Genomic DNA, 110,450 nt, shown 5'->3' with positions numbered 1-110,450 from the left:
GCCTCCACTATTGTCCCGATCTGCTTGATCTCCATACTGTATCCGTCTGGTGGCTGTCTGGCCGCACCGGTGGAGACGCGCTGCATGAAGTAGCTTGGTGCATCCAGCGCCCAGCAGCGCGGCAATGCCGCGGCCAACGCGTCGGCCGGGGCACAGAGTTTGATGAAATAGCGTGGTTCAAGGATCGCGCGGGCGAGCGCGCTGATTTCACGCGCGGGCTCCGAAAACACCCAGCGCGCGATTTCGGTGTCCGAGTTGGTGTCGACCCGAAATCCACCGTGGTCCGGAACGGGTAAAGGTAGCCTCCGCGCGATCGATCGGGCCGAAAGCCACGCATGAAGAGTTGACCGATCGACCCCGTCCCTCGCCATCACCTTTCCCCAACGGCATGCAAGCTTCGTATATTGGTGAAACCGGCAGCTCGCGATTGGCGCAGCGCTAGAGGCCGACGCGTCGGCGTGATTGCTCGAACGCTAAGCGGTTCCGGCGGAACCAGCCGGTCCATCGTGCCGCCAGCGAGTTTAGCCGTCCGCATGATCCCGCCCACGCGCGATGCGCCATGCAAAACAGGCCATCATCGCCGCCAGCGCGAACCATGTCAGTGCATAGACGAGGTGGTTGTTGCGGAACCGCACCACCGTCAGCCCGCCGCGCGGCCATTGCACGCCCGGAACCGCCTCGGCATCGATGAAATAGGGCGCGACCGGTCCCAGCCGGCGCGCGCGGGCGATCGCGGCGGTGTCGCGCGAATACCAGCGGTCGTCGGCTGGGTCGTTGTCGCGGAGGAAGCCGCCATCGGGTTCGGTGACGCGCAGCAGGCCGGTAATGCGCGCTGGGCCGACCGGCGGGACGATCGCCTTGCGGGTGTCGGTCGGCACGAAGCCGCGGTTGATGAGGATCGTGCCGCCGGCGGTGTCGAGCGGGGAGAGCGCCCAATAGCCGGCACCGAAATCGGTGACGGCCTGCGTGAACACCGGCGGGGTCGCCTGCCACGTCCCGGTGACGGTGACGCGGGTGTAGGTGTCGTCATCGTTGATCGTCGCCCAGCGCGCGCGCGCGGGGGCGGGCTGCGCGGGGGCGGCGAGCCGCGCCTCGACCCGGTCGATCAGCGCGAGCTTCCACGCGCGCCGCTCGACCTGCCAGACGCCGAGCCCGGCCAGCACCGCCGCGAACAAGAGCGCGACGCCGGCGAGGGCCCAGCGCGCGCGCATCACATGCCGCCGCTCGACATCTCTCCGCCCATGCCCGGCATCATGTTGAGGTTCATGTGGTACATGACCCACAGCGACCCGGCGATCACGATCAGCACGATGATGGCGGTGAAGATCAGCGCCAGCATCGTCCAGCCGTTCTCGGACTTGGTGTTCATATGCAGGAAGTAGATCATATGGACCACGATCTGCACCATCGCCAGCGCCATCACGATCCCGGCGGTGACGCGCGGATCGGAGATCACGCCGGTCATCACCAGCCCGAATGCGGGCGCGGTCAGCAGCACCGAGAGGATGAAGCCGATCCAATATTCGCGGCGCGAGCCGTGCGGCGCGCCGCCGTGATGGTCGTGCGCGTCGTGGTGCCCATGGCCATGACCATGGGCGGCATCGTGGCCGTGGCCGTGCGTATCGGCGCTCATCAGCGGAGCACTCCCAGCAGATAGACGAAGGTGAAGACGCCGATCCAGATGACGTCGAGGAAGTGCCAGAACAGCGACAGGCACTGGAGGCGGCGGACATTGGCCGGCTCCAGCCCGCGGCGCGCGACCTGCACCATCAGCGTCACCAGCCAGATGATGCCGAAGGTGACGTGCAGCCCGTGCGTGCCGACCAACGTAAAGAACGACGAGAGGAACGCCGAGCGCCACGGGCCTGCGCCTTCGTGGATCAGGTTGCTGAACTCATACAGCTCGATCGACAGGAACGCCGCGCCGAATACGCCGGTGATGGCGAGCCAGCGCAGGGTCGCGGCCTTGTTCTGCTCGTCGGCGTTGATCATCGCGAAGCCATAGGTGATCGACGACAGCAGCAGCGCGGTCGTGTTGACCGCGACCAGCGGCAGCTCGAACAGCTCCTTCGGCCCCGGCCCACCGGCAAAGCTGCCGCCGTATACGCCGTATGCCGCGAACAGCATCGCGAAGATGAGGCAGTCGCTCATCAGGTACAGCCAGAAGCCCAGCATCGTGCTGGCGCCGGGCGGATGCTCGTGCTCGTCCAGATCGTAATAGGACGGGGCCGCGGTGCCCGGGGCCGTCTGCGTCGTCGTGCTCATCTCGCTCACACCCCCGCCTGCTGGAGCGCGCGGGTGCGCGCATCCTCGCTGTTCACGACATCTTCGGCGGGAATGTGGAAGTCGCGGTCATAGTTGAAGGTGTGGCCGATCGCGGTCGCGATCAGCGCGACGAACGCCAGAGCGGCGAGCCACCAGATGTACCAGATCATCGCCACGCCGAAGACGGTCGACAGCCCGGCCAGGATGACCCCGGCGCCGGTGTTCTTCGGCATGTGGATCGCGCGGAATCCGGTGGTCGGACGTTCGGCCTTCTTCGACTTCATGTCGTGCCACGCGTCCAGATCGTGGACGACCGGCGAGAAGGCGAAGTTATAGGCCGGCGGCGGCGACGAGGTCGCCCATTCCAGCGTGCGGCCGTTCCACGGATCGCCCGTGAAGTCCCGCAGCTTCTCGCGGTCGCGGATGCTGACGTAGAATTGCATCAGCATGGCGCCGATCCCGGCGGCGATGATCAGCGCGCCGATCGCGGCGATCACGAACCAGATCTGGAGCGACGGATCCTCGAAGGCGCGCAGGCGGCGGGTGACGCCCATCAGCCCCAGCACATAGAGCGGGGTGAACGCGACCCAGAAGCCGACGACCCAGCACCAGAAGCTGATCGTGCCCCAGAACTTGTCGAGCTTGAACCCGAACGCCTTCGGCCACCAGTAATTCACGCCCGCGAACATCCCGAACAGCACGCCGCCGATAATGACGTTGTGGAAGTGCGCGATGAGGAACAGCGAGTTGTGGAACTGGAAGTCGGCCGGCGGCACCGCCAGCATGACGCCGGTCATCCCGCCGATGACGAAGGTCAGCATGAACGCGACCGCCCACATCATCGGCAGTTCGAAGCGGATCCGCCCGCGATACATCGTGAACAGCCAGTTGAAGATCTTCGCACCCGTCGGGATCGAGATGATCATCGTGGTGATGCCGAAGAAGCTGTTGACGCTGGCGCCCGAGCCCATCGTGAAGAAGTGGTGCAGCCACACCAGATACGACAGGATGCAGATGACGATCAGCGCGTAGACCATCGACGTATAGCCGAACAGCCGCTTGCCCGAGAAGGTCGAGACGACCTCCGAGAAGACGCCGAACGCGGGCAGGATCAGGATGTACACCTCCGGGTGGCCCCAGATCCAGATCATGTTCACGTACATCATCGGGTTGCCCCCGCCGGTGTTCGTGAAGAAATTGGTGCCGACGTAGCGATCGAGGCTGAGCATCGCGAGCACCGCGGTCAACACCGGGAAGGCCGCGACGATCAGGACGTTCGTCACCAGCGCCGACCAGGTGAAGATCGGCATCTGCATCAGGCTCATGCCCGGCGCGCGCATCTTGATGATCGTCGCGAGCAGGTTGACGCCCGACAACAACGTCCCGACGCCTGCGATCTGCAACGCCCAGATGTAATAGTCGACCCCGACATCGGGCGAGTAATCGAGCCCCGACAGCGGTGCCATCGCCAGCCAGCCGGTCCGCGCGAACTCGCCGACGAACAGGCTCATCATCACCGTGACCGCGCCGCTGACCGTCATCCAGAAGCTGAAATTGTTCAGGAACGGGAAGCTGACGTCGCGCGCGCCGATCTGGAGCGGGACGACATAGTTCATCAGGCCGGTGACGAACGGCATCGCCACGAAAAAGATCATGATGACGCCGTGCGCGGTGAACACCTGGTCATAATGGTGCGCGGGCAGGAAGCCCTCGCTGCCGTTGAAGGCGACCGCCTGTTGCGCGCGCATCATCAGCGCGTCGGCGAAACCGCGCAGGAACATGATGAGCGCGAGCACGATGTACATGATGCCGATCTTCTTGTGATCGACGCTGGTGAACCACTCCTTCCAGAGATAGCCCCACAGCTTGAAATAGGTCAGCGCGCCCAGCACCGCGGCACCGCCGATCGCGACCATGATGAAGGTCCCGACCAAGATCGGCTCGTGGATCGGAAAGCTCTCGAGCGTCAGCCGCCCGAAGATCGTCTTGATGAGGTCGTCCGACATAATGTCCTCAAGCCTCCTTGGAGGCGTTGGCGCGCGGGAGCGCGGGAATATCGAGCTTGGTCATGTCGCGATTGCCAGCGCCTGGATCGGTCGACCCCGGCGCCTTGCCCCGCGGTGCGGTCGAGTGCGGGCTGTCACCCTTCTGCGACGGATCGCGGGTCAGCGCGCCCTCGGGCTCGTCAGCGCGCTGCGGCCGATCGTTCACCGCCGGGCCGGCGTGCGACATGTTTTCCATGCAATTCGTGCCTGGTTTCGTGCACATCGCGACGACGCGCCTGAACAATGCAGGGTCGATCGCGCCGAAGCCGATCGGGCGCACCTTCTCGCTGGGCTTCGCCAGCTTCAGATAGGTGGCGTTGTCGAGCCGCCAGCGGTTGCGCTTCACGCCCGCGACCCAGTCGTCGAAGCGCGCCGGCGAAACCGAATGCGTCCAGAAGGTCATGTGCGAGAAACCCGCGCCCGAATAATTGCCCGAGCGACCCTCGAACTTGCCGGTGCGGTTCAGCACGCCGTGCAGCACCGTCTCCATCCCCGGCATCGTGTAGATCATGCCCGCCATCGCCGGCACCCACAGCGCGTTCATCACGCTCGACGAGGTCATGGTGAACTTGACCGGACGATCGACCGGCACGACCAGTTCGTTGACCGTCGCCACGCCCTGTTCGGGGTAGATGAACAGCCACTTCCAGTCGAGCGAGACGACCTGCACCTCCAGCGGCCTGACGGTCGCCGCGACCGGCTTGCCCGGCGCGGTACGCGCCAGCGGGCGATACGGATCGAGCGTATGCGTGCCCACCCAGGTCAGCGCGCCGAGCGCGATGACGATGAGCAGTGGCCCGGACCAGATCACCAGCTCCAGCCCCGTGGAATGATCCCAGTCGGGCTCATAGCTCGCCTCGGTGTTCGACTCGCGATAGCGCCAGGCAAACAGCACCACCAATGCCATGACCGGCACGATGATCAGCAGCATCAGCACAACCGACCACACGATCAGGCTGGATTCCTGCACCGCAACATCACCGGCGGGGCGCATCACGACGGTATTGCAGCCCCCGAGCGCGGCCAGGGCCCCCGCGGCGGCGAGGTGGCGGACGAAGGGCGTGCGGCCGGGCGCACGTCTGGCGGGACGACGGGTCATGCGGCGCGAGCTAGGCTTTGCTGCGGCGCAGCGGAATAGGACATTTTGTCCCATCCACGCGCGGAATGGTTTAGGGTAGGGCTCCGCCGGAAACCGTCCGTCCGACCGATCGGGAATGAATATGGCCACCGCTTCGTCCACGTCGCTAGAGCAGGATGCTCGCGCTCTTCATAGCAGAGGGGATCACGATGTGCGCCCCGGTGAGATCGCGATCGGCGTCATTATCGGGCGTACGTCCGAGTTTTTCGACTTCTTCGTCTATGCGATCGCCTCGGTGCTCGTGTTCCCGGCGGTGATCTTCCCGTACATGCAGCCGATCGCCGCGACCCTGTGGTCGTTCGCCTTGTTCCCGCTGGCGTTCATCGCGCGGCCGATCGGAACGCAGATCTTCATGAAGCTCGACCGCCGCTACGGCCGCGGCACCAAGCTGACGATCGCGCTGTTCCTGCTCGGCACCTCGACGGTGCTGGTCGCCTTCCTGCCCGGCTATGCGACGATCGGCACCTCCTCGGCGGTGCTGCTGGCGCTGTTCCGGGTCGGCCAGGGGATCGCGCTGGGCGGCGCATGGGACGGGCTGCCGTCGCTGCTCGCGCTCAACGCGCCGGAGAAGAAGCGTGGCTGGTGGGCGATGGTCCCGCAGCTCGGCGCGCCGCTCGGGCTGATCGTGGCGAGCGCCTTGTTCGCCTTCTTCCTGTCGGTGCTGCCGGCCGAGGACTTCATCTCCTGGGGCTGGCGCTATCCGTTCTTCGTGGCGTTCGCGCTGAACGTCGTGGCGCTGTTCGCGCGGCTGCGCATCGTCGTTACCCCTGAATACAGCGAGCTGTTCCACAGCCGCGAGTTGACCCCGTCGCGCGTCACCGCGACCGTGAAGGCACAGTGGCGCAACATCATCATCGGCGCGTTCGCGCCGCTGGCGAGCTTCGCCATGTTCCACATGGTGACGGTGTTTCCGCTGTCGTGGGTGGCGCTGTATACCCGCGAGGATATCTCGACCTTCCTGATGATCGAGGTGCTGGGCGGTGTCGTCGGGCTGGGCGCGATCGTGCTGTCGGGGCTGCTCGCCGACCGGATCGGTCGGCGCAGCGTGCTCGGCTATACCGCGGCCGGGATCGCCGCGTTCAGCGGCTTCGCGCCGCAACTGCTCGGCGGCGGGCGAGCGGGTGAGATCCTGTTCATGGTGATGGGCTTCCTGCTGCTCGGCATTTCGTTCGGCCAGTCGTCGGGCGCAGTGACCAGCAACTTTCCCAAGCGCGCGCGTTACACCGGCGCGGCGCTGACCTCTGATCTGGCGTGGCTGTTCGGTGCGGGCTTTGCGCCGCTGGCGGCGCTGGCGCTGACGCAGGCATTCGGGCTGGTCGCGGCGGGCGGGTATCTGCTGTCAGGCGCACTGGGCACGCTGATCGCGCTGGGGCTCAACGTCGAGCTGGCGCGCCGACTCGACTGAGGCGCGGCGGCTTCCGGCCAAGAAAAAGGGCGGGCGCGAGAGGATCGCGACCCGCCCATTTTGTTTGCCTGTGCCCTCTTCCAAATCGTCATCCCCGCGGAGGCGGGGATCCAGACGCGCAGGGCCGTCGATGGAGGCGCAACGTCAGAGGTTCTGGATTCCCGCTTTCGCGGGAATGACGGTGGTGTTCGTGGCGCGGGGCCTCAGTCCGGCTTCTTCGCCACGCCGACCAGAGCCGGGCGGAGCAGGCGGTCCTTGATCATCCAGCCCGACTGCATTTCCTGTACGATCGTGCCCGGCTCGGCATCGCTCGGCATCTCTACTATCGCCTGATGCTTGTTCGGGTCGAGTGGCTGGCCCATCGCCTCGATCTTCGTCAGTCCGTGGCGTCCGAAGACGTTCGCCAGCTCGCGACCGGTCGCCTCAAGGCCGGTGACCAGCCCCTTGAACTTCTCGTCCTCGCGCAGGCTTGCCGGGATCGCAGCCAGCGCGCGCTCCAGATTGTCGGCCACCGACAGCACGTCGCGCGCGAAGCCGGTCGCGGCATAGGCGCGCGCATCGGCGGCGTCCTTCTCGGCGCGGCGGCGGACGTTCTGGATATCGGCCTGCGCGTATAGCGTTTCCTGACGCGCGGCGGCGAGTTGCTCTTCCAGCTCGGCGATGCGCGTCGCGGCGGCGTCGTGCTCCGCGACCTCGGGGGCGGCCTCTGCGGTTTCTTCGCGAAGGTCGTCGGCGGGGGTTGCGTTGTCGGTCATGTCCGTCCTGTTCTTCTACGTCGGAAAGCCGCGCGTCATCCGAGCAACCGGGTGAGCGTCGCGGCCGTGAAATCCACCATGGGCACGACGCGGGCGTAGTTCAACCGCGTGGGCCCGATCACGCCCACCACCCCGACCACACGGCCGTCGCGGCCGCGGAAGGGTTTTGCGATCACCGACGAGCCGCTGAGCGTGAACAACTTGTTCTCCGCGCCGATGAAGATCCGCGTCGCATCGCCGGCGCGCGCCGAGTCGAGCAGCGCCGCGACCTCCTGCTTGCCATCGAGATCGTCGAGCAGCGCGCGCACGCGCTCCAGATCGGCGGTCGCGGCATCGTCGAGCAGCCGGCCATGCCCGCGCACGATCAGCACCGGACGGCGCGCGTCATCCTCGCTCCACACCGCCAGCCCGCGTTCGACCAAGGCGCGCGCCGCGGCGTCGAGCGCCGAGCGGCCCTGCGCCAGATCGCGCTCCAGCCGCGCGCGCGCCTCGCCGAGCGTCAGCCCGGCGAGCGTGGCGGTCATGAAATTGCCCGCCTCGACCAACGTGCCGGGCGTGATCCCGGCGGGCAGGTCGATGACGCGATTCTCGACGGCACCATCCTCGCCGACCAGCACCGCCAGCGCCTGCACCGGACCGAGCGGGACGAAGCCGATCGAGCGCAGCACCGCCTCGCGCTTGGGCACCATCACCAGCCCGGCGCACGCCGACAGGCCGGAGAGCGCGGCGGTGGTGGCGGCGAGCGCTTCCTCGACCGGGCCGCCGGTGCCCGCCCGTGCCTCGATCTGCTGCCGTTCCTCGTCGCTCGGCTCATGCGCCTGCATCATCCCGTCGACGAACAGCCGCAGCCCGCGCTCGGTCGGCATCCGCCCCGCCGAGGTGTGCGGCGCGGTGAGCAGCCCGGCCATCTCCAGTTGCGCGAGCACGCCGCGGATCGAGGCCGGCGACAAATTGAGTCCCGCCTGCGCCAGCGTTCGCGATCCGACCGGTTGCCCGCTCTCCAGATAGCCGTCGACGACGCGGCGGAAGATGTCGCGGGCGCGGTCGGTAAGCTCGGCGATGGGCGGCGAACGGGTCACGCGCGCAGATGTATGCGCGCGGGCCGCGCGGCTCAACCGTCTGTCTCTTCCTCTTCATCTTTCCGCAACCTGCCGGGCGCAGGGTGCAATCAAGGAAGATCAACGATGTACGACGTTTCCTTCGACCATGACACGCAGTTGCTGGCAATTCGCTGGCACCGCATCTTCACGCCTGACGAGGTGGTGCTCTACACCCGCGACGTGATGCGACAGTTCCTCGCGGCGCGTTTCCGGCCCGGCTATCGGTTGATAATCGACATGAGCGCATGCGGCCCCCAGCCGCAGGAAACGCTCGCGGCGCTGGCGCAGCATATGGCGCCGTTCCCCAAGGCCAACCGCATCGCGGTTGTGGCGCTCGGTGCGGTACTGCGCGGGCAGGTGCGACGCGTCATGACGCAGCCCTATATGCGATTGTTCGACGACGCCGCCGCGGCGCGTGGCTGGGTAACAGAATAGGGGCGCTGATTACGACGGCCGTCGCCCCTGCGCAGGGGCGACGGAGTGCGGTTCACCGCTTACCGATCAACCCGGCGATCGGCAGTAGCGTGGGGGCATCCTGCAGCGCCTTGGCCATCGCCGCATTCGCAACGCGGCACCCGGTATAGAAGTGCAGATGCCCTGCGCCGCCGCTCGCCATCACCCAGTTCACGTCGATGCTCGGCATGTCGGTCGGGGCCGGGCCGCAATCGGACGTGCCCATCTCGATCCGCCGTTCGCCGTCAGGTCGATACGGTGCAAGCGCCGCGGCAAAGTGGCGGTAATCGTCCGCCGTCACCCGAAACGCACGGCGGCCAGTGACTGCGGTGAACCGCTCGCCCTCGAACGTGCCGGTGCCGTCGGGGCGAACCGTCACCGTGTAGACGGGACACGTTCCGTAGCACGGGCCGGTCGCATAACTGATCGAATCACCCTCGATCGCCACCGCTGCCCCCGCCGCCGGCAGCGATCGCAGTTCGACCGGCGTACACCCCGCCGCCAGCACCAAACCCAGTGCCATCAATCCCCGCATCGCATCCTCCCGTTAGCCGCTGGCGCCGCAGCACCAACCCCGCTAGGGCGTGCGCGATCCGACCTTGAGGAGAGTTGAATGCGCCCCAGCGGCCGCACCCCCGACCAGATGCGCCCGATCACGATCGAGCCGCGCTTCACCCGCCACGCCGAAGGTTCGGTGCTGATCGGTTTTGGCGATACCAAGGTGCTGGTCACCGCCTCCGTCGAGGAGCGCGTGCCGCCGTTCCTGCGTGGCAAGGGGCAGGGCTGGGTGACGGCCGAATATGGCATGCTCCCGCGCGCCACGCACACGCGCGGCAGCCGCGAGGCCGCCAAGGGCAAGCAGTCCGGCCGCACGCAGGAAATCCAGCGGCTGATCGGGCGCTCGTTACGCGCCGTCACCGACCTGACGCTGCTCGGCGAGCGGCAGATCACGCTCGACTGCGACGTGATCCAGGCCGATGGCGGCACGCGCACCGCGTCGATCTCGGGCGCGTGGGTGGCGCTGCGGCTGGCGGTCGACGGGCTGCTCGCGTCGGGCAAGCTGACCGCGGACCCGATCAAGCAGAAGATCGCGGCGGTGTCGTGCGGCATCTACCAGGGCAATCCGGTGCTCGACCTCGATTACGACGAGGATTCGAACGCCGACGCCGACGCCAATTTCGTGCTGCTCGAAAATGGCCATATCGCCGAGGCACAGGCGACCGCCGAGCACGCCACCTATGACGAGGAAGCGCTGCTGCGTCTGCTCCGCCTTGCGCGGATCGGCTGCAACGAGATCTTCGCCGCACAGGCGCGCGCCGTCGCATGAGCGGGGAGGGCAAGGAGCCGCAGGCGATTCGCAAGCTCCAGCCGGGCAAGCTGGTGATCGCCAGCCACAATGCCGGCAAGGTCCGCGAGATCGCGGCGCTGCTCGAAGGCCGCGGGCTCGACGTCGTTTCGGCGGGCGCGCTCGACCTGCCCGAGCCAGAGGAGACCGGCACCACCTTCGTGATGAACGCCGAGCTGAAGGCGCGCGCGGCGGCGGACCTGTCGGGTCTGCCCGCGCTCGCCGACGATAGCGGCCTGTGCGTCGATGCGCTGGGCGGCGATCCCGGCATTTTCTCGGCGCGCTGGGGCGGGCCGGAAAAGGACTTCGCGCATGCGATGCGGCTGGTCGAGGACAAGCTCGCCGAGACCCCCGATGCGCCACGCGACGCGCATTTCGTCTGTGCGCTGGCGCTGGCGTGGCCCGACGGGCACGTCGAATGGTTCGAGGGGCGCGTCGACGGCACGCTCGTCTGGCCGCCGCGTGGCGACAAGGGGCATGGCTACGACCCGGTGTTCCAGCCGGCCGGGCATGATGTGACGTTCGGCGAGATGGACGAGCCCGCCAAGAACGAAATCAGTCATCGCGGCGACGCGTTTCGGCAACTGGTCGCGGCTGTCTTCTGATCGCCACGCCGTCGCCATCGACGAAGTGGCGGCAGCAACATAACGACACCGTTACGAAGGAACAAAGCGTCCGCCCCGGTCCTTAATCCAGAATAAGGGTGGGGTACGACGATTTTTAGTTCGGGGCGACAATCCGCATTTGCGACTTTCGGGACGGAGGCCGCGTGGCTGGCGGGGCTGACCGGCTGGATGGTTGTGGGTGCCGTCGTGATCGCGGTTGCGGTCGGCGCGCTGATGTTCGTGGCGCAGCACAGCCGCGAGGGCGCGATCACGCATCAGCAGGGAATGCGGCTGGTGCTGTGGGCGGGCGGCGTGGTTCCGGCCGTGGTGCTGCTGGCGCTGCTGATTGCCACGCTGCCGGCGATGCGACCGATCGCGGTCAAGCCCGACGACCTGCGGATCACCGTCACCGGTGAGCAATTCTGGTGGCGGGTACGCTACCAGCCGGTGGGGCAAGCGGCGATCAACGATTCGAACGAGTTGCGCGTGCCGGTCGGCCGCAACGTCGAGCTGTTGCTCGAAGCCGGCGACGTGCTGCACAGTTTCTGGGTGCCGGGGCTCGCGGGCAAGCTCGACATGGTACCGGGGCGGACGAACAAGCTGGTCGTCCACGCCACGCGCGCGGGGCGGTTTCGCGGGCAATGCGCGGAGTTCTGCGGACTAAGCCACGCGCTGATGGCGTTCGACGTGGTGGCGATGGAGCCGGCGGCGTTCGACGCCTGGCTGGCGGCGCGGCGTACGCCGACGTCCGTCGGTGGTGAGGGTGCGCGGCTGTTCGCGGCGAATGGCTGCGGTGGCTGCCACACGGTCGCGGGTGTGTCGGAGGCGACGATCGGGCCGAACCTGACGCACCTTGGCGGCCGCGCGTCGCTGGGCGCGGGGATGCAGAAACTGACCCACGCCAATCTGGTGCGCTTCATCAAGGAGGCGCCGACGGTGAAGCCCGGCGCGCGGATGCCCGCCTATCCGCAGCTAAGCAACGAGGATGCGGCGACGATCGCGCGCTGGCTGGAGCAATCGAAATGAGTCTCCACGCGCAGGACGATCCGGCGCTGCGCGCCGCGCAGGAAGAACGGCTGCGCGCGGTATGGAAGCCGCCGGAGGGGTGGTTCTTCCGCTGGACCGACACCAACAACAACCGGGTCGGTGTCTGGTACACGCTGACTGCGTTCGGCTTCATGCTGTTCGCGGGCGTGCTGGCGATGATCATGCGCGCACAGCTCGCCGTTCCCGAAAACGACCTCGTCTCGCCGTCGACCTTCAACCAGCTGTTCACGCTGCACGGGTCGATGATGATGTTCCTGTTCGCGGTGCCGATGTTCGAGGCGGTCTCGATCATCCTGCTGCCGCAGTTGCTGGGCGCGCGCGACCTGCCGTTTCCACGGCTGTCGGCGTTCGGGTACTGGAGTTTCCTGATCGGCGGCGTGTTCGTCTCCGGCTCGATCTTCTTCAACGTCGCGCCCGATGGCGGCTGGTTTATGTACCCGCCGTTCACCACCCGCACTGACCTGTCGGGGCTGGGCGCGGACATCTGGATGCTCGGGCTCAGCTTCATCGAGGTGTCGTCGGTGGCGGCGGCGGTCGAGCTGATCGTCGGCGTCTTGAAGTGCCGCCCGCCGGGGATGCGGCTGAACCTGATGCCACTCTATGCCTGGTACATCCTGGTGGTGGCGGTGATGATCCTGTTCGCCTTCCCGCCGCTGATCGCGGGCGACGTGCTGTTCGAGATGGAGCGGCTGCTCGGCTGGCCGTTCTTCGATCAGGCCAAGGGCGGCGACCCGATCCTGTGGCAGCACCTGTTCTGGATCTTCGGCCACCCGGAGGTCTATATCGTCTTCCTGCCGTCGATCGCGCTGTTTGCGATGATCGTGCCGACCTTCGCGCGGCGGCACCTGCTCGGCTATCCGTGGATCGTGCTGGCGGCGATGGGGACGGCGTTCCTCAGCTTCGGGCTGTGGGTCCACCATATGTTCACGACCGGGCTGCCCAAGATCAGCCTCGCGTTCTTCTCGGCCGCCTCCGAGGCGGTGGCGATACCGACCGGCATCCAGATCTTCGCGTTCATCGCGACCTTGTGGGCGGGGCGCGTCGTGTGGTCGACGCCGCTGCTGTACGTGACCGGCTCGCTGGCGATCTTCGTGATCGGCGGACTGACCGGCGTGATGGTGGCGATCGCGCCATTCGACTGGCAGGCGCACGACACCTATTTCATCGTCGCGCATCTGCATTACGTGCTGATCGGCGGGACGCTGATTCCGTTGTTCGGCGGGCTTTACTATTACTGGCCGCTGATCACCGGCAAGAAATTGTCCGACCGGATGGGGCGCACCGCCTTCTGGTTCCTGTTCGCGGGCGCGAATCTGACCTTCTTTCCCATGCACTTCTCCGGACTGCTCGGAATGCCGCGGCGGGTGTTCACCTATCCGGCGGAGCTGGGGATCGGCGGGCTCAACATGGCCTCGACGATCGGGTCGTGGGTGTTCGCGACTGGCGTGGCGATCGTGTGCATCGATCTGGCGCTCAGCCCGCGGCGGGAGAAGAGCGAGCGCAATCCGTGGCAGGCGGGGACGCTCGAATGGCTCGCGCATCCGGATGACGAGGATTGGGGCATCCGCTCGGTGCCGCTGATCGAGAGCCGCTACCCGATCTGGGACCAGAAGGACTTCGTGAAGAAGGTCGACGAAGGTCGCTTCTTCCTGCCCGACGCCGAGGAAGGTCGCCGCGAGTCAATCATCACCAGCGTGCTCGATGCGCGGCCCGTACAGGTCATCCGGCTCGGTGGCCCGAGCATCAAGCCGATGCTGACCGCGATCGCGCTGGGCAGCGTGTTCATCCTGACCACCTATCACCTTTATTGGGTCGCGCTGGTCGGCGCGGTGGCGACGCTGGCGATGGTGCTGTGGTGGCTGTGGACCGGCACCGCGGAGATCCCGGAGAAGGATTGCAAACCGATCGGGCATGGCATCGAGTTGCCGCTGTATATCTCCGGCGCGTCGGCGAGCGGCTGGTGGGCGATGTTCATCACGATGATGGCGGATGCGACTGCCTTTTCGGGGCTGGTGTTCGGCTATTTCTTCTTCTGGACGCGGCACGAGGATTTTCCGCCGAGCGGGGCGGGGCTCGACGGGCCGGGGGCGTTCTGGCCGATGATCGCGCTGGCGGTGTCGCTGGCCGGGTGGCTGATGACGATCGGCGCGCGGGAGACCAACCGCCGCGGTGCGGTCGGCGCGGCGCGGGCACTGCTGGCGCTGGGTGCGATGGCGTCGCTGGCGGCGATCGGCGCGGGGCTGGCGGGGCCGTCGCTGTCGGGGCTCGCGCCGAAGCTGCACGTCTATCCGGCGATCGTCTGGACGCTGGTGATCTGGACCACCGCGCACGCCGGGGTGGGCGCGATCATGCAGCTCTACACGCTGGCGCGCAGTGTGGCGGGGAAGATGACGCCGAAATACGACGCCGATGTCCGCAACATCACCGTCTACCAGCATTTCATGGCGCTGACCGCGGTGGTGACCTACGCCACTATCGGCCTGTTCCCGGGGGCGGCATGAAGAACGAGTCTCCGCACGGGCCAGAGCGGCGCGGCGTGCGGCATCGGCTGCGCGAGGTGCGCGTCACCTTGTGGACGCTGATCGTCCCGCCGAGCGTGTGGGCGGTGCATTTCCTGTTTTGTTACCTGTGGGCGGCGGTGAGTTGCGCCAAGCTGGGCGAGCTGCCGCGCTTCACGGTGGCATTCGTGATCGGGACATTGGTGGCGGAGGCGATCATCCTCGCCTCGGGGTGGATCGCATGGGTGCAGACGCACACGCCCGGCGACCCCGCGCCGCACGATCAGGGGACTGATATCGACCGGCTGCGGTTTCTGGCGGTGTCGACGCTGTTGCTGGCGGGGCTGAGCTTCGTGGCGGTGATCTTCACCGCGGTACCGGCGCTGATGCTGACGGATTGCCGGTGATTGCGGCGGGGATCCTGCTCGCGGTGGCGGCGACGGTACTGGGGTTCGCCGGCCTCGGGATGACCGGGCATATGGCGGCGCATATGGGCGCGGTGGCGGTGGCGGCGCCCCTTCTGTCATTCCCGCAGAGGCGGGAATCCAGACCTGCAAGTCTGTCGATGGAGTCGCGGAGGTCCGAGGTTCTGGATTCCCGTCTGCGCGGGAATGACGGTAGGGCGGGTGGGCCGCTGGCGTGGGCGACCGTCGAGTTCGTCGTCGTCTGGGCGTGGCACGCGCCGGTGCTGCGCGGGCTTGCGGACACCTCTCCGGTGGTCGCGCTTCTCGAACAGGTGCTGTTCCTCGGCGTTGGCGTCGGGCTGTGGCGTGCGGCATTCGCGCAGCCGGCGGGCGGGGTAGCGGCGCTGTTGCTGACGTCGATGCACATGACGTTGCTGGGCGCACTGATCGGGCTCGCGCCCCGACCGCTGTATGCGATGATGGCGATGCACCCCGCGCCGGGGCTGAACGCCTTGGCCGACCAGCAACTCGGCGGGGTGGTGATGCTGGTGGTCGGCGGGGCGGCTTATTGTCTGGGCGGCTTGGCGCTGCTCGGCACGATATTGAGGGAGCGCGCGGCGGCATGACGATCCGGCTGACATGGAAGCGCGCTGTCGCCGGGCTGCTCGGGCTGGTGCTGGCGGGGCTGCTGTTCGCCTGGTCGGGGGTGTTCAACATCGCCGCCTCGTCGGGGCATTGGGCGGTGACCGAGTGGTTCCTGCACTGGACGATGCGCAACTCGGTCAAGACGCACAGCTTCTTCGATTCGCCCGAGGACCCGATCGCGACCGACGGCGGGCTGGTCAGCGCCGCGGGGCATTTTGCCGCAGCGTGCGCGAGCTGTCACGGCGCGCCGGGGCAGCGGCCGTCGCCGGTGATGCAGAAGGCGATGCCGCCCGCGCCCGACCTGGCGGTGAATGCACGTGAGTGGACCGACGGGCAGCTGTTCTACATTCTGCGGCACGGCGTGAAATATTCCGGGATGCCGGCATGGGCCGGGGCAAAGCGGGACGACGAGATCCGGCGGATGGTGGCGTTCGTCCGGCGCCTGCCGGGAATGACGCCGGCGCAGTATCGCGCGCTGAGCGGACAGGCGCAGGGCGCGGGGACCGCAGACGTCCGCGCGCTGGGCAGCAACGTGCTGGCGGGATGCGTCGCCTGTCACGGTGAGGACGGGCGCGGACGCGGGCAGCCGGATATTCCGATTCTGGGCGGGCAGCATCCGCGCTATCTGGAAGCGGCGCTGGCGGCCTATGCCGACGGGCGACGCGCGAGCGCGGTGATGGCGAATGCCGCGGCGATCCTGAGTGCCGACGAGCGGCGTGCGCTGGCAACGCATTTCGCCGCGTTGCCCGGCTTGCGCGCCGACGCCGTGCCGCGCGGCGATGAGCGTGCGCGAGTGATCGTCGAGCGTGGGTTGCCGGCTCGGCAACTGCCAGCGTGCGCAAACTGTCACGGCGCGGGCAAGCCGCAGCCGCTGCTGGTCGGGCAGCGCGCGACCTATATCGCCGCGCGGCTGCGTTACTGGAAAGGCGACGGCAAGGAGATCGACGCTCGCCTGCCGCAGAACGTGATGCCGGTGATCGCCCGGCGCATTCCCGAGGAGTTGATCGACCCGCTGGCGCGCTATCTGGCGGGGGAGACGCGGTGATCGTTGGCGTCGTTTGGAAGGAAGCCGTCATTTCAGGTCGCTAACTCTGTTGCTTTGGTCCAGAACCGCTCCTGCACATTGTAATCGGCACGGGAGGCGGCGGTGAAGGCTGAGGCACGTGACGAAACCGACCTCCTGGAAACGCTCGCGCGCAAGAATGCGGTGCTGCAGGCAATCAACCGGATTTTCCACGAGGCGCTGGGCGCGACCAGCGACGAGGCGCTTGGCCGGCTGTGCCTGGCGGCCGCGGAGGATCTGACCGGCGCGTCGTTCAGCTTCATGGCGGAGCTGACCCCGGCGCGCGACCGGCTGCACGACCTGGCGATCAGCGATCGCGCCTGGACGGTGTTTCGCCGCGCATGGCCCGAGGACGCTGAAAAGCACCTTCCGACGCATCTCGACCTGCACGGGCTGTACGGGCGTGTGATCCATGACGACGCCAGCCTGATCGCCAACGATCCGGCCGCGCATCCCGATGCGGTCGGCACGCCACACGGGCATCCGCCGTTGCAGTCGTTTCTCGGCGTGCCGCTGCGGCGGCAGGGGCGGCTGATCGGGGTGATGGGACTCGGCAACCGCCCCGGCGGTTTCCGCGACATCGATCGCGAGGCTGCCGAGGAACTGGCGCCCGCGATCGTTCAGGCGCTGAGCGGTAAACGCGACGAACTGGCGTTGCGCGAAAGTGAGGACATGCGCCGCGTCAGCATGGAGCTGGTTCCGGCGATGTTGTGGCGCACCGACCAGAGCGGCAACAACAAGATGAGCGAAAGCCAATGGGCCGACCTCACCGGGCAGGGCGAGCGAGAGGCCGCCGACTGGGGGTGGCTGGAGGTGGTTCACCCGGAGGATCGCGCCGCGACCGAAGCGGCGTTCCGGCACTCCTTCACGCACGACCAGACGCTGGAACATCAGGTGCGGCTGCGCGACCGCAACGGCGACTATCGCTGGTTTCTGATGCGGCAGGTGCCGCGTCGCGACGAGGCGTCGTCGGCGACACACTGGTTCGGCGCGGCGACCGACGTGCACGACATGCACCTGCTTGAGGAACGACAACGCCGGCTGGTCGCCGAATTGCAGCATCGCGTCCGCAACATTCTGACGGTGGTCCGTTCTGTCTTCGCGCGCACGGTCGAGGCGGGCGGGGCGCTGGACGATGTAGCGGACCACTTTCGCGGGCGGCTGGATGCGCTGGCGCGGACACAGGCGATCGTGACGCAGAGCGCGAGCGGGAACGTCGACCTTCAGAACATGATCCGCGACGAGCTGCTGAGCGTCGGCGTCGCCGATGGCGAGGCGGTGACGATCGCCGGGCCCGACGTGCCGCTGCCCCCGCGCGCGGCCGAGGCGATCGGGCTCGCCGTTCACGAACTGGCGATCAATTCCGTGAAATACGGCGCGCTGAAGCGTCAGGGGGCGATGCTGCACGTGGCATGGTCGACCTATGGCGGTGAGGATGGTAAACGGGGAGTTCGACTGACCTGGACGGAAAAAGGGGTGCCAGCGCTGGCAATTTCCCCGTCTCGTCAAGGTTTTGGGACGGAATTGATCTGTGAGGCGTTGCCTTACCAATATGGCGCGGAAACACAGTTGACGTTCGTAGGCGGCGGGGCGCGATGCGTCATCGCGTTGCCGCTTGAAGAGGAAGGACCACCATTCTGACCGATGCCGCCACCCTGACCGGCCGACGCCTGCTGATCGTCGAGGACGAATATTTCATCGCCTCCGATTTGAAGCGGTCGCTCGAAACCTACGGCATGGTCGTGGTGGGGCCGGTCGGTCGGGTCGCCGACGCGCTGGCATTGATCGAGCGTGCGCCGATCGATGTCGCCACGCTGGACGTCAATCTGGGTACCGCGATGTGCTACCCGATCGCCGAGCAGCTCAAGGCGCGCGGCATACCGTTTCTTTTCCTGACCGGCTATGACGGCTGGACACTTCCCGAGTGGCTGCGCGACGTGCCGCTGCTCATCAAACCCTTCGACAGCGCAGCGGTGGTTGCCGCGATCCGTGCCCTGTGTGGACTGGAGAGAGTATCATGATCAGAGCACAGCCGCGCAGCGACGCGCACGGCATGGCGGTGACGCGCCTGATGGCGCTGGCCCCGCTCGATCCGGCGGCGCGGGCAGCGCTGGAAGCGGCCGCGGAGGAGACGCGCGCGGTGCGCGTGCGGCGCGACATCATCACCGAGGGGCGCGAGATCGTGCAGGCGCAACTGCTGCTGTCCGGCTGGGCGGCGCGGGTGCGGTTGCTGCCCGACGGGCGGCGGCAGTTCCTGAGCTTCCTGCTGCCCGGCGACCTGATCGGCGCCTGCGATCATCCAAACGCGCTGGCGGTATCGACCGTCGTGGCGATGTCCGACGCGCTGGTCTGCCCCTTGCCGCCGGCCGAGGCGGGGTCGCCGCTCCACACCGCCTATGCGATCAGCCGCGCGATGGACGAGGGGCATCTGCTGGCGCAGATCACGCGACTGGGGCGGTTGAACGCGCAGGAGCGGATCAGCGACCTGTTGCTGGAATTGCACGAGCGCCTGACGCTGAGCGGCAGTGCCACCGGCAATGGTTTCGACCTGCCGTTGACGCAGGAGACGCTGGCCGATGCGCTGGGGCTCACCTCGGTGCACGTCAATCGCATGTTGCAGCAGGCGCGGCGTGAGGGCGACCTGCAATGGCGCGTCGGGCATGTGAAGCTGACCGATCCGGCCGGGCTTGCGCGCAAGATCGGGCATGTACCGGTGCGCGTCACCGCGAGGTGACGGACCCTGCGCGGCGCTGACCGGTTTGCCCGATCGATGACCGATGACACGATCGCCGGCGTCCGCGCGATGCGGCGCGATGCGCTGGAGCGGCGCGGGGCGCTGATCGAGGCGGCGCGTGCCTGCTTTGCGCGCTCGGGCTATTTCGTCCCGCTGGAAGAAGTCGCCGATGCCGCCGGGGTGGGGCGCGGCACCTTCTACCGCAACTTCAAGGACCGGATGGCGCTGGCGCTGGCGGTCTTCGAGCGCGAGATCGACCGCATGGCGCCGCTGATCGACGCGACGCTGCCGCTCGACCGCGCGCTCGCCAAGCTGGTGACCGAGGGACGCGAGACGACCGCCTTGTTCACGCGGCTGGCGATCGACATGCCGATCGACGGGGAGAACCGTCAGGCCTTTGACGATCTGCGCGCGCGGCTGGAGCGGCTGCTGGTGCCGCTCGCCGAACGGGCGCATCGCGATGGGACGCTGGCGCCGACGATGGGGGCGCACGAACTGGCGATCGCGATGCGGATGCTTGGCGCGCTGATCAATCCCGCCCCGCTCTGCCGCCGCCAGACTTTGCTGGAGGAGGCGCTGGCGCTGGTGATGGCGGGTCTACGGCCGCGCTGACGCTGCCGCCGGGTCGGTCCAGCCGAGCCCGAGGCTTTTCTGCACCGCGATATAATTGTTGGTGAGTTGCGCGCGGCCCTGTTCGGCGCCGATCGTGGCGGACAAACGCTGGCGCTCGATGTCGAGCTGATCGACCAACGTGCTGGTGCCGGCGTCGACGCGCTGCGCGTTGAGCGTCGCGGCGCGGGTGGCGGATTGTTCGGCGAGCAGCAATTGCGCGAGTTGCTGGCGCGCATTGCCGAACCGGGAGAGACTGGTCTCGGCATCCTGCAAGGCTTCCAGCACGGCTTGGCGATATTGCGCGTCGGCGGCGTCGCGCTGCGCCTCGGCCTGGCGGACCGCGGCACGGTTGCGGCCGAAGTCGAGGAAGGACCAGTTGAGCATCGGCGCGGCGACCGTCGCCAGCTTCGACGGGTCGAGCACGTCGCTGACCCCGGTGCCGCCGAGCCCGATGATGCCGAGCAGGTTGAGCGAGGGGAATTTGCGCGCAGTCGCCACGCCGATCTGCGCATTGCCCGCCGCCAGCGCGCGTTCGGCGGCCCGGATATCAGGGCGGTGCTGGATCAGCGCGGCGGGATCGCCGATCGGGACCTGTGCGGGAGGCAGCGGCACCGCGATGACGGTGGCGAGCGTCGCGTCGAGCGCGCCGGGCGCGCGACCGGTGAGGACCGCGAGCTGGCCCTTGTACTCGTCGATCTGCGCGGCGAGCGGAATGGTCTGCGCATCGGTGCTGTTGAGCTGGTTGCGCAGCCGTTCGACCTGAAGCTGCGAGGCGGTGCCGGCGGCGTAGCGCTGTTCGACCAATGCAAGCTGGCGGCGTTGCAGCGCGCTCGATTGCGCGTTGAGGCGGGCGCGGGCCTGCACGTCGCGGAGCGCGACATAGGCTTGTGCGACCTGCGCCGACAACGTGACCTGTGCATCGGCGAGCTGCGCGAAGCGCTGCCCCTCGGTGGCGCGTTGCTGTTCGAGCGTGCGGCGACCGCCGCCGAACAGATCGGGCTCCCACGATGCCATCGCGCCGAGATTGTAGAAGTCGAGCGTCGTGTCGCTGTTGCCGCCGCCCTGCTGCCCGCCGCCGAGATTGGTGCCGGGGAGGCGCGCGTTGAGGTAGACCGCGCTGGCGCTGACCGAGGGCAGGCGCGCGGCGCGTTGCTGGCGATATTGCTCCTGCGCGGCGCGAAGGTTGGCCTGCGCGGCGTCGATCGTCGGGCTGTGCGCGAGCGCGTCGTCGACGAGGGCGTTGAGCGTGGGATCGTTCAGTGTCTCCCACCAGCGCGCGAGCCCCGGTGCGGAGGTCAGCGCCGGATCGGCGGCGCGGACGAACGTCCCGCGCGTCACCGCATCCGAGGCGACCGCCGGCGGTCCCTTGTAGTCGGGGCCGACGGTGCACGCGCCGAGCAGCGCGAGCGTGAAGAGCGGGAGAGCGTGGCGCATCAGTGCATCGCCGCCGGCGCGGCGCCCTTGGGAAGCGGACGAAGGAAGAAGACGAGCGGGAGGACGACCAACGTGCCCATGCCCATGATCCAGAAGATGTCGTTATAGGTCATGACCAGCGCCTGCCCCTGGATCTGCTGGCCCAGCGCGCGGATCGCGGTTTGTTGCCCGCCGAGCGAATTGGCGGTGGCGGTCATGTAATCCTGCACGCGCACCGAATTGGCGTTGAGCGATTCCTCGATCCGCCGCGCGTGGAACCACGAGCGTTGGTCCTGCAGGATCGCAATGCCCGCGAGCGCGAAGCTGCCGCCGAGATTCCGCATCGCGCTGAACAGCCCGGAGGCGTCGCCGGCCTCGGCGGGTGGAACCGAGCGGATCGCGGCCTGGCTGAGGAACAGCATCGCGAGGATTTGCCCGACGCCGCGCAGCAATTGCGACTCGGTAAAATCGCTGCCGACCGAATCGATGGTGAGGCTGGCATCGAGCAGCGCCGAGGCGCCCATAATAAGCAGCCCCGCACCGACCGCCAGCCGGATGTCGACCCGCACCAGCAGGATCGGGACGATCGCCATCATGAACAGGCTGGGGATGCCGGCGAGCAGCACGACCTTGCCCGATTGCAGCGCATTGTAATTGGCGATCGCGGCGAGGAACTGCGGGATCGCGTAGGAGGTGCCGTAGAGGACGACGCCGAGCACCAGCCCCATGATCGCGACCGAGCCGAACTGCCGGTCGAGCAGCAGCCGCAGCTTGATGACCGGGCGGCGCGAGACGAATTGTCCGGCGAGCAAGAGCCCGAAGCCCAGTACCGTCACGGCGAACATGTAGCGGATCAGCTCGGACGAGAACCATTGCTCGCGCTGCCCCTCTTCGAGGAACACCGTCAGGCCACCAAGCCCGAGCGCGAGCCCGGCGATCCCCAGCCAGTCGGCCTCGCGGATCAGGTGCAGCCGCGACGGTTCGTGGCGCAGCCCGATCAGAAGCAGCAGCACGAGGATGCCGCAGATCGGCACGTTGAGGAAGAAAGCGTAATGCCAGCTGATGTTTTCGGTCAGCCAGCCGCCGATCAGCGGGCCGAGCACCGGCCCCATGATCGCGGTCATCCCGAAGGCGGCGATGCCGATCGGTTGCTGCGATCGCGGCAGGCGCTGCGCGATGATCGTCTGGGCGGTCGGGATCATCGCGCCGCCGGTGAAGCCTTGGCCGATCCGGCCGACGATCATCTGCGGCAGCGTATCCGCCGCACCGCAAATCACCGAGAAGATCGTGAACAGGATCGCGGCGATCAGGAGGAAGGTGCGCAGACCCAGCAGCCGTTCCAGCCACGCCGCCATCGGGATGATGACGATCTCGGCGACCAGATAGGCGGTGGCGATCCACGTCCCCTCGGTGCCGCTCGCGCCGATCTCGCCCTGAATCGTGGGGAGGGCGGAATTGACAATGGAGATGTCGAGCGTCGCCATGAACGCGCCGAGCGTGCCCGCCGCGACCGCGAGCCACGCACCGAGATCGGCGCGCTCCGCCCCGCCCGCGGGCAGGTCGCTGCGCTTCGCCGCCGAAGCGCGGGGGGCCGCGCTGGCCATCGTCAGCGCTCCTGCCGGTTCGCCTTGCGCTGCTCGTCGCGCAGCCGCTCAATCTCGTCTTTCGCCGAGCGCGTGTCGACCGTCACCTCGACCGACAGACCGGGCACGAGCAGGCGGCGGGTCTGCGGCGTCGCCTCCAGCGCGATCCGCACCGGCACGCGCTGCGTGATCTTGGTGAAGTTGCCGGTCGCGTTCTGCGGCGGCAGCAGCGAGAATTGCGCGCCGGTGCCCGGCGAGAAGCTGGCGACGCGGCCCTTCAGCTTGATCCCGTCGAGCGCGTCGACCTTGATCTCGGCGGGCTGGCCGGGACGCATCAGCGCGAGCTGGGTCTCCTTGAAATTGGCGGTGATATACAGCTTGTCGAGCGGGACGAGCGACATCAGCCGCGTGCCGGTGCCGGCATATTGGCCGACGTTGACGGTCTTGTCGCCGACGCGCCCGTCGATCGCGGCGCGGATCAGCGTGGCGTTGAGGTCAACGCTCGCCGCACTCTGCTGCGCGCGGGCGGCCTGCGCCTGCGCGAGGCCCTGCTTGATCTGCGTCTCGAAGGTGGCAACGCGGCGCTGCTGCATCGCGACCGCCGCTTCCTGGGCGCGCACCGCCTGCGCGGATTGCTGCGCGGCGAGTTGCAGTTGTGCGAGTTGCTGGCGCGTCTCCGCACCCGACGCGGCGAGCGGGCGGTAGCGCGCGACCTCGGCGGCATCGTGCGCGGCTTTTTCACGCGCGGAGGCGAGCTGCGCGCGTGCCTGATCGATTGCGGCATATTGTTCGCGGACCTGCGCGCGGGCGCTGTCGGCCTGTGCATCGGCGACCGCAATCTGCGCCTCGGCCTGCGCGGCCTGCGCCTGCGAGTTGCGCGGATCGATGCGGACCAGGGGCTGGCCGGCACGGACGTCCTGGTTGTCGGTGACGAACACCTCGGCGACATAGCCCGCGACGCGCGGTGCGACGACCACCATGTCGGCGCGTACCTGAGCGTCGTTGGTGTCCTGCATATACTGACCGGTCGCCTGATAGCGCAGGTACCAGATCGTCCCCAGCACCACGACGGCGAGCGCCACGACGATCAGGATCGTCTTGGCGCGCCCGCTCAGCGCGCGGCGCTTCTGCTCCGCCGCCGGCGCATCGCCGTTGTCGGCGGCAGGTTCGTTCGAGGGGTCGGCCGCTTCTGCCATCTGTTCCGTTCCGCTTGTTGCAGGCATGCCATCGCGCTGCCTGCCTCACTTAACCGGACAATATGTCCGCTTAGAGGCGTGTCGCAAGGGCGAATGCTGCATTGCACACGCCTTTAGGGAGAAATATCCGATTATTCACTGGGCGCGCGGTCCTTGCCGCGATACGTTATCGGTCGCGCCGCGCCACGATTGCGCAGCACAGGGGAGAATGTCGTCGGTGCAGCACGCTTTCGGTCGTAACCTGACCTATGGCCTTCATGAGACGCTTGGCCGCGCAATTGTCGTCGGTGACTATGCCGAGAAGCCGTTCCCCAACGAGGCGGATATCGTGCGCGAGCATGGCGTCAGCCGATCGGTGACGCGCGAGGCAGTGAAGATGCTGGCCGCCAAGGGATTGCTGGGGGCGCGTCCGAAGCAGGGCACGTTCGTGCTGCCAGAAGAATCGTGGAATTTGCTCGACCCGGATGTGCTGCGCTGGCTGCTGGAGCGCGAGGCGTCGATCGACCTGCTGCGTCACTTCAACGAGCTGCGCGTCGGCGTCGAGCCGGAGGCGGCGGCGCTGGCGGCGCGCGGGGCGAGCGAGGAACAGCAGGCCGCGATTTCGGCAGGGTTGGCGAGAATGGTTGCCGCAGAGCGCGGCGAGGACGACCCGCTCGATTCCGACATCGCCTTTCACGTCGCGGTCCTCCGCGCGTCGAACAATCCGTTCTTCCTTCAGTTCCGTGAGATGGTGAGCACCGCGCTGCGCACCTCGATCCGCTTTACCAACCAGATCGCCGGGCGGACCGCCAACATTCCCGAACACACGGCGGTACGCGACGCGATCGTCGCCGGGGATGCGGATGCGGCACATGCGGCGATGCGGGGGCTGATCGTCAATGTCCTGACGCTGATCGAGCCGGCGACCGGCGGATAGGAGCGCTTGGCACGTCCTTGAGCCGTCACCGCAAGCGTAGCTTAACAATCCAGTGCCGGATCAGGACGCGCTGGATTCTTCACTACGTTCGCAATGACAAGGGGTATGTCACAGCATCCGCAGCATCTGCGCCGGGCGCGCTCTTAACGCCGGGATGCTGCCCGCGATGCCGATCCCGAGCGTCACCACGCTCGCCAGCCCCAATGTCCCCGCCACCCGGAGCCAGTCCGGCGCAAAGCCCATGTCGAAGACGTGCGTCACGACGTACCAGCCTGCCGCGCCGCCCGCGATCAGCGCCACTGCCGACAGCAGCACGGCGAGCAGCGCATATTCGATCGCCTGCGCCGTCAGCACCTGCCGCGTGCTGCCGCCGAGCAGCTTGAGGACCACCGCATCGTACCGCCGCGCACGGCCCGACGCGGCGACCGCGCCGACCAGCACCGCCAGTCCGGCGAGCACCGTCGCCGCGGCGGCGACGCGCACCGCGGTCGTGATCTGGCCGAGCAGCGCCGACACCTGCCCGATGACGTCGCCGGTGCGGATCAGCGTCACCGCCGGCATCGCGCGCGCGACGCTGCGCGCGATTGCGCCGTCGTGCGCGGGCGGGGCATAAACGCTGGCGAGCAGGCTGTGTGGCGCTTCCTCGATATAGCCGGGCGAGAAGACGATCGCGAAGTTGAGCCCCAGCCCCTTCCAGTCGATCTTGCGTAAAGCCGCGATCCGCGCCGGCACGTCGACGCCGAGCACCGAGACGGTGATCGTATCGCCGATCCGGAGCCCGAGCGCCTGCGCGGCGCGATCCTCGATCGAGACGAGCGGCGGGCCGCTGTAATCGGTGGGCCACCAGCGGCCGGCGACGACTTCGTTCCGCGGCGGGACGGTCGCCGACCAGGTGAGCGTACGGTCGCCGCGCAGCACCCAGGCGTCGGTGGTGAGCGTCTTGAGCTGCGTCGTCGGCACACCCTTGATCGCGACGATCGCGCCGCGCAGCGACGGCACCGCCTCGATCCGGGCGTTTGGCGCGGCGGTCAGAACGGCGCTTCGGAAGGTGGCGGCTTCTTCCGCCGGCACGTCGGCGGCGAAGAAGCGCGGCGCGCGCGCCGGGGCGCTGCCGGCGAGTTCGGCGGACAGGCTCGAGTCGATCACCGTCAGCGCGACGAACAACGAGAAGCCGAGCCCGAGCGCGACGACCAGCCGGTCGGTCGCGGCGCCGGGACGGTGGAGGTTGGCGAGCGCCAGTCGCGGCAGAGGCGCCCGTGGGCGCGGCAGTCGGGCGAGGGCGCGGCGGAGTGCGATTCCGACCAGCCACAGCAGCAGCACCAGTCCGGCGATCGCGGCGACGAAGCCAGCGGCCAGCAGGTGGTCGGCCGCCGACCAGACCGCGAGCGCGATCAAGGCGCCGAGCAGCGCCGCCATCGCCGCGAGCACGCGCCACGAAGGGCGACCGGTGTCAGCGAGCGCGTCGCGCAACAAGGTCGCGGCGGGGACGCGGCGTGCCTGGACGAGCGCGGGGAGTGCGAACAGCAACGCCACCAAAGTACCGAGCACGGCGGCGGTAACGAGCGGGAGCGGATAGAGCGCCAGCCGCGGCGTGATCGGCAGTGCGTCCCCCGCGACGCGCGCGACGATCCACGGCACCGCCGCGCCGAGCGCCAGCCCCGGCAGCATGCCGCCTGCGCCGACCAGCGCCAGCTCGATCAGGAACAGCCGCGCGATCAACGTCGAGCGTGCGCCCAATACCTTGAGCGTCGCCACCATCTTCGTACGCGCGGCGAGATAGGCGGTCACCCCGCTGCCAACCCCAACACCGGCAATCGCGAGCGCGGCGAGCCCGACGAGCAGCAGGAACTGCCCGAGCGTCGCGATCCCGCCGCGCAGGCCGCGTCCGGCATTTTCGGTGGTGCGCGGGGTCCAGCCGGCGTCGGGAAAACGCGCGGCAAGCCGCTTGCCGACCGCCTGAGCGCGGGCGGGGTCGGGAAGAGTGATGCGATATCCGCTGCGGTACAGGCTGCCTGGCTGGAGCAACGCGCTGGCGTCGAGACCCGCCATGTCGACCAGCGCCGGGCTGCCGAGAGAAAAGCCGGCGCCGAGCCGGTCGGGCTCCTCTGCGATCAGCCCGATGACGCGGAACGGCTGCGTGCCGAGCCGGATCGTGTCGCCGATGCGCGCGTCAAGGCGGTCCGCGAGCGCGGGGGCAATCGCAACCTGTGCGCCGTGCGGGCGCGCCGCCAGCGCACCGGGGGCGAGGCGGAACTTGCCCACCAGCGGCCAGCGATCGTCGACGCCGCGCAGGTCGACCAGGGTATCCTGATCGCCCTTATGCGCCATCGCGCGTAGCGACACGACCTCGGCGACCGGGCCGGCGGCGGTGAAGGCAGCAAATTCCTCGGGGGTGGCGCGGCGTTGCGAGACGACCAGCTCGACATCGCCGCCCAGCATCGCGCGCCCCTGCGCATCGAGCGCGGCGAGCATCGCGGCGGACAGGCTGCCGATCCCGGCGAGCGCGGCGGTGCCGAGGAACAGGCACATCGCGAGCAACAGCAGCCCGCGTCCGCCGCGGCGCAGGTCGCGAAAGGCGAGGGTGGCGGCGATGCTCACGCGCGGGGGCTCACGCGCGCGGTGTATCGGCGACGATGCGGCCGTCGGCGAGTTCGACGACGCGTGCGCAACGGGCTGCAAGCGCGGGATCGTGGGTGATGACCAGCATCGTCGTTCCCGCGCGGGCGGCGCGCGCGAACAGCAGGTCCATGATCGCCGCGCCAGTCGTGGTGTCGAGATTGCCGGTCGGCTCGTCGGCGAACAGGAGGGCGGGGCGCCCGACCAGCGCGCGCGCGATCGCTACCCGCTGTTGCTCGCCGCCCGAGAGTTGCGCGGGATAATGGCCGGTGCGCGCGGCAAGGCCGACTGCTGCCAGTTCGGCGCGCGCGCGGTCGAAGGCGTCGGGTTCGCCCGCAAGCTCCAGCGGGACCGCGACATTTTCGAGCGCGGTCATTGTCGGGAGCAGGTGAAAGGCCTGCAATACAATCCCGATCCGACCGCGCCGCGCAACCGCCAGCGCATCCTCGTCGAGCGCGGTGAAATCGAGTCCGGCGACCTGGACCTCGCCCGCGCTCGGCCGCTCCAGCCCGGCGAGCACCGCCATCAGCGACGACTTGCCCGACCCCGATGCACCGAGCAGCGCGACGGTTTCGCCGGTTTCCACCGTCAGGTCGATGCCGTGGAGAATGTCGACGCGCGCGGGCGGTCGGCCGAGCGCGAGGCGGACGTTGCGCGCCCGGATCGGTACGCTATCTGAAGCGGATGGAAAGCCGGTCACGAACACGTCGATACGGAGGGTGGTGGTGGCTTGTCCATCCGGTCCTGCTGCTGTTGCTCGCCGTGCCGGCCACGGCCGATCCGCGCGCGCCGCTGATATGGGCGTTCGGCGACAGTTTGACGGCGGGTTATGGCCTGCCGCCGGCGCAGGGCTTTCCCGCGCAGCTTCAGGCCGAACTGCGGCGACAGGGGGTCGCGGCGACGGTGCGCAACGGCGGGGTGGCGGGCGACACCGCCGCGCAAGGGCGCGCGCGGTTGCGCTGGGGGCTGCGCGGGCTGAAGGCACGGCCCGATCTGGTGATCGTCGAGCTGGGTGCGAACGACATGCTGCGCGGGCTGCCGGTCGCGCAGGCGCAGGCGAACCTCGATCGCATCCTGACCGAGTTGCAGGCGCGGAACATTCCGGTGCTGCTCGCCGGGATGCGCGCCGCGCCGAACATGGGCGGCGATTATGCGCGCGCGTTCGAGGGCATGTATCCGGCGCTGGCGAAGAAGCACGGCGTGGCGCTGTATCCCTTCTTCCTCGACGGCGTGGCGGGGCGTCGAGGGCTGTTCCAGGCGGACGGCCTGCATCCCGATCCGCGCGGCGTGGCGATCATCGTCCGGCGGATCGTGCCAGCAGTGCGGCGCGCGCTGAAGTAGCGGGGATCGCTTGGGGCTGCGGTCGGTTGGTGGCGGACAAGGAGATGCGATCATGATGACCGACCCCGAGAAGCGCGACGACGACGATCAGGCGCAGGCAATGGAAGAGGCGCAGGAAGAGGCCGCCGAGGAACGCGAGGAAGAAGGCGGTTATCAGTAAGATGAGCTAAGCTTGGCTCGTCGTCCCGGACTTGATCCGATGCCTCGCTTCTTCTTCGATGTGGAGAGAAAAGCGAGATCGCGGATCATGTCCGGAATGACGATAGAGCTTTCAGGTCGTCCGGGGAGTTGATGTTGGCCAGCACCACCCCCGGCAACACAGCGGTCGCGCCGATCGCCTCGGCCCAACGACGAATCGCGCGCGGCTGGCCGGCAAGCAGATGCGCGAGCAGCGGCGCAGCGAGATGCGTCGGCCATAGCCCGACGGTGGGCGCCTCCGCCGCATAGGCCGGCGCAGCGACGTGCAGCGCGGCGAACAGCTCGGTGGGCAGGAACGGTGTGTCGCAGGCGGTGGTCAGTACCGCGTCGAAGCCATGATCGGCGCCATAGCCCAACGCTCCGCCGATCCCGCCCAGCGGACCTAAATCTGACAATGGCAGATCGGGAACGCACGCCACCGGCGCAATGCTGCGACCGACCACGACCACTGTCTCGCAATGCGCGGTGAGGGTGGCGATCGCGTGATCGATCAGCGCGCGTCCGTCGAGCGCTGCCAAGGCCTTGTCGCTGCCGAAGCGTGTCGCGCGGCCACCCGCGAGGACGGCACCCAGTATTTTCATGAAGCGGAGAAAAGCGGCGATCCGCCCCCCGTCAGAGGGGCGGTATGCCGGTGGGTCAGAGCGTGGTGAACACGACGCCGACCACCAGCGCCTGAGCCGCGAGAACCAGCACGGTGCTGGCCGCGGTTTCGAACATACGCATGGGGTTGGTCTCCGTTTGCCGGGTCATGCCGGCGAACGGGCAAATGGAGTTTATTGCTCACTTGCGCAATAATCGAACAACGCATTCGCGCTTGCACAAATTGCATCGGCCTAAGTGACTGAATGTTAACGATCGTCTTCATCGGCTCGTCCGAACGCCATCCGCTGTTCGTCATTCCGGATCAGGTCCGGGATCACGGCCAAGGTCAGGCGCCGAACACGCGGTCGAAGATCGTGTCGACATGGCGGTAGTGGTAGCCGAGGTCGAACTTCTCGTCGATCTCGACGGTCGACAGCGCGGCGGTGACTTCCGGGTCGGCCTTGAGCAGTTCCTGCAACGACAATTGGCCGTCCGATTCCCACACCTTCATCGCGTTACGCTGGACGAGGCGGTAGGCGTCTTCGCGGCTGACCCCGGCCTGCGTCAGCGCGAGCAGCACGCGCTGCGAGTGGACGAGGCCGCCCATCCGGTCGAGATTCTTCTGCATCCGCTGGGGGTAGACGAGCAGCTTGTCGACCACGCCGGTGAGCCGAGCGAGCGCGAAATCGAGCGTGATCGTCGCGTCGGGGCCGATGTAGCGCTCGACCGAGGAGTGCGAAATGTCGCGTTCGTGCCACAAGGCGACGTTCTCGAGCGCCGGCGTGACGTACCCGCGCACCATCCGGGCGAGACCGGTGAGGTTTTCGGTCAGCACCGGGTTGCGCTTGTGCGGCATCGCCGACGACCCCTTCTGGCCCGGGGAGAAATATTCCTCGGCTTCGAGCACCTCGGTGCGCTGAAGATGACGGACTTCGGTCGCCAGGCGCTCGATCGAGCTGGCGATCACGCCCAGCGTCGCGAAATACATCGCGTGGCGATCGCGCGGGATGACCTGTGTCGAGACGGGCTCGATCGCGAGCCCGAGCTTCTCGGCGACATGTGCCTCAACGCGCGGATCGACGTTGGCGAAGGTGCCGACCGCGCCCGAGATCGCGCAGGTCGCGATGTCCTCGCGCGCCATCGCCAGCCGCGCGCGGTTGCGGCGGAATTCGGCATGGGCCTGCGCCAGCTTGAGCCCGAAGGTGACCGGCTCGGCATGGATGCCGTGGCTGCGCCCGATCGTCGGGGTCAGCCTGTGCTCCTTCGCACGGCGCTCCAGCACCTCCAGCAGCCGATCGATGTCGGCGAGCAGGATGTCCGAGGCGCGCGCGAGCTGTACCGACAAAGTGGTGTCGAGGACGTCGGACGAGGTCATGCCCTGGTGCATGAAGCGCGCCTCGTCGCCGACCTGCTCCGCGACCCACGTCAGGAAGGCGATGACATCATGCTTGGTCACCGCCTCGATCGCGTCGATTGCGGCGACGTCGATCCGCGGGTTGGTCGCCCACCATTTCCATAGCGCTTCGGCGGCGCTCTTCGGGACCACGCCCAGCTCGGCCAGCGCGTCGGTGGCGTGCGCCTCGATCTCGAACCAGATGCGATAGCGCGCCTCCGGCTCCCAGATCGCGGCCATGTCGGGGCGGGAGTAGCGGGGGATCATGCGCGCGGTCCTTCAAGGAATAAGGGAGTTGGCGCGCGGTTAGCAGCGTGGGGGCGGGCGGGCAAATATACGATCTGTCCCAAGGCAAGCGCCACCTTACTCCGTTCGTGCTGAGCTTGTCGAAGCACGTGGTCTGGGCACGCCCTTCGACAAGCTCAGGGCGAACGGGGAGGTTGGCGACGAATTCAGACCAGCCGTATCGTCCTGCCCTCGCGCGCCGAACGATATATCGCCTCGACGATCCGGATGTCGCGCAGGCCCTCCTCGCCCGAGACGATCGGCTCGCGCCCGTCGGTCACGCATTGCGAGAGATGGTCGAGCTGCCCGGCGAACTGCGTCTTGCCGGGGCCGGGCGGAGGCGTGATCTCCTGTTCGCGCCCGTCGCGGCCGGTCCACAGATGGTTGCCGTCATAGCGCGTGGCGGGTTCCAGCTCGACACGGCCCTTGCTGCCCATCAGCAGGATGCGGTTCTGGTTGGCCGAATACATCGACTGGCAGCCCGCCAGCGCGCCGGACGGGAATTCGAGTGTCCACTCGATCATGTCCTCGACCTCGCGGAAGCGCGGGTCGGTGCGGTCGGTCGATTCGCGAGCGGTGACCGCGATCGGCTCCTCGCCGGTCATGTAGCGCGCGGCCTGCAGGCTGTAGACGCCCATGTCCATCAGCGAGCCGCCGCCCGACAGCGCCTTGCGCAGTCGCCATGCCTTGGGATCGCCGGCGTTGAAGCCGTGTTCGGAGCGGACATAGCGGATCTTGCCGGTGTCGGGCTGTTTGGCGAGCCGCATCGCGGCGATGTTCGTCGCCTCGAAATGGCACCGGTAGCCGATCATCAGCTTGCGGTTCGCCGCCTTGCACGCGGCGATCATCGCCTCGCACTCGGCGACCGACACCGCCATCGGCTTCTCGCACATCACATGCTTGCCGGCCTTGGCGGCGCGAATCGTGTACTCCGCGTGCATCGAATTGGGCAGGCAGACATAGACGATGTCGACGTCCGGATTGTCGCGGATGCTGTCGAAATTGGCGTAGGAATAGATCGCCTTGTCCGACAGGCCATATTCGGCGGCGACCTTCTTCGCCTTGGCCGGGTCGCCGCTGACCACCGCGGCGAGCCGGCTATGCGTGCAGTTCTTGAACTCGGGGATGATCCGGCCAAGCCCATAGCCGCCGAGCCCGACGATCGCATAGCCGAGCTTGCGCTGCGACGGTTGCGCGCAGGCGCTGCCCGCCACCAGCAACGGTGCGGCCGCGATCAGCGTGCGGCGTCCGATCTCCATCCTCACCTCCCTGAATTGTCGCGGGCAGGCTGCGGATCGCAGGCCGCAATGTCAACGCGTTCTATTTCAGTGACATAGGTAAGCCCGCCACTATGAGGTCGATGCGATCGGCAGCAGCAGCGACGCGCTGGTTGACCCGGCCCGCCACGTCGCGGAAGCGCCGCGCGAGCGCATTGTCGGGGACGATCCCCCAGCCGACCTCGTTCGACACCAGCACGATCCGCGCGCGCGACGCGGCCAGTGCAGCGACGAGCGCCTCGGTCGCGGCAGGGATGTCGGCGTCGGCAAGCAGCAGGTTCGAGGTCCAGAGCGTCAGGCAATCGACCAGCAGCACGCCGTCCTCGACCGCCGCGATCGTCTCGGGCAGCGCGAGCGGTGCCTCGATCGCCGCCCAGGCGGCGCTGCGATCGGCGCGGTGGTGTGCGATCCTTTCGGTCATCTCGGCATCGAACGCCTGTGCGGTGGCGACGAACCGCCACGGTGCGGCGCACGCCTCGGCCAGCGCTTGCGCATGGCGGCTCTTGCCCGAGCGCGCGCCGCCCAGAACCAGCCGGATACGCCAGGGATCGTCGGTCATCTTGGTCCTTGCCTGTCGATACGCGATTGCCGATGGAGGCGGCCTTGCCGCAATTCGGGGCCTATGTCGCGCGATCTGACCTTTCACGGCGGCCGTATCGAGGCCGCGGCCCGGCTGTACCCCGACGCACCGCGCCCGTGGCTGGACCTGTCGACCGGGATCAATCCTCATGCGTGGATGCCGCCGGCGGGGTTGGTGATCGATCACCAGCGGCTGCCGTCCGGTGAGGCGCTGGCGGCGTTGCTGGCGGCGGCGGCGGCGGCGTTCGATTTCGCGGGCGCGCTGACGGCGGTGCCGGGGAGCGAGCTGGCGCTGCGGCTGCTGACGACGCTCGACCTGCCGCGGCCATGGCATGTGGTGACACCTTGTTATCGCACCCATCGCGACGCCTTGCCGGGGGCGAAGGCGATTGCGCTGGATCGGATCGACGAGGCGGCGGCGGGCGGTGGGACGATGTTGCTCGCCAACCCCAACAATCCCGACGGGCGGCTGCTCGCGCCGAGCGAGCTGCTGTCGGTCGCGCGGGCGCTGGGCACGCGCGGCGGGATGCTGATCGTCGACGAGGCGTTTGCCGATGCGCTGGCGGGGGCGAGCGTGTTGCCGTTGCTGGACGCGGACGATCCGGTGGTGGTGCTGCGGTCGTTCGGGAAGTTCTACGGTTTGGCGGGGGTGCGGCTCGGCTTCGTGGGCGGCGCGCGATCGGTGGTGGCGCGGATCGCGGCGCTGTTGGGAGACTGGCCAGTGTCGGCGACGGCGCTGGCCTATGGCGCGGCGGCGTATCGTGACGTGGCGGGGGCGGAGCGGATGCGGTTGCGGCTGGCAGCAGAGGCCGCCGAAATCGATAACTTGCTTGCCGGGCATGGGCTGGCGACGCGCGGGGCGTGTCCGCTGTTCCGGCTGGTGGAGTGCGATGGTGCGGGAGCGGTGTTCGAGCGGCTCGCCGCCGCCGGCATCCTGACGCGGCCGTTCGAGGAGCGCGCGGACTGGCTGCGGTTCGGCCTGCCTGGCGCGGGGTTCGACCGACTGGAGGCCGCGTTGGTGGCCGATGGCTGAGCCGGTCGCGCTCGCCGCGCTCGCGATCGACGTGGCGGTCGGGTGGCCGGCGTGGCTCTATGCTCGGGTCGGGCATCCGGTTGGTGCGATCGCGCGCGTGATCGAGGTGCTGGAAAAGTGGTGGAACCGCCGGGGGTTGCCGCGCAGACTGCTCGGGGTCGCGACGATCGCGATCGTGGTGGTGCTGACCGCTGTTGTTGCGGTGCTTGCCGAGTGGGGCGTGCGGGCCGTCGAGCTCGGCTGGGTTGGCGTGGCGTTGCTGGCGTGGCCGGGGCTGGCGCAGCGGAGCCTCTACGCGCATGTCCGGCCGGTCGCGACCGCGCTGGTGGCCCGCGATCTGCCTGCGGCGCGGCGCGCGGTGGCGATGATCGTCGGGCGCGACACTTTGACGCTTGATGAGGCGGGGATCGCGCGGGCGGCGATCGAGAGCCTGGCGGAAAGCTTTTGCGACGGCGTCGCCGCCCCGCTGTTCTGGTTACTTGTCGGGGGCTTGCCGGGATTGTGGGCGTATAAGGCGATCAACACCGCCGACAGCCTGATCGGGCATCGCGAGGAACGCTGGCGCGACTTCGGCTGGGCGGCGGCGCGGCTGGACGACGCTGCTAACTGGATCCCGGCGCGGATCGGGGCGGTGCTGATCTGTGTCGCCGGCGGCGGCGGCTGGCGGGTGATGTGGCGTGACGCGCGCAATCACGCCTCGCCCAACGCTGGCTGGACCGAGGCGGCGATGGCGGGGGTGCTGGGGCTGCGGCTGGCGGGGCCGATCGCCTATGACGGTGTCGTCGCGGACAAGCCGTGGATCGGTGACGGGCGTGCGGCGGCGGACGCTGCGGATGTCCGGCGCGCGTTGGCGGTGTACGGCCGCGCGTGCGGATTGTTGTGGGTGCTGGCGGGGGTAGCGGCATGGGCAAGCTGATGCTGCAGGGGACCGGCTCCGATGTCGGCAAGTCGGTGCTGGTCGCCGGATTGTGCCGTGCCTATGCCAATCGCGGGCTGACGGTGCGCCCGTTCAAGCCGCAGAATATGTCGACCAATGCGGCAGTTACGGCGGATGGCGGCGAGATCGGGCGCGCGCAGGCGACGCAGGCGATCGCCGCGCGGGTCGCACCGCATGTCGACATGAACCCGGTGCTGCTCAAGCCGCAGGGCGACCGCACCTCGCAGCTGATCGTGCGCGGGCGGATGCGCGGGACGCTGGCGGCGGCGCGGTGGCGCGAGGGGCGGGAAGGCTTGCTCGCCGAGGTGCTGGAGAGCTTCAACACACTGGAACGACAGGCCGATCTGGTGCTGGTCGAGGGGGCGGGGTCGCCGGCCGAGATCAATTTGCGCGCCGGTGACATCGCGAACATGGGGTTCGCGCGTGCCGCCGACGTGCCGGTGGTGCTGATCGGCGATATCGATCGGGGCGGGGTGATCGCGTCGCTGGTGGGGACGCGCGCGGTGCTCGACCCGGACGATGCGGAAATGGTGAAAGGGTTCATCATCAATCGCTTCCGCGGCGATCCAGCACTGTTCGAGGATGGCTATCGCGCGATCGAGGAACGGAGCGGGTGGCGCGGGTTTGGGGTGGTGCCTTGGTTGACGGCAGCGGCGCGGCTGCCGAGCGAGGATGCGGTGGTGCTGGAGCGGTCGCGCGCGCGGCCGGGCGGGCGGGTGCTGGTCGCGTGCCCGGTGACGCGGCACATCGCCAATTTCGACGATCTCGATCCGCTCAAGCTCGATCCCGCGATCGAGGTGGCGATGATTCCGCCGGGATCTCCGTTACCTGCGGAGGCGGCGCTGGTGGTGCTGCCGGGATCAAAGGCGACGATCGCCGACCTCGCGTTCATCCGCCAACAGGGCTGGGACGTCGACCTGATCGCGCACCGGCGGAGGGGCGGGGCGGTGCTGGGGCTGTGCGGCGGGTATCAGATGCTGGGGCGGATGGTCGCCGATCCGCTCGGGCTGGAAGGGCCGGCGGGGAGCGTGGTGGGGCTGGGGTTGCTGGCGGTCGATACCGTGCTGGGGGGCAGCAAGGTCCTCCGCGAGGTGCGCGGGGTGGCACGCGGGGCGGCGTTTCATGGCTATGAAATGCACCTCGGGACCACGACCGGCGCGGATACGGCGCGGCCGGTGGCGCGATATGACGACGGGGGGCACGATGGCGCGACGAGCGCCGACGGTCTGGTCGCCGGCACCTATGTCCACGGGCTGTTCGGGCTGGCGGCGCAGCGGCGCGCGTGGCTGGCAGCGGCGGGGGACGGGCCGGATCATGCCGCGTCGGTCGATGCCGCGCTCGACGCGATCGCCGCGGCGCTGGAGCGGCATCTGGATCTCGACGCGCTGCTGGCGGTCGCGCGCGGGTCAGCCGCCGAGTAAGGCGGCGAGCAGGGCGCTTTCGACGAGCTCGATCCCCGCGCCATGCGCGTCGCCGTTGATGCCGCCGAGCCGGTGGCGGCACCACATTCCATAAGCCGCGACTAACAGCGGCGCGGCGAGCAGCGGCGGCGCGGCTACCGTCGCCAGCGCGAGCAGCGCGAGCCAGCCGATCAGGTCGCGCGGGCGGACCGCGCTTGCCACCTGCGCGCCGAGCCCGCTGCCGAGCGGCGGGAGCCAGCGCGCCCAGGCGAGCGGCGCGATGCGCGCGACGAAGGGGACCAGCGCGACCCGCCAGTCGCCCGCGAGCGCGTAGAGCAGGACGAGCTTGGCGATCAGCTGTAGCGCGATCGCGACGACCGCGAAGCTGCCGACATGCGGGTCGCGCATCACGGCGAGCAGCCGCGTGCGGTCACCGTGCGCGGCACCGACGCCGTCCGCGACATCACCGAGCCCGTCGAGATGGAGCGCGCCGGTCACCGCGACCCACACCACCAGCCCGGCGAGCGCGCTGGTCCACGAATCGTGCCGCGCGCCGAGCCACGCCGCGCCGGCGACCAGCGCCCCGATCACCGCGCCGACGAGTGGGTAGCAGCGGATCGCGGCAGCGAAATCCTGCGCGGTGCCGGTGGTGCGCGGCACCGGGAGGCGCGTCAGGAAGGCGAAGGCGAGCCAGAGGCGGGTCACGTCCGCAGCGCGACGATCTGAGCCGTATCGGGCCATAGCTTCAGGGTCAGCAGCGCGGCGCAGGGCAGGTCGAACGCCCAGACCTGCCGCGCGTCGAAGCCGCAGGCGCTGGCGAGCGCGGCGCGGATCGCGCCGCCGTGGGTGACGGCCAGCGTCGCGTCGGGGAGGTCGGCGAGCGCGGCTGCCACCCGGGCGACCAGCGCCGACCAGCGCTCGCCGCCAGGGGGCGGGTTGGCATCGGGATCGTGCCAGAAGGCGGCGAGCGCGTCGGCGGGGAGGGTGGCGGGATCGCGGCCGTCCCATGCGCCGAAATCGAGTTCGCGCCAGCGCGCATCGTGGCGGACCGGCGCGCCGAGCGCGGCGGCGCAGGCGGCGGCGCGCGACAGGTCGGAGCTGACCACCTGCGTGAACGTCACGCCGGCGGCGACGCGGACGCAATCGGCGATGCCCGGCGCGGTGATGGCGACGTCGAGATGTCCGAGCAACAGCCCCGGTCGCACCGTCGCGCCGTGGCGCAGCAGGTGGACGGTGCGCGCCTCGCTCACGCCTGCGTCACGCCGGCCTGATCGAAGGTCGCCATCTGATCGTGCGCGGCGAGTGCGGCGCGGACGATGCTGGCCGCGACCGCCGCGCCGCTCGCCTCGCCGAGCCGCATGTCGAGCCGGAGCAGCGCGGTCAGACCGAGCCGTTCGAGCAGCCGCGCATGACCCGGCTCGCCCGAGACATGACCGGCGAGGCAATGATCGACGATCCGCGGGCGCGCGGCGGCGAGCGGGGCGAGCGCGGCGCCGACGATGAAGCCGTCGAGCAGCACCGGGATCCGCGCGTGACGCGCGGCGAGCACCGCACCCGCGATCGCGGCGATCTCGCGCCCGCCCAGCCGGCGCAGCCGCTCGAAGGGGGTGGTCGCATCGGCATGGCAGGCAAGCGCGGCGTCGACCGCCGCGACCTTGGCCGCAAGCGCCGCGCCGTGGACGCCGGTGCCAGGCCCGACCCAGTCGGCGCCGCAGCCGCCCATGCTGGCGGCGCACAAGGCGGCGGCGGGGGTCGTGTTGCCGATCCCCATGTCACCCGGGATCAGCAGATCGGTGCCGGGCCGCACCGCCGCCGCGCCGGCATCAAGCGCGTCGAGACATTCCGCCACGCTCATCGCGGGGGCATGCGTGATGTCGCCGGTGGGCTGGTCGAGCGACAGCGGCACGACGGTCAGCGACAGGCCGGCGGCCACCGCGAGCGCATTGATCGCCGCGCCGCCGTCACGAAAATTGGCGATCATCTGTGCGGTCACGGCGGGCGGGAACGCGCTGACCCCGCGCGCGGCGACGCCGTGATTGCCCGCGAAGATCACCACGCGCCCGTCATCGAGCCGCGGGCGGGCATCGCGCTGCCATCCGGCCATGAACAGCGCGATTTCTTCCAGGCGACCCAGCGAGCCCGCAGGCTTGGTCAGCTTCGCCTGTCGCGCCGCCGCCGCCGCACGGGTGGCGGCATCGGGGGCGGGCAGCTCGGCCAGCGCGGCGTCGAAGGCGGCAATCGACTCGAAGCGCATCACGCGACGACCTGACCGGCGGGGGGCACGCGGACGATGAAATGCCCCTTCACGCCCGCCGGCCACAAGGCATAGGGCACCTGCCCGGTCGCACTGTCGATATAATGGCGCATGAAGGTCATGATCGCGTCCGCGGCGTTCTCGTCGGGGGTGAAATCGCCGAGCACATAGCCGATCTTGCCGGGCGCGCGCAGATGGATCGTGCAATGCCGGTCGCAGGCGAACAGGCATGGCATTTCCTGCACGGCGATGTCGGCGAAACGCGGGTCGCGCGCCTGCACAATGCGCAGCGCGGTCGCGAGCGTTGCGCCGCCGCGCTGGCCGTCCGCGCCGTCGCGCGCGGTCGCCGAGTGGCGGCAGCTGTTGCAGGCCACCACGGCGGGACCGTCCTCGACGGGGATGAGGGTCATGTCAGCGTCTCAGGCATGGGCGATCCCGTTCCGCGCGTCGCTCGCCATGATGGGGGTGCAACGTTGGTTCGCCCTTCCGCGCTTTCCCCGGAACGCCACGAAGCGGGGCCCCGGATCAAGTCCGGGGCGACGGAGGGAGGGGAGGTTGCGCTCGACCACCACGGGCAATCAGAAACGCCCGCGCAGGCCGGCGTAGACGCTGCGGCCGAGCGTGCCGTAGCGGGCGATCGTCTGGTAGCGTTCGTCGAACAGATTCTCGACGCGCGCGAACAGCCGGACATTGCCCGACAACGGCAGCTCGCCGCGCAGATCGACCAGTGTGTAGCCGTCCAGCCGGGTGGCGTTGCTGGCATTGTCGAACGACTTGCCCGCGAATCGCGCCGCAACGCCGAACGAGCCGGACTCCGCGAACGTGTAGGTCGCAGACACGTTGGCGGTGTCGCGCGGGCGACGCGGCAGCCAGTTGCCGAAGGTGCGGCCCGGCGAGCGGTCCTCCGACAGCACCCAGCTGTAATTGCCGTCGAGGCTGAGGTGTTCACCGACCTGCGCGCGCGCGACCGCCTCGACGCCGCGCGCGAAGGCGCGCGCGACATTCTGGTAATAGCCGAAACGCTGCTCGGTGGTCGAACCCGGCACGAAACAGAGCGGGTCGGTGGTGCCGGAATTGCAGCCGGTGTAGACGATCTGGTCGCGGCTGCGGCGCTCGAAATAGGTGCCGCCGAGCGCGTAGCGACCGTCCATGAAGCGCTGCTCGGCGCCGGCCTCCCAGCCCTTGGCGCGCTCGGGGTTGAGCGCCTGATTACCGTATTCCGAGAAGAGCTGGTACAGGGTCGGCGCCTTGAAACCCTCGCTGTAGCTGGCGCGCAGCACGGTGCCGGTCGGCAGCACCCAGTTCGCGCCGCCCGCGAACAGCGTTTGGGTGCCGAAGCGGCTGTGATCGTCGTGGCGCACGCCGCCGTTGAGCGTCAGCCCGTCGAGCGGCGAGAGGTTGAGCTGGCCGTAGAAGCTGGTCAGCTCGGCGCGGCCGCCGGCCGGGGTGCCGAGCGCATAGGGTGGGGAGAAGTCGGAGGAAGCGGTGCTGAAGCGGCTGACCTCGTTCTCGACTCCGAACACCGCGTCGACGCCCTTGGTGACCGCGAGCGTACCCTGATATTCGAGGCGATGGTTGCGGCCGAGCGCGGCGAAGGTCTGCGTCTGCTGCACCTGATCAGGATTGTAATTGTCGCGATCGGTGTCGGTGTAGCCATAACCGAAGCGGTTGCGCAGCCGCGCGTCGAACAGGTCGATGTTGAGGCCGGCATAGCCGACGAACTCGCGGGTCAGGCCATATTCGGGGGTGTCGCCGCTGAAGCCGTCGAAGTCGTTGCGGCCGTTGGCATAGGAACCGCGCAGGTCGGCGCTGATGCCGGGCGCGATCGTCAGAACGGCGCGCGCCTGCACATTCTGGTTGCGGTAGCCGTCGCGCTCGGTGCCCGCCGCCAGCGCGGAGATGCCGTCGGTGGTGAAGGTCTGCGCGCCGACGCGCCACGCGAGCGGGCCAGTGGTGCCGCCGAGCGCGGCGCGCGCGCTGACCGTCTCGCGCGAGCCGCCCTCGAGGTCGATGCTGCCTTCGAGCGTGGCGGTCGGCAGCGGGGTGACGATGTTGACGACGCCGCCGATCGCCTGGCTGCCCCACAGGATCGACTGCGGCCCGCGCAACACCTCGATCCGCGACGCATCGCCGATCAGCAGGTTGGCGAAATTGTAGCCGCCGCCGGGCGAGGACGGATCGTTGATCTTGACCCCGTCGATGACGACGACGGTCTGGTCGGCCTCCGCGCCGCGGATGCGCAGCGAGGTGCTGGTGCCATAGCCGCCGTTGCGCGACAGCGAGACGCCGGGCGTGCGCAGCAGCAGGTCGGCGACCGACAGATCCTGCGCGCGGTCGATCGCGTTCTTGTCGAGCACGGTGACCGAGGCGGCGACGCGATCGGCCTCGACCGGGGCGCGGTTGGCGGCGACGACGATGTCGGCGCCGGTATCGGTCGCGGCAGCGTCGGGACGCGGCGCTTCCTGCGCGAACGCCGCCGTCGAGCAGAGGAGCAGCGGGAGGGCGGCGAGACGATGGAACATTGTTGATAACCCCTTGTGACGACGTGAAGCCGGGGGCGTGTCGCCGCGCGCGAGCGAACCCGCGGCGTCGACCGCCCACGGCGGTGATTATCGTCACGCTGGGTTCGTCCGCCGGGTTTGCCCCGTGCGGCCTTCCCGTCCGTTCGGCGCACCCTGGCCGAGCGAAGGACGATCACGAACAGGCAGGTCTCCTGGCTCACGGGTCGTCGCCGATGCGCGCCGCCTTCTCAGCCCGGTGGGGCCAATGGCGTGTGGCGCGCGGGCTCGCCGCTTACAGTTGCAGGGGCAGCCGGGGTTTACCCGTTCCCTTTTGATCCCCGGTCAAGGGGAACCTGTCGCGGCGCGCGCCCTAGCCGGGGGCGCAGCGCGGGTCAATCGCGGCGCCGTTGCGGCGGCGAGGCGCAGACCCCATCTCCCGCGCAGCCCGGCCCCGCCGCCCAGCCGGCCGACATCAAGGACAAGCATATGACCGATTACACGAAGACCGACGAGGCGCTGGCCAAGCTGACGCCCGAGCAATTCTATGTGACGCAGCAGAGCGGGACCGAGCGGCCCGGCACGGGAGAGTATCTCGGCAACAAGCGCGCGGGCATCTATGTCGATATCGTCTCGGGCGAGCCGCTGTTCGCCTCCGCCGACAAGTACGAGTCGCATTGCGGCTGGCCCAGTTTTACGCGCCCGATCGACGCCGCGCGCGTCACCGAGCTGCACGACGCCACGCATGGCATGGTCCGCACCGAGGTGCGCTCGGCGGGCGCGGACAGCCACCTTGGCCATGTGTTCGAGGATGGACCGCGCGATCGCGGAGGTTTGCGTTACTGCATCAACTCCGCCGCGCTGCGCTTCGTGCCGCGTGAGGAGATGGAAGCGCAGGGCTATGGCGCGTATCTCGATCAGGTCGAGGATGTCGGCTGACTTGACCTGATCGACGCGTGGCGCTTTGACGCCGCGCTTTCGACGAGGGGCGGCATGAACGATTGGGAGGAACGCGCGGCGCGCCGCGCCGGGGAGCGCGAACGGCGCGCGCAGGAACGGGTCGCCAGCGCGCTCGCGCGTACCGAGCAGCGCGCCGTCGATCGCGAGGCGGCGTCGCGGCTCCGCGAGGAGGCGCGCACCGCCCGCCGCGTCGAGGAGGAACAGCGCCGCGCCACGCTGGTCGAGGAACGCGAGGCGCGCCCGCGCCGCCGCCAGAGCACCGGCGCGCTCGCCCGCACCGGCGAGCAGCGCGTCGAGCGCGACACGCGCCACTATGCCACCGACAGGGACCCCGCGCGCATCCGCACGCTCGCGGCGCGCGGCGCGAAGCCCGAGGCGCTGGCAGCGGTGTTCGGGGTGCCGGTCGCCGAGATCGAGGCGGTGCTGGCCGCCGACTGACCGCGCCGCTATGTCGCTGGCGATGACCGACGATCGCGACGCCCGCCACAATGAAAAAATGCGCCGCGTGCAGACCGCGCGCCGCGTGATGATGGAGAGCAAGACGGTCGAGAAGGGCCTGCTGATCGTCCACACCGGCGCGGGCAAGGGCAAGTCGACCGCCGCCTTCGGCATGGCGGTGCGCGCGATGGGGCACGGGATGAAGGTCGGCGTCGTGCAATTCGTGAAAGGCGCGATGACCACCGGCGAAAAGGCGATCTTCGACGCTTTCCCCGAGCTGGTCGAATTCCGCGCGATGGGTGATGGCTTCACCTGGGACACGCAGGATCGCGCGCGCGACGTGGCGAGCGCCCGCGCGGCGTGGGACGAGGTGCGGCGGATGCTCGCCGATCCCGGCATCGCGATGGTGATCGCCGATGAGCTGAACATCGTGCTGCGCTATGACTATCTGCCCGTCGACGAGGTGGTGGCAGTGGCGACCGCGCGTGCGCCGATGAAGCATCTGGTCGTCACCGGGCGCAACGCACCGGACGCGCTGATCGAGGTCGCCGATCTGGTCACGGAGATGACGCAGGTCAAACACCCGTTTCGCGGCGGGGTGAAGGCACATGCCGGGGTGGAATTCTGATCAGTCGTCGGCGCGGTACACTCCCGGGCCGCCAGCCTGGCGCAGATGATAGTAACTTTCCGTCGATTGACACGGCCGGCAGACAGGCGCACGTTCCTTAACCATAAAAGCAAGTAAAGAGTCGCTTCGCTGTTGCCGATCGTTATGTTGGCGGGGGGGTGTCGTGACTCACGAAGCGATAGGCGTCGACGCATATCCTGTGCCGGCCAAGCGCCGGCTGAAAATTTACGCTTTCGATCCGCAGGCTTCGGTGGAACTGGCGACCGCTGTCATCAACGATGCGGTGGTGGAACTGCCGTGGGAGACGCGATGGGAGACGCCGATCGCTCCCGGCCCGGTGAACGACTATCTGGAGGTCGTCGACTTCGATCCGGCATCGGGCGTCTTCTATGCGCCGGTCGATCTGGACCATCCGTTGTTGCTGGCGCAGAATGGTTTGCCGCCGTCCGAGGGACGTCCGCAATTTCATCAACAGATGGTCTTTGCGGTGGCAATGCGGACGATCCGCTCGTTCGAGCGGGCGCTGGGACGTTTCGTGCTGTGGGCGGCCGACCCCGAGGGGCGCACGTCCGCCGACCCGATCGAACGCAGCTTCACGCGCAAGCTCCGCATCTATCCACACGCACTGCGCGAGGCGAATGCCTATTACAGCCCGCAGAAGCGGGCGTTGCTGTTCGGCTATTTTCGCCCAACGCCAGTGGGCGCGCGGCCCGTCGATGCGCATTGGGTGTTCACCTGTCTGTCGCAGGATATCGTCGCGCACGAGACGACCCACGCGATCCTGCACGGGATGCAGCGTCGCTCGATCGAGCCGTCGACGATCGACTCGCTGGCTTTCCACGAAGGCTTTGCGGACATCGTCGCGCTGCTCCAGCATTTCGGAATGACCGCGGTGGTCAGCCACCAACTGGCGGCGAGCCGGGGATCGTTGCGCACACCCGGATTGCTGACCGGGCTGGCCGAGCAGTTCGGGCGCGCGAAGGGCGGACTGGGTGCGTTGCGCTACGCCCTGTCGCTGTTGAGCGACGATGCGCGGGCGGCGGGCGGCAATGCGCCCCCGCGCCGGACACTCGCGACCACCACTGAGGCCCATGCGCGCGGCGGCTTTCTGGTGGCGGCGGTCTTCGACGCGTTCGTCACCATCTATGAGCGCCGCACCGTCGACCTGATCCGGCTCGCGCGGGCTGCCGACCCACGGAGCGATGCCGAACTCTCCCCTGACCTGATCGCGCGATTGGCCCGCGAGGCGGAGAAGGCGGCTGACCATGTGCTGCGGATGTGCGTGCGTGCGCTCGACTATCTGCCGCCGACCGGGGGCGGTTCGGCGAGTATCTCCGCGCGATCGTCACCGCCGATGCCGATCTCGTGCCCAGCGATCCGATGCGCTACCGCATCGCGTTCGTCGAGGCGTTCCGCAAACATGGCATCACGGTGCCGGGATGCATCTCGATGGCCCCGGACAGCCTGTTATGGGCACCTCCCGACCGGGGCGACTGCGCCGACCTTGCCGCGCTGGCGCATACCGGAGAGGATCCGGCGATCGCGATGTTCGCCAGCCTGCTCGGCCGCTTGCAACTCGGCGTGTCGTTCGAGAGCGGCGAGAGGGCCGGCACCGTCAGCTACAGCCGGATCGCCGGACAGCAGCCGGGCACACGTCGCCGCAACCTGCGCGAGCTGGCGATGCATGTCGTCCTGCACAACCAGCGCACGATCCACCAGTGGTTCGACGCCGACACGCCGGGCGATCCGATCTGGGAGCGGTTGCTGGGGCTGCGGTTGCTGACGCACGACCATCCGCTGCGCAACGGAAAGCAGGTGCCGCCGCTGCGCTCGATCACCTGCCGCGACAACAATGTCCCCAAGTTCGAGGTTCACTCGGCGCGGATCGCGCGACGCGCGGGACCGGACGGCGAAGAGGTGCACCAGCTCATCGTCCAGCTCACGCAGCGGCGACGCGCCTATTTCGATGCCGAGGAGCAGAAGGCCGCGGACGCGGGCGACAGCACGAGGATCGGCGCGGCGCGCTGGGATCATCCCGATTTCTGGTTTCGCGGCGGCGCGACACTGCACGTCGACCTGCGCGACGGGCGGCTGATCCGCATCATCCGCAAACGCATCGACGATGACACCCGGCTGGAGGCGGAGCGTCGCTTCCAGTCGGGGGAGGATGGGGGCGGTACGGTCGCCGAGACGGTCGGGGAGCCGTTCGCCTTTGCGCACAGGATCGAGGCATGAGCAAACAATCCAGGAGCAGCGGCCCGACCGGCGATCAGGCCGCGGAGAAACCAGGCGTCGACCCCGAACGCGTCCGGGTGCGGATGTACCGTGCCTGGAAAGCGCAAGCCGCTGACCATCCCGGTGAAGAAGGCATGCTGGGCGATTGCTTCCTGCTGCGGCTGGAGAGCGGCACGTCGGCGTCGCACATCCTGATCGACTGCGGAATGTTGCTGGGCAGCGGCGATGCCAAGGCGCGGATGCAGACGATCGCGCAGGATATTGCCAGGGTCTGTGGCGGAACGCTGGATCTGGTCGTGATCAGCCACGAACATTGGGATCATCTCTCCGGCTTCTCGCAGGCGCGGGACGTCTTCTTCGATTCCGGCGCGATCACGATCAAGAACGTGTGGATGGGGTGGACCGAAAATCCCGACGACGCGCAGGCGCAGCGGCTACGCACCCGTTTTGACAGGAGCGGTGTCGCGCTCGCCAAGATCGGCGCACGGCTGCGCAACGAGGCGCGGTTCGGCGCCGACGTGGCGCGGCGCGAGTTGTTCGGGCTGGATCAGTTCACCGGTCTGGCCGCCGATGCGACCGGCGACCGGCCACCGCGCCTTTCGGGGCGGGGCGTGCTGGACGAGCTGAAGAAATATCATCCGACCTATCTGGAGCCGGGAAGCTGCCGGCATACGCCGGGCGCGGTGTCGCTGCGCGCGCATGTGCTGGGGCCGCCGCGGGCCGAGGACAAGCTGTTCAAGGACCAGCCCTCGCGCGCCGCGCCCGAAACCTATCTCGACGAGCCCAGCATCGATGGCCTGCAGTTGCTCCGCTTCGGCGAGGGTGAGGACCCGGACCCGTCGCGCGACTCGCCCTTCGCGCCCGATTATTGTCGCTTCACGCTGGCAGGTTTCGACAAGATGCTCGCGGCGACCACCCCGCCCGACGACGCGGTCTGCGCCTTCGTGCGCGAACATTATTACGGCACGTTCGGCGCCGGCGCGATCGAACAGGCCGCGATCGACCGACGCCGGATCGATACCGACTGGCTCAGCAGCGCCGGGGCGATGGCGCTGAAGCTGAACAACGATACCAACAACACCAGCCTCGTGCTCGCCTTCGAGCTGCCCGACCAGCAGCGCAGCGTGCTGCTGTTTCCCGGCGACGCGCAGGTCGGCAACTGGGAGTCATGGCACAGCCGCGACTATGATGCCGGCGACGGGGTCAAGATCAAGGCGGCCGACCTGCTGGCGCGCACGTTGCTCTATAAGGTCAGCCATCACGGCAGCCACAACGCGACGTTGCGCGAACAGGGGCTGGAGATGATGACCCATCCCGGGCTGTTCGCGATGATCCCGACCGACGAGGTGCTGGGCAAGCAACAGGGAAGCGGCTGGATGATGCCAAATCCGCGCGTGAACAAGGCGCTGCGCAAGCAGACGGGCGGGCGCATCCTGCGCAACGATCGCCGTTACGACGGCGACCGCAGCGTCGACCCCGAAACACGCGATGTCCCCGCCGACTTCCTGGCGAAGCTCACCGAAACCGACCTGTTCCTCGAATATCCGGTTTATGAAGGGAGAAGCGCATGACCGTCATTGCCGATGCCCGAACGCTCATCAGCACCGCCGAGCTGCCACCCGCGCACGCCTTTGCCGCCGACGAAGGCGATCTGGGCGAGGTCGTGTTCGCCACGGCGCGACGACAGGCGCTGGTGGTTGGTTCCGACGTGGTGTCATTCAGCGCGGACGTGGAAGCGGATTTCCGGCAGGCGATCACCGATTCCTCGCTGTTCGCGCAACTGGTTGCCTTGCGAAAGGTCGGGGAGGATGCCGACCCGCTGACGTTCTTCGACGCCTATCTCGAAACGCTGCTTAAACTCGGCTGGATCGCGCAGCAACGCGACACCGCCGAACTCACCTTCGACAACAACGGACTGGAGGTGCACGAGGCGGTGATCGGGGTGGTGACGAGCTTTCTCGGACCGCTGGCGGGGCCGGTCGCGGTGGCGGCGGTGCTTGCGGTGCTGGACGGCCTGCACAAGATGGATGCCAACAAACCGTTCATCACCCTGTTCGACAAGCGCAGCCGGCACGGGCGGGTCGGACGTTTCCAGCTTACCTATGTCCGCAACGACCCCGAGCGTGGGCTGACCGCCGAGATCATGGCGTTCGCGCTCACCGCCGACCAGACGGTGACGCAGGTGCTGTTCTTCCGGCTGCACAAGGGCGCGACCACGCTGCGGCGCAGTCTCGCCAGCCTGTCCGCCGACACCCAGGCGCTCGCCGCGCTGCGCCCCAATCTGTCGGCGCGGATGCATGCCTTTCGCACCGCGTTGATCGCCGAGGCGGACCTTGGCCCCGCTCCAGGAGAACAGTGACATGGCTGACTGTCCCTTCGCAAAGCCAGAGCCGATCAGCGGATCGTCCGGTGACAATCTCGGCGGTCCGTACAAGATCGTCCACCATACGACCGAGGGTTCCTCCGCGAGCGGCGCCTTCGCGGCCTTCAGGAAGAATCGCTCCGATCCGCATTTCACGGTCGATCGCACGACGGTGTACCAGCATATCGACACCGACGTCGCCGCGCGCGCGCTGCGCAACGCGCCGGGCGGCGTGCAGACCAATCGTGACAGCGCGGTGCAGATCGAGGTGGTCGGTTTCGCCGGCGCGAACAAGCATCCGCAGACGCTGAAAAACGTCGCCCGGCTCTGCCGCTGGATCGAGAAGACGCATCAGGTGCCGCGGCAATGGCCCGCCGGTCCGCCGCGCTCGCCCCTCAACGGCGGCGATCCGGGCGGGCACAATCGCGACCCCAAGATCTGGGAGGCGACCTCCGGCCATTACGGCCACAGCCAGGTGCCCGAGAACGTGCATTGGGATCCGGCCTACACCAAGGTGGAGGTTGAATATCTGATGGCGGCGACGTTCGACGATGACGGCAACCTGACCAATCCCGAGCACGCCGCGGTCAAGGCGCTCGCCAACCGTCCGCTCAGTCTCGACGCGCCCGAGCCGGTGATCATGACCGATCACGCCGACGTCGGAGAGCCGGGCGATGACTGACAACCTTACCGCCCCGGTAACGGACGAAGGCCCGGATCGTACCCCTGACGATACGATCGGCATCGCGCTGTCTGGCGGCGGCTATCGCGCGATGCTGTTCCACGCCGGCGCGATCGTACGGCTGTTCGAATGCGGATTGCTCGCCAAAGCGGCGCGGATCTCCAGCGTGTCCGGCGGTTCGATCACCGCCGCGAAACTGGCGCTCGAATGGCCGGGGCTCGGCGACCGTGATGCGCTGTTCGCACGCGTGATCGAGCCGATCCGCCGGCTGGCGAGCACCAGTATCGACGTGTCCTCAGTATTGATCGGTGCGCTGCTGCCCGGCACCGCCGGGGACCGGATCGCGGCGGCTTATGACAAATATCTGTTCGACGGCGCGACGTTGCAGGATCTGCCCGACGCGCCGGTGTTCGTTATCAACGCCACCAACGTCGAAACCGGTTCGCTGTGGCGATTTTCCAAGGTGCGGGCGCGCGACTGGCGGGTCGGCGAAATCACCACCCCACGCTTTACGCTGGCAACGGCGGTGGCGGCCTCCTCGGCGTTTCCGCCGGTGCTGTCCCCCCTCGTGCTGGAGACGCGGCCGTCCGATTTCGACATCGTCGAGACCGGCGTCGATCCGGCGTTCCTGCACGACATCTCGCTGACCGACGGCGGGGTGTACGACAATCTCGGGCTGGAGACGGTTTACAAGCGGTGCCGCACGTTGCTGGTGTCGAACGGGGGCGGGGCGCTGGCGCCCGACCCGTCGCCCGCCGGTGACTGGGCACGCCATTCGCGCCGCGTACTGGATATTATCCATGGTCAGGTATCGAGCGTGCGCGTCCGCCAGCTTGTCGCCGCCTTTGAGGCAGACGCGAGCAACCCGCTGCACCGGCGTGGCGCCTATTGGGGAATCGGCAGCGATGCGGCGAGCTTCGGCCTTCCCGACGCGCTGCCCGCCCCGGTGGCACGCACCCGCGAACTGGCAGGCACGCCGACACGGCTGACCCGGATCGATGCGGCATGGCAGGAGCGCCTCATCAACTGGGGCTATGCCGCCTGCGACACCGCGGTGCGGCGATGGCTGCCCGCCGCCGGCGGGTATCCACGACCGGCCTATCCCTACACCCGCGGTGTCTGATCGCTGCATGGCGCGACGGCATGCGGTGTTCCTGCCGCGATGCTCCGAGGCAGCCGTTCTTTCGCCGGCGAGATTTCACGCGGGCCGGCAACGAGTCTGGCGCGCCCGGAGGGATTCGAACCCCCGACCAAGGAGGTAGAAGCTCCTTGCTCTATCCAACTGAGCTACGGGCGCTCGCCGATGCGCGTAGCGCGGATTGTCGCGTGAAGGAATGGGGGGCATGATCGCGGCATGACCGACGAGATGCCCATCACCCCCATCGCGGCCGATCAGGTCGAGGGCGGGCGGCTGCGTTACTATGACATCGTCATGGCGGCGTTCGTCGCGATCCTGTTACTTTCCAATGTATTGGGTGCGGGCAAGGTCGCCCAGTTGTGGGTGCCGGGCGTGGGCGAGTGGCCGTTCGGCGCGGGCATCCTGTTTTTTCCGATCAGCTATATCATCGGCGACGTGCTGACCGAGGTTTATGGCTATGCGCGTGCGCGGCGGGTGATCTGGGTCGGATTTGCCGCGACGCTGTTCATGGCGGGAATGGCGTGGGTGGTGGTGGCGCTGCCGCCCGCGCCCGACTGGCGCAATCAGGCCGCGTATGAGACGGTGTTCGGGCAGGTGCCGCGGATCGTGTTCGCCAGCATGTGCGCGTTCTGGGCGGGCGAGTTCGTCAATTCCTATGTGCTGGCGCGGATGAAGGTGCTGACCGACGGGCGGCATCTGTGGATGCGGACGATCGGGTCGACGGTGGCGGGGCAGGCGGTCGACAGCCTGATCTTCTATCCGCTGGCGTTCTGGGGTGCCGAAGGGTGGACGCCGCATCTGGTGGTGGTGGTGCTGTTCACGCAATGGGCGCTCAAGGTCGGCTGGGAGGTGCTGCTGACGCCGCTGACCTATTGGATGGTCGGGGCATTGAAGCGCGCCGAGGGGCTGGACGTGTACGACCGGGGGACCGACTTCACGCCATTCCGGGCACGGGTGTGAACCGGTGGTCGAACTGCGCTGGACCGGGCGGAGTGATGCCGACCCGTTGAAAGGCTGGGTGCCGACCGAAGAGTTCGCGATTGTCGCAGCAGGGGTTGAGGTCGGGGCGATCGTGCTGCGGCTTGGCGATACCGAGCCGCTACGCCGTTATGGCGGTCAGGTGGGCTATCGGGTGGCACCGGAGCATCAGCGGCGGGATTATGCGACCGCGGCGCTGCGGCTGCTGATGCCGATTGCGGTCACGCACGGCTTTTCGTCGCTCTGGATCACCTGCCGCCCCGCCAACCTCGCGTCGCGGCGCGTGCTGGAGAAAGCGGGTGCGCGCTTCATGGAGGTGGTGGAGACGCCCGCCGACAGCGATCTGTTCGCGCGGGGCGATCGGGAGATGTGCCGTTATATGCTCGAGCTGTGATCGGGCAACGGCCTTCCGGCGGCGACGCGCGCGGGTTCAGCCGAAGAAGCGGGGCCCCGGATCGGATCCGGGGCGACGGGTGAGCGTCAGGCCCCCACCGTCTCCAGCAGCCCGGTGAACATCCGCTTGCCGTCGTCGCCGCCGTGCGCGGGCTCGATGCGGCGTTCGGGGTGCGGCATCATGCCGAGCACGTTGCCGTCCGCGCTGACGATGCCCGCGATGTTGCGCGCGCTGCCGTTGACCGGCTCGGCGTAGCGGAACGCGACCTGGCCTTCGCCTTCCAGACGGTCGAGCGTCTCCGGGTCGGCGACGTAATTGCCGTCGTGGTGCGCGACGGGAAAGCGGACCTGTTCGCCCGACGTATAGCCGCGCGTGAAGACGGTGCCGGCGTTCTCGACGGTCAGCGCCACGTCGCGGCAGACGAAGTTGAGTCCGGCATTGCGCATCAGCGCGCCGGGGAGCAGCCCCGCCTCGGTCAGCACCTGGAAGCCGTTGCAGACGCCGAGCACCTTCAACCCGCGTGCCGCCTGTTCGCGGACCGCGGTCATGATCGGCGATCGCGCGGCCAGCGCGCCGGAGCGCAGATAGTCGCCGTAGGAGAAGCCGCCGGGCACCGCCACCACGCCGATCCCGGCGGGCAGTTCGGTGTCGCGGTGCCACACCATATGCGGCGCGGTGCCGGTCGCCTGCTCCAGCGCCACCGCGATGTCGCGGTCGCAGTTGGAGCCGGGGAAGACGATGACCGCGGTCTTCACGCGCGCTCGATCCGGTAATTTTCGATGACGGTGTTGGCGAGCAGCTGCCGGCACATCGCGTCGACGTCCGCATCGGCGGTGTCGTCGGCGACCTCCAGCTCGATCAACTTGCCGACCCGTGCGCTCTCGACGCCCGAGAAGCCGAGCCCCGAAAGGGCGTGTTCGATCGCCTTGCCCTGCGGGTCGAGCACGCCGGGCTTGAGCGTCACGTAGATGCGAAGTTTCATGGCCGCGCGCTATGCCCCGACGCGCGCGCCGGGGCAAGCGTGGCGGTTACTTGCCGCGGCTCTTGCGATGCTCTTCGAGGTCGAGCACCGCGGTGTCACCGCCCTCGGGCAAAAGGCCGAGCCGGCGCGCGACTTCCTGATAGGCCTCGACCTCGCCGCCCATGTCGCGGCGAAAGCGGTCCTTATCGAGCTTTTCGTTGGAGGCCATGTCCCACAGCCGGCAGCCATCCGGGCTGATCTCGTCCGCCAGGATGATCCGGCCGTAGTCATTGTCCCAGATGCGGCCGAACTCGAGCTTGAAGTCGACCAGCCGGATGCCGACGCCGGCGAACAGCCCCGACAGGAAATCGTTCACGCGAATCGCCAGATCGGCAATGTCGTGCATCTCTTCCTGGCTGGCCCAGCCGAACGCCGCGATATGCTCGTCGGAGATCATCGGATCGCCGAGCGCATCGTCCTTGTAATAATATTCGAGGATCGTGCGCGGCAGCTTCACGCCTTCCTCGATGCCGAGCCGCTTGCTGATCGAGCCGGCGGCGACGTTGCGGACGACGACCTCGATCGGGACGATCTCGACCTGCCGGATCAACTGCTCGCGCATGTTAAGGCGGCGGATGAAGTGCGTCGGCACGCCGATATGATCGAGCAGGGTGAAGATATGCTCGGAGATACGATTGTTGAGCACGCCCTTGCCGTTGATCGTGCCCTTCTTCTGGGCATTGAAGGCGGTGGCGTCGTCCTTGAAATACTGGATCAGCGTGCCAGGCTCGGGACCCTCGTATAGGATCTTCGCCTTGCCTTCGTAGATCTGCCGCCTGCGTGCCATGCTTGCCCTCGAAAAGAAGCGCCCCGGCGGCGCGGGTTTGCGGACGGCCGGGGCGGGGAATCAGGCTCGGCTATAGGGGAAGGGGGCGGTGGCTGCAAATCAGGCGGCTCAGTCGATCGTTTCCGGTCCTCGAAGCCACCGCCACAGCCGGCGTCCGCGCCACCGCCAGCCCAGCCAGAGCAAGGCGATAGCGAGCAGGGGCGCGAAGAGGATCGCGATCGCCTGCAGCACGAACGACACGGTCGCCTCGACCGACGCGAGCGCCATATCGGCGGCCCGCATCAGCGGCGTCGTCGCGTGCAGGCTGGGGATCGAGGCACCCGCCCGGTACTCGAATGTGAGTGGCGTGGAAGCGAGCAGCGTGCGCTGGGTACGGACGTTTGCGGCAAGGTCGCGGCGCTGCGACTCCAGCGCGGCGCGTTGCTGAGTCAGCTCGACGCGCTGTCGGTCAGAGCGATTCGCCGCAATTTGCTGATCCAGGGCCTTGCCATCCTGCTTCAGCGCCGATGAGGCCGCTTCGGCGGCGGCGATCTCGGTGCCGACGTCAGTGCCCTTGATCGCCGCGCTCGACAACATGCCGTCCGTCGCTTCAACGGCGTGCGTACCTTCGCGTCCGAAGGCGCGGGCGAGCGCTGGCGCCAGCTTCATCTCCAGCGAACCGTCGACATCGTCCGGGCCGCGGACGTGGTATGTCATGCCGGTGATGCGGCATTTGTCGATGCCCAGCCGCTCGCAGGCTTGCGCGTGCAGCTCCTGCACGCGGCTGATGTTCGCGGCGGGCAGGGTGTAGAGATAGGCATAGGAGAAGGCGACGCCCGGCGCGGCGGTCACGTTGACGTCGGGCTCGTCGCTGACGGCATCGGGTGCCTTGCCGCATCCCGCCAGCAACGCAAAGACGAGAAGACCTGAAAGACGCCGCATCCGTTTATCTCCCCCTGTGTTGGTAGGAGAATGATCGTCGGCTCACGGCCGTGTCAATGGGCGGTCGTGAACGCCTTGGCGATCAACCGTTTCGTCTCCGACCACGCCGGCGTATCGGGCGTGACCAGCTCGACATGGCCGGTGTCCGGCACCTCGTGCAGCGTCGCCGTGTCGCCGGTGGCGCGGGCGCGGGCGACGTAATCGGTCGCCATGCGGAACGGGATGATGCGGTCGGCGCGGCCGTTGACGAGGTCCTGCGGAACGCCGAGCGGGAAGAGCCGCGGGACCGAGGTGTCGGCATAAGGATCGGCGCGGCCGGTGCCGACCAGCTTCGCGACCACCTCGGTGCCGCAGCCATTGTCGGGGCTGGCGGCGGTGGCTTCGAGATCGGGGAGGCCGCCGAGGCTGATGACGTGCGCGACCTTCAGCGGGTCGGGGCCGGCGAGGGGGCTGGTCGCGGCGAGTCGCGGGCGCGCGGCTAGCCACAGCGCAAGGTGCCCGCCCGCCGAATGGCCGACTGCGACGACGTGCGAGGTATCGAGCCTGAATTGCGCGGCATGAGTGCGCAGCGCGTCGGTCGCCGCCGCTGCGTCGGCGAAGGTGCCGGGATAGCCGCCGCCGCTGCGGTCGACGCCGCGATAGTCGATGTTCCACACCGCATAGCCGCTGCGGCGCAGGTCGTCGGCGACCCAGTCCATCAGCCGGCGGTCGGCGATCCCGGTCTGCCAGCAGCCGCCGTGCACCATCAGCACGGTGCGATGCGGCCCGGGGCCGGCGGGGAGCCAGACGTCGACCTTCTGCATCGCGTCGTCGCCGTAGGTGATCGTCGCATCGGGCGTGGCGCGCGGACGGGCGCTCAGATCGGCCCAGGTGAGCGGCTTCGGCGGCATCGCGGTCGTACATGCCGCGGCGAGTAACGCCGCGGCAAGCGCGATCAGCTGCGGCGCTCGCGCCACACGGCGGGCAACGCCAGCAGAACGATCCCCGCGAGGGCGATTGCGGTCTTCAGCCATGTCGCGAAGGGTCCCTGGGTCTGGTCGACATAATAGACCGCATAGACGATCGCGACGTGCCAGACATAGACGTGGAGCGAATGCCGCCCGAGCAGCCGCAGGAACGCCAGCGAGAATAGCGCGCGGGCCGCCACCGCTATGCGCCGGACGGCGGGGCGGGGGTGGTCCTTTCCGGCGATCAGCAGCCACGTCAGTCCGACGGTCGCGGCGACGAAGTTGATGAGGTAGATCGGCCCGAAGTCGCCGCGGATGCCGAGCAGGTCGATCTTCTCGATCAGCCATTGCGGCAGCATCCCATAGGCGCTGAGCAGCCGCAGTGGCGCGAAAAACAGGCAGACCGCGAGCGCGACCTTCGCGGGGGCGGGATGATCGGCGCGGAACACGCGCTGCCACTCGACGCGCCCGGCGGCGGTCAGCGCCCCGGCGATCATCCCCGAGAAGAACACCAGCTGCCAGCCGAGCAGGTTGAAGCTGGCGCGCAGCCCCTGTCCGTCGCTGGCGGTGACCCAATGTCCGACCGGATCGGTGACGAGGCGCTGCATCGCGAGCTGTCCGGCGATCCACACGATGACCGAGGCGGTCGCGACCGGCACGACGCGCCCGTCGAGGCACCAGCGCAGCAGCGGCGGCGCGACCAGCATGTAGAGGACATATTGCGGCAGGATGTCCATGACGGTCGGCTGGAACAGGAAGGCCGCGATCGCCGCGAGTCGCAACGGATCGCCGGTCAGGCTGGTGTGGCCGAGCCAATTGCCCCACGCCTGTGGCGCGCCGGGCAGCAGCGCCCGCGCGACCAGCACCGCGACGACGATTCCCATCGCATAGCGATACAGCTGGAACGCGCGCCGCCACACCTGCGCGCGTCCCTCGTCATAGCCAAGCCTGAGCATCTTGCGGCCATAGACCAGCCCGATCATCAGCCCGGACAGGAACACGAACCCCTGCGCATCCTCGACGAACGCCAGCTTGTTGTGGTTGACGTTCTGCATCCAATACCCGCCCGTGAAGACGAGGTGGTTGATGAGCATGAAGACGAGGAAGAAACCGCGCAGGCCGTCGATCAATCCGTAACGTGGCAAACGGCGGGCTCCGTGGCTGTTTCAGGTAACGGCGGGGCATGGCTGCGGTGCGGTGCAGCATGGCGGTGATAGCGGCCCGCATTGCCGCCGCGAACCCGCTGCGCACGTCCTGCCGTTTTTTCGGGCCGCCACGTCCCGGTGCACCCGCATCGGGGCCGGGGCGACGGGGGAGCGAATGTCGACGGCGCTAGTCGTGGCAGGCGCGCGCCGGGGTGTGCCGCGCACCGGCTGATGACGCTCGACTTCACCCCGATGTGCTCGCCGGCCTTTCTGCACGATCATGGCGGGCGACTCGATCCAGCGGACCTGCTGCGGCTGCCGCTGATCAGCGGGCATGATCCGTGGTGGGCGACATGGTTGCGCGATGCCGGACTCGATGTGGTGGCGGCGCGGCATACCGGCATCCGGCTCGACTCGCAGGCGCATGAGAGACGCGCGGCGATCGCGGGACAGGGAGTCGCGATGCTTACGCCACTGTTCTGGCAGAACGATCTCGCCGCCGGGCGACTGGTGCAGCCGTTCGCGCATGTCGGCAGCGACGGCGAGGCCTATTGGCTGGTCTATCCCGAGGCGCGGGCGAGGGTGGTCAAGATCAAGCGCTTCCACGAATGGCTGCTCGCCACGATCGGCCATTCGGCGGGCTGACACGCGGAACGGTTGTGGAACGTCGCCTCGCGCTGCTACCACCCGCGCCGACATGGCCACCGACCTCTCCGACAACCCTCCGATCGGCATCCTCGACGCCCCGTTCGACAGTGCGCTGAGCGAGCGGTATCTCGTCTATGCGCTGTCGACGATCACCGCGCGGTCGCTGCCGGATGTGCGCGACGGCCTGAAGCCGGTGCACCGGCGTCTGCTCTGGGCGATGCGGCTGCTCAAGCTCGATCCGGCCTCAGGCTACAAGAAATGCGCGCGTGTCGTCGGCGACGTAATCGGCAAGTACCACCCGCACGGCGATCAGTCGGTCTATGACGCGATGGTGCGGCTCGCGCAGGATTTCGCGCTCCGCTACCCGTTGGTCGACGGGCAGGGCAATTTCGGCAACATCGACGGCGATAACGCCGCCGCCTATCGCTATACCGAGGCACGGCTGACGCAGGTCGCGATCGACCTGATGGACGGGCTCGACGAGGATGCGACCGAGTTCCGTCCCACCTACAACGGCGAGGAGCAGGAGCCGGAGCTGTTCCCCGGCGCCTTCCCCAATCTGCTCGCCAACGGCGCAAGCGGGATCGCGGTCGGGATGGCGACCAGCGTCCCGCCGCACAATGCCGCCGAGTTGATGGACGCCGCGATCATGCTGGTCGACCGTCCCGACGCCGACGATGCCGCGATCCTGGAGCATGTGAAGGGCCCGGACTTTCCGACCGGCGGCTTGCTGGTCGACGCGCCCGCGATCATCGCCGAAAGCTATGCGACCGGGCGCGGCGCGTTCCGGGTGCGCGCGCGGATCGAGAAGATCGCCGAGAAGGGCGGCGGCTGGCATCTGGTCGTGTCCGAGATCCCGTATGGCGTCGCCAAGGGCAAGCTGATCGAGCAGCTCGCGGCGTTGATCGAGGACAAGAAGCTGCCGATCCTCGCCGATGTCCGCGATGAATCGGACGAGCAGGTGCGGATCGTGCTCGAGCCGCGCAGCCGCACCGTTGACGCACAGGTGCTGATGGACGGGCTGTTCCGGCTGTCCGATCTGGAGACGCGCGTCCCGCTCAACCTCAATGTGCTCGACAAGGAGCGCACGCCGCGCGTGATGTCGCTGCGCGCCGCGCTGGCGGCGTGGGTCGAGCATCAGTTCGTGGTGCTGCAACGCCGCACCGAGCATCGACTGGGCAAGATTGCTGATCGGCTGGAGCTGGTCGGCGGCTATATCGTCGCGTTCCTCAATCTCGACCGCGTGATCGAGATCATCCGCACCGAGGACGAGCCGAAGACGGTGATGATCGCCGAGTTCGAGCTGACCGACCGACAGGCCGAGGCGATCCTCAACATGCGGCTGCGGTCCTTGCGGCGGCTGGAGGAGATGGAGCTGAAGCGCGAGCAGGCCGCGCTGGAGAAGGAGCAGGCGACGCTGACCGCCCTGCTCGGCTCCGAGGCGAAGCAGCGCACGCGGCTGAAGGCCGATTTCCGCAAGGTGCGAGACCGTTATGGTCCCGAGACCGCGCTCGGCAAACGGCGGACCGAGCTGCGCGAACAGGCGGCGGCGCGCGACATCCCGCTGGAAGCGATGATCGAGCGCGAGCCGATCAGCGTGATCCTGTCGGCGCGCGGCTGGATCCGTGCGATGAAGGGGCATGTCGACCTGTCCGCGCCCGAGACGCTGAAGTTCAAGGAGGGCGACGGGCCCGCCTTCGCCTTCCACGCGCAGACCACCGACAAACTGCTGCTGGCGGCGGGCAACGGGCGGTTCTTCACGCTGGCGGCGGACAAATTGCCGGGCGGGCGCGGGTTCGGCGAGCCGGTCCGCGCGTCGATCGACCTCGACGGCAGCGTGCCGATCGTCGCCTTCCTGAGCGCGGCGCGTGCGGCGCGACTGCTGGTCGCGGCGAGCGACGGGCGCGGCTTCATCGTGCCAGTCGCCGAGGTGATCGCGGAGACGCGCAAGGGCAAGACGGTCGTGACGCCGCGCGCCGGCGCGACGCTCGCGGTCGTCCGTCCGGTCGCGCCCGCCGATGATTTCGTCGCGGTGATCGGCGACAATCGCAAGCTGGCGCTGTTTCCGATCGCCGACCTGCCCGAGATGACGCGCGGGCAGGGCGTGCAACTGCAACGCTATCGCGATGGCGGGCTGGCGGATGCACGAACATTGGTGTTCGCCGACGGGCTGAGCTGGGCGATGGGTGGGGAAAGCGGACGAACGCGCACCGAGGTGGACCTGTCGCAATGGCGCACCGCGCGTGGCGCGGCGGGGCGTATGCCGCCCATCGGCTTCCCGCGCGACAACCGTTTTTAAGGCTGCCGTCACGTTAACTATCCCAGCACCGTCGCTGTCCAGGATCATGCCCGAAGCCTGCCGGACCGGGACCCGGCGAGCGCGGTCTTAAAGCCGACCTTAACCCTTCGCCGCTAGTCAGGTCGGTGATGGCAACGCGTGCGACATGGCTGACCCGGCACCTGGTGACTCCGTTCGAGTCGACCGGTCTGACCGCGCATCAGGGTTCGCTCGAACTCGTCCCGATCCCGCTCGCGCTCGCCTCGCTCGATCAGGGGCAATTGCGCTACGAGGTGCATAACCGCGCCTTCACGCGCGCTCGCCTGACCGACGAGCCGAACCTGAAGCCGATCATCGCGACCTTCCTCGCCTCCGAGGCGCAATCCGAGGAGCGCGACTGGCAGACCGGCGCCGCGGTCGAGCGGCGGCATTATCGCCTGACCCTGTCGCGGCTGCCGCAACGGGGGGAGCGGGCCTGTGTCGTCTCGTTCGTCGACCAGACCGCAGAGGTGCGCACCGAAGAGACGTTGCGCCGCGAAATGTCGACCGACAGCCTCACCGGTCTGCCGAATCGGGGCGGCTTCACCGACGCGCTGGAGGCGAGCATCGCGCAGGGCAGTGCCTCTTGGGCGGTGCTGATGATCGATCTGGATCGCTTCAGCCGCTTCAACGCCTGCCTCGGATCGCTGACCGGCGACGAATTGCTGATTACCGTCGCGCGCCGGATCAAGGGTGCGTTGCGCCACCGCGATACACTGGCACGTACGGGCGGCGACGAGTTCGGCGTGCTGCTGACAATCGATTCGGGCGGCGAGGAGGCCGATCAGGTCGCGCGACGGATCCGCGACGCGCTGGCCACGCCCTTCCGCCTGAGTGAATATGAATTGCGCGTTTCGTGCGCGATCGGAATCGCTTTTGGCGACGCCACCGTAAGCGACGCCGAAGACGTGATCCGCCACGCCCAGGTGGCGATGAAGAAATCGAAGGCGACCAAGAACGCCGAATCATACCAGACGCGCGCACTCGACTCCGCGCGCGCCGAATTTGCGATGGAAACCGCGCTGCGCCGCGCGATCGAGAGCGAGCAGCTCAACCTGGTCTATCAGCCGATCTGTGATCTGGAGACCGGCCGGGTCAAGGGCTTCGAGGCACTGGCGCGCTGGACCGACGACGAAGGCGTGCGCCACGAGCCCAGCCGCTTCATACCGGTCGCCGAGGAATCAGGGCTGATCGTGCCGCTGGGTCGCTGGGCGCTGGACAGTGCGTTGCGGACGCTGGCCAACTGGGATCGAAGCGCCGGGGGCGACTGCGGTGCGACGGTCGCGGTCAACCTGTCACCGATCCAGCTGCAGCGCGATTCGATCGCGGGGGTCGTGCGGCGCGCGCTGAACGATACCGGGCTTGTGGGCGCGCGGCTGAAGCTGGAGATCACCGAAAGCGCGCTGATCAACGATCCCGACCGGATCGCGCGCGTTCTGACCGGATTGAAGGAAACCGGCGTCAGCATCGCGATGGACGATTTTGGCACCGGCTTCTCCAATCTCGCCTCGCTGCAGAAATTGCCGATCGACGTGCTCAAGATCGATCGCAGCTTCGTCACCGGCCTGCTGACCGATCGCGACAAGGTGGCGATCGTCCGTGCGATTCTCGGGCTTGCGCAGGCGCTGGGGATGGACACGGTGGCCGAGGGGATCGAGGCGATCGACGTTGGCCAGACGCTGGCCGCGCTCGGCTGCACCTTCGGGCAGGGCTATGCCTATGCGCGGCCGCTGGAGCCCGATGCCGCCTATGCGTTCCTGCGCGAACGCAACGCCTGATCCACCGCCTCGTCGGCGATCGCAGCGACGCGTTCCGCCGCAGGGAAGCCTTCGGCGATCCAGCGATCCTCCACCACCCGCAGCGTCCGGGCGACGTCCGGTCCCTTTGCCAGCCCACGGGCGACCAGCGCGCCGCCGCCGATCGGCAGGGCCGGGCGCTCCCACCCGATGAGCGCGGTCGGGTCTGCTCCGCAGAGCAACAGCCGGTCGATCGCGCCCTCGATCCCGGCACGGTAGCCGAGCGCGTGCGCGCCTTCGTCACCGGGGCCGGCGGTCGCCTGGATCAGACGCTTGCGATCGTTGTTCGACAGTTTGAGCCGCGCGCCGACCGCCTCGGCGGCGGAGGGCGCCACCAGCGCGGCGAGCCGTCGTATCGCATCGGGCGCGACGCCCGCCGCGGCCTCGCGCGCCGCCAGCTCGGTCAGGCGCGTTACGCCGTCAGTCTCGATCTCCGGCAGGACGGGGCGGAAGATGCCGCGCGCTTCCATCAGTGTCACCACCGGCACGGCGCCGGGCGCGACGAGCAGCTTGAGCAATTCGGCGGCGATTCGCTCGCGGCTGAGCGCCATCAGGTCGTTGGCGCGCGCGACGCAAGCCGCCAGCCCCTCGGCATCGATCGCATCGCCGAAGCGCGCGTGAAAGCGGAAGAACCGCAGGATGCGCAGGTGATCCTCGGCGATGCGCCGATAGGGATCGCCTATGAACCGCACACGGCGCGCGGCGAGATCCTCCCGTCCGCCGAACCAGTCAAAGATCTCGCCGGTCAGTGGATCGGCATAGAGCGCGTTCATCGTGAAATCGCGGCGCGCCGCATCCTCGCGCCAGTCGTCCGAGAAAGCGACCACGGCGTGACGCCCGTCGGTGGCGACATCGCGGCGCAGCGTCGTGACCTCAACGACGGTCCCCTCGCTGATCGCGGTGACGGTGCCGTGCGCGATGCCGGTCGGCACCGCCTTGATCCCTGCGGCCTCCAGCCGCTGCACGACGGCGTCGGGGGCGAAGCGCGTCGCCAGATCGATGTCGGCGACCGGCAGTCCGAGCAACGTGTCGCGCACCGCGCCGCCGACCCAGCGCGCCATGCCGCTGGTGCCATCGAGCGCGTCGATCATCCGGTCGAGCCCCGGCCGTGCGCGCCAGTCGGCGGCGGGCAGCGTCACGCCGGCCATTGCAGCCGCCGCGAGAGGTTGACGATCATTCCCGCCGTCGCACCCCAGATCCGCCGTCCGTTCCACATCATCTCCACAAAGCGGCGCTCCCGCCCCTGATAGACCGCCGTCGCCGCGCGCTGGTTGGCGGGATCGAGCAGGAAGACGAGCGGCACCTCGAACACCGCCGCGACCTCCGCCTCGCTGGCCACCAGCGGCAGGTCGGGCGGCACGACGCCGACGACCGGGGTGATCGCGTAGCCGGTGCCGGTGCGATATGGGTCGGAGGTGCCGATCACGCCGACCATGTCGCGCGGCAAAGCGATCTCCTCCTCTGCCTCGCGCAGCGCGGCGGTGATCGCATCCTCGCCCGGATCGACCCGGCCACCGGGAAACGCGACTTGCCCGGCGTGGCGGCGCAATGTCTCGGTACGCTGCGTCAGCAGCACGCCGGGGGCGGGGCGGTCGGTGATCGCGACCAGCACCGCGGCCGGCGTCAGCCTCGCATCGGCGGGATGGTCGTGATCGTCCCCCGTCAATGCGGGCGCCGCATCAATGGTCAGCGCGGCGGCGAGCCGCTCGGCAAGCGTCACGATTGCAGCGCGAAGAAGGTGCCGGCGCTCCACACGCCGGGAGTGGCGTCGTCGCCGGTCAACGCGCGCTCCGCGAGGTCGTAATAGACCGGACGCGCGATCAACGCCTCCAGTCCGCCGCGAACATGAACATAAGGGTGCGGCCCGTCGGCACGCTCCTCGACCCGCAGCGGATGCGTTGCGGAGGCGGTCACCAGCTCGCCGGTGTTGAGCCGGAACGCCAGCGTCGCGTCGCGACCTTCGCCCTCTGCCTTCATCTCCAGGGCGACAAACGGCGCCTCCTCGACCGCAATATCGAGCTTTTCGACCGGTGTGACCAGCACATAGCCGCCATCGGGTTCGCGGCGCAGGATGCGGCTGAACGCACGCACCATCGCCGGGCGAGTGATCGGTGCGCCCTGATGATACCAGCTGCCGTCGCGCGCGATCCGCATCTCGCTGTCGCCGCAATGCGTCGGGTTCCAGCGTTCGACCGGGGGCAAGCGATCGCTGTCGGCCAGCCGCGCGATGTCGGCGACGGTCAGCGTATCGAAGTCGGGGGGCGGCGCCATCGGCATCGCGCTCACCTAGGGTGCGGGTGCCGCCGGGTAAAGGTCAGGCCGCGGCGCTGGTGTGGCGGCGCGGCGCGAGCACGCCGGGCAGCGCGGGCACGTTCGTCCCCCGCGCGAGCAGCCGGCGGCGCTCGACCGGGCCGGGCAGTCGCCACAATGCGGTCGCGGCAGCGTCGAAATCGAAGAAGCGGCCATAATATTCCGGGTCGCCGATCAGCGTGAGCGGCGGGCCGCCCTGCGCCGCTTCTAACGCCGCCTCCATCAGCCGCCGTCCGAGGCCCTCCTGCTGCCGTTCGGGTACGATCGCGACCGGTCCGACCAGCACCAGCGGCCAGACTGATCCGTCGTCTCCCTCCAGCTGGACCGGCCAGCACTGGATTGAGCCGAGCAGCGCATGGCCCTCGACCAGCGCCAGGCTAAGGTCGGCGATTGCCTGTGTACCGGCCCGAAGGCGATAGGCGGTGCGCGTGTGACGGTCACGACCGAACGCGCGGTCGAGCAACTGCTCCACCGCTTCGCCAGCGATCGTGTCGATCGGCACCATCTGGATCACGCCTGCGCTTCCTCCTGCCCGCGATCGAGGTGGACGCCCGGGCGCGGGCGCTTTAGGGCGAGCCCCGCCGATCGGCAACGGACACGTGACGATGGCAACGATGACAATCGGAATGACAGAATGAAGCTCTACGACGCCGAGCGCGCGCCCAGCCCGCGGCGCGTGCGGATCTATCTGGCGGAGAAGGCGATCTCCGTCGAGCGCGTGCCGGTCGATCTGGCCGGCGGGGCGCATCTGAAGCCCGATTATCTCGCGATCAATCCGCGCGGCACCGTGCCGGCGTTGCGCCTCGATGATGGCGAGGTCATCGGCGACTCGACCGCGATCTGCCGATTTTTCGAGGCGCTGCATCCCGATCCGCCGCTGTTCGGCGCGCGTCCGTTCGACGTCGCCCGTGTCACGCAATGGACGCGTCGTATCGAGGCGGAAGGCTATGCCGCGTGCGTCTATGCGCTACGCAACGCCGCGCCGCGGTTCGCCGGGCGCGCCGAGCCGGGCATCTGGCCCGCGCTGCCACAACTCCCCGAACTCGCCGCACGCGGTGCGCGGATGTGGGAAGCGTTCGTGGCCACGCTCGATGAACGGCTCGCCGACTCTGAGTGGGTGGCGGGCGATCGCTATACCTACGCCGACATCACCGCGCTGGTAACGGTCGATTTCGCCGCGATGGCGCGGCTGGCACTGCCCGACGGGGTGCCGCACCTGCGCCGCTGGCACGCCGCCGCCACCGCCCGTCCGAGTGCCACCGCATGACCAGCGCTCCCGATACGCTCGAACTCGAGGTCCATGATCTTGAGGTGCAGGTGCTGACCGGCATCTATTCCGAAGAGACGCACCTGCCGCAGCCGCTGCGAATCTCGCTGACGGTGCTGCTCGACGCGCCGGCGCATTATACCCCGGACACGCCGCTGTCGGCGTCGAAGAACTATCTCGATTTGAAGCTCGCGGCGACCGACGCCTTGTCGACCGCCGGGCATTTCACGCTGATCGAGGCGGTGGCCGATCACATCGCCGACACGCTGTTCCTCCAGGACCAGCGCGTGCGGCGCGTGAAGGTGAAGATCGTCAAGCTCGCCATTGCGGAGGCAGGCGAGGCGATCGGCATCACATTGGTCCGGCACCGGCGCTGACCGTCGAGGCTGGTGACGGCGCGGCGCGACAGGGGCCGAGCTGCTCGATCACGACGCCGTAATCGGCTTGCGCCTGCGTCGCGTCGTCCGGCGAGAGCGAGGCGGTGCTGCGTTCCGGCAAGGTTGCGGGCAGCGCGCAGGCAAGCCGATACCACAACAGCGTGTCGCGCTGCGGCGTGGGTGCCGAATCGTCGATGATCTCGCTGAGTGCGATCGACCAGCGCGGCTGTTCGCCCGGCCGACGCAGAATCGAAAGGGCGGCGGGGCGATTGTCGCGGGTACGCAGGAAAATTTGCGTTTCGCCTTCGCCGGGCAGGGCGCCGGGGACGTGGAAGGCGTTGCCGACGTCGGTGATGACCGGCGGGGCGTCGGGCGCGGCAAGCTCGGACGCGATCGCGCGGACGCGCTGCTCCAATGCGGCGCTCCAATCGTGCTGTGCGCCGGGCTCAACCAACTGAATTTGAGCTGCTTGTCCCGCTACGGGACGCGCGAAGGCAAGGACACGCCGCTTCTTGAGCGAGGGCACACGGCCACGCCAGTCGAGCGGCACGTCAACCAGCCAGCCGACCCGCGCCGGAATCGCGCTTGCGCCACGGACCAGCGTCATCACATCCGCCTCGACATAGAATCGGGCCGCCCCGGCGGACAGCCCAGCCGCCTCCGCGCCCTTGATTCGCGAGGCGGAGCGAATCGTCGCGTCGACCACCAGCGGGCTGGCGATCACCAGATCGGCGAGTGCGGCATAACCCATTTCGGCGGTAGCCGGCGCCATTACGGGCGCTTGCTGGGCGAACGCAGGGCCGAACGCGATCGCCGAGGGCACCAGCGCAGCGGCGGGTAACAGGAAAAAAAAGCGCTTCGTCATGACGCATGGGATAGACGCGGGCGCGCAAACGATACAGAAATAAAAACGTCGCAGTCCGGCTGTACGTTTGTTGCGTCCGACAAAGCGTTTGCGCTCCCAAAAGGTGCGCGATAGGACTTGTGTGTCTGTGGTAGCCTATTGGGCGCTACGGAAAGGTAAACAACCCGGCCGGATTTCGATCCGGTCACGCCACGGGCCGCAGGATGAGGGAGTTTCGTTGCTGAATGGCCTATTCTGACCAGAAGATGAGCGGGGGCAAGGTTGGCGCGCTGGTAATCGTCGCGTTGATCCACGTTGCCCTTGGCTATGCCTTCATAACCGGCCTCGCGACGAATTTCGTCAAGAAGCAGGTCGAGAAGCTGAACACGTTCGACGTCGAGGAGCCACCGCCCCCGCCGCCGGAGGAGCCGCCGCCCCCGCCGCCCGACACGCCGATGACGCCGCCCCCCGTGGTGTCGCCGCCGCCGATCGTGCAGAACCCGAATCCGCCGCCCGTGACGGTCGCGACGGTGCCGACCCCGCCGCCGGTCTATGTGGCCACGCCGACGGTCGCTCCGCCCGCTCCGCCTGCGCCGCCCGCTCCGCCGGCTCCGCCTGCGGTCAGCAAGGCTGCCGGTCTGAAGGGTAACCCCGGCCAGTTCTTCGGTGCCGACAACTATCCGCCTTCGGCCATTCGCGCCGAGGAGCAGGGTCGTGTCGTCGCGAAGTTGACGGTGGGTACCGACGGGCGCGTCACCGATTGCGTGGTCACCACGTCGAGCAACTCCTCGGCGCTCGACCAGGCGACCTGCCGCATCGCCAAGAGCCGCGTGCGTTTCTCGCCCGCGCAGGATGCGACCGGCAACCCGATCGTCTCCAGCTATACGCTGCCGGTGCGATGGGTGCTGCCACAGAATTGATCCGCGTGACCCTGGCCGCGCGGACCACCATCGCCGGCCGACAACTTATCTGGCTTAAGGAAGACACCGAATGATCATCAACATCCTCGCCGCGGGTGGGACCGCGGCAGCCGAGAACCAGTTCGGCCTGACGCAGGCGCTGAAGGAAGGTGGCATCATCTCGCAGTCGGTTTTCACCATCCTGGTGGTGATGTCGGTTGTGTCCTTCTACATCCTCTTCTCGAAGCTGTTCGAGCAGCAGAAGATCATCAACCAGGCGAAGCGCGTCCGGTCGAACTTCTGGAACAGCACCTCGCTGCGCGAAGGCTCGGCGAAGCTCGAGAAGAACTCGGCGTACAAGCAGTTGGTCGACGACGGCCTGGCGGCGCAGGAGCAGCACTCGAAGCTGACCGATCCGGTCGAGGCGCACGACTGGCTGCACGGCTCGCTGGCGCGTTCGGAAGCCGCGATCAATTCGAAGCTGGGCGGTGGTCTGGCGTTCCTCGCGACCGTTGGCGCGACCTCGCCGTTCATCGGTCTGTTCGGTACGGTCGTCGGCATCTACCGCGCGCTGATCAAGATCGGTGCGTCGGGCGATCCGTCGATCGACAAGGTCGCGGGTCCGGTCGGTGAGGCGCTCATCATGACCGCGCTCGGCCTGGTCGTCGCCGTGCCGGCGGTGCTGGCCTACAACTGGCTGCAGCGCCGCAACAAGTCGATCGCGGAAGACCTGTCGGCCTTCTCGAACGACGTGCTGGGCTTCCTCGCCTCGAACGGCGCGGTTCGCCCGTCGATCGGCGCGACGACCGCCCCTGCCAAGGCGCCGGCCAAGCCGGTCGGTGCGACCACGACCGCCGGCCAGGCCGGTGGCGTGCAGACCCGCCCGTAAGGCGAAGGGATAAGCGGGGCCGTCGCGTTCGGCGGCCCCGTCGATCACCTGCCGCCGTACCGGTGCCGGATCAAACGGCCCGCCACGGTGGAACGAGAGAATAGGATAGCCTGATGGCGATGAGCGTTGGCGGGGATTCCGCTGAAAAACCGATGTCGGACATCAACACGACGCCCCTCGTGGACGTCATGCTGGTGCTCCTCATCATCTTCCTGATCGCGGTGCCGGTCGCCATCCAGACGGTGAAGGGCATCAAGCTGCCCAGCGTCGTCTTCGACCCGACCACGACCAAGCCCGAGAACGTGTCGCTTTCGGTGATGGGCAACAACGGCACCTGTCAGGTCTATTGGGGCATCACCCCGGTGACCCATCAGGAGCTGCTGGATCGCGCGGTCGCCAAGCTGAAGACCGAGATCGATCGTCAGGGCGGCCCTGGCAACCCGGACCTCGAACTGCCCGAAGCGCACGTCCGCGCCGACGTCGGCACACCGTGGCGCTGCGTCGCAGGGACGATCTACAACATGCAGATGGCCGGCTTTGCCAAGGTCGGGTTCATTTCGCAGCCCAAGGGCGGCGGCGCCTGAGCGAGGAGTAGCTGACATGGCAATGAGTGCAGGCCGCGATGACGGCGAGCCGATGATGGACATGAACACGACGCCGTTGATCGACGTCATGCTCGTGCTCCTCATCATGTTCATCATCACCCTTCCGGTTCCGACGCACGCAGTGAAGGTCGACCTCCCGGTCAACGATCCGAAGGCGCAGAAGCCGCCGGTCGATCCGATCAAGAACAAGATCGCGATCGACGCCGCCGGCGGGATCACCTGGAACGGCACCCCGGTCAATTCGACCGTGCTGCGTCAGTATCTCGACCAGTCGGCAGCGATGAGCCCCGAGCCGGAACTCCAGTTCCAGCCCGACCCGGCGACGCGCTACGACGTCGTCGACCAGACGCTCGCGGACATCAAGCGTTCGAATGTGACGAAGCTGGGCTTCGTCGGCAACGAGCAATATTACAAGGATTTCTGATCGCGCGCGATCGGTTGTTCCGGACGGAGAGGGCGGTCCTGCGGGGCCGCCCTTTTTCGTTGCCTGCCCTTGATCTCATCAAGTCGGCGGCCTTCTTCTCGTACGTTTGACGGCACTGCGCTTTTCACTCTCCCGGCATCTGCCTGTCCGACGGGTCGCCCCGCTTGTTCTTTCAAGAAAAGGGCGCTGTGCGGCATCGCGTACTGATGCGTGGCGTCCCGCAATGCGCAAGTCATTATACGACAGGCCACTTGCAGAGATGTCAAATCAGTGACACCTTCCTGTCACATAACCGTAACGCATTCGTTGGTGCGTCGGCAGCACAGGAGGGTTGATATGCGCAGCAAGTTGATGCTTTCGGCACTGGCGCTGGGTGTCGTCGCGGCGATGCCGGCGCTTGCGAAGGACCGGGTCGGCTATCAGGCGATCGCGGCGGGCAGTCTCACCACGGCGGAGCAGACAATCACCGCAGAGCGCGCGATTTTCCCCGATCGTCCTGAACTGATGCTCAACCTGGCCGCCGTTTACGCCCGCACCGGCCGCCAGGCGCAGGCGCGTGCGCTCTATGCCGACGTGCTCGGCCGTGAGGCCGTCGCGATGGACATGGCTGACGGCAGCGTGCGGACGTCGCACGAATTGGCCCGAACCGGCTTGACGCGCCTGACGACGGCGATGGCCACGCGTTGATGATCAAGCTGTGCTCTTCCCGTCACGATTGTGGCCGGAAGAGCACAGCCCGGCGCTCAAAGCCAGATATGACAGCGGCTGTTCCCCGGGCTCGCTGACGAGGAGGAGGGGCAGGCGGCATTGTCTCGCGATCGCCGGGAAACAGCGGGGGGCGTCAGGCAGCCACCCCAAAGCTCCGCGATCAGCAGCTGGCCGACCGGCGCTCAAAGCCGCGGCAGCGTCACCCCGCGTTGGCCCATATATTTGCCCGCCCGATCGGCATAGCTGGTTTCGCACGGTTCGTTCCCTGACAGGAACAGGAACTGGCACGCCCCTTCGTTGGCGTAGATCTTCGCGGGCAGCGGCGTCGTATTCGAGAATTCCAGCGTGACATGCCCTTCCCAACCAGGCTCGAGCGGCGTGACGTTGACGATGATCCCGCATCGCGCATAGGTCGACTTGCCCAGGCAGATCACCAGCACGTCTCGCGGCACCCGAAAGTATTCGACCGTCCGTGCCAAGGCGAAGCTGTTGGGCGGGATGATGCAGACATCGGTCTTGCGGTCGACGAAGCTGTTCGCCGCGAAATCTTTCGGATCGACCAGCGCATTGTCGACGTTGGTGAAGATCTTGAACTCATCGGCGACCCGCGCATCATAGCCATAGCTCGACAGCCCGTAGCTGATGCAGCCATCGCGGCGCTGCGACTCGACAAACGGCGCGATCATCCCGTCGGTGAGCGCGCGCTCGCGAATCCAGCGGTCGGACATGACGGACATATGGTTCTTCCCCTCGGCTGCGATGCGCTTTCGCGGTTGAGCGCGCACGGCGCAACCCCGCAGCCATCCGCGACTGGCCGCCTGCCGCCGCGCCCGCTATCGGCACACGATATGCTGACGCCGTTTCTTCCGCTGGCCTACCGACTGCGCCGCCGCGCGATGGCGCTGGTCGGCTGGCGGACGCAGGGGGTGAAGCTGCTGGTCTTCGATCGCGCGGGCCGCGTGCTGCTGGTCCGGCAGCGCTACGGGCGCAGCGATCTCCACATGCTGCCCGGCGGCGGGGTCGTTCGTGGCGAGGCGCCTGATGCGGCGGCCGTGCGCGAATTACGGGAGGAGACCGGCTGCGTCGTACAGGACCTGACGCTTTTTGCGACGTACGAATCGCGGGCGGAGGGCCGGCGCGACACCGTCCACCTGTTTACCGGGCGAAGCGACGACGTGCCGGTGGCCGATGGCCGCGAACTCGTTGAAGCGGCGTTCCACCCCCTCGACACCCTGCCCGCCAGTCTTTCCCCGGCGACGCGGCGGCGGATCGCCGAGTGGCTTGGGCAACGGGAGCGCACTAACGACTGGTAGCTCCTTGCGATTCATTCTCACTCCTCCCGGCCTTGCCCCCCCGAGGGCACGGGTCTAGAGCGTGCCGGTTCCGTTCGCACCTGCGAGAGAGGCGAGAGAGACATAGTGGTCGATCTGTCGCAATACCTACCGATCCTCCTGTTCCTGGGGGTGGCGCTCGCTTTGTCGAGCGCGTTCGTGTTCCTGCCGATGGCGGTCGCCAAGCTGACCGGCGCGGCAAAACCCACGCCCGAAAAGCTGGCCGAATATGAATGCGGTTTCCCCGCGTTCGAGGACAGCCGCTCGCAATTCGACGTGCGGTTCTATCTGGTCGCCATCCTGTTCATCATCTTCGATCTCGAAGCGGCGTTCCTTTATCCCTGGGCCGTCAGCGTCTTCTCGCTTGGCTGGACCGCATGGTTCTCAATGATGATCTTTATCGCCGAACTCGCGCTCGGCCTTGTCTACGCATGGAAGAAGGGAGCGCTGGAGTGGGAGTAGAAGCACACTCCGGGCCGATCGGGCTCGTCAACAATCCCGAGCCGGGTCGTGGCGTGATCGCGCCCGACCAGGGCTTTTTCGATGGCCTGAACGGCGAGTTGAACGACAAGGGCTTTCTAGTCACCTCGACCGAGGACCTGTTCCAGTGGGCGCGTACCGGCTCCTTGTGGTGGATGACGTTCGGTCTGGCGTGCTGCGCGGTCGAGATGATCCACGTCAACATGCCGCGCTACGACATGGAGCGGTTCGGTGCCGCCCCGCGCGCGTCGCCGCGCCAGTCGGACGTGATGATCGTCGCAGGAACGCTGTGCAACAAGATGGCGCCCGCGCTCCGCAAGGTCTACGACCAGATGTCGGAGCCGAAGTACGTCATCTCGATGGGCTCGTGCGCCAATGGCGGCGGCTATTATCACTATAGCTACAGCGTCGTGCGCGGGTGTGATCGCGTGGTGCCGGTCGACATCTACGTCCCCGGCTGCCCGCCGACCGCCGAGGCGTTGCTGTATGGCGTGATGCAGTTGCAGCGGAAGATCCGCCGCGCCGGGAGCATCGAACGGTGAGGGCGCCGGCTCCCGCCTGGGCGGCGCAGCTCAACGATGCGACGATCGACGCGGCGCGCACCGCGATCGGCGGCGCGTTGCTCGACGCGGTCGAGATCGCGGGCGAGGTGCAGTTGCACGTCACGCGCGACGGGCTGGTCGCCGCGCTGATTGCGCTGCGCGATACGCCCGGGCTTGAATATCAGCAGCTCATGGAAATTGCGGGCGTCGATTATCCGGATCGCGCCGAGCGGTTCGAGATCGTCTATTGCCTGCTTTCGCTGACGCGCAACCACAGGCTGCACGTCCATGTCGGCGCGACCGAGGATACGCCGGTACCGTCGGTGACCGACATCTGGCCGGTCGCGGGCTGGCTCGAGCGCGAGGTGTACGACATGTACGGCGTTCTGTTCTCGGGCAATCGCGACTTGCGCCGCATTTTGACCGATTACGGCTTCCGCGGGCATCCGTTCCGCAAGGACTTCCCGCTGACCGGGTTCGTCGAGCTGCGCTATTCGGAAGAGCAGAAGCGCGTCGTCTACGAGCCGGTGAAGCTGGCGCAGGACTTCCGCACCTTCGATTTCGAAAGCCCGTGGGAAGGCGCGCAATACGTGCTGCCGGGTGACGAGAAGGCGAAGCTTCCCGAGGCGAAGGGCGCACCGACCCCGGTGACGGCGACCGAGGTGCAGAAGGCGGGTGCCGCGCAGACGCCGAAGCAGGACGCGCCGGCGCCGAGCCAGCCTTATGCCAAGAAGGACGTGACCAGCACCGCCGAGACCGGCGCGGGGCGTGCCGAAACTGATGCCGTGCCGAAGCCGGCCGACCCCGATGTCGTGCCGTCGAAGGGCGGAGGGCAGAACCAATGACCGATACGTACGTCCAGAAGGAGCAGGCGGTCGATCGCGCGGTCGACCCCGCGATCGAGAAGATCCTGCACGCGACCGACGCTTCGCACCCGACCGAGGGTGACGTGGCGATCCAGAATTACACGATCAACTTCGGGCCGCAGCACCCCGCGGCGCACGGCGTCCTGCGGCTCGTGATGGAACTGAACGGCGAGATCATCGAGCGGATCGATCCGCACGTCGGGCTGCTGCATCGCGGCACCGAGAAGCTGATCGAATACAAGACCTATGCGCAGGCGATCCCGTATTTCGACCGACTCGATTATTGCTCGCCGGCGTGCATGGAGCATACCTTCGTGCTCGCGATCGAGAAATTGCTCGATCTCGAAGTGCCGATCCGAGCGCAATATCTGCGGGTGTTCTTCGCCGAGCTGACGCGCATCTCGAACCACATGCTCAATCTCGGGTCGCACGTCATGGACGTCGGCGCGATGACACCGAACCTGTGGCTGTTCGAGATCCGCGAGGATTGCTACGGCTTCCTCGAGCGCGCGACCGGCGCGCGGATGCACCACAATTACTTTCGCCCCGGCGGGGTGCACCAGGACGTGCCGCTCAAGCTGCTGACCGATATCGCGGACTGGCTCGACACGCGGCTGCCGCGTTTGTTCGAGGATGCGATCAGCCTCGTCGCTGACAACCGCATCTTCAAGCAGCGCAACGTCGATATCGCGACCGTCAGCCGCGAGGACGCGATCAAGTGGGGCTTCTCCGGCCCGATGATCCGCGCGGCGGGCATTCCGTGGGATCTGCGCAAGTCGCAGCCATATGACGTCTACGCGAAGATGGACTTCGACGTGCCGGTTGGCACGCGCGGCGATTGCTACGACCGCTTCATGGTGCGTGTCGAGGAGGTCCGTCAGTCGGCGCGGATCATGAAGCAGTGCCTCGCCGAGATGCCGGAGGGGCCGATCGCCTCGCTGGACCGCAAGGTGGTGCCGCCGAAGCGCGCCGAGATGAAGCGATCGATGGAAGCGTTGATCCACCACTTCAAGCTCTATACCGAGGGCTATCACGTCCCCGCGGGCGAAGTGTATGTCGCGACCGAGAGCCCGAAGGGCGAGTTCGGCGTGTATCTGGTCAGCGACGGCAGCAACAAGCCGTATCGCTGCAAGATCCGTCCGACCGCCTTCTCGCACCTGCAGGCGATGGACTTCATGAGCCGCGGCCACATGCTGGCGGACACCACCGCCATCCTGGGCGCGATGGATATCGTTTTTGGCGAATGTGACCGCTGATGGCTGACGCACCTATCATCCCCGACGAGGCCGAGGTCCGCGCGCGCTGGGGCGCGTTCCAGTGGAATGACGACAGCAAGGCAAAGCGTGACGCGATCCTGTCGCGCTATCCGGCCGGGCGCGAGCAATCGGCGTCGATCCCGCTGCTCGATCTGGCGCAGCGTCAGGTCGGCACGGAGACGCAGACGCAAGGCTGGCTGCCGGTTCCGGTGATCGAGTTCGTCGCGCGCGAGATCGGCGTGCCGTACATGCGTGTGTACGAGGTCGCGACCTTCTACACGATGTTCAACCTCGCGCCGGTCGGTCGCTTCCACGTGCAGGTGTGCGGGACGACGCCTTGCATGTTGCGCGGCTCGGACGACGTACTGGCGGCGTGCAAGAACAAGGGCCTGATCAAGGGCAAGACCACGCCCGACGGCCTGTTCACGCTGACCGAGGTCGAGTGTATGGGCAATTGCTCGTCGGCGCCGATGGTTCAGATCAACGACGACAATTACGAAGACCTCGACTACGACCGCACGATCGCGATCCTCGAGACGCTGGCGAATGGCGGCACGCCGAAGCCGGGTACGCAGGAGCCAGGTCGCCACACGGTCGAGCCGAAGGGCGGACCGACCTCGCTGACCGCGATGGTGACCGAGAACCATGATTATCGCGATGAATGGAACGTCGCCGGGCAGGAGGTCGGCGCATGAGCCTGCTTGATAAGGACCGCATCTTCACCAACCTCTACGGCTATCAGTCGTGGCGGCTGGACGCGGCGATGGCGCGCGGCGACTGGGACGATACCAAGGCGCTGCTGGAGCTTGGTCAGGACAAGATCATCGACACCATCAAGGCGTCGGGGTTGCGCGGGCGCGGCGGGGCAGGCTTCCCGACCGGCACCAAATGGTCGTTCATGCCGAAGGAGCCGAAGCCGGACCGGCCGAACTTCCTCGTCATCAACGCCGACGAATCCGAGCCGGGGTCGTGCAAGGACCGCGAGATCATCCGTCACGATCCGCACAAGCTGATCGAGGGCGCGCTGGTCGCGGGCTTCGCGATGCGCGCGCGCGCGGCATACATCTACATCCGCGGCGAATATATCCGTGAGGCCGAGGTGTTGTTCGCGGCGGTCGCCGAGGCGTACGACAAGGGCCTCGTCGGCAAGAACGCCTGCGGGTCGGGCTATGACTTCGACGTCTTCGTCCACCGCGGCGCGGGTGCGTACATCTGCGGCGAAGAGACCGCGATGCTTGAAAGCCTCGAAGGCAAGAAGGGCCAGCCGCGGCTCAAGCCGCCGTTTCCGGCCGGCGCGGGGCTGTATGGTTGCCCGACGACGGTCAACAACGTCGAATCGATCGCGGTCGCGCCGACGATCCTGCGGCGCGGCGCTTCGTGGTTCTCCAGCTTCGGCGCGGAGAACAACAAGGGCACCAAGCTTTTCCAGATCTCGGGCCATGTGAACACGCCGTGCGTCGTCGAAGAGGCGATGAGTATCCCGTTCCGCGAGCTGATCGAGAAGCATTGCGGCGGGATTCGGGGCGGCTGGGACAATCTGCTCGCGGTGATCCCGGGGGGATCGTCGGTACCGCTGGTGCCCGCCAAGGACATCATGGACGCGCCGATGGACTTCGACGGCCTCAAGGCGGTCGGTTCCGGGCTCGGCACCGCAGCGGTGATCGTCATGGACAAGTCTACCGACGTCGTCCGGGCGATCGCGCGGCTGTCGTACTTCTACAAGCACGAGAGCTGCGGTCAGTGCACGCCGTGCCGCGAGGGCACCGGCTGGATGTGGCGCGTGATGGAGCGGCTGCGCACCGGCGACGCCGAGATCGGCGAAATCGACATGCTCCAGCAGGTGACCAAGCAGGTCGAGGGCCATTCGATCTGCGCGCTGGGTGACGCGGCGGCGTGGCCGATCCAGGGGCTCATCAAGCATTTCCGCCCCGAACTGGAACGCCGCATCAACGAGCGTGGCGGCAACGTCGCCCCGATGCAGGAAGCTGCTGAATAATGCCCAAGGTCAAAGTCGACGGAGTCGAGATCGAGGTGCCGCAGGGTGCCACCGTGCTGCAGGCGTGCGAGCTTGCCGGCAAGGAGATCCCGCGCTTCTGCTACCACGAACGGCTGTCGATCGCCGGCAATTGCCGGATGTGTCTGGTCGAGGTGAAGCCGGGACCGCCCAAGCCGCAGGCGAGCTGCGCGCTGCCGGCCGCAGAAAATCAGGAGATCTTCACCAACACGCCGATGGTGAAGCATGCCCGCGAGGGCATCATGGAATTCCTGCTGATCAACCACCCGCTCGATTGCCCGATCTGCGATCAGGGCGGCGAGTGCGACCTGCAGGACCAGTCGATCGCCTATGGCCGCGGCCACTCGCGCTTCGACGAGAACAAGCGCGCGGTCACCGAGAAGTATATGGGTCCGATCGTCAAGACGGTCATGACCCGCTGCATTCAGTGCACGCGCTGCATCCGCTTCGCCGAGGAAGTCGCCGGCGTCGAGGAGATCGGCGCGATCTATCGCGGCGAGAACATGCAGATCACCTCCTATCTGGAGGAAGCGGTCAGCAGCGAGCTGAGCGGCAACGTCGTCGACCTCTGCCCGGTCGGCGCGCTGACCAGCAAGCCCTATGCGTTCGAGGCGCGGCCGTGGGAGCTGCGCAAGACACTGACGATCGACGTCATGGATGCGGTCGGCACCAACATCCGCCTCGATAGCCGCGGGCGGCAGGTGCTGCGCGCCGTCCCGCGCGTCAACGACGACGTCAACGAGGAATGGGCGAGCGACAAAACCCGCCACGCGGTCGACGGGCTCGTCCGCAAGCGGCTCGACCGGCCGTATGTGCGCCGCGACGGCAAGCTGCACGCGGTGACGTGGGACGAGGCGTTCGCGGCGATCGCCGCCGTCGATCACGGTGGGTCGGTCGCGGCGGTCGCGGGCGATCTGGTCGATTGCGAGACGATGTTCGCGGCCAAGGCGCTGCTCAAGGGACTCGGTTCGTCGCTGCTCGAAGGACGGCAGACCGGCATGGACTATGATACGTCCAGCCTCGCCACGGTGAACTTCAACACCACGATCGCGGGCACCGAGGAGGCGGACGCGATCCTGTTGGTCGGCAGCAATCTGCGCTGGGAAGCGCCGCTGGTGAACACGCGCATCCGCAAGGCGATCAAAAAGGGCGCGAAGGTCTTCGCGGTCGGGCCGGAAACCGAGCTGACCTACAAGGTCGACTGGCTCGGCGCGAACCTGTCGGTGCTCGGCAATCTGCCGGAGCGCGTAACCGAGGCGTTCGGCAAGGCGAGCAAGCCGATGGTGATCGTCGGCGGCGCGGCGCTCAAGGGCGCGCATGGCGCGGCGCTCGGGCTGGTCGAGACGCTGGGGCTGGTCAAGGACGGCTGGAACGGCTTCAACGTCGTGCACATGGCGGCGTCGCGGATGGGCGGGTTGATGCTCGGCTATGCGCAGAAGGCCGGGATTTCCGCGCTATACGACGCGAAGCTGACCTTCTTCCTCGGTGCCGACGAGTGCGATCATGCGCGTTTCACCGGCTTCAAGGTCTATGTCGGCCACCACGGCGATCGCGGCGCGCATCATGCCGACGTGATCCTGCCGGGGGCGAGCTATGCCGAGAAGTCGGGAACGTTCGTCAACCTCGAAGGCCGCGTCCAGCGCGGCGAGCGCGCGGTGTTCCCGCCGGGCGACGCGCGCGAGGACTGGACGATCTTCCGCGCGCTGAGCGAGCGCGTCGGCCAGACGCTGCCGTTCGACACGATCGACGAGCTGCGCGCGGCGATGGCGCTCGACTGTCCGGAGCTGGCGACGCTGGGGCTCAAGACCTTCGCGTGGCACGCGCCGGCGCTCGGCACGGCCGCGGAGGGCGTGATCGAGGGCTATCCGATCAAGGACTTCTATCTCACCAACGCCATCTGCCGGGCGTCGCCGACGATGCAGCGCTGCTCGGCGGAACTGGTGCATGGCGAGAGCTTCGCGGAGGCGGCGGAGTGACCGACTTCTTCAATCATACGATCGGCCTTCCTTATGGCTGGGCGTGGTTTCTCGCGACGATCGTCGGCATTCTGGCGATCGCGCTGCCGCTGATGCTGTCGGTGGCGATGATCATCTACGCCGATCGCAAGATCTGGGCGGCGATGGCGCTTCGGCGTGGACCGAATGTCGTCGGCCCGTTCGGGCTCTTGCAGTCGTTCGCGGACGGGCTGAAGGTCTTCCTTCAGGAGACGATCGTTCCGTCGGCGGCGAACCGTGGTCTGTTCCTGCTCGCGCCGATCATCACCTTCACGGTCGCGCTGATCGTCTGGGCGGTGGTGCCGTTCCAGCCGGGCGTGGTGCTCGCGAACATCAACGTCGGGCTGCTCTACGTGCTCGCGGCGTCGTCGCTGGGCGTGTACGGGATCATTCTCGCCGGCTGGTCGTCGAACTCCAAATACCCGTTCTTCTCGGCGATCCGCGCCGCGGCGCAGATGGTCAGCTATGAAGTCGCGATCGGCTTCGTGCTCATCTCGGTGGTGATGTGGGCGGGGTCGTTCAACCTGACGACGATCGTCGAGGCGCAGAAGGGGTTGTACGGCTTCATCAACGGCTTCGGGTTCAACCCCTTGCTGTTCCCGATGAGCGTCGTGTTCCTGATCTCGTCGCTGGCGGAGACGCAGCGGGCGCCGTTCGACCTGACCGAGGCGGAGAGCGAGCTGGTCGCGGGCTACCAGACTGAATATTCGTCGATGGCGTTCGCGCTCTACTGGCTCGGCGAATATGCCAACGTGCTGTTGATGTGCACGCTCAACGCGACCTTGTTCTGGGGTGGCTATCTGCCGCCGTTCGACTGGGCGCCGCTGTATGTCGTGCCGGGGATCATCTGGCTGTTCGCCAAGATCCTGTTCTTCTTCTTCGTCTTCTCGTGGATCAAGGCGACGGTGCCGCGCTACCGCTACGACCAGCTGATGCGGCTGGGCTGGAAGGTGTTCCTGCCGCTGTCGCTGTTCTGGGTGTTCCTGGTGTCGGGCGTGCTGATGTTCATGCGCGTGGGAGTGTAAGATGGGTATCGCGCAGACGATCAAGGCGTTCACGCTCTACGAGTTCGTGAAGGCGCATGCGCTGACGCTGAAGTATTTCTTCAAGCCGAAGGCGACGATCAACTATCCTTACGAAAAGAACCCGCTGAGCCCGCGCTTCCGCGGCGAACATGCGCTGCGTCGCTATCCCAATGGGGAAGAGCGCTGCATCGCGTGCAAGCTGTGCGAGGCGGTGTGCCCGGCGCAGGCGATCACGATCGAGGCCGAACCGCGCGACGACGGCAGCCGCCGCACGACGCGCTACGACATCGACATGACCAAGTGCATCTATTGCGGCCTGTGTCAGGAAGCGTGCCCGGTCGATGCGATCGTCGAGGGGCCGAACCTCGATTTCGCGACCGAGACGCGCGAGGAGCTGATCTACGACAAGGCCAAGCTGCTCGACAACGGCGACCGGTGGGAACGCGCGATCGCCGCGAACCTTGCCGCCGACGCGCCGTACCGGTAGGCGCTCGCGTGACATCAGGGGTCGAGATGATTTTGACGGTTTCAATCAGCGTGCGCCGCGGGCGCGCGACCGCGGGGAAGGCGCTATGATCCAGGCCATCGCCTTCTATCTGTTCGCGATCGTCGTGCTGCTGTCCGGCGCGATGACGATTTCGTCGCGCAACCCGGTGCATTCGGTGCTGTGGCTCATTTTGGCGTTCTTCAACGCCGCCGGGCTGATGGTGCTGGTCGGCGCCGAGTTCATCGCGATGCTGCTCGTGATCGTCTATGTCGGCGCAGTCGCGGTGCTGTTCCTGTTCGTGGTCATGATGCTCGACATCGACTTCGCCGAGCTGCGCGCCGGGTTCGTCCGCTATTTCGGGATCGGACTGGTGCTCGCGGTGGCGCTGGTCGCCGAGATCCTGATCGGCGTCGGCGCGTGGAGCGCGGGCGGCATCGACCTCGCGCGGCGCGCGGCGCCGACCGACCATGTCGTCCCGAACATCGTCCAGATCGGTAACCTGCTCTACACGCGCTACCTCTTTATCTTCGAGGGCGCGGGGCTGGTGCTGCTAGTGGCGATGATCGGCGCGATCGTGCTGACCCACCGTGAGCGGTCGGGCTCGCGTTACCAGAATATCGCGCGGCAGAACGCGCGCCGTCCGCAGGATGCGACGCGCAACGTGCGGCCGGAGATCGGGCAGGGGGTGCAGCTGTGAACGCGGCCATGTCGGGAGGCGTCGGCCTCGTCCACTATCTCGTCGTCGCGGCGATCCTGTTCACGATGGGTGTGCTGGGCATTTTCCTCAACCGCAAGAACATCATCGTCATTCTGATGGCGATCGAGCTGATCCTGCTGGCGGTGAACATCAACCTCGTCGCCTTCTCGGCGGCGTTGCAGGACCTCGTCGGGCAGGTGTTCGCGATGTTCGTGCTGACCGTCGCCGCCGGTGAGGCGGCGATCGGACTCGCCATTCTCGTCATCTTCTTCCGCGGCCGCGGCTCGATCTCGGTCGACGATCCCAGCCGGATGAAGGGGTAAATTCCGGTGCATTCGATCCTCTTCATCGTTTTCGTGCCGCTGGTCGCGGCGATCGTCGCCGGCTTCGCGAACAAATCGTTCGGTGCGACGCTGCCCAAGGCGATCACGACCGGCGGGCTGTTCCTGTCGTGCGCGCTGTCGTGGCCGGTGTTCATCGGCTTCCTGATGGGCGGCAGCGAGGCGTCGGTGACGCCGGTGCTGCACTTCATGACCTCCGGCACGTTCGACGTGTCGTGGGCGCTGCGCGTCGACGCACTGACCGCGGTGATGCTGGTGGTGATCACCAGCGTCTCGGCGCTCGTCCACCTGTATAGCTGGGGCTATATGAGCGAGGATCCGGACCAGCCGCGCTTCTTCGCCTATCTATCGCTGTTTACCTTCGCGATGCTGATGCTGGTGACCGCCGACAATCTGATCCAGATGTTCTTCGGCTGGGAAGGCGTCGGCCTCGCCAGCTACCTGTTGATCGGGTTCTGGTTCCGCAAGCCGAGCGCCAACGCCGCCGCGATCAAGGCGTTCGTCGTCAACCGCGTGGGCGATCTCGGCTTCATGCTCGGGATCTTCGGTACCTATCTGGTTTTCAACACCGTCTCGATCCCGGCGATCCTCGCCGCCGCGCCGTCGATGGCGGGGTCGACGATCGGCTTCCTGTGGTTCCGCGCCGACACGATGACGGTGCTGTGCCTGTTGCTGTTCGTCGGTGCGATGGGCAAGTCGGCGCAGCTCGGATTGCACACCTGGCTCCCTGACGCGATGGAGGGCCCGACCCCGGTGTCGGCGCTGATCCACGCCGCGACGATGGTGACCGCGGGCGTGTTCATGGTGTGCCGCCTGTCGCCGATGTTCGAAACCTCACCGACCGCGATGGGCTTCGTCACCTTCATCGGCGCCGCGACCTGCCTGTTCGCGGCGACCGTCGGCACGACGCAGACCGACATCAAGCGCGTGATCGCCTATTCGACCTGCTCGCAGCTCGGCTATATGTTCTTCGCCGCGGGCGTCGGGGCGTATGGCGCGGCGATGTTCCACCTGTTCACGCACGCTTTCTTCAAGGCGCTGCTGTTCCTCGGCGCGGGCTCGGTGATCCATGCGATGCATCACGAGCAGGACATGCGCTTCTACGGCGGTCTGCGGAAGGCGATCCCGGTCACCTTCTGGGCGATGCTGCTGGGCACGCTCGCGATCACCGGGGTCGGCATCTATGGCATCGGCGGGTTCGCGGGCTATCACTCGAAGGACGCGATCATCGAGGTGGCCTGGGCGGCCGGATCGCCGGTGGCGTCGATGGTCGGCGTGTTTGCGGCGCTGCTGACCAGCTTCTATTCGTGGCGGCTGATGTTCCTGACCTTCTGGGGCGAACCGCGCTGGGCGGCGTCGGAGCATATCCAGCACGCGCTCCACGACGCGCACGGACACGGCGATCACGCGCATGACGACCATGGGCAGGGGCACGCGCACGATCATGGTGACGCGCATGCGCATGGCCATGACGACGCGCATCATCCCGACCCTGCGGGCGAGGACGCCGGCCATGCGCCGCACGTCGAATCGCGTGGGTTCAACGAGATCCCGAAGGGCACCGGCGGCTATCATCCGCACGAAAGCCCGATCGTGATGCTGATCCCGCTGATCGTGCTGTCGGTCGGTGCGGTCGCGGCCGGGTTCGTGTTCCATCGCTGGTTCATCGATCCGGAAAGCGCCGGCGGGTTCTGGAAGGGCGCGTTGTTCTTCAACGAGCATCTGATGCACGAAATGCACGGCGTGCCGCTCTTCGTGAAGCTGTCGGCGACGATCGTGATGCTGTCGGGGCTGCTGATCGCGTACCTGACGTACATTCGCTCGCCGGAAGCGCCCGCGAAGTTCGCGGACACGTTCCAGCCGCTGTACCGCTTCCTGCTCAACAAATGGTATTTCGACCAGCTGTACCACTTCCTGTTCGTGCGCCCGGCGTTCGCGATCGGTCGCCTGCTGTGGCACCGTGGCGACGAAGGGACGATCGACCGCTTCGGGCCGAACGGCTCGGCGTGGCTGGTGCAGGTGGGTAGCCGCGCGGCGGTTCGTCTCCAGACCGGATATGTCTATACTTATGCTTTCGTCATGCTGATCGGGCTCACCGCCGCGATCACCTGGGCGATCGCGGGCTGAGCGGGGGAGAAGGAAGATGTCGTTCCCGATCCTTTCGCTGATGCTGGCGGTCCCTGCGGTTGCCGCCGTCGCGTGTCTGTTCCTCTCCGCCCCCGCGGCGCGCGTCACCGCGCTGGCCGCGACGTTGATCGACCTTGCGCTCGGCGTGGTGCTGTGGACGTCGTTCGACGTCGGCGGCGCGCAATGGCAGTTCGTCGAATATGCTCCGCTGTTCGGCCGCTTCGGCTGGGCGCTCGGCATCGACGGCTATGCGCTGCTGCTGATCGTGCTGTCGGTGTTCCTGATGCCGATCTGCATCGGCGCCAGCTGGCAGGCGATCGAGAAGCGCGTGCCGGAATATATGGCGGCGTTCCTGTTCACGGAGGTGCTGATGATCGGCACCTTCGCGGCGCAGGACCTGTTCCTATTCTACATCTTCTTCGAAGCCGGCCTGATCCCGATGTTCCTGATCATCGGGATCTGGGGTGGCGCGAACCGCATCTACGCGTCGTACAAGTTCTTCCTGTACACGCTGCTCGGGTCGCTGCTAATGTTCATCGCGATGCTCTACATGAGCATCACCGCGGGAACGACCAGCATCCCGGTGCTGCTGAACTACGACTTCCCGGCGAGCGTCCAGACGTGGCTGTGGCTGGCGTTCTTCGCGTCGTTCGCGGTCAAGATGCCGATGTGGCCGGTCCATACCTGGCTGCCCGACGCGCACGTGCAGGCGCCGACCGCGGGGTCGGTGATCCTGGCGGGCGTGCTGCTGAAGCTCGGCGGTTACGGCTTCCTGCGCTTCAGCCTGCCGATGTTCCCTGAAGCCTCGGCGGATCTCGTGTGGCTGGTGTTCGGGCTGAGCGCGGTGGCGGTGATCTACACCAGCCTCGTCGCGCTGGTGCAGTCCGACATGAAGAAGCTGATCGCCTATTCGTCGGTCGCGCACATGGCGATCGTGACGATCGGCCTGTTCGCCTTCAACGCGCAGGGGATCGAGGGCGCGATGATGGTGATGCTGGGCCATGGCCTAGTGTCGGGCGCGCTGTTCCTGTGCGTCGGCGTGATCTATGATCGGCTCCACACGCGCGAGATCAGCCGCTACGGCGGGCTGGCGATCAACATGCCGCGCTATGCGATCCTGTTCCTGCTGTTCACGATGGCCTCGATCGGGCTGCCGGGCACGAGCAACTTCGTCGGCGAATTGCTGAGCCTGATGGGCACCTATCAGGTGTCGACCACGATCGCGTTGCTGTGCACGACGGGCATCATCCTTGGCGCGGGCTACATGCTGTACCTGTACCGTCGCGTGGTGTTCGGTGAGATCAAGTCGGAGGAGGTCCGCGCGATGTCGGATCTGACCCCGCGCGAGCTGTGGCTGCTGGTGCCGATTGCGGCGGCGGTGCTGTGGATGGGCGTCTATCCGGAGAGCTTCCTCGCGCCGATGCGCAAGGACACGCAAATCCTGCTGGCTCGGATCGATCGCGCGAAGCCCGCGGGTGACTCGCTGCCCACCAAGGGCACCGGGATCGTGCCGGCCGCACATGCCGAAACTTCTGCGCATGGGAGCGCGCACTGATGGATTACGCCGCCAATCTGGCGATGACGCTGCCCGAGCTGGTGCTCGCGGTCGGGGCGATCGCATTGATGCTGGTCGCCGCCTGGGGCGGCCCGGCCTCGACCAAAGCGGTGTCGTGGGTGTCGGTCGTGGTGCTGGGCGGCGCGTTGATCGCGCTGACGGGACCGGCCTCATCCGGCGGTGACGCCTTCTACGGCCTGTACCGTGCGGACGCGTTCGCGGCCTTTGCCAAGGTGCTGATCTATGTCGGCGCGGCGGTGGCGATCCTGATGGCGCCCGACTTCTTCCGCCGCACCGCCGGTGCGGACCTGCGTCCGGAATATCCGGTGCTGATCCTGCTGTCGGCGTGCGGCATGGGGATGATGGTGTCGGCGGGCGACCTGTTGACGCTCTATGTCGGCCTCGAGCTGCAGAGCCTCGCCGCCTATGTTCTCGCGAGCTTCATGCGACAGGACACGCGCTCGGCGGAAGCGGGGCTCAAGTATTTCGTGCTCGGCGCGTTGGCGAGCGGCATCCTGCTCTACGGGATCAGCCTGGTTTACGGCTTCACCGGTTCGACAATGTTCAACGAGATCGCCGGTGCCTATGCGGCAGCGCCGCTCTCCGGCAGCGGTCGCTCGCTCGGGCTGCTGTTCGGGTTGGTGTTCGTGTTCGCCGGTCTGGCATTCAAGATTTCGGCGGTGCCGTTCCACATGTGGACCCCGGACGTCTATGAAGGCGCGCCGACCCCGGTGACGGCGTTCTTCGCCTCTGCGCCGAAGGTGGCGGCGATCGCGCTCGCGGTTCGCGTCGCGATCGAGGCGATGGGTCCGGCCGAGGTGCAGTGGCGGCAGATCGTGATCTTCGCGTCGCTCGCCTCGATCCTGCTCGGCGCAGTTGCGGCGATCGGCCAGCAGAACGTCAAGCGCCTGCTCGCCTATTCGTCGATCAACAACGTCGGTTTCGCGCTGATCGGGCTCGCCGCAGGCACACCGGAGGGCGTCGCCTCGGTGATGACCTATATGACCATCTATCTGGCGATGACGCTGGGCAGCTTCCTCGTCGTGCTCCAGATGCGCGATGCCGACGGGCAGCCGATCGAGACGATCGACAGCCTCGCCGGCTTGTCGCGGACGCGGCCAGGACTGGCGGCGGCGCTGGCGATCTTCATGTTTTCGCTTGCCGGCATCCCGCCACTGTTCGGCTTCTACGCCAAGTTCGCGGTCTTCTATGCCGCCGTGCAGGCGGGGCTGTTCCCGCTGGCGGTGATCGGCGTCGTGTTCAGCGTGATCGGTGCCTATTACTATCTGCGCCTCGTCAAGACGATGTACTTCGACGAGCCGGCCGGAACGTTCGGTGACGGCGACAGGCTCGAGGGCGGGCTGATCGCGGTCGCGGCAGTGTTCGTCTCGCCGCTCGGCTATCTCGCCATCCCTGCGCTGTCGGCCTGGACGCTCGCTGCCGCCAACAGCCTCTTCTGAGGCGGCGGCGCTGCCCCGGATTCTGACGGTACCGGCGACCGGGTCGACCAACGCCGACCTGCTGGCGCTCGCCGACGACCGCGCGGTCGACGAGGGCACGTGGCTTCGCGCCGAGCAGCAGACCGCCGGGCGCGGTCGACAGGGGCGGGTCTGGGACTCGCCCGCCGGCAACCTTTACGCGAGCACGCTGGTCGCGATCCGACCCGGTGATCCGCCGGCGGCAGGCCTGGCGCTGGTCGCCGCGGTCGCGCTGGAGGAGGCGGTGCACCGCGTGCTTCCCGACGCGAGCGCACTGACGCTGAAATGGCCCAACGACCTGCTGCTGGCGGGCGCGAAGCTGTCGGGCATCCTGCTCGAGCGCGGCGCATCGTATGTCGTGGTCGGCATCGGGGTAAACGTCGCGCATCATCCGGCGCTTGCCGATCGCGCCACGACCAGCCTCCGCGCAGCCGGAGCGACCGTGGATGCGGCGACGCTGCTCGCCGACCTCGCCGATCGCTTCGCGGCGTGGCTGCTGGTGTGGCGCGACGCGGGAATGGCGCCGGTCGCAGCACGCTGGAGCGATCGCGCGCACCCGGTCGGCACGGCGCTGATGGTGCGGCTCCCTGACCAGACCGTGCTCGATGGCCAGTTCCGCGGCCTCGACGCCAGCGGCGCGCTGCTGCTCGGCTTGGCGGACGGTACGCGGCATGTCATCCATGCCGGCGACGTGTTCGTGGTCTAGGGAGAGGAAGGCGATGCTGCTCGCGGTCGATGCCGGCAACACCAATATCGTCTTTGCGCTCGTCCAGCCCACGACGCGCGAGATCCGCGCGCGCTGGCGGATCGCCACCGATCCGCGGCGCACTGCCGACGAATATGCGGTGTGGCTCAGCCAGTTGCTCCAGCTGGAGGGCTATACGCGCGAGGATGTCGGCGCGGTCATCATCTCGACGGTCGTCCCGCGCGCGCTCCACAATCTCGAGGTGCTCGCGAGCAAATACTTCCGTACCGCGGCGCTGATCGCCGGGCGCGCGCCGGTCGAATGGCAACTGTCGGTCGATGTCGACGAGCCGCGCAGTCTGGGAGCCGATCGCGCGGTCAACACGATCGCGGCGCATGCGCTCCATGCCGGCGATCTGATCGTGATCGACTTCGGCACCGCGACGACCTTCGACCATTCCGACTTCGACGGTGCCTACAAGGGCGGGATCATCGCGCCGGGGATCAACCTGTCGCTTGACGCGCTGGTGATGGCCGCCGCCAAGCTGCCGCGGATCGCGATCGAGGCACCCGCCACCGACAGCGTGATCGGCCGCAACACCGTCGATCAGATGAACATCGGCATCTACTGGGGCTATATCGCGATGATCGAGGGGCTGGTCGCGCGCATGAAGCGTGAGATCGCGCGGCCGGTGAAGGTGATCGCGACCGGCGGACTCGCCACGCTCTTTGAACAACATACCAACGCGTTCGACGCGATCGAGCCCGACCTGACGATCCAGGGTCTGGCGATCATGTACGCGCGCGCCCATATCGACGCATGAACGCTTTGCCGGCGCGATCGTCCGTCTTCCATGCCTGCCGCCATCAAACGGGCGGGCCGCGGTGCCGGCACTCAAAGGAATATAATGACACCGAAGAATAACGAGCTTCTTTTTTGCGCGCTGGGTGGCTCCGGCGAAATCGGCATGAACGTCATCCTCTATGGCCATGCCGGCAAGTGGCTGATGGTGGATTGCGGCGTCACCTTCGCCGACGCGCATTACCCCGGAATCGACGTGATCCTGCCCGATCTGCGCTTCATCGAGGAGCGGATCGACGATCTGGTCGGGATCGTGCTGACCCATGGGCATGAGGATCATATCGGCGCGCTGCCTTATCTGGCCGAGGACCTTGGCGTGCCGATCTACGCCACGCCGTTCACCGCCGGGCTGGTGCGCGGCAAGCTGGAAGAGGAGCGGATCGAGGACCGGGTCAAGATCCGGCTGGTCGAGGCGCGCAAGTCCTTCAAGGTCGGTCCGTTTGAGGTCGAGGTCGTGCCGCTGTCGCACTCGATCCCCGAGGCGAACGCGCTGGTGATCGGCACCCCGGCGGGCAAGGTGTTCCACACTGGCGACTGGAAGCTTGACCCGACCCCGGTGATCGGCCAGCCGGCGACGCCCGAGGAACTCGCCGAAATCGGCGCGGAGGGCATCGACGTGCTTGTCTGCGACTCGACCAATGTCTTCAATGCCGAGGCCTCGCCCAGCGAGGCAAGCGTCCGTGAAGGGCTGGCCAAGAGCGTCGCGCGCGCTCGCGGTCGCGTGGTGGTGACGACCTTCGCGTCGAACGCCGCACGGCTCCACACGCTTGGGCAGGTCGCCGAGGAGACGGGCCGGAAGCTGTGCGTGACCGGGCGCTCGCTCGACCGGATCATCCGCGTCGCCAAGGCGACCGGTTACCTCAAGAACTTCCCGCAGACGATCGACGTCGATGCGGCGATGCGGCTGCCGAAGAACCGCGTGCTGATCGTCGCCACCGGCGGGCAGGGCGAGGAGCGCGCGGCGCTGGCGCGGATCGCGGCGGGCAACCACCCGGTCGCGCTCGACATGGGAGACATGGTGATCTTCTCTTCCAAGCAGATCCCCGGCAACGAGGTCGCGATCGGACGCATCCAGAACCAGCTTGCCGCCAAGGGCGTCGAGATGGTGACCGAGAAGCAGGCGCACGTCCACGTCTCCGGGCACCCGGGACGCCCGGAGCTCGCGAAGATGTACGGCTGGCTGCGTCCGACGTCGCTCGTCCCGGTACACGGCGAGATGCGCCACCTGATGGAGCACGCGCGCTACGGGCTCTCGCAGGGCATCGCCAATGCGGTGGTGCAGACCAATGGCGACATGGTGCGGCTGGCACCGGGTGCGCCGAAGAAGATCGGCAACGTACCGGTCGGACGGCTGGTGCTCGACGGCGACGTGATCCTGCCGGCGGACGGCAGCACGATCAACGAGCGGCGACGGGTTGCGGTCAACGGCCAGATCTCGGTCGGAATCGCGGTCGATCGCAACGGTCGCGCGGGCGGCACTCCCGAGGTGCGCGTGCAGGGCGTGCCGGTCGAGGAGGAGCGCGAGCCCTTCCTCGCCGATGCGGTCGCGGCCGCCGCGGAGGCGATGGCCGGGCGTCCGCGGGATCGCGAGCGGCTGCGCGAAGATGTGCGGTTGGCGGTGCGGAAGGTCGCGACGCGCTGGACCGGCAAGAAGCCGATCATCGACGTCGTGATCGTACAGGTCTGATCGGCAGCAAAGGGGGAGGATGGGGATGCGCTGGACATCGCTGCTGGCGATCTACATCCTTTTCTGGGCGTTTTCGGTTTTTCTGGTACTGCCGTTCGGGGTGCGCACCTCCGCCGAGGCGGGGGAGGCGCACATGCCCGGCACCGCCGAAAGCGCGCCGCATGAATTCTCGCTAAAACGGGTCATCGTGCGGACAACGATCGTCGCGACGGCGCTGTTCACGCTGTTCGTCGCCAATTATGAGTTCGGCTGGGTCACGGCGCAGTCGCTCGACGTCATGGATGTGGCGAACGCGATCGACTGACGCGGATTGTGGCGGCGCGTCATTAGGCGGCGCAGGGGATGATGATGACCGACGCCACTGATCCGCGCCTCGTCGACGACGCCGGCCATGCCTGGCCACGCTTGTCGCCTCTGAAGACCGGTATACGCGGCTGCTGCCCGCGCTGCGGCAAGGGTGCGCTGTTCCGCGGCTTTCTCACAATCCGTGAGCGGTGCCCGGTGTGCGGGCTCGATTATTCCTATGCGGATCCAGCGGACGGGCCGGCGGTGTTCGTGCAATTGTTCGCGTGCCTGCCCGGCGTGATCTTTACGCTGATGTTCCAGATCCTCGCCGATCCGGCATGGTGGATGCACCTGCTGGTCAGCCTGCCGGTGCTGCTGGTCAGCACCGTGCTGCCGCTGCGACCGATCAAGGGCTGGCTGGTGGCGAGTCAATTCTACTTCAAGGCGCGCGAAGGGCGCCTGGTGAAGGAAGACTGAGCGCGGTTCCCGAACGGCGGAGGGGCGTGATTTGCCGCGCCGCTCATCCCTCCAGTGGGTAGAGCGCGGCCGCAATCCGGCGTTCCTCGGCGCGCAGCACGCCCCAGGCACGCGCGGCGGCGCGGCTGTCCATCGCCTCGATCCCGATCCCGCGCTTCTCCAGCGCGGCGACCAGCGCGCGCGGCGGGCGGCGCAGATCGGCACCGGTGCCGAGCAGCACGAACTCGATCGACTCGCCCAGTAACGGTGCCAGAGCGGCCTCGTCGAGCGCCTCGAAGGGCGGCGGGGTCCAGCCGTCGGCGCGCCCCGCGGTCAGCAGCAGCGCGGGATAGACACCCATCGTCCCGTCCGGCGCGTCGACCTTGAAGCCTGCCGGGCCGAAGCCGCGGACCAGTGGGCCAGCGGCGTCGCGCTCGCGGTCCATTCTCATCGTGCGTGCTCCCGGGCGCGGGTCAGGCGCGCGGCCCGACGCGCTCCGCATTGTCGGCGACGCCGTTGCCGCGCACCGACTTCTCATTCTCCGGCTCGGCGCGCAGGCCGAGCGTGATGAGCAGCGACGACGAGACATAGATCGACGAATAGGTGCCGACGATGATGCCGAGCGTCATCGCGGCGGTGAAGCCACGCAGCACGTGCCCGCCGAGGAACAGCAGCGCGGCGAGCGCGAGCAGGATCGTGACCGAGGTCATCACGGTACGCGGCAGCGTCTCGTTGACCGACAGGTTGATGATCTCGCGCATGTCCATCTTGCGATAGCGGCGCATGTTCTCGCGGATGCGGTCGTCGATCACGATCTTGTCGTTGATCGAATAACCGATGATCGTCAGCACCGCCGCGACGATGTTGAGGTCGAACTCGAACTGCGTCAGCGCGAAGAAGCCGAGCGTCATCAACAGGTCGTGGACGATCGCAACGATCGTCGATACGCCGAACTGCCATTCGAAGCGGAAGATCGCGAACAGCCCGATACCAAGGATCGCGAGCACCACCGCAAGCACGCCGTTGCGGATCAACTCACCTGAGACCTTGCCCGAAACGGTCGAGTAACGACGGAATTCGGCGCCCGGAAACGCCTTCAACAGCGACGCCTCGACCTTGCGAACCGCGCGGTTGGTCGCGCCCTCGTCGCCGCCCTGCTGGACGGGGAGGCGGATCGTGACGGTGCGCGGATCGCCGAATTGCTGGAGAGCGGCCTCGCCGACGCCCTGCGCATCGACGACGCTGCGGACGCGGTTAAGGTCGGGCGTCTGCGCGAACCGTTCCTCGATCATCAGGCCGCCTTCGAAGTCGACGCCGAAGTTCAGCCCCTTGTAGAAGGTAATTCCGACCGCGAGCACGCTGAGCAGCAGCGTCAGGCCAAACGCCAGCCCGCGCAGGCGGACGAAGTCGATATTGGTGTCGTCGGGGACGAGCTTGAGCAGTTTCATGACGTCCTCGCCGCCCCGGTCGTGGCCGGGGTCCGGTTAGGGGAGAGAAGGGCAGTGGAGAGGGGGGCGGGGGCGATCATATGTTGATCGTCTTCGGCTTGGTGCGGCGCAGCCAGCCGGCGACCAGCATCCGCGTGAAGGTGACGGCGGTGAACACGCTGGTGGCAATGCCGATCAGCAGCACGACCGCAAAGCCCTTCACCGGGCCGGAGCCCAGCACGAACATGATGATGCCCGAGATCGCGTGCGTCACGTTCGCCTCGAAGATCGTGCGGCTCGCTTCCTTATAGCCCAGCTCGACCGCCTGCACCACGTTGCGTCCGCGATGGCGTTCCTCGCGAATGCGCTCGTTGATGAGCACGTTCGCGTCGACCGCGGTGCCGATCGTCAGCACGAAGCCGGCGATGCCCGGCAGCGTCAGTGTGCCCCTGAGCAGCGCCATCACCCCGAGGATGACGAACACGTTGATGACGACCGCGAGGTTCGCATAGACGCCGAACCGCCCGTAGGTGACCAGCATGAACGCCACGACCAGCGCGACCGCGACCGCCGAAGCGAGGATGCCGGCGCGGATCGAATCGGCGCCGAGGTCTGGCCCGACCGTTGATTCCTCGACGATCTTGAGGTCGACGGGCAGCTTGCCCGAGCGCAGCGCGATCGCGAGCTGGTTGGCGCTCTCGACCGTGAACCCGCCGTTGATCGCGGCGCGCCCGCCGATGATCGGCTCGTTGATGTTCGGTGCCGAGATCACGCTGTTGTCGACGATGATCGCGAACGGCTTGCCGACGTTTTCCTGCGTGGTCCGCGCAAACCGACGGCCGCCCTGGCTGTCGAAGGTCATCGACACCTGCGGCTGGTTGGTCTGCGGCTCAAATTCCTGCCGCGCATCGCTCAGCATGTCGCCGGTGATGATCGCCTGGCGCTTGACCGCGATCAGCGGGATGCCCGAGGGATTGTTCGGATAGGGCAGGATCTGGTCGCCGGCCGGGGCCTGACCCTTGGCGAGCGCCTGCGGGTCGGCGTTGACGTCGACCAGCTTGAACTCGAGCTTGGCAGTCTTGCCGAGCAAATCCTTGAGCGCCTGCGGGTCCTGAAGTCCGGGCACCTGCACGACGATGCGGTTGCTGCCCTGCCGGATGATCGTCGGCTCGCGCGTGCCCATTTCGTCGATGCGGCGGCGCACGACCTCGGTCGCGTCGCCCATCGCTGTCTCGACCGCCTGCTTCAGCCCTTCGGCGGTCGGTGTCAGCACGAAGCGGCTGGTGTCGATGACCTGGATGTCCCACTGGCGCTGCCCGGTCATCCCGGCACCGGTGCCGGTGATCTGGAGCAGCCGTTCACGCGCGGCGTCGACCTGCGTGGGGTCGCGCAGCAGGAACGACAGCTGCCCGCCACGGCTGGAGATTTCACCGATCTCGATGCGCGGGTTCTGGCGGCGCATCTCGGTTTGCACCTGTTCGCGCATCGCCTCGACGCGAGTCGCGGCGACGTCGTTGGTGTCGGCCTCCAGCAGCAGATAGCTGCCGCCGGCCAGATCCAGCCCCTTGTTGACGCGTGGAAGGTTGATCCCCCACGATTGCGTCACGCTCTCGGGAATGAAGGTCGGAATCGACAGCGACACCAAGGCCGCGAGCAGCAGCCAGATGCCTGCGACCTTCCAGCGGGGAAAGTCCAGCATGTCAGTCGTTCGCCGGCTTGCCGCCGAGCGGCGTGACCTCGGCGAGCGTCGCCTTCACGACGCGGACGCGGGTGTTCGGCGCGATTTCGACCTCGACCGTGCCGTCTTCGACGCGCGTGACCTTGCCGATCAGCCCGCCCGCCGTGACGACCGTGTCGCCCTTTTTCACGCTGGCCACCGCCGTCTGCAGCGCCTTCATGCGGCGCTGTTGCGGGCGGATCATCAGAAAGTAGAAGACGACGAAGACGAGGAGCAGCGGCGCGAGGCTGATGAAGCCGGCGAGGCCGCCGCCCTGGGCGGCGCCGCTGGCGGTCTGCGCATAAGCGGGAGAGATAAGCATCGGTTTCCGTGCATGACCGTTGGGCGGCCGGGAGACGGCCGCGCGAAGTCGCTGCCGCTATCATTGCGGCGCGTCGCGCGCAACATGCGGCCAACCCGCTTGCATCGCGCCGCGACCAAGCGTAGAGGCGCCCCCTCGGTCGGGGCGTAGCGCAGCCTGGTAGCGCATCACACTGGGGGTGTGGGGGTCGCAGGTTCGAATCCTGTCGCCCCGACCAATTCATTGCAGATCAATGATTTCCGTTCCGTCGCGCCGCAGCGGCTGGTACGATGAGCGCCGCATCGTTCGGCGCGACTCCGGCCCTTTCGGCCCGGCGCCGTGCTTCCGGCGCGGAGAGGTCAGATGGTGGCAACCGCGGTACCCGTTCTTGCCCGTCGCGCGGATCACGCGCGTCCGCCGCCATGAGCAAGTCGTCCGGTCCGTCGCCGCCACGGCTGTCGCTCGATCGCAGCGATCCGGTGCATCGTCGGCTCGACCAGCTCGCGCCGGGGCTGGCGGCGACGATCGGGCTGCACAGCCGGCGCTTTTCGCCGCGCCTTGTCCGCTCAAGACGCGAGATCGTGCATGAGGGCGAGGCGGTAAGTGGCATCTGGATGCTGCGGGCGGGCTGGGCGGCGCTGGTCCGTCACTTCGCGGACGGGCGGCGTCAGATCGAGCATGTGCTGCTGCCCGGTGATCCGCTGCCCTTCGAACGCGAGGCGCACTATCCCGCGACGATCGTGTCGCTGACGCCGGTGACGCTGGTCGACCTCGATGGGCCGTGGCTTGGCGATCCGGCGCTGCTCGACGGTGTCCTGCGCCGGCACACGACGGTGACCATCCACCACCTGCTTGATGCCACCGCGCGGCTGGGGCGTCAGGTGGCGATCGAGCGATTCGCGCACCTTCTGCTGGAGTTGCGCGATCGACTGCGCGGAGTCGGGCTGGCGACCAACACGCATTTCAGGATGCCGCTGACGCAGGAGATGCTGGCCGATACGCTCGGGCTGACCAGCGTTCACGTCAACCGCACGTTGCAGATGATGCGCCAGCAGGAGTTGATCGAGCTGGAAGGACGTGAAGTGACGCTGCTGCTGCTCGACGAACTGGCGCGACTGGCGGATTATCCGTCGCCGCCTGCGACCCCGGTTGATATGCGGTGACCGATGATCGGTAAGGAAACAACGGGCGCGCCGCGATGGTTTCGACTGGCGGCACTGGTGCTGATATTATGGGGTGCGCTGGGCGTTGCGGCCTGTGTCAGCCAGCTGTTGTACGGCGCGGACGCAATGGGAGCGGCAAGCGATTACGACCGGGCCTTGTTCGCGCAGCTCCCGCTCTGGTATCGCCTAGATTACGCGATCGCGACCGGCACTCTGCTGGCAGGGGCGCTGGCGCTGCTGTTTCGATCGCGACACGCCGTCGCCTTCTTGACGGTGTCGTTGGTGGCGGTGCTGATCCAGTTCGGCTGGATGTTCGCGATGACGGACATCCTGGCGGTCAAGGGACCCTATACGCTCTACTTCCCGCTGCTCATCATGGCGATTGGCGCGCTGGCGTTGCAACTGGCGCATGTCGGGCGCCGACGCGGCTGGATCGTTTGACGCGCGTGGCGTAGCAGGGCGCCATGTCCACGACCTTCACTATCGACACCGCCACCAGCCGCGCGACTCCGCTCGCCGCGCCGATGAAGCGGCTGACCGTCCCGGCGATCCGCGCGCGCAAGGCGGCGATCGCGGCGGGCAAGGGCGAGCCACTCGTCATGCTGACCGCTTACACGGTGCGGATGGCGCAGCTCATGGACCCGCATTGCGACATGCTGCTGGTCGGCGACAGCCTGGGGCAGGTGATTTACGGCCTGCCGTCGACCGTGCCGGTCACGCTGGAGATGATGGCGGCGCACGGCGCGGCGGTGGTGCGCGGCAGCCACCATGCGACGGTGGTGATCGATATGCCGTTCGGCAGCTACGAGGCATCCCCTGCGCAGGCGTTCGAGAGCGCGGCGTTGCTGATGAAGCAGACCGGCGCCGCCGCGGTGAAACTGGAGGGCGGGATCGCCATGGCGCCGACCGTGCAGTTCCTGTCGGAGCGCGGGATCCCGGTGGTCGGGCATATCGGTCTTACGCCACAGGCGGTCAACGCGCTGGGCGGCTATGGCGCGCGCGGGCGCAGCCCGGCGGAGGCGCGCAAGATCGTCGCCGACGCGCAGGCGATCGCCGAGGCGGGCGCGTTCGCGCTGGTGATCGAGGGCGTGGTCGAGCCGATCGCAGTCGAGATCACGCGCACGATCGACATCCCGACGATCGGCATCGGCGCGTCGGCGGCGTGCGACGGGCAGGTGCTGGTCGCCGAGGATATGCTCGGGCTTTTCGAGCGCACGCCGCGCTTCGTGAAGCGTTATGGCGACATGGCGGCGTTCGTCGCCGAGCGGGCGGAGCAATATGCCGCCGAGGTTCGCGCGCGCGCCTTTCCCGGTCCGGAGCAGCTGTATCCGCCGAAGGACTAGGCGGCCCTTTCGTTTATCCCGGCGAACCGCTACACGCCGGGCGTTTTTCCGTGAAGCCCGGAGTATTCGGTGGCCCTGACGCCGCAAAACAATGAAGCGTTCCTGCGTGAGGTCGACGACGAGCTGCGTCGCGACCAGGCGCTGCACGTCTGGCGTCGCTATGGCGTCGCGCTGATTGCCGCCGTGGTGATCGCGCTTGCGGCGTTCGGCGCCTATCTGTTCTGGCAGCATCGTCAGGAACAGGCCGCCGGGCGCGAGGGCGAGCAGCTGCAGACCGCCTATGACGCGCTCGCCGCCAACGACACAAAGTCGGCCAGCGAAACGCTCGCGACGCTGACGCAGTCGAAGCGCGATGGATACCGGGTGCTGGCGATCTTCACGCAGGCCGACGTCCTGCTCCAGAAGAACGATCTGAAGGGTGCGGCGGCCCGGTTCGCTAGCGTCGCGCAGGATGCGTCGGTGGCGCAGCCGTTCCGCGATCTCGCGCTGATCCGCCAGACCAGTGCCGAGTTCGACACGCTCAAGCCCGAGGTGGTCGCGGAGCGGATGCGGCCGCTGGCAGTCGCGGGCAATCCGTGGCTGGGCAGCGCGGGCGAGCTGATGGCCGCCGCCTATCTGCAACAGGGTCGCCGCGATCTGGCCGCGCAGGTGTTCGCGCGGATCGCCGCCGACACGCAGGTGCCGTCCTCGCTGCGTCAACGTGCGGTTCAGATGGCGGGCGTATTGGATGAAAAGGCGACGCCTGCGTCGCCGACGGCCGCCGGTGCCGCTGCACCGGCCAAGAACGAAGGTAACACGACGCGATGACGACACGGGTGGCGACCGGCCTGGCGCTCGCCGCGCTGGTGGGGCTGAGCGGGTGCGGCATCTTCAAGGGCGCGCCCAAGAAGACCCCGACCGTCGGACAGCGCGTTCCGATCCTGATGTCGGAAAATCAGGCGACCGTCGACAAGGGGCTGGAGAACGTTCCCGTTACCCTGCCGGTCAGTGTCGCCAACGATGCCTGGACGCAGCCCGGTGGTAATGCGGCCAAGTCGATGGGCAGCCTGCTGCTCGCCTCGGCGACCCCCGCCAAGGTGTGGAGCGCGCAGATCAACGGCGGCAACAATCGCGCACGGCTCGCGGCCGGGCCGGTCGTCGCCGAAAACAAGCTGTTCGTGGTCGATGTCGATGCCACGCTGCACGCCTTCTCTGCCGACGCCGGTGCGAAGCTGTGGACGCGTGTGCTGCCCGACAGCGAGGAGAACAAGAACGCGCGCTTCGGCGGCGGCGTCAGCTATGACGAGGGCAAGCTGTATGCCACCGACGGGCTGGGCGATGTCGTCGCCGTCAATGCCGCCGATGGGGCGGTGCTGTGGCGTGCGAAGCCGGGCGGTCCGCTGCGCGGCGCGCCGACCGTCGCCAATGGCCAGGTCTATGTGCTGAGCCAGGATAATCAGATTTTTGCGCTCGATCAGGGCGATGGCAAGGTGGTGTGGACCCAGTCGGCCAGCCTCGAGACGCAGGGCGTGTTCGGCGTCGCGGCGCCGGCTGCCAGTTCGGGCACCGTCATCGCCGGCTTCTCCAGCGGCGAGCTGAACGCCTATCGTTACGAAAATGGCCGGACCTTGTGGCAGGATGCGCTGTCGCGCACCTCGATCACCACCTCGGTGTCGAGCCTTGCCGACATCGACGCCGACCCGGTAATCGACGACGGCCGCGTCTATTCGATCGGCGAAGGCGGCCGGATGGTCGCGCTTGAGATCGCGACCGGACAGCGCGCCTGGGAGCAGAACCTGGCCGGTATCTCGACCCCCTGGGTCGCGGGCGAGTGGATCTTCCTCGTCACCGACGATTCGCGGCTGGTGTGCCTGTCGCGCGCCAACGGCAAGCTGCGCTGGATCAGCCAGTTGCGCGCCTTCAAGAACGAGGAGAAGCGCACCGATCCGTATAACTGGTTCGGCCCGGTGCTGGCGGGCGACAAATTGTGGCTGACCAATTCGCGTGGTGAAATGGTTGGCACATCGGTGACCGACGGCAGCGTGCAGACCACGATCGCGGCGGGCGACCAATTCTCGATGGCGCCGATCGTCGCGAATCAGACGCTCTATACGCTGGACGAAAAGGGTGTGATCACCGCCTGGCGGTAAGGTTGGTCCTTGCAAGCGTAGCGAAGCAAGGACGGCGGGGCATCGCTGGATTGAACGCCCGCCGAAGAACGAAAGCGCGTGCGCGCCGCCGATCCACCCACCACTATCGCGCACGCCGATAAATCTTTAGGGCACTCGCATGTCCCGTCTTCCCACCGTCGCGATCGTCGGCCGTCCCAATGTCGGCAAGTCGACGCTGTTCAATCGCCTCGTCGGCAAGAAACTCGCGCTGGTCGACGATCGGCCCGGCGTCACGCGTGACCGGCGGGAAGGGGACGCGCATCTGCTCGGGCTCGACTTCCGCATCATCGATACCGCGGGTTACGAGGACGAAGATCCCAACACGCTTCCCGGCCGGATGCGGCAGCAGACTCAGGCCGCGGTCGATGCCGCCGACGTCGCGCTATTCGTCGTCGATTCGCGCGCCGGCGTCGTGCCGCTCGATGAGGAAATCGCGCGTTGGCTGCGTGGATCGGACACGCCGATTGTGCTGATGGCCAACAAGGCCGAGGGGCGCGCGGGTGAGGGCGGCTTCTACGAGGCGATGGCGCTCGGCTTCGGCGATCCGGTCGCCTTCTCCGCCGAACATGGCGAAGGGCTTGTCGAGCTGTTCGAGGCGCTGTTGCCGCATCTCGACCCGCTCCAGCCCGAGCCCGAAGAGCCCTATGATCTCGAAAGTCCCGACGCGCCGCTCAAGCTGGCGATCGTCGGACGGCCGAATGCAGGCAAGTCGACGCTCGTCAACCGGATGCTGGGCGAGGACCGGATGATTACCGGTCCCGAAGCCGGGATCACGCGCGATTCGATCGCGATCGACTGGCTCTGGGAAGGGCCCGACGGTGCGCGGCAGGTGCGGCTGATCGACACTGCCGGGATGCGAAAGCGCGCCAAGGTGCAGGACAAGCTGGAGAAGCTGTCGGTCGCCGACGCGCTGCACGCGGTCGACTTCGCCGAAGTGGTGGTGCTGCTGCTCGACGCGACGCTGGGGCTGGAGGCACAGGATCTGCGTATCGCCGACCGCGTGCTCGAGGAAGGCCGTGCGCTGGTGATCGCACTCAACAAATGGGACGTGGCGGAGAATGCCTCCAGCCTATTCAACGGCGTCAAGAAGGCGCTCGACGAGGGGCTGGCGCAGGTCAAGGGCGTGCCGCTGCTCGCGGTGTCGGCTGCGACCGGCAAGGGCATCGACCAGTTGATCGCCGCAGCGTTCGAGACCCGCGAGGCGTGGTCGCGGCGTGTCGGCACCGGCGAACTCAACCGCTGGTTCGAGCGGGCGATCGAGGCCAACCCACCCCCCGCACCGGGCGGCAAGCGCATCAAGCTGCGCTATCTGACACAGGCCAAGACGCGGCCGCCAGGCTTCGTTCTTTTCGGCACGCGCGTCGACGAACTGCCGATGAGCTACCAGCGCTACCTCATCAATGGCATCCGACGCGAGTTGGGCTTCGGGGCTGTCCCGGTGCGGCTGATGCTGCGCGCGCCGAAAAATCCTTTCAGCAAATAAGGCGCGCTTACGCGGCGTTTACCGTTCCCGGCTATCCCCACCGAGGTGCCGGGAGGCGACGGGAGACGTAGGTGTCGGTGGAAACGAGCAATCTGGTCGACGGTCCGGCGCTGGCGCGTGCCAAGGCCGAACTGGGCACCGGCTTTGCGCGCATCCTTGGCTATTTCCGGGAAGACGGCATCAAGTCGATGACCGCGCTCGAAGAGGCGGTGCGCAAGGCCAATGCGGTGGCGATGGTGATCCCGGCGCATACGCTGAAGGGGGAGGCGCGGCAGTTCGGGGCGCTGGCGCTGGCCATGCTCGCCGAGAAGATCGAGGATCGCGCCCGGCTGTGCATCGAGCATCATGATTCGCCCGAGGCCGCAATCGAGGACGTCGTCGCGCTGCGCCCGGTATTGTTGCAAACGCTGGCGCTGCTGGAACGCGAGACGGGGGTAACGCTGGTCGCGACGCCGCCGGCGACGGTAATGCCCGCGGCGCCGGTCGCACCGGCATTCGTGCCGTCGCTGCCCGGACGCCCGCGCGGCCCCGGCGGGTTCGGGCGCAAGATCGGCTGAGGACGGCGGATCGCCGAGCTTCGACGAGCTCGGCAGGGAAGGTTGGTTCGCTGCCAGCAACAGCTCTCATCATTCCGGATCGGGCCGGGGCAACAGAGGCGGGGCAGCGGCGCTGCGTCAGCAGAACCCGCCGCCCCTCCGCATCAACCCTTCAGATAAGGCGCGGCGCCGCTATCCGGTTTGTCATGCTCGCTGATCGAGTTGAGCTGAATGTAATTGTGGATGCCCATCCGCTCGATCATCTCGAACTGGCGCTCCAGCGTATCGACATGCTCTTCCTCGCTGGCGAGGATGCGCGCAAACAATTCGCGGCTGACGAAGTCCTTCACTTCCTCGCAATACGCGATCGCCGCCTTGAGTTGCGCGACGGCCTCGATCTCCATCGCCAGATCGGCCTTGAGGATTTCCTCGACCGTTTCACCGATCCGCAGCCGGCCGAGCAACTGAAAGTTGGGCAGGCCGTCAAGGAACAGGATGCGCTCCGCCAGCCAGTCGGCGTGCTTCATCTCGTCGATCGATTCATGACGCTCGAACTCGGCGAGCTTGTAGACGCCCCAGTGATCGAAGAGACGGTAATGCAACCAATATTGGTTGATAGCGGTCAACTCGTTCCTGAGTGACTCGTTCAGAAATTCGATGACTTTCGGGTCACCCTTCATTGTGCCTGCCTCCAGTGGAATGGAAGCCGAATACAGGCTTGGATGCTGCGACGAAAGCCTGAAAACTTAAGTGGTGCAAGATGAGAGCGCTACGCAGCCGCACGTTCCTGCTCGATGATCTCGCGAGCGAACGCGACGCACTGCCCGCATTTCGCCTGACGCCCGTAACAGCGATAGGCTTGGCAGGCGGTGGTCGCGCCGGCGCGGGCCGCCTCACGTACCTGACATTCGCGAATCGCATTGCAGACGCAAACGACCATAACCGCTCCTCGTTGTTCCCGGTCGAGTAGCGATAATGCGAATGTGTCGCAAGCTAATTTGCGTCGCGTTCGCAAGAACTGCGACGAAGCGTGATGCGGGTGCCGCGGGCGGCGGATCGCCACAGCCACTCCGCCGGTCCATGCGTGAAGTGCGTCAGCCACCAGCGTGGCCATGCCAGCATCACCGTCCAGGCGGGAAGCACCAGCAGATAGAGCGATGCGCGGTCCCAGCGCGCGAACTGCCCCGCGCCCCAGCCGTAAAAGAGTGCGGTGAAGGCGATGCTGCACGCCAGGTAGTTGCTGAGCGCCACCCGCCCGGCAGCGGCGATGCGGCCCTCACGCGCAGTAAACAGCAGCAACGCGGCATAGCCCGCGACGGCGATCGGGCGGAGCAAGGGCGCGACGACGAAACTGGCGAGCACCACGGTATGCGCGTCAAAGTCACGCGCGATCGTGTGCGCGGCGAGCAGCGCGAAGACCGGAAGCGTCAGGAGCAATGTGCACGCCGCGATTTGCGCGTAGCGGCGACGCGGCCATGCGGCGGTCAGGAAGCCGCTGCGCAGTCCCGCCATGCCGAGCAGCATGTAGGCGAGCGTCTCCGGGCCATTGGCAAGAAAGGCGGTGAACGGCCCGGCTTCCTCGTTCCAGCGCCATGCGACATTGCTGCGCCAGCCGCCACGCATCGCGGTAACCTCGCGCGCGAGGTCGGCGGGGGTGGAGCGGCCGAACACGCGCTCGACCACGGGGCCGAGCCCCGCAATCGCCAGCCCGTTGACGAGCGTGAGCAACAGGCACGCGGCAGCGGCGAACAGCAGCAGCCGCACCGGTGCGGCGCGGAACAGCAGCGCGACGCAGCCGACCAGCGCATACAGGCTTAGGATGTCTCCGCTCCAGACGACATAGAGATGCGCGCACCCGATCACGAACAGCGTTGCCATGCGGCGCAGATGGAGCGTCGTGCCGTTGCCGCCACGCGCGTCGGCGCGGTCGATGACCAGCAGCATCGACGCGCCGAACAGCATCGCGAACAGTCCGCGCATCTTGCCCTCGACGAGCACGAAGGTGATCGCCCAGACGGTGATGTCGGCAGGAGTTTTCCCGCCCCAGGCCGCGGGCGAGAAATAGGCGGCGACCGGAAGTGCGAAGCCGGGCAAATTGGCGATCAGTATGCCAAGCACCGCCGCGCCGCGCAGGTAATCAAGCGCAACGATGCGGGGAGCGGGGGTATCGGTCACCCCGTCATGCTTCCGTCGTCATTCCCGCCTGCGCGGGAATGACGAGTATGAGGGGGGCGGAGAGATCACCTCGTTGGTCCCGTCGTTCAAACGCCCGATACCGCCGCCTCTGCGCCCATCAACGCGGGGAAGAAGCCCTCATGCGCGGCGCGCAGATCGTCGAGCGGCACGCAGAAGTCGCCCCCTGCCAGCTCGAAGATGATCCGCGTCCCGATCGTGCGGCCGAGCGGCTCCGCCTCGACACCGGCGTCGAGCGCGGACTGCAGGAAGTCGAGCAGCGCATGATCGTGGACAGTGACGACGTACACGCCCTGATCCTCGGCGAACAGCGAGGCGGCGGTGTCGTAGGGCAGCGCGCGGTCGATCATCGCGCCGATCCCGCCCGCCAGCGCCATCTCGGCGATCGTCACCGCGATGCCGCCGTCGGACACGTCATGGACCGCGCCGAGATGCCCGGCCGCAATCTGTTCGCGGATGAAGTCGCCGGTGCGGCGCTCCAGATCGAGGTCGACGCGCGGCGGCGGGCCTTCCTCGCGCCCGTGCAACTCGCGCAACCACAACGACTGGCCGAGGTGGCCCGCGCGCGTGCCGACGACGACGATGATATCGCCGGTCTGCTTGAACGCGATCGTCGCGTTCTTCTGCCAGTCCTTGAGCAGCCCGACCCCGCCGATCGCCGGGGTCGGCAAGATCGCCGAGCCGCCGCCGGTCGCCTTCGACTCGTTGTAGAGGCTGACGTTGCCCGACACGATCGGGAAGTCGAGCGCGCGGCACGCCTGCGCCATGCCGTCGAGACAGCCGACGATCTGGCCCATGATCTCCGGGCGCTGCGGATTGGCGAAGTTGAGGCAGTTGGTGATCGCCAGCGGGGTCGCGCCGACCGCGGTCAGGTTGCGCCATGCCTCGGCGACCGCCTGCTTCCCGCCCTCGACCGGGTCGGCGAAGCAATAGCGCGGGGTGCAGTCGGTGGTCATCGCCAGCGCCTTGTTCGTCCCGTGGACGCGCACCACCGCGCTGTCGCCGCCGGGGCGCTGCACGGTGTCGGCACCGACCATGTGGTCGTATTGCTCCCAGATCCAGCGGCGGCTGGCGATGTCGGGCGAGCCCATCAGCGCGAGCAGGTCGGCGGCGGGGTCCTTGCTCTCCGGCACGTCGACCAGCGCCTTGGCCGCCGGGGTCGCGACGTGCGGGCGGTCGTAGAGCGGCGCGTCATCGGCGAGCGGCCCGAGCGGGATGTCGCAGACCGTCTCGCCATTGAATTTCAGCACCATGCGCCCGGTGTCGGTGACGTGCCCGATCACGGCGAAGTCCAGCTCCCACTTCTCGAAGATCGCGCGCGCGAAATCCTCGCGGCCCGGCTTCAGGACCATGAGCATTCGCTCCTGCGATTCGGAGAGCATCATCTCATAGGGGGTCATGCCCTCCTCGCGCTGCGGCACGTCGTCCATGACCAGCTCGATCCCGACGCCGCCCTTCGACGCCATCTCGACCGACGAGGAGGTGAGCCCGGCCGCGCCCATGTCCTGAATCGCGACGATCGCGTCGGAGGCCATCAGTTCGAGGCACGCCTCGATCAGCAGCTTTTCGGTGAAGGGATCGCCGACCTGCACGGTCGGGCGCTTGGCATCGGCATCCTCGCCGAAGTCCGCCGAGGCCATCGTCGCACCGTGGATGCCGTCGCGGCCGGTCTTCGACCCGACGTAGACGATCGGATTGCCGATGCCGGAAGCGGCCGAATAGAAGATCTTGTCGGTTTCGGCGACGCCGACCGTCATCGCGTTGACGAGGATGTTGCCGTCATAGGCCGGGTGGAAATTGACCTCACCCCCTACGGTGGGCACGCCGACGCAATTGCCATAGCCGCCGATCCCGTGGACGACGCCCGAGATCAGGTGGCGCATCTTCGGATGATCGGGCCGCCCGAAACGTAAGGCATTAAGATTGGCCACGGGTCGCGCGCCCATCGTGAACACGTCGCGCAGGATCCCGCCGACCCCGGTCGCCGCACCCTGATAGGGCTCGATGTACGAGGGGTGGTTGTGGCTCTCCATCTTGAAGATCGCCGCCTGCCCGTCGCCGATATCGACCACGCCGGCATTCTCGCCCGGACCGCAGATGACCTGCGGGCCCTCGGTCGGGAGCTTTTTCAGGTGGATGCGGCTCGATTTGTAGCTGCAATGCTCCGACCACATCACCGAGAAGATGCCGAGCTCGACCAGATTGGGCTCGCGGCCGAGCGCACCCAGGACGCGCTCATATTCCTCGGGGGACAGGCCGTGGTCGGCGACGATCTGGGGCGTGATGACGGTCATGCCCGCGCGCATAGCGGGACGGGGGCGAGGATGCCAGATGCGGCGTGGCCGCGGCTGGATGTTGGCGATGTTTGCGCAGATTGAGGGCGCGCGCGGGTGGTGACGAGTCGTCCAATATCGACGCGGTTTTAGGGTAGCAGATGTTGGAGGATCTAGGACAGCGGCTGTTCCGCGCGCCGTCGCGAAGAAGAAGCGGGGCCCCGGATCAAGTCCGGGGCGACGCAAACTACCGTCGCCGCCGCAAGCGCCGGAGCAGTCCACGCTTTTCGAAGCTCTCGAACATCTCGCCCGGCCCTTCCGGGTCGAGCACCTCATTGTCCGCGAGCCATTTCTCGACGCCGTTCAGATCGTCGATCTTATAGGGCACCAACGTCCGGCCCGACCCGCGCAGCGCCTCGATCGTCGCGATCAGCCCGTCGCGCTCGATCCGCGCGGCAACGTCGTCGATGTTGGCGCCGAGGTGCTCGGCGAGCAGGTCGGCGCGGATCGCGGCGATCGTCTCGGGTTCCTCGGTAATCGTCACGTCGCATTCGGTGTCGAGCCGCAGCGAGCGGTTGTTGAAGTTCGACGAGCCGATGCGGATCGCCACCTCATCGATCACCGTCACCTTGGCGTGACAATAAATCGCCTCACCGTTCTCCGTCACCGGATGATAGATGCGAAAGCGTCCGTGGCGGTCACGCTTCTTCAACTCGGCGACCAGCCGCGCGCGCGCGGTGTCCATCGCGACCGGCTCCAGCCAGCCCTGCGCGCTGACCGGATTGATGATGACGATCTCGGGTGGATCGTCCTCGACCAGCCGCTTCGCAATCGCCTCGGCGATCCGGCGTGAGGCGAAATACTGGCTTTCGGCATAGATGCGCTTCGTCGCGCCCGCGATCAGCGCGAGGTACAGCCGCTCGATTTCGAGCACCTTCTCCTGGCGCTCATGCTCGGGCTGGCTGCGCGAGATCGCGACATCGACGTCGGTGAACTGGACCGGCAGGCTCTCGGGCCAGCAATCAGCGCCACGCTCGGGTGACGGCGGGGTGATCGGCGCGCCGCCGGCGATTTCCCAGCGGGCGCGGCACAGCTCACCCAGCGCCTTCGCCACCGGCCCCTGCAACGCGGTGGTGACGTCGTGCCACGGCTTGTAGCGGAAGCCGTTGGGCGAGCGGCGGTGCGGATCATCGTCGCGGTGGTCGCGCGTGTCCCAGCGCTCGTCGGTCATGTCGATCCCGCCGCAAAAGGCGAGGCAATCGTCGATGACGACGATCTTCTGGTGCTGCGAGGCGGCAACCGGGTGATGGCCGTCGAGCTTGAGATGGATGCGCGGCTGGCGGAACCGCCATTTGAGCAAGGTCCACAGCGTCTTGCCGCGCCCAAGCGTCTTCATCGCGCCCTTGTCCCAGCGCAGGATATGGACCTGCAACCCCGGCGTGCGCTTTACCAGCCAGGTGATGAACGCGCCGACATCGGCCGGTGCCTCGGGATGATCGTCATCCCAGGCGAGCCGGATGCGTGCGTCGAAGTCCCAGCCGACCAGCAGGATCTGGTGCTTGGCCTTGAGCATCGCCTGCCGCGCGGCGCGGAAATAATCGTCGGCATCGACGACGGCGGCGGCGCGCGTCGCGCGCGCCACGCGCCAGCGGGTGTCGTCGGGCAGCTTCACAGCAGCTCGCGCACGCGCTCGGGCGGGCGGGCGATCAGCGCGCCTCTCTCGGTTTCCACGAACGGGCGCTCGATCGTGGCGGGATCGCGCGCCATCAGGTCGAGCGCGGCGTCGTCATCGGCGACCGCGCGGGCCTCGGCGCGCAACGCGGCGCGCGGTGCGATCCCGGCGCGCGCGCAGAGCCGCGCCAGTTCGTCGCGCGACGGCGGGCTCTTCAGATAGTCGACGACCGTCACCGCGGCGCCGGCTTCGGTCAGGAGCGCCAGCGCCGCGCGCGATTTCGAGCAGCGCGGGTTGTGGAGGATCGTCGCGTTCATTCGCCAGCGTTTGGCAGGGTGCGGCGCTGCGGTCCAGCGATCAGCACGCTGCGGAACGGCCGGTCGCTGCCGTCCAGCCCCTGGCCGGCGGGCAGCCCGAGCAGATCGCGCAGCAGCGGGGCAACATCGACATTGTCGAAGGTCGGCAGCCGCTTGCCGGCGCGGAACGCCGGGCCATGGGCGATAAACAGCGCGCGCATGTCGGGTGCGTCATTGTCGAAGCCGTGCGCACCGTCCGTTGCCGGCTTCGTCGGCGCGGTCTTGGCAATTTCCCAGGCGCCACCGGGTCCGTCTTCGGCTAGGCACAGGAACGCGGGGATGCGCGGGTTACGGCCATAATGAAAGCGGGCGGGAAGCTCGCCCTTGCGCCAGCATTGCATATGGGGATGCGGGCGGAGCAGCGCGGCGGCAACCGCGGCGTCGCGCCCCGGCAGCGGTTCGAGCGTGGCATAGGGCCCGGCCTCTACCACGCGCGCGTCGGTGGCGGGGACGATCGTGTCGAGCGCGATGGTGCGTCGCGAATCGGTCGGCGCCATGCCGTGATCGGAGACGATGACGAGGTTGGCGGGCTGTCCCAGCCCCGCAAGCTCCGAAATCAGCCGCCCGATCGCCGCATCCGCCCTGGCCACCGCATCCAGCGTGCGTGGATCGCCGGGGCCGAAGCGGTGCCCGGCGGTGTCGACCTCGTCGAAATAAAGCGTCAGGAAGCCCGGCCGCGTTGCGGCAGGGCGACGCAGCCAGTCGATGACGCTGTCGACACGCTGGCGATCGTCGACCGCTTCGCCATACTGCTGCCAGTCGCGCGGGCGCGTGCCGCCGATCGTCTCGTGCGGCCATTCCCTGGCCATCGTCGCGCCCCAGGCGACGCTGGCGCCCGGCCAGAACATCGTGCCCGTGCGGATGCCGGCGCGCTCGGCCGTCACCCAGATCGGCTCGGCGGTGTTCCACCAGAACGGATCGTCGGTGGCCATGGTGAAGATTTCACCCGGCCGCGTGGCATCCTCCATGCTGTTCGCCACAATCCCGTGGCGATCGGGGACCAGCCCGGTGACGAGTGTCCAGTGATTCGGAAAGGTCTTCGAGGGGAAGGACGGGCGCATCGCGGCGCTGACCCCCGTCGCGGCGAGCCGCGACAGGTTGGGCGTAACCCCGCGCGTCAGGTAATCGGGACGAAAGCCGTCGATCGAGATCAGGATCGTCACCGGCGCGCGCTGCTCGCTGGCGGCCATGCCGGCGGGGGCGGCGGGGACGGCCTGGCCAGCCGGCGGGGCGGGGTGAGTGACCGGCGGCAACGCGGGCGGATCATGGCGATAAGCACAGGCAGACAGTGCCGTCAGCGTGGCGATCAGGGGAACGCGGAACATCATGCGCGGGCCTTACGCCCGTGATCTTGCAGAACAAAGACCTGTCGAAGCTGTCGCGGAACGGGCGCGCGGGTTCATGCTTTGTGATCACATGATCCGTGTGCTGCTGCCCGTATTGTGCCTTTCGGTCGCGGCCTGCGGCAAAGGCGATGATGAAAAGACGCCACCGCCCGCGCCGCTCCCGACCGCCACCGCGCCCGCCCCGCGCACCCCGGTCATGCAGATCACCCCTGCGCCCGGCGCGACGCCCGGCTGGTTGGCGCCGCGTCCGCATGAAGGCGCGCCGGTGCGCGCGCCTTATGGTGGCACGCTCGACCGTTCGGTGGTCGAACAGGGCAAAGGCCGGTAACGCCGGTCCGCCGCGGGCGGCGAACCGGCGTCCGCATCAATTCCCCGCCGCGCCGGTTGTGCTGACCACCAATGTCGCGCCGGTCGCGTTCCTCGCCTGCAGGTGCAGGAGCAGCCCGATCTCGCTCGCTTTGGGACCGAACAGTGCCCATGTTCCTTTCGACGAAGAGTCGGGCACATAGCTGCCGCCCGAGGGCACGACGGCCCCTTTTCCCTTTGCGTCGATCACAGCGTCCAGGGTCAGCAAGGTCACGTCTGCGCTGCCATCCGGGGGTGTGCCGATCAGCACCAGATGGCCGGTCATGACGCCGGTCGAGAAATCGATGCTGATCGCCATCCGGCTATGGCCGAGTGTATAGACGTTCCTGTGCCCGTCGACCGTGACCTCCGCGGCACCGTCGATGGTCGTCCGCGTGAACGTGACGGTTCCCGTCGTCGGCACGTCGGTCGGGAGCGTCTGGATGCCGGTAAGAAAGTTGGCGACAAACGGCTCGCCATTCTCGGTCGCGCCGAGATGCATGAAGCGCAGGAAGTCGAAACCGCGGCCGCCCGCGCCTGGCTGTATCACGCGCCATTCCTGATTGTCCGCCGTTCGGTAGATGGTGGCGCTATCGGTCGACTGGGATGCGACGATATCCGTGGCGGCGAAGGTCCGGCTCGTCTGCCCGAGCGTCACGCCATAGCTTCGGTCCGTGGCGTTGTAGCGTAATACCGAACCGTTTCGCATGTCGTTGAAGGCGATCAGCGACATCGTCCCGGCGTTGCGATACGCCGCGTCCGCACTGGCCAGCGACACCTCGCCGGATAGATTGACGTAAGGCGTATAGCTGGCGGCAGGCGTCGGGGTTGGGGCCGGTGTCGGGGTTGGCGTTGGCGTTGGTGTTGGCGTGGGGCTCGGCGCCGGGCTGGCCGGCGGCGTCGGCCTCTCGCCGGCGTCCGGTCCGCACGCGCTCAGCAACAGCAGCGGTGTCAGCATCAGGGGTAATGCCCGCATCTTCGTCTCTCGTCTCAACAGGAGCCCGGTGCGATCGTCGACCGACATCGGGTGCTGCCCCGGATAACAGCCCGCCTGACGCTGACTATTGTCGAGATGACCCGATGCGGAGAAATCGGGCGCGGCCATGCGGCGAAGAGCCGCGACAATATCTGTGCGGCGGGATACGTCGAAGCTGCAAATAAGAAAGGTGTAATCGACTTAGAAGGTAAGTGGTATGTTAGGGATTACGCCGGTGCCGACGGCGATCACTTTAGGATCGCCGCCGAATTTTCGTCAGACATTGAAGCGGAACAGCAGGACGTCGCCGTCGTGGACGACATATTCCTTGCCTTCCTGACGCAGCTTGCCCGCCTCGCGCGCGCCGGCCTCGCCGTTGCAGGCAACGTAATCGTCGAACGCGATCGTCTCGGCGCGGATGAAGCCGCGCTCGAAATCGGAGTGGATCGCGCCCGCCGCCTGCGGCGCCTTCGACCCGGCCTCGATCGTCCACGCCCGCGCTTCCTTCGGGCCGACGGTAAAGAAGGTCAGCAGGTGCAGCAGCTCGTACCCGGCGCGGATCACGCGCGCGAGCCCGGTTTCCTCCAGCCCCAGCTCGGCGAGGAACTCGCCGCGATCCTCGTGCGGCATCGTCGCGATCTCGGCCTCGATCGCCGCGGAGACGACCACCGCCTGCGCGCCCTCGGCGGCGGCCTTGTCGAACACCTTCCGCGACAGCGCATTGCCGTTCGCGGCATCCTCCTCGTTGACGTTGCAGACGTAGAGGACCGGCTTGGCGGTGAGCAACTGCGCCTGATCGAGCACGCGCTTCTCGTCCGCGTCGTTGGTTTCGGTCAGCCGCGCGGGCTTGCCGTCGCGGAGCAGGTCGAGCGCGCGGCCCAGCACCAGCGCGCCGAGCTTGGCTTCCTTGTCGCCCTGCTGGCCCTTCTTGGCCAGATTGGGGACGCGCTTTTCCAGGCTTTCGAGGTCGGAGAGCATCAGCTCGGTCTCGACCGTCTCGGCATCGGCGATCGGATCGACGCGATTGTCGACATGCTGGATGTCGTCATTCTCGAAGCAGCGCAGGACGTGGACGATTGCATCGACCTCGCGGATGTTGCCGAGGAACTGGTTGCCGAGCCCTTCGCCCTTGCTCGCGCCGCGCACCAGACCGGCGATGTCGACGAAGCCGAGCTGCGTCTCGATGATCTTGGCCGAGCCGGAAATCGCCGCCAGCTTCGCCAGCCGCGGGTCGGGGACGCCGACGTTGCCGACGTTCGGCTCGATCGTGCAGAACGGGTAATTCGCCGCCTGCGCCGCGGCCGTCTCGGTCAGCGCGTTGAAGAGAGTGGACTTGCCGACGTTGGGCAGGCCCACGATGCCGCAGCGGAAACCCATGGGGAAAACCTGTGTGATGAGGAAAGCGCGCCAGATAGGCCAAGGGCGTGGCCGTGGCTAGGGGGCGGTTTCCTGCATCAAGCGTGGCGGCCAACACCTCCGTTCGTCCTGAGCTTGTCGAAGGGCGTGTTGTGGGGCACGTGCTTCGACAGGCTCAGCACGAACGGGGTGAAGGGGGATTACCCCACCGCCATCCCCCACAGCAGATAGCCGTTGAGCATCACGATCACCGCCGCGATCACCCACGCCAGCGCCGCCAGCCAGCGCGGCGCGGCGAACGCGCCCATCAG

116 protein-coding genes, 2 tRNA genes and 1 riboswitch (2 of these 119 running past the window's edge) are annotated in these 110,450 nt (G+C 67.6%); of the genes, 67 read left to right on the top strand and 51 right to left on the bottom strand.

Going from position 1 to position 110,450, the window contains the following annotated elements; genetic code table 11:
* From ACI2JO_RS05825 to cyoA, 6 genes are all read right to left on the bottom strand, one after another.
* On the bottom strand, positions 1–371 hold the 5' portion of the coding sequence (locus ACI2JO_RS05825) for a GNAT family N-acetyltransferase (RefSeq protein WP_404719761.1). Its footprint begins 268 nt before the window's first position; only the first 371 of its 639 coding nucleotides appear in the window; it begins with the start codon at positions 369–371; the stop codon falls past the left edge of the window.
* Positions 372–521: 150 nt separating this feature from the next.
* On the bottom strand, positions 522–1,211 hold the full coding sequence (locus ACI2JO_RS05820; RefSeq protein ID WP_404719760.1) for an SURF1 family protein: 690 nt from the start codon (positions 1,209–1,211) through the stop codon (positions 522–524).
* Positions 1,211–1,633: a cytochrome o ubiquinol oxidase subunit IV gene (gene cyoD, locus ACI2JO_RS05815; RefSeq protein ID WP_404719759.1), complete on the bottom strand. Its 423-nt coding sequence runs from the start codon at positions 1,631–1,633 to the stop codon at positions 1,211–1,213. The genes ACI2JO_RS05820 and cyoD overlap by 1 nt, the downstream gene beginning before the upstream one ends.
* Positions 1,633–2,265 (bottom strand): cytochrome o ubiquinol oxidase subunit III, encoded by a 633-nt coding sequence (gene cyoC, locus ACI2JO_RS05810; RefSeq protein ID WP_404719758.1) that lies wholly within the window; start codon positions 2,263–2,265, stop codon positions 1,633–1,635. The genes cyoD and cyoC overlap by 1 nt, the downstream gene beginning before the upstream one ends.
* Positions 2,266–2,270: 5 nt before the next feature.
* Positions 2,271–4,271: a cytochrome o ubiquinol oxidase subunit I gene (gene cyoB / locus ACI2JO_RS05805; RefSeq protein WP_404719757.1), complete on the bottom strand. Its 2,001-nt coding sequence runs from the start codon at positions 4,269–4,271 to the stop codon at positions 2,271–2,273.
* A 7-nt stretch (positions 4,272–4,278) separates the two neighbouring features.
* Positions 4,279–5,409, bottom strand: coding sequence for a ubiquinol oxidase subunit II (gene cyoA, locus ACI2JO_RS05800; RefSeq protein ID WP_404719756.1), 1,131 nt, complete (start codon positions 5,407–5,409; stop codon positions 4,279–4,281).
* Positions 5,410–5,524: 115 nt separating this feature from the next.
* Here cyoA and ACI2JO_RS05795 point away from each other — a divergent pair, with 115 nt between their 5' ends.
* Positions 5,525–6,853, top strand: coding sequence for an MFS transporter (locus ACI2JO_RS05795; protein WP_404719755.1), 1,329 nt, complete (start codon positions 5,525–5,527; stop codon positions 6,851–6,853).
* Positions 6,854–7,056: 203 nt separating this feature from the next.
* Here the strand turns inward: ACI2JO_RS05795 and grpE are convergent, their stop codons facing one another.
* Both grpE and hrcA read right to left on the bottom strand, forming a co-directional pair.
* Positions 7,057–7,608, bottom strand: coding sequence for a nucleotide exchange factor GrpE (grpE, locus tag ACI2JO_RS05790; RefSeq protein WP_404719754.1), 552 nt, complete (start codon positions 7,606–7,608; stop codon positions 7,057–7,059).
* Between the two features lie 35 nt (positions 7,609–7,643).
* Positions 7,644–8,687 carry a heat-inducible transcriptional repressor HrcA gene (hrcA, locus tag ACI2JO_RS05785; RefSeq protein WP_404719753.1) on the bottom strand — a complete coding sequence of 348 codons (1,044 nt, stop codon included), beginning with the start codon at positions 8,685–8,687 and terminating at the stop codon, positions 7,644–7,646.
* 105 nt (positions 8,688–8,792) lie between these two features.
* Between hrcA and ACI2JO_RS05780 the strand changes: the two genes are divergently transcribed.
* Entirely contained in the window at positions 8,793–9,143 is a 351-nt protein-coding gene (locus tag ACI2JO_RS05780; RefSeq protein WP_404719752.1) for an STAS/SEC14 domain-containing protein, read from the top strand.
* A gap of 52 nt (positions 9,144–9,195) precedes the next feature.
* On the opposite strand, the gene ACI2JO_RS05775 is transcribed toward ACI2JO_RS05780, so the two are convergent.
* A complete protein-coding gene (locus tag ACI2JO_RS05775) occupies positions 9,196–9,696 on the bottom strand; it encodes a DUF6438 domain-containing protein (RefSeq protein WP_404719751.1) in 501 nt (166 codons plus the stop codon).
* Between the two features lie 78 nt (positions 9,697–9,774).
* On the opposite strand from ACI2JO_RS05775, the gene rph reads away from it, so the two are divergent.
* From rph to ACI2JO_RS05720, 11 genes are all read left to right on the top strand, one after another.
* Positions 9,775–10,488: a ribonuclease PH gene (rph, locus tag ACI2JO_RS05770; RefSeq protein ID WP_184504702.1), complete on the top strand. Its 714-nt coding sequence runs from the start codon at positions 9,775–9,777 to the stop codon at positions 10,486–10,488.
* On the top strand, positions 10,485–11,111 hold the full coding sequence (gene rdgB / locus ACI2JO_RS05765; RefSeq protein ID WP_404719750.1) for an RdgB/HAM1 family non-canonical purine NTP pyrophosphatase: 627 nt from the start codon (positions 10,485–10,487) through the stop codon (positions 11,109–11,111). Before rph ends, rdgB begins: the two co-directional genes overlap by 4 nt.
* Positions 11,112–11,222: 111 nt before the next feature.
* Positions 11,223–12,137, top strand: a complete 915-nt coding sequence (coxB, locus tag ACI2JO_RS05760; protein ID WP_404720331.1) for a cytochrome c oxidase subunit II — start codon at positions 11,223–11,225, stop codon at positions 12,135–12,137.
* Complete coding sequence (ctaD, locus tag ACI2JO_RS05755; RefSeq protein WP_404719749.1) at positions 12,134–14,659, top strand: cytochrome c oxidase subunit I; 2,526 nt, start codon at positions 12,134–12,136, stop codon at positions 14,657–14,659. Before coxB ends, ctaD begins: the two co-directional genes overlap by 4 nt.
* The gene (locus ACI2JO_RS05750) at positions 14,656–15,063 is read left to right on the top strand and encodes a hypothetical protein (RefSeq protein WP_404719748.1); all 408 of its coding nucleotides are present in this window, start codon (positions 14,656–14,658) and stop codon (positions 15,061–15,063) included. Before ctaD ends, ACI2JO_RS05750 begins: the two co-directional genes overlap by 4 nt.
* Complete coding sequence (locus tag ACI2JO_RS05745) at positions 15,060–15,686, top strand: cytochrome c oxidase assembly protein (protein ID WP_404719747.1); 627 nt, start codon at positions 15,060–15,062, stop codon at positions 15,684–15,686. The genes ACI2JO_RS05750 and ACI2JO_RS05745 overlap by 4 nt, the downstream gene beginning before the upstream one ends.
* Positions 15,683–16,750: a c-type cytochrome gene (locus ACI2JO_RS05740; protein WP_404719746.1), complete on the top strand. Its 1,068-nt coding sequence runs from the start codon at positions 15,683–15,685 to the stop codon at positions 16,748–16,750. Before ACI2JO_RS05745 ends, ACI2JO_RS05740 begins: the two co-directional genes overlap by 4 nt.
* 102 nt (positions 16,751–16,852) lie before the next feature.
* Positions 16,853–18,409, top strand: coding sequence for a sensor histidine kinase (locus tag ACI2JO_RS05735; protein ID WP_404719745.1), 1,557 nt, complete (start codon positions 16,853–16,855; stop codon positions 18,407–18,409).
* On the top strand, positions 18,403–18,789 hold the full coding sequence (locus tag ACI2JO_RS05730; RefSeq protein ID WP_404720330.1) for a response regulator: 387 nt from the start codon (positions 18,403–18,405) through the stop codon (positions 18,787–18,789). The genes ACI2JO_RS05735 and ACI2JO_RS05730 overlap by 7 nt, the downstream gene beginning before the upstream one ends.
* Positions 18,786–19,502: a Crp/Fnr family transcriptional regulator gene (locus ACI2JO_RS05725; RefSeq protein ID WP_404719744.1), complete on the top strand. Its 717-nt coding sequence runs from the start codon at positions 18,786–18,788 to the stop codon at positions 19,500–19,502. The genes ACI2JO_RS05730 and ACI2JO_RS05725 overlap by 4 nt, the downstream gene beginning before the upstream one ends.
* A 36-nt stretch (positions 19,503–19,538) precedes the next feature.
* Complete coding sequence (locus ACI2JO_RS05720; RefSeq protein ID WP_404719743.1) at positions 19,539–20,114, top strand: TetR/AcrR family transcriptional regulator; 576 nt, start codon at positions 19,539–19,541, stop codon at positions 20,112–20,114.
* On the opposite strand, the gene ACI2JO_RS05715 is transcribed toward ACI2JO_RS05720, so the two are convergent.
* From ACI2JO_RS05715 to ACI2JO_RS05705, 3 genes are read right to left on the bottom strand one after another with little or no spacing between them, the layout of a single operon-like run.
* Positions 20,100–21,548 (bottom strand): efflux transporter outer membrane subunit, encoded by a 1,449-nt coding sequence (locus tag ACI2JO_RS05715; protein ID WP_404719742.1) that lies wholly within the window; start codon positions 21,546–21,548, stop codon positions 20,100–20,102. The two genes, ACI2JO_RS05720 and ACI2JO_RS05715, sit on opposite strands and share 15 nt — an antisense overlap.
* Positions 21,548–23,131: an MDR family MFS transporter gene (locus ACI2JO_RS05710; RefSeq protein WP_404719741.1), complete on the bottom strand. Its 1,584-nt coding sequence runs from the start codon at positions 23,129–23,131 to the stop codon at positions 21,548–21,550. The genes ACI2JO_RS05715 and ACI2JO_RS05710 overlap by 1 nt, the downstream gene beginning before the upstream one ends.
* Before the next feature lie 2 nt (positions 23,132–23,133).
* Positions 23,134–24,306, bottom strand: coding sequence for an HlyD family secretion protein (locus tag ACI2JO_RS05705; RefSeq protein ID WP_404719740.1), 1,173 nt, complete (start codon positions 24,304–24,306; stop codon positions 23,134–23,136).
* Positions 24,307–24,514: 208 nt separating this feature from the next.
* Between ACI2JO_RS05705 and ACI2JO_RS05700 the strand changes: the two genes are divergently transcribed.
* Complete coding sequence (locus ACI2JO_RS05700) at positions 24,515–25,222, top strand: FadR/GntR family transcriptional regulator (RefSeq protein ID WP_404719739.1); 708 nt, start codon at positions 24,515–24,517, stop codon at positions 25,220–25,222.
* Positions 25,223–25,330: 108 nt separating this feature from the next.
* Here ACI2JO_RS05700 and ACI2JO_RS05695 read toward each other — a convergent pair whose 3' ends face one another.
* Together ACI2JO_RS05695 and ACI2JO_RS05690 are read right to left on the bottom strand one after the other, a co-directional pair.
* Complete coding sequence (locus ACI2JO_RS05695) at positions 25,331–27,820, bottom strand: ABC transporter permease (RefSeq protein WP_404719738.1); 2,490 nt, start codon at positions 27,818–27,820, stop codon at positions 25,331–25,333.
* Between the two features lie 10 nt (positions 27,821–27,830).
* Positions 27,831–28,538, bottom strand: coding sequence for an ABC transporter ATP-binding protein (locus ACI2JO_RS05690; protein WP_404719737.1), 708 nt, complete (start codon positions 28,536–28,538; stop codon positions 27,831–27,833).
* Here ACI2JO_RS05690 and ACI2JO_RS05685 point away from each other — a divergent pair.
* A complete protein-coding gene (locus ACI2JO_RS05685; protein WP_404719736.1) occupies positions 28,523–29,179 on the top strand; it encodes an arylesterase in 657 nt (218 codons plus the stop codon). The two genes, ACI2JO_RS05690 and ACI2JO_RS05685, sit on opposite strands and share 16 nt — an antisense overlap.
* A 245-nt stretch (positions 29,180–29,424) precedes the next feature.
* Here ACI2JO_RS05685 and ACI2JO_RS05680 read toward each other — a convergent pair whose 3' ends face one another.
* The 4 genes from ACI2JO_RS05680 to cobU all read right to left on the bottom strand — a co-directional run bounded on the left by ACI2JO_RS05680 (position 29,425) and on the right by cobU (position 33,473).
* Complete coding sequence (locus ACI2JO_RS05680) at positions 29,425–29,958, bottom strand: molybdenum cofactor guanylyltransferase (protein ID WP_404719735.1); 534 nt, start codon at positions 29,956–29,958, stop codon at positions 29,425–29,427.
* A gap of 347 nt (positions 29,959–30,305) precedes the next feature.
* Positions 30,306–31,619, bottom strand: coding sequence for an adenylosuccinate lyase (gene purB / locus ACI2JO_RS05675; RefSeq protein ID WP_404719734.1), 1,314 nt, complete (start codon positions 31,617–31,619; stop codon positions 30,306–30,308).
* 185 nt (positions 31,620–31,804) lie between these two features.
* A complete protein-coding gene (locus ACI2JO_RS05670) occupies positions 31,805–32,896 on the bottom strand; it encodes a Gfo/Idh/MocA family protein (RefSeq protein WP_404719733.1) in 1,092 nt (363 codons plus the stop codon).
* 61 nt (positions 32,897–32,957) lie between these two features.
* A complete protein-coding gene (gene cobU / locus ACI2JO_RS05665) occupies positions 32,958–33,473 on the bottom strand; it encodes a bifunctional adenosylcobinamide kinase/adenosylcobinamide-phosphate guanylyltransferase (RefSeq protein WP_404719732.1) in 516 nt (171 codons plus the stop codon).
* A gap of 63 nt (positions 33,474–33,536) precedes the next feature.
* Here cobU and ACI2JO_RS05660 point away from each other — a divergent pair, with 63 nt between their 5' ends.
* From ACI2JO_RS05660 to ACI2JO_RS05650, 3 genes are read left to right on the top strand one after another with little or no spacing between them, the layout of a single operon-like run.
* The gene (locus ACI2JO_RS05660; protein WP_404719731.1) at positions 33,537–34,526 is read left to right on the top strand and encodes an aminotransferase class I/II-fold pyridoxal phosphate-dependent enzyme; all 990 of its coding nucleotides are present in this window, start codon (positions 33,537–33,539) and stop codon (positions 34,524–34,526) included.
* Positions 34,519–35,442, top strand: coding sequence for an adenosylcobinamide-phosphate synthase CbiB (gene cbiB / locus ACI2JO_RS05655; RefSeq protein WP_404719730.1), 924 nt, complete (start codon positions 34,519–34,521; stop codon positions 35,440–35,442). The genes ACI2JO_RS05660 and cbiB overlap by 8 nt, the downstream gene beginning before the upstream one ends.
* Positions 35,430–36,884 (top strand): cobyric acid synthase, encoded by a 1,455-nt coding sequence (locus ACI2JO_RS05650; RefSeq protein WP_404719729.1) that lies wholly within the window; start codon positions 35,430–35,432, stop codon positions 36,882–36,884. The genes cbiB and ACI2JO_RS05650 overlap by 13 nt, the downstream gene beginning before the upstream one ends.
* Here ACI2JO_RS05650 and cobS read toward each other — a convergent pair.
* From cobS to ACI2JO_RS05625, 5 genes are all read right to left on the bottom strand, one after another.
* Positions 36,870–37,568: an adenosylcobinamide-GDP ribazoletransferase gene (gene cobS, locus ACI2JO_RS05645; protein WP_404719728.1), complete on the bottom strand. Its 699-nt coding sequence runs from the start codon at positions 37,566–37,568 to the stop codon at positions 36,870–36,872. The genes ACI2JO_RS05650 and cobS overlap by 15 nt on opposite strands.
* The gene (locus tag ACI2JO_RS05640; RefSeq protein WP_404719727.1) at positions 37,565–38,113 is read right to left on the bottom strand and encodes a histidine phosphatase family protein; all 549 of its coding nucleotides are present in this window, start codon (positions 38,111–38,113) and stop codon (positions 37,565–37,567) included. Before ACI2JO_RS05640 ends, cobS begins: the two co-directional genes overlap by 4 nt.
* Entirely contained in the window at positions 38,110–39,117 is a 1,008-nt protein-coding gene (cobT, locus tag ACI2JO_RS05635) for a nicotinate-nucleotide--dimethylbenzimidazole phosphoribosyltransferase (protein WP_404719726.1), read from the bottom strand. Before cobT ends, ACI2JO_RS05640 begins: the two co-directional genes overlap by 4 nt.
* Complete coding sequence (locus tag ACI2JO_RS05630; protein ID WP_404719725.1) at positions 39,117–39,527, bottom strand: DUF1636 domain-containing protein; 411 nt, start codon at positions 39,525–39,527, stop codon at positions 39,117–39,119. Before ACI2JO_RS05630 ends, cobT begins: the two co-directional genes overlap by 1 nt.
* Before the next feature lie 168 nt (positions 39,528–39,695).
* Entirely contained in the window at positions 39,696–41,639 is a 1,944-nt protein-coding gene (locus tag ACI2JO_RS05625; protein WP_404719724.1) for a TonB-dependent receptor plug domain-containing protein, read from the bottom strand.
* 163 nt (positions 41,640–41,802) lie between these two features.
* A riboswitch (cobalamin riboswitch) is annotated at positions 41,803–41,990 on the bottom strand.
* Positions 41,991–42,104: 114 nt separating this feature from the next.
* Here ACI2JO_RS05625 and msrB point away from each other — a divergent pair.
* The 3 genes from msrB to cobO are packed head-to-tail and all read left to right on the top strand — an operon-like array spanning position 42,105 to position 43,641.
* Positions 42,105–42,554, top strand: a complete 450-nt coding sequence (msrB, locus tag ACI2JO_RS05620) for a peptide-methionine (R)-S-oxide reductase MsrB (protein WP_404719723.1) — start codon at positions 42,105–42,107, stop codon at positions 42,552–42,554.
* A 54-nt stretch (positions 42,555–42,608) separates the two neighbouring features.
* A complete protein-coding gene (locus tag ACI2JO_RS05615; RefSeq protein WP_404719722.1) occupies positions 42,609–43,013 on the top strand; it encodes a hypothetical protein in 405 nt (134 codons plus the stop codon).
* A 22-nt stretch (positions 43,014–43,035) separates the two neighbouring features.
* Positions 43,036–43,641 carry a cob(I)yrinic acid a,c-diamide adenosyltransferase gene (cobO, locus tag ACI2JO_RS05610; RefSeq protein ID WP_404719721.1) on the top strand — a complete coding sequence of 202 codons (606 nt, stop codon included), beginning with the start codon at positions 43,036–43,038 and terminating at the stop codon, positions 43,639–43,641.
* A gap of 142 nt (positions 43,642–43,783) precedes the next feature.
* Here the strand turns inward: cobO and ACI2JO_RS05605 are convergent, their stop codons facing one another.
* Entirely contained in the window at positions 43,784–44,908 is a 1,125-nt protein-coding gene (locus ACI2JO_RS05605; protein WP_404719720.1) for a hypothetical protein, read from the bottom strand.
* A gap of 11 nt (positions 44,909–44,919) precedes the next feature.
* On the opposite strand from ACI2JO_RS05605, the gene ACI2JO_RS05600 reads away from it, so the two are divergent.
* Genes ACI2JO_RS05600 through ACI2JO_RS05580 form a run of 5 tightly spaced genes read left to right on the top strand, consistent with a single transcriptional unit; the run spans position 44,920 to position 50,043 of the window.
* A complete protein-coding gene (locus ACI2JO_RS05600; RefSeq protein ID WP_404719719.1) occupies positions 44,920–45,876 on the top strand; it encodes a hypothetical protein in 957 nt (318 codons plus the stop codon).
* The gene (locus tag ACI2JO_RS05595) at positions 45,873–47,447 is read left to right on the top strand and encodes a hypothetical protein (protein ID WP_404719718.1); all 1,575 of its coding nucleotides are present in this window, start codon (positions 45,873–45,875) and stop codon (positions 47,445–47,447) included. Before ACI2JO_RS05600 ends, ACI2JO_RS05595 begins: the two co-directional genes overlap by 4 nt.
* Positions 47,444–48,235: a hypothetical protein gene (locus ACI2JO_RS05590; protein WP_404719717.1), complete on the top strand. Its 792-nt coding sequence runs from the start codon at positions 47,444–47,446 to the stop codon at positions 48,233–48,235. The genes ACI2JO_RS05595 and ACI2JO_RS05590 overlap by 4 nt, the downstream gene beginning before the upstream one ends.
* 1 nt (position 48,236) lies before the next feature.
* Positions 48,237–48,920 (top strand): N-acetylmuramoyl-L-alanine amidase, encoded by a 684-nt coding sequence (locus tag ACI2JO_RS05585; RefSeq protein WP_404719716.1) that lies wholly within the window; start codon positions 48,237–48,239, stop codon positions 48,918–48,920.
* Positions 48,913–50,043, top strand: coding sequence for a patatin-like phospholipase family protein (locus ACI2JO_RS05580; protein ID WP_404719715.1), 1,131 nt, complete (start codon positions 48,913–48,915; stop codon positions 50,041–50,043). The genes ACI2JO_RS05585 and ACI2JO_RS05580 overlap by 8 nt, the downstream gene beginning before the upstream one ends.
* A gap of 97 nt (positions 50,044–50,140) precedes the next feature.
* Here the strand turns inward: ACI2JO_RS05580 and ACI2JO_RS05575 are convergent.
* A tRNA-Arg gene (locus ACI2JO_RS05575) sits at positions 50,141–50,217 on the bottom strand.
* Between the two features lie 57 nt (positions 50,218–50,274).
* Here ACI2JO_RS05575 and ACI2JO_RS05570 point away from each other — a divergent pair.
* Positions 50,275–51,018 carry a queuosine precursor transporter gene (locus ACI2JO_RS05570; RefSeq protein ID WP_404719714.1) on the top strand — a complete coding sequence of 248 codons (744 nt, stop codon included), beginning with the start codon at positions 50,275–50,277 and terminating at the stop codon, positions 51,016–51,018.
* Between the two features lie 4 nt (positions 51,019–51,022).
* Entirely contained in the window at positions 51,023–51,430 is a 408-nt protein-coding gene (locus ACI2JO_RS05565; protein ID WP_404719713.1) for a GNAT family N-acetyltransferase, read from the top strand.
* A gap of 86 nt (positions 51,431–51,516) precedes the next feature.
* On the opposite strand, the gene purQ is transcribed toward ACI2JO_RS05565, so the two are convergent.
* From purQ to ACI2JO_RS05535, 6 genes are all read right to left on the bottom strand, one after another.
* The gene (purQ, locus tag ACI2JO_RS05560; protein ID WP_404719712.1) at positions 51,517–52,185 is read right to left on the bottom strand and encodes a phosphoribosylformylglycinamidine synthase subunit PurQ; all 669 of its coding nucleotides are present in this window, start codon (positions 52,183–52,185) and stop codon (positions 51,517–51,519) included.
* A complete protein-coding gene (purS, locus tag ACI2JO_RS05555; RefSeq protein ID WP_404719711.1) occupies positions 52,182–52,412 on the bottom strand; it encodes a phosphoribosylformylglycinamidine synthase subunit PurS in 231 nt (76 codons plus the stop codon). The genes purQ and purS overlap by 4 nt, the downstream gene beginning before the upstream one ends.
* A 46-nt stretch (positions 52,413–52,458) precedes the next feature.
* Positions 52,459–53,238: a phosphoribosylaminoimidazolesuccinocarboxamide synthase gene (purC, locus tag ACI2JO_RS05550; protein ID WP_028967003.1), complete on the bottom strand. Its 780-nt coding sequence runs from the start codon at positions 53,236–53,238 to the stop codon at positions 52,459–52,461.
* Between the two features lie 108 nt (positions 53,239–53,346).
* Complete coding sequence (locus ACI2JO_RS05545; protein WP_404719710.1) at positions 53,347–54,069, bottom strand: hypothetical protein; 723 nt, start codon at positions 54,067–54,069, stop codon at positions 53,347–53,349.
* 143 nt (positions 54,070–54,212) lie between these two features.
* Positions 54,213–55,115 (bottom strand): alpha/beta hydrolase, encoded by a 903-nt coding sequence (locus ACI2JO_RS05540; protein ID WP_404719709.1) that lies wholly within the window; start codon positions 55,113–55,115, stop codon positions 54,213–54,215.
* Positions 55,094–56,251 carry an OpgC family protein gene (locus tag ACI2JO_RS05535; RefSeq protein WP_404719708.1) on the bottom strand — a complete coding sequence of 386 codons (1,158 nt, stop codon included), beginning with the start codon at positions 56,249–56,251 and terminating at the stop codon, positions 55,094–55,096. The genes ACI2JO_RS05540 and ACI2JO_RS05535 overlap by 22 nt, the downstream gene beginning before the upstream one ends.
* A 138-nt stretch (positions 56,252–56,389) precedes the next feature.
* Here ACI2JO_RS05535 and ACI2JO_RS05530 point away from each other — a divergent pair, with 138 nt between their 5' ends.
* The 3 genes from ACI2JO_RS05530 (at position 56,390) to ACI2JO_RS05520 (ending at position 60,994) form a co-directional block, all read left to right on the top strand.
* Positions 56,390–56,896 (top strand): LysR substrate-binding domain-containing protein, encoded by a 507-nt coding sequence (locus tag ACI2JO_RS05530; protein WP_404719707.1) that lies wholly within the window; start codon positions 56,390–56,392, stop codon positions 56,894–56,896.
* A gap of 52 nt (positions 56,897–56,948) precedes the next feature.
* Entirely contained in the window at positions 56,949–59,198 is a 2,250-nt protein-coding gene (gene parC / locus ACI2JO_RS05525) for a DNA topoisomerase IV subunit A (protein WP_404719706.1), read from the top strand.
* A gap of 128 nt (positions 59,199–59,326) precedes the next feature.
* The gene (locus ACI2JO_RS05520; RefSeq protein WP_404719705.1) at positions 59,327–60,994 is read left to right on the top strand and encodes a putative bifunctional diguanylate cyclase/phosphodiesterase; all 1,668 of its coding nucleotides are present in this window, start codon (positions 59,327–59,329) and stop codon (positions 60,992–60,994) included.
* On the opposite strand, the gene ACI2JO_RS05515 is transcribed toward ACI2JO_RS05520, so the two are convergent.
* The 4 genes from ACI2JO_RS05515 to ACI2JO_RS05500 are packed head-to-tail and all read right to left on the bottom strand — an operon-like array spanning position 60,964 to position 63,836.
* Entirely contained in the window at positions 60,964–62,160 is a 1,197-nt protein-coding gene (locus ACI2JO_RS05515) for a CCA tRNA nucleotidyltransferase (protein WP_404719704.1), read from the bottom strand. The genes ACI2JO_RS05520 and ACI2JO_RS05515 overlap by 31 nt on opposite strands.
* Positions 62,148–62,732: a CoA pyrophosphatase gene (locus ACI2JO_RS05510; protein ID WP_404719703.1), complete on the bottom strand. Its 585-nt coding sequence runs from the start codon at positions 62,730–62,732 to the stop codon at positions 62,148–62,150. The genes ACI2JO_RS05515 and ACI2JO_RS05510 overlap by 13 nt, the downstream gene beginning before the upstream one ends.
* The gene (locus ACI2JO_RS05505; RefSeq protein WP_404719702.1) at positions 62,729–63,289 is read right to left on the bottom strand and encodes a DUF1285 domain-containing protein; all 561 of its coding nucleotides are present in this window, start codon (positions 63,287–63,289) and stop codon (positions 62,729–62,731) included. The genes ACI2JO_RS05510 and ACI2JO_RS05505 overlap by 4 nt, the downstream gene beginning before the upstream one ends.
* Before the next feature lie 37 nt (positions 63,290–63,326).
* Entirely contained in the window at positions 63,327–63,836 is a 510-nt protein-coding gene (locus ACI2JO_RS05500; protein ID WP_404719701.1) for a GNAT family N-acetyltransferase, read from the bottom strand.
* Between the two features lie 120 nt (positions 63,837–63,956).
* Here ACI2JO_RS05500 and ACI2JO_RS05495 point away from each other — a divergent pair, with 120 nt between their 5' ends.
* Together ACI2JO_RS05495 and ACI2JO_RS05490 are read left to right on the top strand one after the other, a co-directional pair.
* Positions 63,957–64,589: a glutathione S-transferase family protein gene (locus ACI2JO_RS05495; RefSeq protein WP_404719700.1), complete on the top strand. Its 633-nt coding sequence runs from the start codon at positions 63,957–63,959 to the stop codon at positions 64,587–64,589.
* Positions 64,586–64,966, top strand: a complete 381-nt coding sequence (locus ACI2JO_RS05490; protein ID WP_404719699.1) for a dihydroneopterin aldolase — start codon at positions 64,586–64,588, stop codon at positions 64,964–64,966. The genes ACI2JO_RS05495 and ACI2JO_RS05490 overlap by 4 nt, the downstream gene beginning before the upstream one ends.
* Here the strand turns inward: ACI2JO_RS05490 and ACI2JO_RS05485 are convergent.
* Positions 64,941–65,831 carry a hypothetical protein gene (locus ACI2JO_RS05485; protein WP_404719698.1) on the bottom strand — a complete coding sequence of 297 codons (891 nt, stop codon included), beginning with the start codon at positions 65,829–65,831 and terminating at the stop codon, positions 64,941–64,943. The two genes, ACI2JO_RS05490 and ACI2JO_RS05485, sit on opposite strands and share 26 nt — an antisense overlap.
* A gap of 224 nt (positions 65,832–66,055) precedes the next feature.
* Here ACI2JO_RS05485 and ACI2JO_RS05480 point away from each other — a divergent pair, with 224 nt between their 5' ends.
* The 5 genes from ACI2JO_RS05480 (at position 66,056) to ACI2JO_RS05460 (ending at position 69,314) form a co-directional block, all read left to right on the top strand.
* Entirely contained in the window at positions 66,056–66,730 is a 675-nt protein-coding gene (locus ACI2JO_RS05480) for an energy transducer TonB (RefSeq protein ID WP_404719697.1), read from the top strand.
* A 70-nt stretch (positions 66,731–66,800) separates the two neighbouring features.
* On the top strand, positions 66,801–67,598 hold the full coding sequence (locus ACI2JO_RS05475; RefSeq protein WP_404719696.1) for a MotA/TolQ/ExbB proton channel family protein: 798 nt from the start codon (positions 66,801–66,803) through the stop codon (positions 67,596–67,598).
* A 113-nt stretch (positions 67,599–67,711) separates the two neighbouring features.
* The gene (locus ACI2JO_RS05470; RefSeq protein ID WP_404719695.1) at positions 67,712–68,182 is read left to right on the top strand and encodes an ExbD/TolR family protein; all 471 of its coding nucleotides are present in this window, start codon (positions 67,712–67,714) and stop codon (positions 68,180–68,182) included.
* Positions 68,183–68,198: 16 nt separating this feature from the next.
* Positions 68,199–68,627, top strand: coding sequence for a biopolymer transporter ExbD (locus ACI2JO_RS05465; RefSeq protein ID WP_037488544.1), 429 nt, complete (start codon positions 68,199–68,201; stop codon positions 68,625–68,627).
* 336 nt (positions 68,628–68,963) lie between these two features.
* A complete protein-coding gene (locus ACI2JO_RS05460; RefSeq protein ID WP_404719694.1) occupies positions 68,964–69,314 on the top strand; it encodes a tetratricopeptide repeat protein in 351 nt (116 codons plus the stop codon).
* Positions 69,315–69,517: 203 nt separating this feature from the next.
* Here the strand turns inward: ACI2JO_RS05460 and dcd are convergent, their stop codons facing one another.
* Positions 69,518–70,072 (bottom strand): dCTP deaminase, encoded by a 555-nt coding sequence (gene dcd, locus ACI2JO_RS05455; protein WP_404719693.1) that lies wholly within the window; start codon positions 70,070–70,072, stop codon positions 69,518–69,520.
* Here dcd and ACI2JO_RS05450 point away from each other — a divergent pair, their 5' ends adjacent.
* The 20 genes from ACI2JO_RS05450 to ACI2JO_RS05355 all read left to right on the top strand — a co-directional run bounded on the left by ACI2JO_RS05450 (position 70,073) and on the right by ACI2JO_RS05355 (position 89,523).
* Complete coding sequence (locus tag ACI2JO_RS05450; protein WP_404719692.1) at positions 70,073–70,648, top strand: NUDIX domain-containing protein; 576 nt, start codon at positions 70,073–70,075, stop codon at positions 70,646–70,648.
* Positions 70,649–70,753: 105 nt separating this feature from the next.
* Complete coding sequence (gene ndhC, locus ACI2JO_RS05445; RefSeq protein WP_028966984.1) at positions 70,754–71,128, top strand: NADH-quinone oxidoreductase subunit A; 375 nt, start codon at positions 70,754–70,756, stop codon at positions 71,126–71,128.
* The gene (locus ACI2JO_RS05440) at positions 71,119–71,688 is read left to right on the top strand and encodes a NuoB/complex I 20 kDa subunit family protein (RefSeq protein ID WP_404719691.1); all 570 of its coding nucleotides are present in this window, start codon (positions 71,119–71,121) and stop codon (positions 71,686–71,688) included. The genes ndhC and ACI2JO_RS05440 overlap by 10 nt, the downstream gene beginning before the upstream one ends.
* The gene (locus ACI2JO_RS05435; RefSeq protein WP_404719690.1) at positions 71,685–72,533 is read left to right on the top strand and encodes an NADH-quinone oxidoreductase subunit C; all 849 of its coding nucleotides are present in this window, start codon (positions 71,685–71,687) and stop codon (positions 72,531–72,533) included. The genes ACI2JO_RS05440 and ACI2JO_RS05435 overlap by 4 nt, the downstream gene beginning before the upstream one ends.
* A complete protein-coding gene (locus ACI2JO_RS05430) occupies positions 72,530–73,810 on the top strand; it encodes an NADH-quinone oxidoreductase subunit D (RefSeq protein WP_404719689.1) in 1,281 nt (426 codons plus the stop codon). The genes ACI2JO_RS05435 and ACI2JO_RS05430 overlap by 4 nt, the downstream gene beginning before the upstream one ends.
* The gene (locus ACI2JO_RS05425; RefSeq protein ID WP_404719688.1) at positions 73,810–74,505 is read left to right on the top strand and encodes a complex I 24 kDa subunit family protein; all 696 of its coding nucleotides are present in this window, start codon (positions 73,810–73,812) and stop codon (positions 74,503–74,505) included. The genes ACI2JO_RS05430 and ACI2JO_RS05425 overlap by 1 nt, the downstream gene beginning before the upstream one ends.
* Positions 74,502–75,806 carry an NADH-quinone oxidoreductase subunit NuoF gene (gene nuoF / locus ACI2JO_RS05420; RefSeq protein ID WP_404719687.1) on the top strand — a complete coding sequence of 435 codons (1,305 nt, stop codon included), beginning with the start codon at positions 74,502–74,504 and terminating at the stop codon, positions 75,804–75,806. The genes ACI2JO_RS05425 and nuoF overlap by 4 nt, the downstream gene beginning before the upstream one ends.
* Positions 75,806–77,800: an NADH-quinone oxidoreductase subunit NuoG gene (gene nuoG, locus ACI2JO_RS05415; protein WP_404719686.1), complete on the top strand. Its 1,995-nt coding sequence runs from the start codon at positions 75,806–75,808 to the stop codon at positions 77,798–77,800. Before nuoF ends, nuoG begins: the two co-directional genes overlap by 1 nt.
* Positions 77,797–78,843 carry an NADH-quinone oxidoreductase subunit NuoH gene (gene nuoH, locus ACI2JO_RS05410; protein WP_159758672.1) on the top strand — a complete coding sequence of 349 codons (1,047 nt, stop codon included), beginning with the start codon at positions 77,797–77,799 and terminating at the stop codon, positions 78,841–78,843. The genes nuoG and nuoH overlap by 4 nt, the downstream gene beginning before the upstream one ends.
* A 1-nt stretch (position 78,844) precedes the next feature.
* Positions 78,845–79,330: an NADH-quinone oxidoreductase subunit NuoI gene (gene nuoI / locus ACI2JO_RS05405; RefSeq protein ID WP_028966976.1), complete on the top strand. Its 486-nt coding sequence runs from the start codon at positions 78,845–78,847 to the stop codon at positions 79,328–79,330.
* 85 nt (positions 79,331–79,415) lie between these two features.
* A complete protein-coding gene (locus ACI2JO_RS05400; protein WP_404719685.1) occupies positions 79,416–80,027 on the top strand; it encodes an NADH-quinone oxidoreductase subunit J in 612 nt (203 codons plus the stop codon).
* Between the two features lie 8 nt (positions 80,028–80,035).
* The gene (nuoK, locus tag ACI2JO_RS05395; protein ID WP_037489584.1) at positions 80,036–80,350 is read left to right on the top strand and encodes an NADH-quinone oxidoreductase subunit NuoK; all 315 of its coding nucleotides are present in this window, start codon (positions 80,036–80,038) and stop codon (positions 80,348–80,350) included.
* A 6-nt stretch (positions 80,351–80,356) separates the two neighbouring features.
* Entirely contained in the window at positions 80,357–82,495 is a 2,139-nt protein-coding gene (gene nuoL / locus ACI2JO_RS05390; RefSeq protein ID WP_404719684.1) for an NADH-quinone oxidoreductase subunit L, read from the top strand.
* 16 nt (positions 82,496–82,511) lie between these two features.
* The gene (locus ACI2JO_RS05385) at positions 82,512–84,050 is read left to right on the top strand and encodes an NADH-quinone oxidoreductase subunit M (protein ID WP_404719683.1); all 1,539 of its coding nucleotides are present in this window, start codon (positions 82,512–82,514) and stop codon (positions 84,048–84,050) included.
* Complete coding sequence (gene nuoN / locus ACI2JO_RS05380) at positions 84,050–85,510, top strand: NADH-quinone oxidoreductase subunit NuoN (protein ID WP_404719682.1); 1,461 nt, start codon at positions 84,050–84,052, stop codon at positions 85,508–85,510. Before ACI2JO_RS05385 ends, nuoN begins: the two co-directional genes overlap by 1 nt.
* On the top strand, positions 85,452–86,234 hold the full coding sequence (locus ACI2JO_RS05375; RefSeq protein WP_404720329.1) for a biotin--[acetyl-CoA-carboxylase] ligase: 783 nt from the start codon (positions 85,452–85,454) through the stop codon (positions 86,232–86,234). The genes nuoN and ACI2JO_RS05375 overlap by 59 nt, the downstream gene beginning before the upstream one ends.
* Positions 86,235–86,247: 13 nt before the next feature.
* Entirely contained in the window at positions 86,248–87,036 is a 789-nt protein-coding gene (locus ACI2JO_RS05370) for a type III pantothenate kinase (RefSeq protein WP_404719681.1), read from the top strand.
* An 84-nt stretch (positions 87,037–87,120) separates the two neighbouring features.
* Positions 87,121–88,761, top strand: a complete 1,641-nt coding sequence (locus tag ACI2JO_RS05365) for a ribonuclease J (protein WP_404719680.1) — start codon at positions 87,121–87,123, stop codon at positions 88,759–88,761.
* A 25-nt stretch (positions 88,762–88,786) separates the two neighbouring features.
* Complete coding sequence (locus tag ACI2JO_RS05360) at positions 88,787–89,065, top strand: DUF1467 family protein (RefSeq protein ID WP_404719679.1); 279 nt, start codon at positions 88,787–88,789, stop codon at positions 89,063–89,065.
* A gap of 44 nt (positions 89,066–89,109) precedes the next feature.
* Positions 89,110–89,523, top strand: coding sequence for a DUF983 domain-containing protein (locus ACI2JO_RS05355; RefSeq protein ID WP_404719678.1), 414 nt, complete (start codon positions 89,110–89,112; stop codon positions 89,521–89,523).
* A gap of 43 nt (positions 89,524–89,566) precedes the next feature.
* On the opposite strand, the gene ACI2JO_RS05350 is transcribed toward ACI2JO_RS05355, so the two are convergent.
* The 4 genes from ACI2JO_RS05350 to yajC all read right to left on the bottom strand — a co-directional run bounded on the left by ACI2JO_RS05350 (position 89,567) and on the right by yajC (position 92,968).
* Positions 89,567–89,953: an Mth938-like domain-containing protein gene (locus ACI2JO_RS05350; RefSeq protein ID WP_404719677.1), complete on the bottom strand. Its 387-nt coding sequence runs from the start codon at positions 89,951–89,953 to the stop codon at positions 89,567–89,569.
* Positions 89,954–89,975: 22 nt separating this feature from the next.
* The gene (gene secF / locus ACI2JO_RS05345) at positions 89,976–90,950 is read right to left on the bottom strand and encodes a protein translocase subunit SecF (protein WP_404719676.1); all 975 of its coding nucleotides are present in this window, start codon (positions 90,948–90,950) and stop codon (positions 89,976–89,978) included.
* A 76-nt stretch (positions 90,951–91,026) separates the two neighbouring features.
* Entirely contained in the window at positions 91,027–92,628 is a 1,602-nt protein-coding gene (secD, locus tag ACI2JO_RS05340; protein ID WP_404719675.1) for a protein translocase subunit SecD, read from the bottom strand.
* A 1-nt stretch (position 92,629) separates the two neighbouring features.
* Complete coding sequence (gene yajC, locus ACI2JO_RS05335; RefSeq protein ID WP_404719674.1) at positions 92,630–92,968, bottom strand: preprotein translocase subunit YajC; 339 nt, start codon at positions 92,966–92,968, stop codon at positions 92,630–92,632.
* Between the two features lie 140 nt (positions 92,969–93,108).
* On the opposite strand from yajC, the gene ACI2JO_RS05330 reads away from it, so the two are divergent.
* The 8 genes from ACI2JO_RS05330 to ACI2JO_RS05295 all read left to right on the top strand — a co-directional run bounded on the left by ACI2JO_RS05330 (position 93,109) and on the right by ACI2JO_RS05295 (position 99,643).
* Positions 93,109–93,185 (top strand) — tRNA-Pro (locus ACI2JO_RS05330).
* A 184-nt stretch (positions 93,186–93,369) separates the two neighbouring features.
* Entirely contained in the window at positions 93,370–94,110 is a 741-nt protein-coding gene (locus tag ACI2JO_RS05325; protein ID WP_404719673.1) for a Crp/Fnr family transcriptional regulator, read from the top strand.
* Between the two features lie 3 nt (positions 94,111–94,113).
* The gene (locus ACI2JO_RS05320; RefSeq protein ID WP_404719672.1) at positions 94,114–94,551 is read left to right on the top strand and encodes a hypothetical protein; all 438 of its coding nucleotides are present in this window, start codon (positions 94,114–94,116) and stop codon (positions 94,549–94,551) included.
* A gap of 23 nt (positions 94,552–94,574) precedes the next feature.
* The gene (gene panB / locus ACI2JO_RS05315) at positions 94,575–95,453 is read left to right on the top strand and encodes a 3-methyl-2-oxobutanoate hydroxymethyltransferase (protein WP_404719671.1); all 879 of its coding nucleotides are present in this window, start codon (positions 94,575–94,577) and stop codon (positions 95,451–95,453) included.
* A gap of 69 nt (positions 95,454–95,522) precedes the next feature.
* On the top strand, positions 95,523–96,260 hold the full coding sequence (locus tag ACI2JO_RS05310) for a tetratricopeptide repeat protein (protein ID WP_404719670.1): 738 nt from the start codon (positions 95,523–95,525) through the stop codon (positions 96,258–96,260).
* On the top strand, positions 96,257–97,582 hold the full coding sequence (locus ACI2JO_RS05305; RefSeq protein ID WP_404719669.1) for a PQQ-binding-like beta-propeller repeat protein: 1,326 nt from the start codon (positions 96,257–96,259) through the stop codon (positions 97,580–97,582). The genes ACI2JO_RS05310 and ACI2JO_RS05305 overlap by 4 nt, the downstream gene beginning before the upstream one ends.
* Positions 97,583–97,721: 139 nt before the next feature.
* On the top strand, positions 97,722–99,086 hold the full coding sequence (der, locus tag ACI2JO_RS05300) for a ribosome biogenesis GTPase Der (RefSeq protein ID WP_404719668.1): 1,365 nt from the start codon (positions 97,722–97,724) through the stop codon (positions 99,084–99,086).
* 77 nt (positions 99,087–99,163) lie between these two features.
* On the top strand, positions 99,164–99,643 hold the full coding sequence (locus tag ACI2JO_RS05295) for an Hpt domain-containing protein (RefSeq protein ID WP_404719667.1): 480 nt from the start codon (positions 99,164–99,166) through the stop codon (positions 99,641–99,643).
* Between the two features lie 143 nt (positions 99,644–99,786).
* Here the strand turns inward: ACI2JO_RS05295 and bfr are convergent, their stop codons facing one another.
* The 7 genes from bfr to ACI2JO_RS05260 form a co-directional block, all read right to left on the bottom strand.
* Entirely contained in the window at positions 99,787–100,302 is a 516-nt protein-coding gene (bfr, locus tag ACI2JO_RS05290; protein WP_404719666.1) for a bacterioferritin, read from the bottom strand.
* 89 nt (positions 100,303–100,391) lie between these two features.
* Positions 100,392–100,562, bottom strand: a complete 171-nt coding sequence (locus tag ACI2JO_RS05285; protein WP_028966957.1) for a bacterioferritin-associated ferredoxin — start codon at positions 100,560–100,562, stop codon at positions 100,392–100,394.
* 53 nt (positions 100,563–100,615) lie between these two features.
* Entirely contained in the window at positions 100,616–101,797 is a 1,182-nt protein-coding gene (locus tag ACI2JO_RS05280) for a DUF418 domain-containing protein (RefSeq protein WP_404719665.1), read from the bottom strand.
* 86 nt (positions 101,798–101,883) lie between these two features.
* On the bottom strand, positions 101,884–104,109 hold the full coding sequence (purL, locus tag ACI2JO_RS05275; protein ID WP_404719664.1) for a phosphoribosylformylglycinamidine synthase subunit PurL: 2,226 nt from the start codon (positions 104,107–104,109) through the stop codon (positions 101,884–101,886).
* Positions 104,110–104,335: 226 nt separating this feature from the next.
* Positions 104,336–105,760: a phospholipase D-like domain-containing protein gene (locus ACI2JO_RS05270; protein WP_404719663.1), complete on the bottom strand. Its 1,425-nt coding sequence runs from the start codon at positions 105,758–105,760 to the stop codon at positions 104,336–104,338.
* On the bottom strand, positions 105,757–106,077 hold the full coding sequence (locus tag ACI2JO_RS05265) for an ArsC/Spx/MgsR family protein (protein ID WP_404719662.1): 321 nt from the start codon (positions 106,075–106,077) through the stop codon (positions 105,757–105,759). Before ACI2JO_RS05265 ends, ACI2JO_RS05270 begins: the two co-directional genes overlap by 4 nt.
* The gene (locus ACI2JO_RS05260) at positions 106,074–107,441 is read right to left on the bottom strand and encodes an ectonucleotide pyrophosphatase/phosphodiesterase (protein ID WP_404719661.1); all 1,368 of its coding nucleotides are present in this window, start codon (positions 107,439–107,441) and stop codon (positions 106,074–106,076) included. Before ACI2JO_RS05260 ends, ACI2JO_RS05265 begins: the two co-directional genes overlap by 4 nt.
* Positions 107,442–107,532: 91 nt before the next feature.
* Between ACI2JO_RS05260 and ACI2JO_RS05255 the strand changes: the two genes are divergently transcribed.
* The gene (locus ACI2JO_RS05255) at positions 107,533–107,790 is read left to right on the top strand and encodes a hypothetical protein (RefSeq protein ID WP_404719660.1); all 258 of its coding nucleotides are present in this window, start codon (positions 107,533–107,535) and stop codon (positions 107,788–107,790) included.
* Positions 107,791–107,826: 36 nt separating this feature from the next.
* On the opposite strand, the gene ACI2JO_RS05250 is transcribed toward ACI2JO_RS05255, so the two are convergent.
* The 3 genes from ACI2JO_RS05250 to ACI2JO_RS05240 form a co-directional block, all read right to left on the bottom strand.
* Positions 107,827–108,783, bottom strand: coding sequence for a hypothetical protein (locus ACI2JO_RS05250; protein WP_404719659.1), 957 nt, complete (start codon positions 108,781–108,783; stop codon positions 107,827–107,829).
* Positions 108,784–109,059: 276 nt separating this feature from the next.
* Complete coding sequence (ychF, locus tag ACI2JO_RS05245) at positions 109,060–110,160, bottom strand: redox-regulated ATPase YchF (protein ID WP_404719658.1); 1,101 nt, start codon at positions 110,158–110,160, stop codon at positions 109,060–109,062.
* Between the two features lie 179 nt (positions 110,161–110,339).
* Positions 110,340–110,450, bottom strand: the 3' end of a protein-coding gene (locus ACI2JO_RS05240) for an Nramp family divalent metal transporter (protein WP_404719657.1). The gene runs 1,191 nt beyond the window's last position; 111 of the gene's 1,302 nt are visible here — the last part of the coding sequence; its start codon lies beyond the right edge, outside the window — the gene reads right to left on this strand; it ends in the stop codon at positions 110,340–110,342.

Source organism: Sphingomonas sp. NPDC079357 (assembly GCF_044901155.1).
Taxonomy (GTDB): domain Bacteria; phylum Pseudomonadota; class Alphaproteobacteria; order Sphingomonadales; family Sphingomonadaceae; genus Sphingomonas.
This window is presented reverse-complemented; position numbering and strand designations above follow the sequence as displayed.

Excerpts from the sequence above, each read along its gene's own strand:
- ACI2JO_RS05820 (WP_404719760.1), bottom strand. The coding sequence starts at position 1,211 with ATGCGCGCGCGCTGGGCCCTCGCCGGCGTCGCGCTCTTGTTCGCGGCG.
- cyoD (WP_404719759.1), bottom strand. The coding sequence starts at position 1,633 with ATGAGCGCCGATACGCACGGCCACGGCCACGATGCCGCCCATGGTCAT.
- cyoC (WP_404719758.1), bottom strand. The coding sequence starts at position 2,265 with ATGAGCACGACGACGCAGACGGCCCCGGGCACCGCGGCCCCGTCCTAT.
- cyoB (WP_404719757.1), bottom strand. The coding sequence starts at position 4,271 with ATGTCGGACGACCTCATCAAGACGATCTTCGGGCGGCTGACGCTCGAG.
- cyoA (WP_404719756.1), bottom strand. The coding sequence starts at position 5,409 with ATGACCCGTCGTCCCGCCAGACGTGCGCCCGGCCGCACGCCCTTCGTC.
- ACI2JO_RS05795 (WP_404719755.1), top strand. The coding sequence starts at position 5,525 with ATGAATATGGCCACCGCTTCGTCCACGTCGCTAGAGCAGGATGCTCGC.
- grpE (WP_404719754.1), bottom strand. The coding sequence starts at position 7,608 with ATGACCGACAACGCAACCCCCGCCGACGACCTTCGCGAAGAAACCGCA.
- ACI2JO_RS05780 (WP_404719752.1), top strand. The coding sequence starts at position 8,793 with ATGTACGACGTTTCCTTCGACCATGACACGCAGTTGCTGGCAATTCGC.
- ACI2JO_RS05775 (WP_404719751.1), bottom strand. The coding sequence starts at position 9,696 with ATGCGGGGATTGATGGCACTGGGTTTGGTGCTGGCGGCGGGGTGTACG.
- rph (WP_184504702.1), top strand. The coding sequence starts at position 9,775 with ATGCGCCCCAGCGGCCGCACCCCCGACCAGATGCGCCCGATCACGATC.
- rdgB (WP_404719750.1), top strand. The coding sequence starts at position 10,485 with ATGAGCGGGGAGGGCAAGGAGCCGCAGGCGATTCGCAAGCTCCAGCCG.
- ctaD (WP_404719749.1), top strand. The coding sequence starts at position 12,134 with ATGAGTCTCCACGCGCAGGACGATCCGGCGCTGCGCGCCGCGCAGGAA.
- ACI2JO_RS05750 (WP_404719748.1), top strand. The coding sequence starts at position 14,656 with ATGAAGAACGAGTCTCCGCACGGGCCAGAGCGGCGCGGCGTGCGGCAT.
- ACI2JO_RS05740 (WP_404719746.1), top strand. The coding sequence starts at position 15,683 with ATGACGATCCGGCTGACATGGAAGCGCGCTGTCGCCGGGCTGCTCGGG.
- ACI2JO_RS05725 (WP_404719744.1), top strand. The coding sequence starts at position 18,786 with ATGATCAGAGCACAGCCGCGCAGCGACGCGCACGGCATGGCGGTGACG.
- ACI2JO_RS05720 (WP_404719743.1), top strand. The coding sequence starts at position 19,539 with ATGACCGATGACACGATCGCCGGCGTCCGCGCGATGCGGCGCGATGCG.
- ACI2JO_RS05715 (WP_404719742.1), bottom strand. The coding sequence starts at position 21,548 with ATGCGCCACGCTCTCCCGCTCTTCACGCTCGCGCTGCTCGGCGCGTGC.
- ACI2JO_RS05710 (WP_404719741.1), bottom strand. The coding sequence starts at position 23,131 with ATGGCCAGCGCGGCCCCCCGCGCTTCGGCGGCGAAGCGCAGCGACCTG.
- ACI2JO_RS05705 (WP_404719740.1), bottom strand. The coding sequence starts at position 24,306 with ATGGCAGAAGCGGCCGACCCCTCGAACGAACCTGCCGCCGACAACGGC.
- ACI2JO_RS05700 (WP_404719739.1), top strand. The coding sequence starts at position 24,515 with ATGTCGTCGGTGCAGCACGCTTTCGGTCGTAACCTGACCTATGGCCTT.
- ACI2JO_RS05685 (WP_404719736.1), top strand. The coding sequence starts at position 28,523 with ATGGAAAGCCGGTCACGAACACGTCGATACGGAGGGTGGTGGTGGCTT.
- ACI2JO_RS05680 (WP_404719735.1), bottom strand. The coding sequence starts at position 29,958 with ATGAAAATACTGGGTGCCGTCCTCGCGGGTGGCCGCGCGACACGCTTC.
- purB (WP_404719734.1), bottom strand. The coding sequence starts at position 31,619 with ATGATCCCCCGCTACTCCCGCCCCGACATGGCCGCGATCTGGGAGCCG.
- ACI2JO_RS05670 (WP_404719733.1), bottom strand. The coding sequence starts at position 32,896 with ATGGAGATCGGACGCCGCACGCTGATCGCGGCCGCACCGTTGCTGGTG.
- cobU (WP_404719732.1), bottom strand. The coding sequence starts at position 33,473 with ATGACCGACGATCCCTGGCGTATCCGGCTGGTTCTGGGCGGCGCGCGC.
- ACI2JO_RS05660 (WP_404719731.1), top strand. The coding sequence starts at position 33,537 with ATGTCGCGCGATCTGACCTTTCACGGCGGCCGTATCGAGGCCGCGGCC.
- cbiB (WP_404719730.1), top strand. The coding sequence starts at position 34,519 with ATGGCTGAGCCGGTCGCGCTCGCCGCGCTCGCGATCGACGTGGCGGTC.
- ACI2JO_RS05650 (WP_404719729.1), top strand. The coding sequence starts at position 35,430 with ATGGGCAAGCTGATGCTGCAGGGGACCGGCTCCGATGTCGGCAAGTCG.
- cobT (WP_404719726.1), bottom strand. The coding sequence starts at position 39,117 with ATGCGCTTCGAGTCGATTGCCGCCTTCGACGCCGCGCTGGCCGAGCTG.
- ACI2JO_RS05630 (WP_404719725.1), bottom strand. The coding sequence starts at position 39,527 with ATGACCCTCATCCCCGTCGAGGACGGTCCCGCCGTGGTGGCCTGCAAC.
- ACI2JO_RS05625 (WP_404719724.1), bottom strand. The coding sequence starts at position 41,639 with ATGTTCCATCGTCTCGCCGCCCTCCCGCTGCTCCTCTGCTCGACGGCG.
- msrB (WP_404719723.1), top strand. The coding sequence starts at position 42,105 with ATGACCGATTACACGAAGACCGACGAGGCGCTGGCCAAGCTGACGCCC.
- ACI2JO_RS05615 (WP_404719722.1), top strand. The coding sequence starts at position 42,609 with ATGAACGATTGGGAGGAACGCGCGGCGCGCCGCGCCGGGGAGCGCGAA.
- cobO (WP_404719721.1), top strand. The coding sequence starts at position 43,036 with ATGACCGACGATCGCGACGCCCGCCACAATGAAAAAATGCGCCGCGTG.
- ACI2JO_RS05605 (WP_404719720.1), bottom strand. The coding sequence starts at position 44,908 with ATGGTCAGCCGCCTTCTCCGCCTCGCGGGCCAATCGCGCGATCAGGTC.
- ACI2JO_RS05595 (WP_404719718.1), top strand. The coding sequence starts at position 45,873 with ATGAGCAAACAATCCAGGAGCAGCGGCCCGACCGGCGATCAGGCCGCG.
- ACI2JO_RS05590 (WP_404719717.1), top strand. The coding sequence starts at position 47,444 with ATGACCGTCATTGCCGATGCCCGAACGCTCATCAGCACCGCCGAGCTG.
- ACI2JO_RS05585 (WP_404719716.1), top strand. The coding sequence starts at position 48,237 with ATGGCTGACTGTCCCTTCGCAAAGCCAGAGCCGATCAGCGGATCGTCC.
- ACI2JO_RS05580 (WP_404719715.1), top strand. The coding sequence starts at position 48,913 with ATGACTGACAACCTTACCGCCCCGGTAACGGACGAAGGCCCGGATCGT.
- ACI2JO_RS05570 (WP_404719714.1), top strand. The coding sequence starts at position 50,275 with ATGACCGACGAGATGCCCATCACCCCCATCGCGGCCGATCAGGTCGAG.
- purS (WP_404719711.1), bottom strand. The coding sequence starts at position 52,412 with ATGAAACTTCGCATCTACGTGACGCTCAAGCCCGGCGTGCTCGACCCG.
- purC (WP_028967003.1), bottom strand. The coding sequence starts at position 53,238 with ATGGCACGCAGGCGGCAGATCTACGAAGGCAAGGCGAAGATCCTATAC.
- parC (WP_404719706.1), top strand. The coding sequence starts at position 56,949 with ATGGCCACCGACCTCTCCGACAACCCTCCGATCGGCATCCTCGACGCC.
- ACI2JO_RS05520 (WP_404719705.1), top strand. The coding sequence starts at position 59,327 with ATGGCAACGCGTGCGACATGGCTGACCCGGCACCTGGTGACTCCGTTC.
- ACI2JO_RS05515 (WP_404719704.1), bottom strand. The coding sequence starts at position 62,160 with ATGGCCGGCGTGACGCTGCCCGCCGCCGACTGGCGCGCACGGCCGGGG.
- ACI2JO_RS05505 (WP_404719702.1), bottom strand. The coding sequence starts at position 63,289 with ATGCCGATGGCGCCGCCCCCCGACTTCGATACGCTGACCGTCGCCGAC.
- ACI2JO_RS05495 (WP_404719700.1), top strand. The coding sequence starts at position 63,957 with ATGAAGCTCTACGACGCCGAGCGCGCGCCCAGCCCGCGGCGCGTGCGG.
- ACI2JO_RS05490 (WP_404719699.1), top strand. The coding sequence starts at position 64,586 with ATGACCAGCGCTCCCGATACGCTCGAACTCGAGGTCCATGATCTTGAG.
- ACI2JO_RS05485 (WP_404719698.1), bottom strand. The coding sequence starts at position 65,831 with ATGACGAAGCGCTTTTTTTTCCTGTTACCCGCCGCTGCGCTGGTGCCC.
- ACI2JO_RS05480 (WP_404719697.1), top strand. The coding sequence starts at position 66,056 with ATGGCCTATTCTGACCAGAAGATGAGCGGGGGCAAGGTTGGCGCGCTG.
- ACI2JO_RS05475 (WP_404719696.1), top strand. The coding sequence starts at position 66,801 with ATGATCATCAACATCCTCGCCGCGGGTGGGACCGCGGCAGCCGAGAAC.
- ACI2JO_RS05470 (WP_404719695.1), top strand. The coding sequence starts at position 67,712 with ATGGCGATGAGCGTTGGCGGGGATTCCGCTGAAAAACCGATGTCGGAC.
- ACI2JO_RS05465 (WP_037488544.1), top strand. The coding sequence starts at position 68,199 with ATGGCAATGAGTGCAGGCCGCGATGACGGCGAGCCGATGATGGACATG.
- ACI2JO_RS05460 (WP_404719694.1), top strand. The coding sequence starts at position 68,964 with ATGCGCAGCAAGTTGATGCTTTCGGCACTGGCGCTGGGTGTCGTCGCG.
- dcd (WP_404719693.1), bottom strand. The coding sequence starts at position 70,072 with ATGTCCGTCATGTCCGACCGCTGGATTCGCGAGCGCGCGCTCACCGAC.
- ACI2JO_RS05450 (WP_404719692.1), top strand. The coding sequence starts at position 70,073 with ATGGTTCTTCCCCTCGGCTGCGATGCGCTTTCGCGGTTGAGCGCGCAC.
- ACI2JO_RS05430 (WP_404719689.1), top strand. The coding sequence starts at position 72,530 with ATGACCGATACGTACGTCCAGAAGGAGCAGGCGGTCGATCGCGCGGTC.
- ACI2JO_RS05425 (WP_404719688.1), top strand. The coding sequence starts at position 73,810 with ATGGCTGACGCACCTATCATCCCCGACGAGGCCGAGGTCCGCGCGCGC.
- nuoF (WP_404719687.1), top strand. The coding sequence starts at position 74,502 with ATGAGCCTGCTTGATAAGGACCGCATCTTCACCAACCTCTACGGCTAT.
- nuoG (WP_404719686.1), top strand. The coding sequence starts at position 75,806 with ATGCCCAAGGTCAAAGTCGACGGAGTCGAGATCGAGGTGCCGCAGGGT.
- nuoI (WP_028966976.1), top strand. The coding sequence starts at position 78,845 with ATGGGTATCGCGCAGACGATCAAGGCGTTCACGCTCTACGAGTTCGTG.
- ACI2JO_RS05400 (WP_404719685.1), top strand. The coding sequence starts at position 79,416 with ATGATCCAGGCCATCGCCTTCTATCTGTTCGCGATCGTCGTGCTGCTG.
- nuoK (WP_037489584.1), top strand. The coding sequence starts at position 80,036 with ATGTCGGGAGGCGTCGGCCTCGTCCACTATCTCGTCGTCGCGGCGATC.
- ACI2JO_RS05385 (WP_404719683.1), top strand. The coding sequence starts at position 82,512 with ATGTCGTTCCCGATCCTTTCGCTGATGCTGGCGGTCCCTGCGGTTGCC.
- nuoN (WP_404719682.1), top strand. The coding sequence starts at position 84,050 with ATGGATTACGCCGCCAATCTGGCGATGACGCTGCCCGAGCTGGTGCTC.
- ACI2JO_RS05370 (WP_404719681.1), top strand. The coding sequence starts at position 86,248 with ATGCTGCTCGCGGTCGATGCCGGCAACACCAATATCGTCTTTGCGCTC.
- ACI2JO_RS05365 (WP_404719680.1), top strand. The coding sequence starts at position 87,121 with ATGACACCGAAGAATAACGAGCTTCTTTTTTGCGCGCTGGGTGGCTCC.
- ACI2JO_RS05360 (WP_404719679.1), top strand. The coding sequence starts at position 88,787 with ATGCGCTGGACATCGCTGCTGGCGATCTACATCCTTTTCTGGGCGTTT.
- ACI2JO_RS05355 (WP_404719678.1), top strand. The coding sequence starts at position 89,110 with ATGACCGACGCCACTGATCCGCGCCTCGTCGACGACGCCGGCCATGCC.
- ACI2JO_RS05350 (WP_404719677.1), bottom strand. The coding sequence starts at position 89,953 with ATGAGAATGGACCGCGAGCGCGACGCCGCTGGCCCACTGGTCCGCGGC.
- secF (WP_404719676.1), bottom strand. The coding sequence starts at position 90,950 with ATGAAACTGCTCAAGCTCGTCCCCGACGACACCAATATCGACTTCGTC.
- secD (WP_404719675.1), bottom strand. The coding sequence starts at position 92,628 with ATGCTGGACTTTCCCCGCTGGAAGGTCGCAGGCATCTGGCTGCTGCTC.
- yajC (WP_404719674.1), bottom strand. The coding sequence starts at position 92,968 with ATGCTTATCTCTCCCGCTTATGCGCAGACCGCCAGCGGCGCCGCCCAG.
- ACI2JO_RS05325 (WP_404719673.1), top strand. The coding sequence starts at position 93,370 with ATGAGCAAGTCGTCCGGTCCGTCGCCGCCACGGCTGTCGCTCGATCGC.
- ACI2JO_RS05320 (WP_404719672.1), top strand. The coding sequence starts at position 94,114 with ATGATCGGTAAGGAAACAACGGGCGCGCCGCGATGGTTTCGACTGGCG.
- panB (WP_404719671.1), top strand. The coding sequence starts at position 94,575 with ATGTCCACGACCTTCACTATCGACACCGCCACCAGCCGCGCGACTCCG.
- ACI2JO_RS05305 (WP_404719669.1), top strand. The coding sequence starts at position 96,257 with ATGACGACACGGGTGGCGACCGGCCTGGCGCTCGCCGCGCTGGTGGGG.
- der (WP_404719668.1), top strand. The coding sequence starts at position 97,722 with ATGTCCCGTCTTCCCACCGTCGCGATCGTCGGCCGTCCCAATGTCGGC.
- bfr (WP_404719666.1), bottom strand. The coding sequence starts at position 100,302 with ATGAAGGGTGACCCGAAAGTCATCGAATTTCTGAACGAGTCACTCAGG.
- ACI2JO_RS05285 (WP_028966957.1), bottom strand. The coding sequence starts at position 100,562 with ATGGTCGTTTGCGTCTGCAATGCGATTCGCGAATGTCAGGTACGTGAG.
- purL (WP_404719664.1), bottom strand. The coding sequence starts at position 104,109 with ATGACCGTCATCACGCCCCAGATCGTCGCCGACCACGGCCTGTCCCCC.
- ACI2JO_RS05265 (WP_404719662.1), bottom strand. The coding sequence starts at position 106,077 with ATGAACGCGACGATCCTCCACAACCCGCGCTGCTCGAAATCGCGCGCG.
- ACI2JO_RS05260 (WP_404719661.1), bottom strand. The coding sequence starts at position 107,441 with ATGTTCCGCGTTCCCCTGATCGCCACGCTGACGGCACTGTCTGCCTGT.
- ACI2JO_RS05255 (WP_404719660.1), top strand. The coding sequence starts at position 107,533 with ATGATCCGTGTGCTGCTGCCCGTATTGTGCCTTTCGGTCGCGGCCTGC.
- ACI2JO_RS05250 (WP_404719659.1), bottom strand. The coding sequence starts at position 108,783 with ATGCGGGCATTACCCCTGATGCTGACACCGCTGCTGTTGCTGAGCGCG.
- ychF (WP_404719658.1), bottom strand. The coding sequence starts at position 110,160 with ATGGGTTTCCGCTGCGGCATCGTGGGCCTGCCCAACGTCGGCAAGTCC.